The 115,343-nt window shown below is 45.0% G+C and carries 103 protein-coding genes, 2 pseudogenes and 1 riboswitch (2 of these 106 cut by a window edge); of the genes and pseudogenes, 66 read left to right on the plus strand and 39 right to left on the minus strand.

The features are described from left to right. Together HUB64_RS08235 and HUB64_RS08240 are read right to left on the minus strand one after the other, a co-directional pair. Positions 1–711: the start of a S41 family peptidase gene (locus HUB64_RS08235; RefSeq protein ID WP_173496779.1), read on the minus strand. The gene continues 846 nt to the left of window position 1, outside the view; the window shows 711 of its 1,557 coding nt (coding positions 1–711); the start codon lies at positions 709–711; its stop codon lies off the left edge, out of view. A 233-nt stretch (positions 712–944) separates the two neighbouring features. Continuing rightward, positions 945–1,829 (minus strand): phospholipase A, encoded by an 885-nt coding sequence (locus HUB64_RS08240; RefSeq protein ID WP_173496780.1) that lies wholly within the window; start codon positions 1,827–1,829, stop codon positions 945–947. A 442-nt stretch (positions 1,830–2,271) separates the two neighbouring features. Here HUB64_RS08240 and cobA point away from each other — a divergent pair, with 442 nt between their 5' ends. The 5 genes from cobA to cysC all read left to right on the plus strand — a co-directional run bounded on the left by cobA (position 2,272) and on the right by cysC (position 8,049). After that, a complete protein-coding gene (cobA, locus tag HUB64_RS08245) occupies positions 2,272–3,114 on the plus strand; it encodes a uroporphyrinogen-III C-methyltransferase (protein ID WP_173496781.1) in 843 nt (280 codons plus the stop codon). A gap of 91 nt (positions 3,115–3,205) precedes the next feature. Then, on the plus strand, positions 3,206–4,114 hold the full coding sequence (cysD, locus tag HUB64_RS08250; protein WP_105251586.1) for a sulfate adenylyltransferase subunit CysD: 909 nt from the start codon (positions 3,206–3,208) through the stop codon (positions 4,112–4,114). A gap of 82 nt (positions 4,115–4,196) precedes the next feature. Then, a complete protein-coding gene (gene cysN, locus HUB64_RS08255) occupies positions 4,197–5,639 on the plus strand; it encodes a sulfate adenylyltransferase subunit CysN (protein ID WP_173497900.1) in 1,443 nt (480 codons plus the stop codon). 3 nt (positions 5,640–5,642) lie between these two features. Continuing rightward, positions 5,643–7,367, plus strand: coding sequence for an SLC13 family permease (locus HUB64_RS08260; RefSeq protein WP_173242986.1), 1,725 nt, complete (start codon positions 5,643–5,645; stop codon positions 7,365–7,367). A gap of 64 nt (positions 7,368–7,431) precedes the next feature. Beyond that, positions 7,432–8,049 (plus strand): adenylyl-sulfate kinase, encoded by a 618-nt coding sequence (cysC, locus tag HUB64_RS08265; RefSeq protein WP_105251589.1) that lies wholly within the window; start codon positions 7,432–7,434, stop codon positions 8,047–8,049. A gap of 102 nt (positions 8,050–8,151) precedes the next feature. Here cysC and HUB64_RS08270 read toward each other — a convergent pair whose 3' ends face one another. Together HUB64_RS08270 and HUB64_RS08275 are read right to left on the minus strand one after the other, a co-directional pair. Continuing rightward, positions 8,152–8,991: a TIGR03899 family protein gene (locus HUB64_RS08270; protein WP_028761753.1), complete on the minus strand. Its 840-nt coding sequence runs from the start codon at positions 8,989–8,991 to the stop codon at positions 8,152–8,154. A 144-nt stretch (positions 8,992–9,135) separates the two neighbouring features. Beyond that, a complete protein-coding gene (locus tag HUB64_RS08275) occupies positions 9,136–10,344 on the minus strand; it encodes an MFS transporter (protein ID WP_173242993.1) in 1,209 nt (402 codons plus the stop codon). A gap of 476 nt (positions 10,345–10,820) precedes the next feature. Between HUB64_RS08275 and hemG the strand changes: the two genes are divergently transcribed. Together hemG and HUB64_RS08285 are read left to right on the plus strand one after the other, a co-directional pair. Continuing rightward, on the plus strand, positions 10,821–11,342 hold the full coding sequence (gene hemG / locus HUB64_RS08280) for a menaquinone-dependent protoporphyrinogen IX dehydrogenase (RefSeq protein WP_028761755.1): 522 nt from the start codon (positions 10,821–10,823) through the stop codon (positions 11,340–11,342). A gap of 107 nt (positions 11,343–11,449) precedes the next feature. Continuing rightward, positions 11,450–11,977 carry a cytochrome b/b6 domain-containing protein gene (locus HUB64_RS08285; RefSeq protein ID WP_173497901.1) on the plus strand — a complete coding sequence of 176 codons (528 nt, stop codon included), beginning with the start codon at positions 11,450–11,452 and terminating at the stop codon, positions 11,975–11,977. 106 nt (positions 11,978–12,083) lie between these two features. On the opposite strand, the gene HUB64_RS08290 is transcribed toward HUB64_RS08285, so the two are convergent. The 3 genes from HUB64_RS08290 to nfsB form a co-directional block, all read right to left on the minus strand. After that, a complete protein-coding gene (locus HUB64_RS08290; RefSeq protein WP_105251591.1) occupies positions 12,084–12,839 on the minus strand; it encodes a DsbA family protein in 756 nt (251 codons plus the stop codon). 312 nt (positions 12,840–13,151) lie between these two features. Continuing rightward, complete coding sequence (locus HUB64_RS08295; RefSeq protein ID WP_173496782.1) at positions 13,152–13,796, minus strand: DNA-J related domain-containing protein; 645 nt, start codon at positions 13,794–13,796, stop codon at positions 13,152–13,154. Between the two features lie 333 nt (positions 13,797–14,129). Continuing rightward, positions 14,130–14,783: an oxygen-insensitive NAD(P)H nitroreductase gene (nfsB, locus tag HUB64_RS08300; RefSeq protein ID WP_173496783.1), complete on the minus strand. Its 654-nt coding sequence runs from the start codon at positions 14,781–14,783 to the stop codon at positions 14,130–14,132. 162 nt (positions 14,784–14,945) lie between these two features. On the opposite strand from nfsB, the gene HUB64_RS08305 reads away from it, so the two are divergent. The 3 genes from HUB64_RS08305 (at position 14,946) to HUB64_RS08315 (ending at position 16,559) form a co-directional block, all read left to right on the plus strand. Next, on the plus strand, positions 14,946–15,311 hold the full coding sequence (locus HUB64_RS08305; RefSeq protein WP_105251592.1) for a glyoxalase superfamily protein: 366 nt from the start codon (positions 14,946–14,948) through the stop codon (positions 15,309–15,311). A 77-nt stretch (positions 15,312–15,388) separates the two neighbouring features. Beyond that, complete coding sequence (locus HUB64_RS08310; RefSeq protein WP_254306295.1) at positions 15,389–15,745, plus strand: DUF6547 family protein; 357 nt, start codon at positions 15,389–15,391, stop codon at positions 15,743–15,745. A 334-nt stretch (positions 15,746–16,079) separates the two neighbouring features. Then, positions 16,080–16,559, plus strand: a complete 480-nt coding sequence (locus HUB64_RS08315) for a hypothetical protein (protein WP_173496784.1) — start codon at positions 16,080–16,082, stop codon at positions 16,557–16,559. Between the two features lie 563 nt (positions 16,560–17,122). Here the strand turns inward: HUB64_RS08315 and HUB64_RS08320 are convergent. From HUB64_RS08320 to HUB64_RS08330, 3 genes are read right to left on the minus strand one after another with little or no spacing between them, the layout of a single operon-like run. Beyond that, on the minus strand, positions 17,123–17,848 hold the full coding sequence (locus tag HUB64_RS08320) for an amino acid ABC transporter ATP-binding protein (protein ID WP_173496785.1): 726 nt from the start codon (positions 17,846–17,848) through the stop codon (positions 17,123–17,125). Next, the gene (locus tag HUB64_RS08325) at positions 17,841–18,521 is read right to left on the minus strand and encodes an amino acid ABC transporter permease (RefSeq protein ID WP_006085903.1); all 681 of its coding nucleotides are present in this window, start codon (positions 18,519–18,521) and stop codon (positions 17,841–17,843) included. The genes HUB64_RS08320 and HUB64_RS08325 overlap by 8 nt, the downstream gene beginning before the upstream one ends. 7 nt (positions 18,522–18,528) lie before the next feature. Next, complete coding sequence (locus tag HUB64_RS08330) at positions 18,529–19,263, minus strand: basic amino acid ABC transporter substrate-binding protein (protein ID WP_173496786.1); 735 nt, start codon at positions 19,261–19,263, stop codon at positions 18,529–18,531. A 370-nt stretch (positions 19,264–19,633) separates the two neighbouring features. Here HUB64_RS08330 and HUB64_RS08335 point away from each other — a divergent pair, with 370 nt between their 5' ends. After that, on the plus strand, positions 19,634–20,515 hold the full coding sequence (locus HUB64_RS08335) for a hypothetical protein (protein ID WP_173496787.1): 882 nt from the start codon (positions 19,634–19,636) through the stop codon (positions 20,513–20,515). Positions 20,516–20,523: 8 nt separating this feature from the next. Here HUB64_RS08335 and HUB64_RS08340 read toward each other — a convergent pair whose 3' ends face one another. After that, positions 20,524–21,414, minus strand: a complete 891-nt coding sequence (locus HUB64_RS08340; RefSeq protein ID WP_113938996.1) for a LysR family transcriptional regulator — start codon at positions 21,412–21,414, stop codon at positions 20,524–20,526. A gap of 122 nt (positions 21,415–21,536) precedes the next feature. Here HUB64_RS08340 and HUB64_RS08345 point away from each other — a divergent pair, with 122 nt between their 5' ends. The 5 genes from HUB64_RS08345 (at position 21,537) to HUB64_RS08365 (ending at position 25,795) form a co-directional block, all read left to right on the plus strand. Then, on the plus strand, positions 21,537–21,971 hold the full coding sequence (locus HUB64_RS08345; protein ID WP_028761649.1) for a CidA/LrgA family protein: 435 nt from the start codon (positions 21,537–21,539) through the stop codon (positions 21,969–21,971). A 2-nt stretch (positions 21,972–21,973) separates the two neighbouring features. Continuing rightward, on the plus strand, positions 21,974–22,693 hold the full coding sequence (locus HUB64_RS08350; protein ID WP_028761650.1) for an LrgB family protein: 720 nt from the start codon (positions 21,974–21,976) through the stop codon (positions 22,691–22,693). A gap of 174 nt (positions 22,694–22,867) precedes the next feature. Beyond that, positions 22,868–23,359: a GNAT family N-acetyltransferase gene (locus tag HUB64_RS08355; protein ID WP_028761651.1), complete on the plus strand. Its 492-nt coding sequence runs from the start codon at positions 22,868–22,870 to the stop codon at positions 23,357–23,359. 396 nt (positions 23,360–23,755) lie between these two features. Next, complete coding sequence (gene pbpG, locus HUB64_RS08360; protein WP_105251600.1) at positions 23,756–24,724, plus strand: D-alanyl-D-alanine endopeptidase; 969 nt, start codon at positions 23,756–23,758, stop codon at positions 24,722–24,724. Between the two features lie 165 nt (positions 24,725–24,889). After that, on the plus strand, positions 24,890–25,795 hold the full coding sequence (locus HUB64_RS08365; RefSeq protein ID WP_254451404.1) for a hypothetical protein: 906 nt from the start codon (positions 24,890–24,892) through the stop codon (positions 25,793–25,795). Positions 25,796–25,824: 29 nt separating this feature from the next. Here HUB64_RS08365 and HUB64_RS08370 read toward each other — a convergent pair whose 3' ends face one another. The 6 genes from HUB64_RS08370 to HUB64_RS08395 form a co-directional block, all read right to left on the minus strand. Continuing rightward, positions 25,825–26,922 (minus strand): calcium:proton antiporter, encoded by a 1,098-nt coding sequence (locus HUB64_RS08370; RefSeq protein ID WP_025008445.1) that lies wholly within the window; start codon positions 26,920–26,922, stop codon positions 25,825–25,827. Positions 26,923–27,064: 142 nt separating this feature from the next. After that, complete coding sequence (locus HUB64_RS08375; protein WP_173496788.1) at positions 27,065–29,377, minus strand: toxin-antitoxin system YwqK family antitoxin; 2,313 nt, start codon at positions 29,375–29,377, stop codon at positions 27,065–27,067. Between the two features lie 159 nt (positions 29,378–29,536). After that, on the minus strand, positions 29,537–31,267 hold the full coding sequence (locus HUB64_RS08380; protein ID WP_173496789.1) for a toxin-antitoxin system YwqK family antitoxin: 1,731 nt from the start codon (positions 31,265–31,267) through the stop codon (positions 29,537–29,539). Between the two features lie 9 nt (positions 31,268–31,276). Continuing rightward, positions 31,277–33,574, minus strand: coding sequence for a hypothetical protein (locus HUB64_RS08385; protein WP_173496790.1), 2,298 nt, complete (start codon positions 33,572–33,574; stop codon positions 31,277–31,279). Between the two features lie 205 nt (positions 33,575–33,779). Then, positions 33,780–34,988: a NupC/NupG family nucleoside CNT transporter gene (locus HUB64_RS08390; RefSeq protein WP_173496791.1), complete on the minus strand. Its 1,209-nt coding sequence runs from the start codon at positions 34,986–34,988 to the stop codon at positions 33,780–33,782. 280 nt (positions 34,989–35,268) lie between these two features. After that, complete coding sequence (locus tag HUB64_RS08395; RefSeq protein WP_173496792.1) at positions 35,269–36,216, minus strand: LysR family transcriptional regulator; 948 nt, start codon at positions 36,214–36,216, stop codon at positions 35,269–35,271. 225 nt (positions 36,217–36,441) lie between these two features. On the opposite strand from HUB64_RS08395, the gene HUB64_RS08400 reads away from it, so the two are divergent. Then, entirely contained in the window at positions 36,442–37,422 is a 981-nt protein-coding gene (locus HUB64_RS08400) for a dienelactone hydrolase family protein (RefSeq protein WP_173243020.1), read from the plus strand. 175 nt (positions 37,423–37,597) lie between these two features. Here HUB64_RS08400 and HUB64_RS08405 read toward each other — a convergent pair whose 3' ends face one another. The 3 genes from HUB64_RS08405 to HUB64_RS08415 are packed head-to-tail and all read right to left on the minus strand — an operon-like array spanning position 37,598 to position 42,314. Then, entirely contained in the window at positions 37,598–38,887 is a 1,290-nt protein-coding gene (locus HUB64_RS08405) for a cytochrome c (protein ID WP_173496793.1), read from the minus strand. After that, the gene (locus HUB64_RS08410; RefSeq protein ID WP_173496794.1) at positions 38,887–39,420 is read right to left on the minus strand and encodes a (2Fe-2S)-binding protein; all 534 of its coding nucleotides are present in this window, start codon (positions 39,418–39,420) and stop codon (positions 38,887–38,889) included. The genes HUB64_RS08405 and HUB64_RS08410 overlap by 1 nt, the downstream gene beginning before the upstream one ends. After that, on the minus strand, positions 39,417–42,314 hold the full coding sequence (locus tag HUB64_RS08415) for a xanthine dehydrogenase family protein molybdopterin-binding subunit (protein WP_173496795.1): 2,898 nt from the start codon (positions 42,312–42,314) through the stop codon (positions 39,417–39,419). Before HUB64_RS08415 ends, HUB64_RS08410 begins: the two co-directional genes overlap by 4 nt. 1,201 nt (positions 42,315–43,515) lie before the next feature. On the opposite strand from HUB64_RS08415, the gene HUB64_RS08420 reads away from it, so the two are divergent. The 5 genes from HUB64_RS08420 (at position 43,516) to HUB64_RS08440 (ending at position 47,224) form a co-directional block, all read left to right on the plus strand. Continuing rightward, on the plus strand, positions 43,516–44,112 hold the full coding sequence (locus HUB64_RS08420) for a hypothetical protein (RefSeq protein ID WP_173496796.1): 597 nt from the start codon (positions 43,516–43,518) through the stop codon (positions 44,110–44,112). Between the two features lie 139 nt (positions 44,113–44,251). Beyond that, a complete protein-coding gene (locus HUB64_RS08425; protein WP_173496797.1) occupies positions 44,252–45,244 on the plus strand; it encodes a hypothetical protein in 993 nt (330 codons plus the stop codon). Between the two features lie 19 nt (positions 45,245–45,263). After that, positions 45,264–45,842, plus strand: a complete 579-nt coding sequence (locus HUB64_RS08430; protein WP_173496798.1) for a hypothetical protein — start codon at positions 45,264–45,266, stop codon at positions 45,840–45,842. Between the two features lie 473 nt (positions 45,843–46,315). Continuing rightward, positions 46,316–46,747, plus strand: coding sequence for a hypothetical protein (locus HUB64_RS08435; RefSeq protein WP_173496799.1), 432 nt, complete (start codon positions 46,316–46,318; stop codon positions 46,745–46,747). Positions 46,748–46,813: 66 nt separating this feature from the next. After that, the gene (locus HUB64_RS08440) at positions 46,814–47,224 is read left to right on the plus strand and encodes a hypothetical protein (RefSeq protein ID WP_173496800.1); all 411 of its coding nucleotides are present in this window, start codon (positions 46,814–46,816) and stop codon (positions 47,222–47,224) included. 430 nt (positions 47,225–47,654) lie between these two features. Here the strand turns inward: HUB64_RS08440 and metH are convergent, their stop codons facing one another. Next, positions 47,655–51,389 (minus strand): methionine synthase, encoded by a 3,735-nt coding sequence (gene metH / locus HUB64_RS08445; RefSeq protein WP_173496801.1) that lies wholly within the window; start codon positions 51,387–51,389, stop codon positions 47,655–47,657. Positions 51,390–51,658: 269 nt separating this feature from the next. Between metH and HUB64_RS08450 the strand changes: the two genes are divergently transcribed. The 20 genes and pseudogenes from HUB64_RS08450 to HUB64_RS08545 all read left to right on the plus strand — a co-directional run. Next, entirely contained in the window at positions 51,659–52,384 is a 726-nt protein-coding gene (locus tag HUB64_RS08450) for a histidine phosphatase family protein (protein ID WP_173496802.1), read from the plus strand. 221 nt (positions 52,385–52,605) lie between these two features. Then, positions 52,606–52,820: riboswitch (cobalamin riboswitch) on the plus strand. 99 nt (positions 52,821–52,919) lie between these two features. After that, complete coding sequence (locus HUB64_RS08455) at positions 52,920–53,801, plus strand: ABC transporter ATP-binding protein (RefSeq protein WP_173496803.1); 882 nt, start codon at positions 52,920–52,922, stop codon at positions 53,799–53,801. Beyond that, on the plus strand, positions 53,798–54,928 hold the full coding sequence (locus HUB64_RS08460) for an iron ABC transporter permease (protein WP_173496804.1): 1,131 nt from the start codon (positions 53,798–53,800) through the stop codon (positions 54,926–54,928). The genes HUB64_RS08455 and HUB64_RS08460 overlap by 4 nt, the downstream gene beginning before the upstream one ends. 132 nt (positions 54,929–55,060) lie before the next feature. Continuing rightward, on the plus strand, positions 55,061–56,143 hold the full coding sequence (gene cobT, locus HUB64_RS08465) for a nicotinate-nucleotide--dimethylbenzimidazole phosphoribosyltransferase (RefSeq protein WP_173496805.1): 1,083 nt from the start codon (positions 55,061–55,063) through the stop codon (positions 56,141–56,143). Positions 56,144–56,249: 106 nt separating this feature from the next. Beyond that, positions 56,250–57,038, plus strand: a complete 789-nt coding sequence (locus HUB64_RS08470) for an adenosylcobinamide-GDP ribazoletransferase (RefSeq protein ID WP_028759425.1) — start codon at positions 56,250–56,252, stop codon at positions 57,036–57,038. Then, positions 57,035–57,661, plus strand: coding sequence for a bifunctional adenosylcobinamide kinase/adenosylcobinamide-phosphate guanylyltransferase (gene cobU / locus HUB64_RS08475; RefSeq protein ID WP_173496806.1), 627 nt, complete (start codon positions 57,035–57,037; stop codon positions 57,659–57,661). The genes HUB64_RS08470 and cobU overlap by 4 nt, the downstream gene beginning before the upstream one ends. A gap of 105 nt (positions 57,662–57,766) precedes the next feature. Next, a complete protein-coding gene (locus HUB64_RS08480) occupies positions 57,767–59,401 on the plus strand; it encodes a cobyric acid synthase (protein ID WP_173496807.1) in 1,635 nt (544 codons plus the stop codon). A 59-nt stretch (positions 59,402–59,460) separates the two neighbouring features. Next, on the plus strand, positions 59,461–60,084 hold the full coding sequence (gene cobO / locus HUB64_RS08485) for a cob(I)yrinic acid a,c-diamide adenosyltransferase (protein ID WP_028759371.1): 624 nt from the start codon (positions 59,461–59,463) through the stop codon (positions 60,082–60,084). Between the two features lie 283 nt (positions 60,085–60,367). Then, a complete protein-coding gene (locus tag HUB64_RS08490) occupies positions 60,368–60,517 on the plus strand; it encodes a hypothetical protein (RefSeq protein ID WP_158497610.1) in 150 nt (49 codons plus the stop codon). A 94-nt stretch (positions 60,518–60,611) separates the two neighbouring features. Continuing rightward, positions 60,612–60,761: a hypothetical protein gene (locus HUB64_RS08495; RefSeq protein ID WP_173243078.1), complete on the plus strand. Its 150-nt coding sequence runs from the start codon at positions 60,612–60,614 to the stop codon at positions 60,759–60,761. A 533-nt stretch (positions 60,762–61,294) separates the two neighbouring features. Beyond that, on the plus strand, positions 61,295–61,684 hold the full coding sequence (locus HUB64_RS08500; protein WP_173243083.1) for a hypothetical protein: 390 nt from the start codon (positions 61,295–61,297) through the stop codon (positions 61,682–61,684). Between the two features lie 71 nt (positions 61,685–61,755). Next, positions 61,756–61,965, plus strand: coding sequence for a CbrC family protein (locus HUB64_RS23385; protein WP_173496808.1), 210 nt, complete (start codon positions 61,756–61,758; stop codon positions 61,963–61,965). Between the two features lie 72 nt (positions 61,966–62,037). After that, a complete protein-coding gene (locus HUB64_RS08510; RefSeq protein WP_173496809.1) occupies positions 62,038–62,331 on the plus strand; it encodes a hypothetical protein in 294 nt (97 codons plus the stop codon). A 186-nt stretch (positions 62,332–62,517) separates the two neighbouring features. Beyond that, positions 62,518–63,090, plus strand: a complete 573-nt coding sequence (locus HUB64_RS08515; RefSeq protein WP_028760218.1) for a hypothetical protein — start codon at positions 62,518–62,520, stop codon at positions 63,088–63,090. Between the two features lie 52 nt (positions 63,091–63,142). Next, complete coding sequence (locus tag HUB64_RS08520) at positions 63,143–63,454, plus strand: SMI1/KNR4 family protein (RefSeq protein ID WP_231466234.1); 312 nt, start codon at positions 63,143–63,145, stop codon at positions 63,452–63,454. Between the two features lie 107 nt (positions 63,455–63,561). Beyond that, positions 63,562–63,984: a hypothetical protein gene (locus HUB64_RS08525; RefSeq protein WP_173496810.1), complete on the plus strand. Its 423-nt coding sequence runs from the start codon at positions 63,562–63,564 to the stop codon at positions 63,982–63,984. Positions 63,985–64,084: 100 nt separating this feature from the next. Beyond that, positions 64,085–64,525 (plus strand): hypothetical protein, encoded by a 441-nt coding sequence (locus HUB64_RS08530; RefSeq protein ID WP_028760215.1) that lies wholly within the window; start codon positions 64,085–64,087, stop codon positions 64,523–64,525. A 46-nt stretch (positions 64,526–64,571) separates the two neighbouring features. Further along, the gene (locus tag HUB64_RS08535) at positions 64,572–65,084 is read left to right on the plus strand and encodes a hypothetical protein (protein WP_173496811.1); all 513 of its coding nucleotides are present in this window, start codon (positions 64,572–64,574) and stop codon (positions 65,082–65,084) included. A gap of 665 nt (positions 65,085–65,749) precedes the next feature. Further along, entirely contained in the window at positions 65,750–66,538 is a 789-nt protein-coding gene (locus HUB64_RS08540; RefSeq protein ID WP_173496812.1) for a type IV toxin-antitoxin system AbiEi family antitoxin, read from the plus strand. Next, positions 66,531–66,686, plus strand: a pseudogene (locus HUB64_RS08545) (nucleotidyl transferase AbiEii/AbiGii toxin family protein); the annotation flags it as partial. The gene HUB64_RS08540 and the pseudogene HUB64_RS08545, both read left to right, overlap by 8 nt. Before the next feature lie 944 nt (positions 66,687–67,630). Here HUB64_RS08545 and HUB64_RS08550 read toward each other — a convergent pair. The 3 genes from HUB64_RS08550 to HUB64_RS08560 form a co-directional block, all read right to left on the minus strand. After that, the gene (locus HUB64_RS08550; RefSeq protein ID WP_173496813.1) at positions 67,631–68,857 is read right to left on the minus strand and encodes a DUF819 domain-containing protein; all 1,227 of its coding nucleotides are present in this window, start codon (positions 68,855–68,857) and stop codon (positions 67,631–67,633) included. A gap of 38 nt (positions 68,858–68,895) precedes the next feature. Further along, a complete protein-coding gene (locus HUB64_RS08555; protein WP_028759678.1) occupies positions 68,896–69,777 on the minus strand; it encodes a LysR family transcriptional regulator in 882 nt (293 codons plus the stop codon). Positions 69,778–69,900: 123 nt separating this feature from the next. Next, a complete protein-coding gene (locus tag HUB64_RS08560) occupies positions 69,901–70,929 on the minus strand; it encodes a porin (protein ID WP_028759679.1) in 1,029 nt (342 codons plus the stop codon). Positions 70,930–71,155: 226 nt separating this feature from the next. Here HUB64_RS08560 and HUB64_RS08565 point away from each other — a divergent pair, with 226 nt between their 5' ends. Further along, positions 71,156–72,925 carry a flavocytochrome c gene (locus tag HUB64_RS08565; protein ID WP_173496814.1) on the plus strand — a complete coding sequence of 590 codons (1,770 nt, stop codon included), beginning with the start codon at positions 71,156–71,158 and terminating at the stop codon, positions 72,923–72,925. 457 nt (positions 72,926–73,382) lie between these two features. Here the strand turns inward: HUB64_RS08565 and HUB64_RS08570 are convergent. Next, positions 73,383–73,724 (minus strand): annotated as a pseudogene (locus tag HUB64_RS08570) (efflux RND transporter permease subunit); the annotation flags it as partial. A 211-nt stretch (positions 73,725–73,935) separates the two neighbouring features. Here HUB64_RS08570 and HUB64_RS08575 point away from each other — a divergent pair. After that, positions 73,936–74,235: an ATP-binding protein gene (locus tag HUB64_RS08575; RefSeq protein WP_249195629.1), complete on the plus strand. Its 300-nt coding sequence runs from the start codon at positions 73,936–73,938 to the stop codon at positions 74,233–74,235. A gap of 627 nt (positions 74,236–74,862) precedes the next feature. After that, the gene (trmY, locus tag HUB64_RS08580) at positions 74,863–75,459 is read left to right on the plus strand and encodes a tRNA (pseudouridine(54)-N(1))-methyltransferase TrmY (RefSeq protein ID WP_028759682.1); all 597 of its coding nucleotides are present in this window, start codon (positions 74,863–74,865) and stop codon (positions 75,457–75,459) included. An 84-nt stretch (positions 75,460–75,543) separates the two neighbouring features. On the opposite strand, the gene HUB64_RS08585 is transcribed toward trmY, so the two are convergent. Then, a complete protein-coding gene (locus HUB64_RS08585) occupies positions 75,544–76,410 on the minus strand; it encodes a LysR family transcriptional regulator (RefSeq protein ID WP_173496815.1) in 867 nt (288 codons plus the stop codon). Positions 76,411–76,527: 117 nt separating this feature from the next. Between HUB64_RS08585 and HUB64_RS08590 the strand changes: the two genes are divergently transcribed. Next, positions 76,528–77,634, plus strand: coding sequence for an NADH:flavin oxidoreductase/NADH oxidase (locus HUB64_RS08590; protein WP_173244439.1), 1,107 nt, complete (start codon positions 76,528–76,530; stop codon positions 77,632–77,634). Between the two features lie 255 nt (positions 77,635–77,889). Here the strand turns inward: HUB64_RS08590 and HUB64_RS08595 are convergent, their stop codons facing one another. Both HUB64_RS08595 and HUB64_RS08600 read right to left on the minus strand, forming a co-directional pair. Further along, positions 77,890–79,677 carry a DUF3413 domain-containing protein gene (locus HUB64_RS08595; protein ID WP_173244442.1) on the minus strand — a complete coding sequence of 596 codons (1,788 nt, stop codon included), beginning with the start codon at positions 79,675–79,677 and terminating at the stop codon, positions 77,890–77,892. A gap of 66 nt (positions 79,678–79,743) precedes the next feature. Further along, positions 79,744–79,962: a YejL family protein gene (locus tag HUB64_RS08600; RefSeq protein ID WP_011847036.1), complete on the minus strand. Its 219-nt coding sequence runs from the start codon at positions 79,960–79,962 to the stop codon at positions 79,744–79,746. A 77-nt stretch (positions 79,963–80,039) separates the two neighbouring features. On the opposite strand from HUB64_RS08600, the gene yejK reads away from it, so the two are divergent. Further along, positions 80,040–81,068 carry a nucleoid-associated protein YejK gene (gene yejK / locus HUB64_RS08605; RefSeq protein WP_006081997.1) on the plus strand — a complete coding sequence of 343 codons (1,029 nt, stop codon included), beginning with the start codon at positions 80,040–80,042 and terminating at the stop codon, positions 81,066–81,068. Positions 81,069–81,206: 138 nt separating this feature from the next. Here yejK and HUB64_RS08610 read toward each other — a convergent pair whose 3' ends face one another. Further along, positions 81,207–82,205, minus strand: coding sequence for a cytochrome-c peroxidase (locus HUB64_RS08610; protein WP_173244445.1), 999 nt, complete (start codon positions 82,203–82,205; stop codon positions 81,207–81,209). Between the two features lie 469 nt (positions 82,206–82,674). On the opposite strand from HUB64_RS08610, the gene HUB64_RS08615 reads away from it, so the two are divergent. Together HUB64_RS08615 and HUB64_RS08620 are read left to right on the plus strand one after the other, a co-directional pair. Next, on the plus strand, positions 82,675–83,547 hold the full coding sequence (locus HUB64_RS08615) for a 6-carboxytetrahydropterin synthase (RefSeq protein ID WP_173244448.1): 873 nt from the start codon (positions 82,675–82,677) through the stop codon (positions 83,545–83,547). A gap of 379 nt (positions 83,548–83,926) precedes the next feature. Then, entirely contained in the window at positions 83,927–84,784 is an 858-nt protein-coding gene (locus HUB64_RS08620; protein WP_173497902.1) for a M23 family metallopeptidase, read from the plus strand. 154 nt (positions 84,785–84,938) lie between these two features. Here HUB64_RS08620 and HUB64_RS08625 read toward each other — a convergent pair whose 3' ends face one another. From HUB64_RS08625 to HUB64_RS08635, 3 genes are all read right to left on the minus strand, one after another. Next, on the minus strand, positions 84,939–85,199 hold the full coding sequence (locus HUB64_RS08625) for a DUF5062 family protein (RefSeq protein ID WP_006081993.1): 261 nt from the start codon (positions 85,197–85,199) through the stop codon (positions 84,939–84,941). A gap of 291 nt (positions 85,200–85,490) precedes the next feature. Continuing rightward, the gene (locus tag HUB64_RS08630) at positions 85,491–86,174 is read right to left on the minus strand and encodes a VOC family protein (RefSeq protein WP_173496816.1); all 684 of its coding nucleotides are present in this window, start codon (positions 86,172–86,174) and stop codon (positions 85,491–85,493) included. A gap of 174 nt (positions 86,175–86,348) precedes the next feature. Next, a complete protein-coding gene (locus HUB64_RS08635; protein ID WP_028759690.1) occupies positions 86,349–86,861 on the minus strand; it encodes a murein L,D-transpeptidase family protein in 513 nt (170 codons plus the stop codon). A gap of 172 nt (positions 86,862–87,033) precedes the next feature. Between HUB64_RS08635 and HUB64_RS08640 the strand changes: the two genes are divergently transcribed. Together HUB64_RS08640 and HUB64_RS08645 are read left to right on the plus strand one after the other, a co-directional pair. Beyond that, complete coding sequence (locus tag HUB64_RS08640; protein WP_028759691.1) at positions 87,034–87,891, plus strand: ion transporter; 858 nt, start codon at positions 87,034–87,036, stop codon at positions 87,889–87,891. A gap of 45 nt (positions 87,892–87,936) precedes the next feature. Further along, a complete protein-coding gene (locus HUB64_RS08645; protein WP_173496817.1) occupies positions 87,937–89,478 on the plus strand; it encodes an MATE family efflux transporter in 1,542 nt (513 codons plus the stop codon). A 226-nt stretch (positions 89,479–89,704) separates the two neighbouring features. On the opposite strand, the gene HUB64_RS08650 is transcribed toward HUB64_RS08645, so the two are convergent. Continuing rightward, positions 89,705–89,902 (minus strand): DUF2986 domain-containing protein, encoded by a 198-nt coding sequence (locus HUB64_RS08650; RefSeq protein ID WP_028759693.1) that lies wholly within the window; start codon positions 89,900–89,902, stop codon positions 89,705–89,707. 338 nt (positions 89,903–90,240) lie between these two features. Here HUB64_RS08650 and yqfB point away from each other — a divergent pair, with 338 nt between their 5' ends. Then, positions 90,241–90,558: a N(4)-acetylcytidine aminohydrolase gene (yqfB, locus tag HUB64_RS08655; RefSeq protein ID WP_173496818.1), complete on the plus strand. Its 318-nt coding sequence runs from the start codon at positions 90,241–90,243 to the stop codon at positions 90,556–90,558. A 124-nt stretch (positions 90,559–90,682) separates the two neighbouring features. Here the strand turns inward: yqfB and HUB64_RS08660 are convergent, their stop codons facing one another. The 4 genes from HUB64_RS08660 to HUB64_RS08675 all read right to left on the minus strand — a co-directional run bounded on the left by HUB64_RS08660 (position 90,683) and on the right by HUB64_RS08675 (position 99,920). Further along, on the minus strand, positions 90,683–93,730 hold the full coding sequence (locus tag HUB64_RS08660; RefSeq protein WP_173496819.1) for an efflux RND transporter permease subunit: 3,048 nt from the start codon (positions 93,728–93,730) through the stop codon (positions 90,683–90,685). Beyond that, entirely contained in the window at positions 93,727–96,978 is a 3,252-nt protein-coding gene (locus HUB64_RS08665; RefSeq protein WP_173496820.1) for an efflux RND transporter permease subunit, read from the minus strand. Before HUB64_RS08665 ends, HUB64_RS08660 begins: the two co-directional genes overlap by 4 nt. A gap of 12 nt (positions 96,979–96,990) precedes the next feature. Then, positions 96,991–98,055 (minus strand): efflux RND transporter periplasmic adaptor subunit, encoded by a 1,065-nt coding sequence (locus HUB64_RS08670; RefSeq protein WP_105252698.1) that lies wholly within the window; start codon positions 98,053–98,055, stop codon positions 96,991–96,993. A 578-nt stretch (positions 98,056–98,633) separates the two neighbouring features. Further along, positions 98,634–99,920, minus strand: a complete 1,287-nt coding sequence (locus HUB64_RS08675; RefSeq protein WP_105252697.1) for a citrate synthase — start codon at positions 99,918–99,920, stop codon at positions 98,634–98,636. 414 nt (positions 99,921–100,334) lie between these two features. On the opposite strand from HUB64_RS08675, the gene sdhC reads away from it, so the two are divergent. The 10 genes from sdhC (at position 100,335) to HUB64_RS08725 (ending at position 111,370) form a co-directional block, all read left to right on the plus strand. After that, on the plus strand, positions 100,335–100,730 hold the full coding sequence (sdhC, locus tag HUB64_RS08680; protein WP_012089416.1) for a succinate dehydrogenase, cytochrome b556 subunit: 396 nt from the start codon (positions 100,335–100,337) through the stop codon (positions 100,728–100,730). Beyond that, positions 100,724–101,071, plus strand: coding sequence for a succinate dehydrogenase, hydrophobic membrane anchor protein (sdhD, locus tag HUB64_RS08685; protein ID WP_028759700.1), 348 nt, complete (start codon positions 100,724–100,726; stop codon positions 101,069–101,071). Before sdhC ends, sdhD begins: the two co-directional genes overlap by 7 nt. Further along, positions 101,072–102,838 (plus strand): succinate dehydrogenase flavoprotein subunit, encoded by a 1,767-nt coding sequence (sdhA, locus tag HUB64_RS08690; RefSeq protein WP_105252695.1) that lies wholly within the window; start codon positions 101,072–101,074, stop codon positions 102,836–102,838. 11 nt (positions 102,839–102,849) lie between these two features. Beyond that, positions 102,850–103,557: a succinate dehydrogenase iron-sulfur subunit gene (locus HUB64_RS08695; RefSeq protein ID WP_028759701.1), complete on the plus strand. Its 708-nt coding sequence runs from the start codon at positions 102,850–102,852 to the stop codon at positions 103,555–103,557. Positions 103,558–103,771: 214 nt separating this feature from the next. Then, a complete protein-coding gene (sucA, locus tag HUB64_RS08700) occupies positions 103,772–106,603 on the plus strand; it encodes a 2-oxoglutarate dehydrogenase E1 component (RefSeq protein ID WP_028759702.1) in 2,832 nt (943 codons plus the stop codon). 31 nt (positions 106,604–106,634) lie between these two features. Next, positions 106,635–107,825 carry a 2-oxoglutarate dehydrogenase complex dihydrolipoyllysine-residue succinyltransferase gene (gene odhB / locus HUB64_RS08705; RefSeq protein ID WP_006081977.1) on the plus strand — a complete coding sequence of 397 codons (1,191 nt, stop codon included), beginning with the start codon at positions 106,635–106,637 and terminating at the stop codon, positions 107,823–107,825. 105 nt (positions 107,826–107,930) lie between these two features. Next, the gene (sucC, locus tag HUB64_RS08710) at positions 107,931–109,097 is read left to right on the plus strand and encodes an ADP-forming succinate--CoA ligase subunit beta (protein ID WP_006081976.1); all 1,167 of its coding nucleotides are present in this window, start codon (positions 107,931–107,933) and stop codon (positions 109,095–109,097) included. Then, entirely contained in the window at positions 109,097–109,969 is an 873-nt protein-coding gene (gene sucD, locus HUB64_RS08715) for a succinate--CoA ligase subunit alpha (RefSeq protein ID WP_028759703.1), read from the plus strand. Before sucC ends, sucD begins: the two co-directional genes overlap by 1 nt. Before the next feature lie 400 nt (positions 109,970–110,369). Next, complete coding sequence (gene rnk, locus HUB64_RS08720; RefSeq protein WP_028759704.1) at positions 110,370–110,777, plus strand: nucleoside diphosphate kinase regulator; 408 nt, start codon at positions 110,370–110,372, stop codon at positions 110,775–110,777. 95 nt (positions 110,778–110,872) lie between these two features. Then, positions 110,873–111,370 (plus strand): GNAT family N-acetyltransferase, encoded by a 498-nt coding sequence (locus tag HUB64_RS08725; RefSeq protein ID WP_173496821.1) that lies wholly within the window; start codon positions 110,873–110,875, stop codon positions 111,368–111,370. Positions 111,371–111,453: 83 nt separating this feature from the next. Here the strand turns inward: HUB64_RS08725 and fur are convergent, their stop codons facing one another. Next, the gene (gene fur, locus HUB64_RS08730; protein WP_028759706.1) at positions 111,454–111,885 is read right to left on the minus strand and encodes a ferric iron uptake transcriptional regulator; all 432 of its coding nucleotides are present in this window, start codon (positions 111,883–111,885) and stop codon (positions 111,454–111,456) included. Positions 111,886–112,142: 257 nt separating this feature from the next. Between fur and cobB the strand changes: the two genes are divergently transcribed. The 4 genes from cobB (at position 112,143) to corA (ending at position 115,087) form a co-directional block, all read left to right on the plus strand. Then, positions 112,143–112,874, plus strand: a complete 732-nt coding sequence (cobB, locus tag HUB64_RS08735; RefSeq protein WP_173496822.1) for a Sir2 family NAD+-dependent deacetylase — start codon at positions 112,143–112,145, stop codon at positions 112,872–112,874. After that, on the plus strand, positions 112,871–113,320 hold the full coding sequence (locus HUB64_RS08740) for an ATP-binding protein (protein WP_173496823.1): 450 nt from the start codon (positions 112,871–112,873) through the stop codon (positions 113,318–113,320). The genes cobB and HUB64_RS08740 overlap by 4 nt, the downstream gene beginning before the upstream one ends. A gap of 320 nt (positions 113,321–113,640) precedes the next feature. Continuing rightward, positions 113,641–114,012: a hypothetical protein gene (locus tag HUB64_RS08745; protein WP_173496824.1), complete on the plus strand. Its 372-nt coding sequence runs from the start codon at positions 113,641–113,643 to the stop codon at positions 114,010–114,012. Positions 114,013–114,139: 127 nt separating this feature from the next. Further along, positions 114,140–115,087, plus strand: a complete 948-nt coding sequence (corA, locus tag HUB64_RS08750; protein WP_105252689.1) for a magnesium/cobalt transporter CorA — start codon at positions 114,140–114,142, stop codon at positions 115,085–115,087. A 190-nt stretch (positions 115,088–115,277) separates the two neighbouring features. On the opposite strand, the gene HUB64_RS08755 is transcribed toward corA, so the two are convergent. Further along, on the minus strand, positions 115,278–115,343 hold the 3' end of the coding sequence (locus tag HUB64_RS08755) for an HD-GYP domain-containing protein (protein ID WP_028759711.1). Its footprint extends 1,197 nt past the window's final position; the window shows 66 of its 1,263 coding nt (coding positions 1,198–1,263); the start codon falls outside the window, past its right edge — the gene reads right to left on this strand; it ends in the stop codon at positions 115,278–115,280.

Consider the following 115,343-nt stretch of genomic DNA (forward strand, 5'->3'; position numbering starts at 1 on the left):
ATCTTGAGTCTCGTCTTTTTCACTGATAGTTGCTAATTGAACTTGCGGTTTATGGCTTGGCAGGGCGAGAGTCACCTGCTGGCTTTGCAGATCATCATTAATTAGCGTAATGACTACATAGGGCTTTATGCTGAGTCCTAAGTCTTCGCGCAGTAGGTTAAGTTTTTTCAGCCAAGGTAACTGCATTTCTTGGCTCTGTTTTGCCGGCTCAGGTAAGTAGGCTTGGCTGGTCGCTACCCATTTGCTCATAGGTAAACCATCGATATGAGTGATAAAGGGGAAGTCGTTGTTGACTGGATTATTATCGTTATCCAAGGCTAACCATTGGTCGTTGACTGGCCTTAGCGTTAACGGGAGATCGCCGCTTTGATCATCGAAGTTATGCACTTGAGCGCCTGGATCTTTGAGGGTATTGAGTAATTTAGTGACTTCAGCAGCAAAGCGATCATTGGGAGTAATATCTTGATACTGTTCAACAATAAGGCTAGCCATAAATTTAAGCTGTGGGTTGGCTTTGTCGGCCGTTAAGGCATAAAACGCTGAGTGTTGCTCGATTTGATCCAGTAAGGCATAGAGATCTTGGCGTACCTCTTGTGCATTCAGCACTGGTGCAGCACTATCTTTTGGCACAGCGAAAAACGCGAGCTTAAGTAAGCTCGCGAAAATAATGACACTGAGTAGCATGACTATGCTGCGGTAGCTAAAACTCATATTCCTCCATGATGTTAAGGCGCTGCTTCAGGGCACAAAAAGGTGTGCGACTATCGGCTTAAATGCCATTCGGATCAATGTAAATCGTCCCGCTGAGCCATAAACTCAGGTCCATCTGAGCAATTTAGCAGCAGGTTTGGTAGATTAGCAGCAAATTATGGTCGATTTTTGTACTTAGTCACTTTATATACCCAAACAATCTTAAATAGCGGGATCAAGTGGGTATATCTTTCTTAAAGAATATCGTTGAGTGAAATTCCGATACCAATACGTTGATTGTGATAGTTGTAATCGATTAGGCTTTCGCCATAACCATTAAAGTATTGAGTATAAAAGCGTAAGTTGCCGACGATAGGATGACTCCAAGTCAGTTCTGCTGAGCCTCTGTCGATATCTTCTAGATTGGTTTTAACGGTTAAAGTGAATCTATGTTCATCGATACCATAAACGCCAATAAACTCTGCTTTACCTATATAGTCATCAATATTAGGGTTATCGTCGCCGCTGGCTTTATATGGATCTGTCTTTTCATCTTCAGGAATACGCCACCACACTTTGGTGGAGAAGGCGAGTGGGCCTGCATCAAAAATCATAGTGGCATAGAGGCGATTCCAACTGCGGGAAAGTGGCCCTGCTTTACCATTCGATTGATGTACGGCGCCAAATCCCCAAAAGGAATTGGTCACACTGCCAATTTTCCAATCGTTATTAAACAGCATAAAGACTTCAGGCTCGTGATTGGTTTCCCTAAACGGTGATGAAGTGTCTTTGTTATAAACCTGCCAATAGGATTGATTGGTGTAAGCAAAAAATAAATGGCCATTATCACCAAACACATTGTACCAAATAGGAAATTTAAAACTGATTTGAAACTTAGCCTCAAACTCATCTAAAGAATAGGGGTTGAGTATTGCATCTTCGGTGAAAGGTGCCATGTTGGGATCTGGGCTGTAGGTGACTGGTAAAAGGTAATTCACTTTATGTGGCGTAATCACAAAAGGTAGATCCGCCGTGGCAAGTTCATCTTTTACTCTTCCTTTTACTAATGATTCTTCGGCATTTATGTCCATACAGGCTAATAGCACTGCCAATACAATACCTGAGTAAAGTGGTTTCATCTGCCCTCCTTGATGTGTTTATTTATTTGTCAGTCGTACTCAACAAAGATAGTTATTTCCAGCTTAACATTAGAAAGTGAATTTATGGTTATGGAAAAATCCTGTGTCACTTAATGACAAATCTTGTAGTCAGCCATTTTTAGTCCCATAGAGACATGTTTAGGTAGAATTTTTGGCAATAACATAGTGCCAAAATCATGCACTTAGCGGACAGAAATTAATTTGATGCAATTCGCTTAATCTTATTAAGTCATTTTTATTTCAATGGGTTAACCTGGATTTAGGGCATTTTTGATTTTGAAACCCAAGGTTTTCCCCAATTTAAGTGAGTGGTCACTCATTCTTTTATATCTAAATGATATAAAAACTAATAATTATCTATTTATTATGGAATATAAGACGCGCTATATTTCTACAGACTAAAGTGATCTTGGGGATTCTGATGGAAATTTTCTCTTTACCGGGCCAAGCGGCCAAAGGCAAAGTCTGGCTGGTGGGTGCAGGTCCCGGCGACGTTGAGCTATTGACGTTAAAGGCATGGCGCATCCTTAAAACCGCTGATGCAGTGCTATACGACGCTTTAGTCAGCCAAGATATCCTCGATCTTATTCCCAAAGACGCTGAGAAGATTGCCGTAGGTAAACGTGCGGGCAAGCATAGCGCCGCACAGGACGAGATTAATCAGTTACTTGTCACTAAAGCCTACACCCGTAAAAATGTGGTGCGCCTTAAAGGTGGCGATCCTTTTATTTTCGGCCGCGGGGGCGAAGAGTTACAAACCTTAGTCGAAGCTGGGGTTGAGTTTGAAGTCGTTCCCGGCATTACTGCTGCCAGCGGCACGTCAGCCTATGCGGGAATTCCCCTAACCCACAGAGACCATGCCCAAGGCGTCACTTTTATCACTGGTCATTGTCAGTTAGAGAGTCGCCCTATGGATTGGCAAGGTTATGCTAATCCTAACAATACCTTAGTCGTGTATATGGGGATTCTGAACGCAGGCATTATTCGCCAAGGTTTAGTTGATGCGGGCCGAAGCCCTGAAACACCCGTGGCGATAGTGTCAAAGGCAACCACTAAAGAGCAACGTCGTTTTATCGGCCGTTTAGGTGAGCTTGAACAGCTTGCCGCCGATCCAGAATTACAAATGCCAGCTTTGATGATCATAGGTGAAGTCGTCACGCTGAGTGACACCTTGCATTGGTTCAAACCTGAAGCGATTGAATCGACTCAGGTCAGCGATGAACAGACTCAATCGGTTAGAGTCTCGGGCGCGTCGATAAGCTAAGCCGCAAACAGTTAAAGCTATTAAGCAGTTAAACAAATTAAGCTAATCCATGCTGTGGTAACACGGCGAATTTAAGGTAACGGAGAATAGTATGGCCGGGCGTGAATTAAGCCACTTACAACAACTGGAAGCCGAGAGCATTCAGATCATTCGTGAAGTTGCAGCCGAATTCGATAATCCTGTGATGTTGTATTCCATCGGGAAAGATTCTTCCGTTATGTTGCATTTAGCACGTAAAGCCTTTTATCCGGGCAAGATCCCATTCCCGCTACTGCATGTCGATACAGGTTGGAAATTCAAAGAGATGATCGCGTTTCGTGATGCGCAGGCAAAGAAATTTGGCTTCGAGTTACTGACGCACATCAACCCAGAAGGGTTGGCGCAGGGAATTAACCCCTTCGACCATGGTAGTGCGAAACACACTGACATCATGAAAACCCAAGGTTTAAAGCAAGCACTTAACCAATATGGTTTCGATGCGGCTTTCGGTGGGGCTCGCCGCGATGAAGAAAAATCCCGCGCCAAAGAGCGCGTGTATTCCTTCCGCGACCGTCACCACAGATGGGACCCTAAAAATCAACGTCCAGAATTATGGCGCACCTATAACGGCGCAGTGAACAAGGGCGAAAGTATTCGCGTGTTCCCATTATCTAACTGGACTGAGCTGGATATTTGGCAATATATTTATCAAGAAAACATTGAGTTAGTGCCTTTGTATTTTGCTGCTAAACGTAAAGTGGTTGAGCGCGGTGGTCAGTTAATCATGGCCGATGACGAGCGGATGAAGTTAGCCGAGGGCGAGCAGATTAAAGAAGAAGTGGTGCGTTTTAGAACCTTAGGTTGCTACCCACTCACGGCCGCCATGTATTCTGAGGCCGACAGTCTAGAAAAGATTATTGAAGAAATGCTGTTAACCCGTTCGAGCGAACGTCAGGGCCGATTGATCGACTCAGATCAAAGCGCCTCTATGGAGCAGAAGAAGCGTCAAGGCTACTTCTAATCTCTACAGGGTTAACCCTATTTCGCTAAGGTGGCGCTAATCAGCGCGACCTTCAGCCAAGCAGATCAAGAGTGAGAATATGATGGACAAAGCGGTCAATAAAACCAATCTCATGGCGGCAGAAATTACCCTCCATGGTGTGAAAGAATATCTAGCCCTGCAGCAGCACAAAGGCTTACTGCGCTTTTTAACCTGTGGCAGTGTCGACGATGGTAAAAGTACCTTAATCGGCCGTCTGTTACACGACAGCGCGCAGATCTATGAAGATCAATTAGCGAGCCTCAAGAGCGACAGCGCTAAGATGGGCACCACAGGTGAAGCGATTGACTTAGCCTTGCTGGTGGATGGCCTACAAGCTGAGCGCGAGCAGGGCATCACTATCGATGTGGCGTATCGTTATTTTTCAAGTGATAAGCGCAAGTTCATCATTGCCGATACGCCAGGGCATGAGCAGTACACTCGCAACATGGCAACGGGTGCATCAACCTGTGATTTAGCGGTGATTTTAGTCGATGCCCGCTACGGCGTGCAGACTCAGACTAAGCGCCATGCGTTTATCGCGTCATTACTGGGTATTCGTCACTTTGTTGTGGCCGTGAATAAGATGGATTTGCTTGGGTTTGACGAGCAAGTATTTAACCGTATTCGTGCCGATTTTACGGATTTTGTTAAAGACTTCGGTAATCTCGATATCCACTTTGTGCCGTTATCGGCGCTTAATGGTGACAACGTGGTTGAGCGCAGCACCCAAAGCCCATGGTATCAAGGCGGTACACTGCTTGAACTGCTAGAAACCATTGATACTCAACGTGAACTCAGCTCATTGCCAGTGCGTTTTCCGGTACAATATGTGTCGCGCCCTCACTTAGATTTTCGCGGTTTTGCAGGCACTTTAGCCTCTGGCATCATTAATGTTGGCGACGAGTTAGTCGCTTTGCCATCGGGCAAACGCAGCAAGGTTGAACGTATTGTGACCTTCGATGGTGACATACAAGAAGCGGTTGCAGGCCAAGCTGTGACTATCACGCTGGAAGATGAAATTGATATTTCCCGTGGCGATTTATTGGCAAGACCGGATTCTGCGCCAGCCGTCGCTAACGTGATCAGCGCTGATATAGTGTGGATGGATGAAAAGCCATTACAACTCGGTCAGTTATATGACATCAAAGTGGCCGGTAAGAAGACGCAAGCCTCTGTGACTGCTATCGATTATGTGGTTGACGTTAACACCTTAGCGCGCAGTGCTACGGACACGCTTGGGTTAAACGCCATTGCTCGCGTGACCTTAGAGCTGACCGAAGACATAGTGTTCGATGCGTATTCGTTAGTGCGTGATACGGGCGGAATGATTTTAATCGACCGCCTGAGTAATGCGACGGTTGCCGCGGTTATGGTGGTGTCGGGTCAACATGTTAACAAGCAAACAGCGTCACAATTTAGTGCCTTTGAAGTCGAGTTTAATGCCTTAGTGCGTAAACACTTCCCCCATTGGCAAGCGATAGATATCACTAAGCTTGGAGCTTAATTTGTGAGTGACTTGTGGCTATTAGCGATTATTTTGATAGGGCTTGTGGCTGGCTTAATTAGCGGCCGTATCAATCCAGCGGTATTGTTTTTATTTGCATTTTTGCTCTGTTATTTGCTTGGCATGGTTGCGCTCGATACCGCATTAACAAGCTTTACCAATATTGGCTTAGTCACGCTGGTCCTCTTGGTGTTGGCCGCGACAGCGTTAGAAAAAACGTCCCTGCTGGGGAAGTTGAGTCAAGTCATAGGCAATAGTTCTTTGCCTATGACAATGGCAAAGCTCGGATTTTCGACGGCTTTACTGTCGTCATTTACCAATAACACTGCGGTCGTGGCATCACTGATTGGTGTTGTGCGCCGCAATCAAGCACACGCGCCAGCTAAGTTATTATTGCCGTTAAATTATGCGGCAATTTTAGGTGGCACACTGACCCTGATTGGTACCTCTACCAACTTGATTGTGAACTCCTTTGTAGAAAACGCCGGCTTACCCGCCTTAGGCTTCTTCGAGTTTACGCCAGTTGCAGTGGTGATCGTCGTCGCAGGCATCTTGTTACTGACCTTACTGGCGAACATTCTGCCCGACAGACGGGAAGAATCAGGTGAAGAAGCGCTGCCATATTTGCTCGAAGCCCATGTGGCGAAAGGTTCGTCCTTGGTCGGTCGCAGTGTGGTGGATAACAAACTTAGGGCACTAAAAAAGTTATATCTGGTTGAATTAGAACGCAGTGGCATTTGTATTTGCCCTGTGCCGCCCCAGTTAGTGTTGCAAGCGGACGATGTGCTGCGCTTTAGTGGCGCGGTGGAATCGGTTGAGTTATTGCACCAATTCGATGGTTTAGATTGGTTTGGTAAACATCAAGCCAAAGGACAAAATTTAGTTGAAGCTGTACTCGCACCGTCGTCCAGTTTAGTGGGTAGTTCATTGAAAGCATCGCGTTTTCGTGAGCAATTTGATGCGGCTGTGATGGCCATTCGCCGCGGAAATCATCCGCTGAAGGGTGGACTCGGTGACATTATTCTGCAACCCGGTGATGTGTTGTTATTGACGCCAGGTGATGGTTTTAGCAATAGCGCAAAGCTGAGTTCAGAGTTTGCAGCGATCAGTGGCTTAGATTTGAATGTGCGTCTAGACAGTCGTCGTGGTCGTTGGGTATTGCTGGGCTTTGCGGCAACGATCATCCTGAGTGTCACTGGCATATTACCCTTGGCTAAAGGTTTAGTGATATTGCTGCTCAGTTATTTTGCCATAGGCGCAGTCACGCTGGCTGAGCTTAAACGCCGTTTCCCATTGGAATTAGTGGTGATCGTGGGGAGTGCATTAGGGCTTGCCAACTTGATGATGAGTACAGGCCTTGCGAACAGTTTAGCCCAAGGATTACTCTCAGTTATTAACGGTTATGGGGTATTTGGCGCTTTTGTCGGCGTGTATTTAATGACCTTATTGCTGACTGAACTGGTGACCAATAACGCAGCGGCGGCGCTGGCGTTCCCTATCGCTTACGCGATTGCACTTAATTACGGTGTCGATGCAAGGCCCTTTATTATGGCCGTTGTCTTTGGTGCCAGTGCGAGCTTTATTTCACCCTACGGCTATCAGACCAATTTGATGGTATTTAATGCGGGTAATTATCGCTTCAGTGACTTTGTCCGCCTTGGATTGCCGTTATCTGTGCTGTATTCCCTGATAGTGATATTTATGGTGCCGATCATCTTTCCATTTTAGTGATTAGCTTGAGTTTATTGCCCTTATGTTAGCGGTTAGTCAACATGGGGATTGAGGAGTTTTTATGACAAATATCGTGTGGCATCAACATCCTGTAGACCAAGCCGCCAGAGCCGAGCAGAAAGGCCAAAACCCAGTACTACTTTGGTTTACCGGACTTTCTGGCGCGGGCAAGTCAACATTGGCGGGTGCACTAGAGCGGGCGTTATTTGAGGCGGGATTCCACACTTATTTGCTCGATGGCGATAATGTGCGCCATGGCCTGTGTAAAGATTTAGGGTTTACGGTTGAAGACCGTGATGAGAATCTGCGTCGTGTGGGTGAAGTGGCTAAATTGATGGTGGATGCGGGGCTTGTGGTGTTATCGGCCTTTATTTCCCCGACCCGTGAAGAACGTGATGGTATTCGTGCCCGTTTTCCTGCGGGGCAGTTTATTGAAGTGCATGTAGCTACGCCTTTGAGTGTGTGCGAGCAGCGTGACCCTAAGGGGTTATATGTGAAAGCGCGTAGTGGCGAAATTAGCAATTTCACTGGTATTTCATCACCTTATGAAGCACCATTAGCCGCCGAATTAACCATAGATACCAGCAAAGGCGATTTAGTGACTCAAGTGCGTGCATTAATCGATTATTTAACGGCGATCAATGTAATTAATGCCGATAAGGCAAAAGCGCTAGCTTAACATTTAGCCCTTATCTTGCTTAAAAGGAGCCTTTAGGCTCCTTTGTTATTTCTGAGTTTTACTGCTTATCCCATTGATTCATAATTTTTTATGGCGTGATCATTATTCTATTTTAAAGTCTTTAGCAAACAAGAGTTGTAGAGCCTTCAAGTATTCTTGATCTGGCTTAGGCTGTACTAGTTGGGCGAGTTCATCACCAATCGGTGTTAAGCGATAATAACTAAAAAGCAGATTACCGCTCTTGGGCGTAAGCTTCATTTGTATGCCTTGCAGGGCAAATTGAATCGGTGTTTTGTTATTGAGTAGGCCGGTTTCGAACTCACTGCTGTGAAGTATTCCCGCATCGACTAAGGTCAAAATACTGGAATAAGGTAGCCCAAACTGGGATAAGCCTAAATTGACTGAGGTGGTTTTACGGAAATACTGGCCAATCCCACCTGACAAGCGGTAGCCACTGATGAGTTTTAGGCGCTGCTCGTTATTTACCTTCGCCGCCATGCCAAGGGCTTTTTCAAGAATTTGTGCTTCCCTGTGAGTCAGTTGCTTGAGCAGTGCTAGGGTACGTAGACTGAAGTTGCCCGGATTGACTATCTCGCTCGACAATATCCGAGCCCATAAATCTTGCATCTTGCGGTTATGGATTTGTTCCGCCATCAAGAAAAATTGATGGCTCCAATCGGGATCAAGATCGACCCCAGTGACATCTGAGTGGGTATAACTGAGGGCTAAGGCAAAAATGGTTTCCACATTGGCCTGATATTCGCTCGATAACTTGCGTGCTCTATGTTGAGCTCGCTCGGCTATTGAGGCGTTCGCAGGGCGATATTCTTGCTCACTGGCGAGCCCTAATTGGCGACCGAGTAGCAGGGCTTTTTTGCGAGCGGATACCTCGGATGCTGACTCGCCTTCTTCTGCCAACAGTAAAATATCTGAATCCTTCATCGCGTTATTAATCCTTGAGCCTGCACTGTGGTTGAGGTGAGGGTTTAGTGAACTCTTACATTCGGTTGTAGCTTACTTTAGATGATCATCTCTTTAGTTTGAGCATCTCGTTAAGCCAATTCTTTGGTTCGTTATTATGCCGTTTTATTTAACGACTTTAGCGATTGATTTCGCACTTTTAGTTGGCCAAGACCATAAGGTTTCATTACCCGGTTCAGGATGGCGCGGAACATTCAGCGCTAGTATTAACGAACATACGGCAAAGCCCGCCCCTATGTAAAATACAAAGGCGGGATCGGTTAACCATAATAAGCCCAAAAGCACAGGAATAATCACAGCCGCTATGTGGTTTATGGTGAAACTGACTGACATAGTGGCGGCAATATCTTTGCTGTCGGCGATTTTTTGAAAATAGGTTTTCATCGCAATTGCCATCGCAAAAAGTAAATGATCGATAACGTAAAGTGCTGCCGCCATATTGGCTTGTTCGACTAGGGCATAGCTGATAAAGACTAAGATGAGTCCGATATATTCCACAGTAAGCGCATTACGCTCACCAATACGTCCAATCAAACGACCAATAGCAGGCGCAAAAAGTAGATTAACGGCATAGTTGATTAAGAACAGCGCAGTGATTTCACTGACGCTATAACCAAACTTTTCAACCATCATAAAGCCCGCAAATACCATAAAGATTTGCCGCCTTGCACCTGAAAAAAAGGTGAGCAGGTAATAGAGCCAATAGCGTTTACGCAGTATGATTTTTTTGTGTTGTATTTCCGTTGTCTCAAACTTGGGGTAATACCATGTTATGGTTAGCACAATGATGAGACCTAATACGCCTATAATCAAATACATATGCAGGTAGTCTAGCTTCAACCAAGTCATTACTAGCCAAATGCTGGCATAACCGACTAAAGCGGCCGCCGAACGCCACGCCAGTGCTTTACCCATAAAACCCGCCGCGTCTTTTTTATCGACCCATTGCAGCGTTAGCGATTGGTTGATGGTTTCAAAATAGTGAAACCCGACAGACATCAACACAGTCGTAAGATATAGCCCTATGACCTGAGGAAAGAAACCTGTTACCGCTACGCCGATACATAAAATGGCGAGCGAGAGCAGGGCGAAGGCTTGTTCTCGAATGAGCAGCAGCACAAAAATTGCCGTAAAAGCCAAGAAGCCGGGGATTTCGCGCAGGCTTTGTAACATGCCGATTTCAGCACCAGTGAATTGGGCTTTCTCAATCACGAAGTTGTTGAGTAATGCCTGCCAAACGGCAAACACGAGCGACATAACAAAGGTCATCCACAGCAAGAGTGCTTTAGGATCTTTTGCTTGAATAGCTTTCATGGATAAGGGACTCAGGCGATAAGTGTTCAAATGCTAATGCTTTTTTCTTAGGTTGGCTATATAAGGTGTGACTTATCCCTTTCAATTTTGTAACAATGTTTAGGCGAATTAACTCTCTAGGTTACAAAGACGCTAAAGCGAGAATATACCTAAGGCGTTATTTTTGTGAGGCAGTTAAAACTACCGCATATACTTGGGGTGTTTGGCGCTAAGCCCGTGATCTATTTCATGTAAATTGGCGGGTAAATCACCTAGTATGAAATATCATAATTGTCATTTTACTTTTGCATACCAAGTTAAATTCCACTGGAATGCCAATGACTCTGGGTGTCCATTGCTACTTTTAGCGCATTTAGTCTGAGCGTTGTGATGTCATTTGATATGCCAAACGGGCATAGAGAGTCGAAATTAAGTCGCCTATACCGTTTTTTCTAGGCCGCTTATTGTTATTTTGCTTGGGATTAATCGAGGCTAAATTGAAAAGAATTCTTATCATTTACTCTAGTGTTCACGGCCAGACCCAAAAGATTGCTAAAAAGCTCGCACAGCAGTTAATGGCTTTGGGGAATGAAGTGGTTACTGCCGATATCAAGGCCGCTCCAGTGCTCACTGAGTTCGACAAAATCATCATAGGCGCCAGTATTCGCCATGGTAAACATAACCCAAGTTTGTACGAGTTTATTGAAAAGCATCAAGCCGTATTGACGGATAAGGTCAGTGGTTTTTTCTCTGTCAGCTTAGTGGCACGTAAACCCGAGAAAAACACCCCTGAGACCAATCCTTACATGCAGGCATTTTTAAGTAAAACCACTTGGCGGCCACAATTGTTGCGCGTTTTTGGGGGTAACTTGAATTACCAAGGCTATAACGCTTTAGATAGAAATATTATCCGTTTCATCATGTGGTTAACGAAAGGACCTACGGACCCTGTTACTAATGTTGAATACACGGATTGGCAGAAAGTGACTGAGTTTGGTGAGCAGATCCACAGCGCTTAAGCTTGATATCAAATTTCGGTGCTTCATTTAGCCCTATTCTATTCGCGCCCTGAAAGCGGTATGTATGCCTTAGTCACAAGGGCAAAGGAGCATTAAATATGATCAGTATGATGACTAAACTTCGCTCCTTATGCCGAGTCATTATGGCGCAACTGCATGTGTGGATTGTCGTGTCGACTATCTTACTCGTGTGTTCCAGTCCGTGGATTTTTATGGGCCGACGGATACCCGATAACGCCAGTTTTTGGGATTATTTGCATGTATATTTAGGTTTAGCGTGCACTGTGCTTGGGATTCTTTTTTTACTCAGCAATACCTTGCGTGGCAAGTGGCACCAATACTTTGGCTGGTTGGCGGGTGATTGGACACAGTTAAAGCAAGATATTGTTGGACTTGCTAAAGGCAAATTCCCCGTCGCTGGTGGCAAAGGGCTGTTTAGTGCCATAGAAGGTATCGGCATGCTGTTGCTAGTGGCTACAGGGGTTACGGGCCTAGTTTGGTTTATCGTTCAAGGGACGCCAACGGCACTGACATGGCGTGGTTATCATCAAGTCTTTGCGCAGGCTTTTATTGGTTTCTTGGTCCTACATCTCGTCTTGGCTGCGAGCCATATTCTTGATTTTATTCGGCAATAAACTGCAGAACCCATATTGAGCGCTTATATCGATAGCTTGGATTGAACACGCATAAAAATGGCATCCTAATTTGGAGGCCATTTTTTATTTCAACGATTGTTTTAAATTAGCTAAGACGTTGCTGACGGGTCACACCAATTGCGGCGGCGAAGACTAGAAATAACCAGCCTAGACTGCCACCCGATGAGGTTTTAGCGGGGGCGGCATCTTTCTCAACAGCAAGGTAGTTAATTAACCCAATTAACTCATCTAAGGTTTTGATGCTGTTTAAATTTACCGCATATTTATCGTTCACGATAAAGGCGGGTACGCTGTCGATTTTGAATTCATTCTGCTGGGTGCGCCACAGGGAAAGCTTTTCATTAGTGCTTTTGCTATCGGCTAATTCATCGTATTTAGCAGCATCGACACCAAATTGGGCGAAGACTTTTTTGATGTCATCACGGCTGTTAATTTGCGGCTCATGCTGATGGCCAGGTGCACTATGATCGTGGCCGTTTGCGCCCTCTGCGCCTTGGATTGCGGTAAACATGGCATGGGTTAAGGCGTCTTTGTTATCAACGCTTTGGATCACGGCTAATGAACGCATCACTTCGGTGCCAATGTCGCTATTCATAAAGTCGACATGCTTATTGTCGAAACTTATCTGTTTGTTGAGGTTCGCCTTGATATCAGGCAAATAGTTGGTTTCCATATTGAAGCAGTTATGGCAATAAAATGAATAGAATTCAGTGAGTTTTGGTTCGCTACTAGGCGCTTTGGTCGAGATTTGAGTGTAATGTGTGCCTTCAACAAAATTGGCGGCAAAGGTGCTCAATGGTGCAATCGCTAAGGTTACAGCCAAGGCTAATTGTTTAATCATAGTTTCCTCAAATTCGGTGGGATTGAATTCACAATGTCAGTCGTTGTTATCGTTGACATTCAACGGTCAACATTAGAGATAGAGTGAGCTTCAACCTAGGAGTTAAGCTAGCCCAAATGGCAGCGTTGACACATAGGTTCAGGTTAAATGGAAAGGCTTAATTATGACTGAATTGGCATGAAGCTAGTAGGCTAAATCTGTGATCTCAATGGAAGTTTTGCCTTAGATTTGGCAGGACTGTAGACAGGATCGCATCGCTAAGTCGGCGCATGTTGATTAAAGCCCAGTTCTGCATCACCACTGGCTAAATTCTTACGCAATATCCCTAAGCGACTGCCAAGCTTCGCACACCTCGCGAAAACGCGCCGCATCGCCATCGGGCCTGTCTGGGTGCCATTTGAGCGCTAAACGACGCCATTGCTTGCGGATATCACGGGCGGTAGCACTCTCGTCTAATTCGAAAACTCGCAGCGCGTTACCTTTGTTCATCAGATTGATATTTAAGCCAATATAGCTCTTATAATTGCTCCAGAATGCCTCAAGTAATTCTCGTACTACGTTTTCGCTGGTGTCGTAGTTATTCCAATCGAGGTAATACTCACGCAGGGAAGTATCTTGCATTATCAGCAGGTTAACGTTTGATGGTACTAAGCGGAAGATTTGAATTTCCATGGCTTTGACTTGCAGCCATTGCTTGGGCAGTAATATTTCCTGCAGTTCAAACAGGGCGTTCATCAGCAGGAAGTTACGTTTGAATAAATCGTTACCCGGGTTTTCATCAAGTTGGTGGATCAGCCCTTGGGTTTGTAATTCAGTGGCTAAGTGATGGATTTTCCAACTTTGATTTGAAGCTTGTAAAACCGTAAGCAACGGCCAAATCAGTGGGTTATCGCCCTTAGTGTTTGCAACTCGAATCGATTGAGGTTTTTCAGTGAGTGAGGGTTTGGCAAATAACATACTGACTGTCCCATCCTAAATTGTGAGTGTTACCAATGCGCCGATAAAACCGCTGGGCTGCAACAAATATGACTCGAAAGGCGACGATAAATGATCATTCACTAAGTTGAGCCGCAAACTATGCCACAGAGCCAAAGTGTAGGCAAAGATGAATTTTAGAGCAATACCGTGATGGTTTACTCCTACTTTAGATGGTTTCTCGGCGTAAATAAGCCGTTAACAGCAGTTAGCTTTTAGGGGGCGGCAGTTAAGAGAGGGCTCGCTTTAGACATGATGCCCTTGTTTATATCACATAAAATCAAGGGCATGCTTATTTTTACATAGAGTGAAGGACTAGATCTCGGTGAAGATCACTTCTTGATCTAAGCGAGACTTAGGCAATTTAGCGTTGAAATCATTTTCTGAGTGATAACCTAATGCAACAACCACGCAGGCACATAGACCTTGCTCTCTTAAGCCTAGGACTTGATTCATTTTAGAGGCATCAAAACCTTCGATCGGACACGCATCAATATCTAATACACTTGCACCGAGCATTAAAGTGCCAAGCGCTAAGTAGACTTGTTTTTCCATCCAATGCTGGGCATCTTTCAGCTCAAATTTATGCATATTAGCGAAGAAAGAACGGCCATTATGTTGGCCTTGCTTGGCTTCTTCATTAGCAAAGCGGCCATCCTTCGCTTCTTGCTCGAGCACTTGCAGTAAGTGTGCTTCATCTAATTGAGCACGAGCACAGAGTACGAGTACATGGGAAGCATCGAGAATTTTTTGGGTATTAAACGCATAGTTTTCGGTCGCTTGGGCAACTAACGCTTTACCTTCCGCCGTACTCGCTAACACAAAATGCCAAGGCTGTGAGTTAGTCGATGATGGGCTGTACTGCAATAAGGTTTTGATTTCTGCTATTTTATCCGCAGGAATCGTCTTAGTTGGATCAAAGGCCTTAGTGGTGTAGCGCTTTTTGGCGAAGAAACTTAAATCACTCATGTAACGGCTCCAAATCATTAAGGAATACAAATTCAATGGCAGCATTTTAAGCAGGTTTAAGTAAAAAACAATGTGATCAAGGTAGGTATTAGTTTCAAAAAAAATTTGAAACTGGGTGCTTATGCGTACTAGACAAAGCTTATGTGTGATGGAGTAGATGGCATGAAGTTTCAGACAATCCCAATTATGCGGATCTTTGATGAAGATAAAGCCAAAGAGTTTTACCTAGGCTTTCTGGGGATGGAATTAGATTGGGAACATCGCTTTGAGGATGGCTACCCGATTTATATACAAGTTTCACTTGGCAATTTTGTTTTGCACTTGAGCGAACATTCAGGCGACTGTACTCCTGGCTGTAAGGTTTTTGTGAATGTGAGTGAACTTGATCAATTATTTGCTCATGTGACTTCTAAGCCATATAAATACAACAAACCTAGTATTGAAGATGCGCCTTGGGGCGATCGTTGCTTTACTGTAACAGATCCGTTTTCAAACAGGATTTTGTTTAATGAAGCAGCAGACACATAACAGAGTGAGGCATTCGAGGCCTGCGGCATTCACAAGTTTACGCGCATGGGTACTGCGTTATGCTCTCAGGAGAAAAAATGAGTTCAGTTGAATTGTGGAAAAGCTTTGTTGACGAGTTTGCTCAGTTACATGATGGAGTATTTGAAAAATGGGTCTTGCAAGAAGGGAGCTATCCAAACAGGCAGGAAAATTCAGAAATAAATGAGTTCTTAACGTCACTAACTGTCCAGCAAAGAGAGATTCTCGTCAAGATGCTTATTAATGCTAGACGTGGTGGTATTCATGATGCCTTAGTACGACTTAATGACAGAATGGACTGCGAAAATGGTCAGTATTACGAAAACGGCATTGAGATGGAATTTCAGCCCTTTGGTTCCACCCTTTACTATGACTATGTTTGTCGCCGAGAAGGGGATAATTGGGAGCAAGAATAGGTATTATCGGAATATCTTGCTTCCAATGAAAACCCTGCAAAGCTGAATTATTTCAGTTGCTTAACAAAGTCATCGTTGGTTGAAGGCAAACCAAAAGTGCATTATGTTGTTGATCTAAAATGGATGGCTTGATTTATTGTTAGCTCTTCAACTTTTGATGACTCTCATTTAAGCAATTTTAGCTAGTACAAGTTGTAGACAAACAGAAAGTGCATTATGTTGCTGATCTAAAATGGATGGCCAGATTTTTAGCCCTCTAACAAGCGCGTCAATTAGGACGCACGCAAGCTCGCGCCAATTGTGCGAGCGTTAGCTTATTTCAGGGTCGTCAAGAATGTATAAATTTTATATATCTTTATTGTTTACATTTTATTCTCAACTTGTATTTTCCGAGGCAAACTCATGGAGTGTAGAGAAGCTATTGTTCGATCCTGGCGAAGAACTTATTCCTAGTGTGGTCAGTGACTCAAAATTATCAGTGGCATATTTAATGCGGCACCCAATAAAAAGAGATACAAAATTATATTTTATGTTAACCGATGCTGGCTGTAAAAAAGGCTTATCTATGGAAGCTATGCATTTCGTTTATATAAACAATGAAAAGGACTTATTCATGAGCTCTTGTTGGGATGCCTCGCACCGAAGATTCTATTCTCTTTCTGGTGGTTATCTTTTAATGGAAGAATTTTTAAAAAAAGAAGTGGTATCCATAAGAGAAATTGAACTTACGAATGGTTTTTCTCCTATAAATGAAAAATATAGTGCAATAAATTTTGAAAAGAATTTTCATGTGTATAATAAAAAAAACTATTAATTAAACTTGTAAAGCTAACAAATCGCTCAAGCATTGCCACTTCGTGGCTGGACAGTTTTTAAGTCGCAGTTTTGTGGTTTTGCTGCGAAAAACTACAACTTAAAACTGCCACTTAGCTCGGCGTTAGCCCATAGAATTTTTTGAAATTCACCAGTTATAGTTGATGAGCTAACATGCATTTGTCCCAAAGTATGTTGCGTATGTCCGGTGTCTTTTAAATCTACAGGTTATGCTAAAGCCAAAACGGTGAGCTAGGGTGATTTGCGAGACGACCGTCCGCTCCATGGACGGGGCGGTCGAGCATCCACGGATGGACTGGCTGCGAGTCGATGAGCGAATGCCATGGCTCACCCATCCGTAGGAGCCAGCATTTAAGTTACCAAGTAACAAATCATTTAGTCGTACTAACCCTCTATTTTTTTAAGCGCTTCTGTCCAAAATTGCGTTACGTATCTCTTTTAAATCTACAGGTAACGCTAGTGCTAAAAAGGCAAGCCAGAGAGTTATGCAAGATGACAATCCGCCCCTGCCTCCAATAATGAATTTAACTTAAGCCGCTTAAGCTAGCGTAATACTTTGCTTAAAAACGCTTGGGTACGGGCTTCTTTCGGGTGGCTAAATAGCTCATCTGGCGGACTAGATTCGACTACATAACCGCCGTCCATAAAGATCACTCGATCGGATACATCGCGCGCAAAGCCCATTTCGTGGGTGACAATGACCATGGTCATGCCCTTTAGCGCTAAATCTTTCATCACGTCTAATACATCCCCGACCATTTCGGGATCGAGTGCCGATGTTGGCTCATCGAACAGCATCAAGTCTGGTTCCATGGCCAATGCGCGGGCAATGGCAACCCTTTGCTTTTGGCCGCCCGATAAACTGGCGGGATAGGCATTGGCTTTGTCACTTAAACCAACCTGTGCCAGTAGGTCGAGGGCTTTGGTCTCGGCTTGATTTGGCGTCATTAGTTTTAGACTAATGGGCGCTAAGGTGATGTTTTGGATGACGGTTTTATGGGGGAACAGGTTAAAGTTTTGAAACACCATGCCCACTTTTTGCCGCAGTTTATCTACGCAGGCGTTTGGCGCTGTGATCAATTGACCTTCAATCTCGATATCGCCTTGGCTTGGCTGCTCTAACAGATTAATACAACGCAAAAAGGTACTCTTGCCACTGCCACTTGGGCCGATCACACTCACCACTTCGCCCTGACGAATATGCTCGCTAATGCCCTTGAGCACTTGGTTATCGCCGAAGTTTTTATGCAGGTTGGTTATTTTAATCACTTTGTTTCAACCTCTTTTCAAATTTCGACAGCACAAATGTGAAGCTGTAGGTCAGGAATAGGTAAATAAGGGCGCAGGTAAATAACGGCACACTGTCCTCGAAGGTACGGCTACGGATGATTTCACCGGCGCGCATAAGGTCAACACCACCGATAAAGCCAATGACGGCGGTTTCCTTGAGGAGCACGATAAATTCATTACCAAGTGCGGGCAGAATATTCTTAATCGCTTGGGGCAGAATAATCGACTTCATGGTCATTGCTTGGGACAAGCCAAGTGAACGGGCCGCTTCGGTTTGACCTTTATCAACGGCTTGAATCCCTGCGCGGATTATCTCAGAAATATACGCGCCGCTATTGAGACCAAAAGCGATAATGGCTGCAGTGATCTTATCGACATCTAAGGCAGAAAGCACGATGAAGTAAAGGATCACTAATTGCACAACTACTGGGGTGCCACGGATCACGCCGACATAAAGATTGGCGGGGAAGCGGATATACCACTTAGACGACATCTTCATAAAGGTGGTGCCAATGCCTAACACTGCGCCTAATAACATGGCGAAGAAAGTGACGATTAACGTCACTTTCAAACCATTTAATATCAGCAGTATGCCTATCATGCCATCTTCGCCAATCGGGCTAAACAGCGAGGTATTAATTGCGTCTATCATGCTGATATCACTTTATATGGGCAGAAACGAGCGTCTGATATTGGCCGTCAGCTTTCATGTTAGCCAGTGTTTTATTGATGCTCGCCAACAGTTCAGGCTGCTCTTTCGACACGGCGAAACCATAAAACTCAGCAGGAAAATCCAGTTTAATCATCTTTAATTCAGGATTTTTAGCCAGATAGTTAGCGGCAGGTTCGCTGTCGAATAACACTAAATCTACCTTTGAATTTTTAAGCTCCATAATGGCTTCGAAACCCGTATTAAAGGCGGTGATATTTTGGGTGTATTTTTTCGACATAATGTCAGCGGTTGTGCCTAACTGCACCGCAAAGTGTTTGCCTTTAATATCTTCAAGCGTATGAATACTATCGTTATCTTTGTTGACTAGTACGACTTGAGTCGCTTCGTAGTAAGGCTCAGAGAAGTTTACGTTGGCCTGACGTTCAGCGGTTATCGTCATACCTGAGGCGATAAAATCAATCTTGCCTGAGTTGAGTGCGACGATCAGTGAATCGAATTTCATGTTTTCGACTTTCAGTTTCTTGCCCGCATCTTTAGCGATTTGCTTGGCAAGATCGATATCAAAGCCTTTGATTTCATCGCCACTTTGGCCGCCAACATATTCAAAAGGAGGGAAGGCGGCATTGGTGCCAACGACTAACACGTCATCGCTTTTTCCGCATCCAGCTAACAACAAGGTGGCAGTTAAGGTCAGGCCGCCTAATAACATGGACTTTTTCATTTAAGACTCTCTTGTTCGATTTCACTATCAGTGTGGCGACTATAGGCAGATGAGCATTAAGTGTCAATAATTATGCTGTTAATTTGATTAAAAATTCATTTCTATTTTGCGGTTTTCAGTCGCAAGATTGAAGGGCGCTGCTTTCCTGTACAAATTTGTGTGTAAGTTGTTTTTTCTGGGTTGAATTATTGTGCTTTGGTCTATAACTATTGTTACTGTTAGGTTTTTGGCTATCTATACTTCTGTGGTGTTTATTAGCGGCTTCTCAATGAGAGTGTCATAATTTGAACTATCGCCTATTATTCTTTGATTAAATTGGCTAGTTTAGCCGCTCTTTAACGGCAACCTTAGTTGGTGTTATTCCTATTTTATGCAGTTTAATCCTCTGGCTGATTTGATTATCAAGCTAGAAACGATGTTTCAGGAGTCAAAAGTGAACTATCTCAACTCAGCATTAGTGTGCTTAGCCCTGTGCTTATCGAGTGCACTGCAGGCCGAAGAGCAAACTCAGTGGCATTACAGCTTAGGCAGCCATGATTTTGTGGTCGAGGATTCTCACACCTTAGGGGTGAATGCGAGTCTATTGTTAGAACATAAAACCCAAAGCGATATTTTGCTGACGGCGGCGCTGGATGCCTATTTAGACGTAGATGTCGATAAACTCGATCCTGACCACATCCCTGTGTGGTTTAAGTCTGCCTATGCCGCGAGCGGTGAACTTTATCGTGTTAATCCCGCGTTTTCATTCGGTTGGCAGTTCGATTTACAGGGAAAGCGTAATACCGTTAGCTCGGTTGAGAAACAAGCGAAGGTATTTCCTGGGCTGACAGCTAACTTTGATGGGCAAGCATTACAGGCTCAGTTCAATGCGGGTGCGGGTTATTACTATCTCGAAATCGATGACGATGTGCCTAGAACTCGAGGTTACGATCGTGGCGATTTTGGCAATGGTACGTTTGCTTATACCTTTATGGGAAGTGTAGGGGCTAATGTGACGCCTAAGCTACATATGCAAGTGGCCGCACAAACCTGGCAAGACGAGGATAAATGGTTAGAGAATCAATATCGCTTTGAGCTGAGTTACCAAACCGATTTTTGGCGGACTAATAGCGTGTTAATGCTGAGTGCTGAGCACACGCAATACAATTTAGACCACTATGCCAAAGTCGATGTTAACTCGGCTGAGTATTTGCCTATTCTGCCATGGGATAGCGATACGCTAGTGCGTTTAAGCTTAGTGGTTCCTTGGTAAGAATAGGGTTATTTATGGGTTAAGTGCTTCTCGACTAAGGCGATCATGGCTTGAGCCGCGAAGGATAAAACTTGGTCTTTGCGCCAAAAGAGGGATAACTCCCAGCGCAGCTCGTCACTCGCCAGCGGGATATTTACGACGCCTGACACGCTGTAGCGCCGCGCGATGGAGCGCGGTAATACCATAACCCCTGTGCCCGCGGCGACTAAGGCAATACCGAAATCGGCTTGGCTAACGCGGGTGATGTTTTTAGGGACAAATCCGGCGTGTCGGCAGGCATTGAGCACTAATTGGTAGAGAGTGTATTCGGTTTCGAACATCACCTGAGGGTCGGCACTAAGATCGCTAAATGACAATATCTGTCGGGTGGATAACGGATTTTCCTTAGGCAGCACTACTACCATAGGATCGTTAAACACGCGTATGCCGTCATAACCCTCATCAAAATCAATAATCCCAGTGGCCAGTTCAATTTCGCCCTTTTGGATTGCCGCGGTTTGCTCTACACCGCCACGGACGAGTAAGTGCATCTCTATCTGCGGATATTGCTGGCGATATTTGGCAATAATCGGGGCAAAAATTTCGGCACTACCTAGAGGAGCCAATCCGAGATTGAGTTCGCCCGCGGTTAAGCTGCGTTGGGCCGTGAGTTCAGCGAGCATGCGTTGTCGGCCAGCGAGTAACTCTTTGCCATGTCGATAAACAACTTCGCCCGCGGGCGTGAGTTTGACTTGGGTGCCGCGTTTACCGCGTTCGAGTAAGATGAGGTCTAGCTCCTCTTCCAATTGGCGTACGGCCTTTGATAGTGCAGGTTGGGTGAGATGGACTTTTTCGCTGGCTTTACCGAAGCCTCCAGCATCGACGATTTCGATAAAATAGCGGATAACTTTGAGGTCCATTAAGGTTCACCTTTAAATGTATTCTTAAAATTCATGCATTACATTCTTAATATTCATTTTTTTTATCAAATAGGCAAGCCTAGAATAGCCCTATAGAAAACTTTGTTCTAACCGAGAAAATCATGTCATTCCCACAAGCCGCAATACGTCAGTGTCGACATTGGGCTTTGTTATTAAGCCAAATCGGCCTCTTCTGTTTACTGTCCTTCGCATGTCACTGGTTCGCCACTTGGGCACATTCTCCTATTCCAGGGAGTGTGATTGGCTTAGGCATACTCTTATTTTTATTAGGTTTTAAACTCATTCCTGAAAATGCCGTACAACTGGGCGCCGCTTGGTTGATTGGTGAGTTATTGCTGTTTTTCATCCCGCCAGTGATATCCGTTATTAAGTACGAAGGTTTGTTTGAGCAATACGGCACCAATATATTGTTCACTTTAGTGATGGGCAGTGTGTGTGTGATGTTTGGTACAGGCTTTGTGGTCGATAGAGTGTTTCGTTTTGAGCGCCAACTGAACATCAAAAAGCAAGCCCGTCGCCACGCTAAGGCGGCTTAATGATGACAGACTCAAAAGTGGTGGATTTTGTGTTGTCGCAGACCGGATTAGCCTTATTCAGCTTATTGCTGACCATATTCTGTTACTTCGGCGCCAAGCGTCTCTATAAGTACCATAGAGTCTGGTGGTTAGCGCCCATAGTGTTAGCGCCCATAGTGATTACCTTATTGGTGTTTAATCTTAAGATCCCGCTGCCAACCTATTTTGAATACACCCATTGGTTGATGGCTATGTTAGCGCCAGCGACTATCGCCTTTGCTTTGCCGATTTATCGTGAGCGTAACTTGATCCGCCAGTATCCGCTGACGATAGGGTTAGGTGTAACGGCCGGATTGTTTCTGGGGATGATGTCTTCTTGGCTGCTGGTGAAGTTTGTGCCTCTGCCGGTGGAGTTGTCTAAGAGTTTGCTGGTACGTTCGGTGTCGACTCCCTTTGCGATGGAGGCGACTAGTGCCTTTGGCGGCGTGCCTGAGTTGACGGCCATGATGGTGTTAATTACAGGCGTCATTGGCATCTTGGTGTGCGATCCCTTATTTAAATTTATGCGTATTCGTACTTCGTTAGGTAAAGGTGTTGCTCTAGGGGCATCTGCCCATGGTGCTGGCGCCGCAAAAGCCAATGAAATCGGCAAGCAAGAGGGCGTTATCGCCAGTTTGACTATGATTTTTATTGGTATCGCTATGGTATTAGGCGCACCCGTTTTTGCATTGATTTTTATCTAGGCTTTGAATGCTATCGTGTGAGTTTTATGGCTTGAATTTACACAACTCAATTTCGGCAAATTTGCCTCTTCGAGCGCTAACTCCTTCTCGGTTATGCGCTTTTTTTTGAGCTTACCTTCATAAAATGTGACATGCTGTACCAAGTTGAAATACATAGTATTAATGGTGATACCTATGTCTAGTAAGTCAGACAAACAACCAAACACGCAATACAGTGTGAGTTTACGCCCGATTATTGAAAGTGATCTTGAAGCTATTTTTGTGCATCAAAGCGATCCCATTGCTAACCAGCTTGCTCAATTTCCTCCTCGGGATCGAGAAGCGTTTTTTAAACATTGGCATCAAAATATTCTCGGACAAGTGAATGTATTACCAAGGGCGATAGTGGTCGATGGCAAGTTTGTGGGCAATATTGGGCATTGGCAAAGTGATGGACAAGCGCTGATAGGGTATTGGATTGACCGTGAATATTGGGGCAAAGGTATCGCGACACAGACCTTAGCGCAATTTTTGCCTTTAGTCAGTTTAAGACCCCTCTTTGCCCATGTGGCTAAACATAATTTAGCTTCACAGCGAGTGCTGCTCAGACACGGTTTTGTGCTGACAGACCAACTGATACAAGAGAGCGAAGATACTGAAGCCTTACTCGAATTTGTCTTACGCTAGCGGATAAGATGCTATAACGCGACATTTTAGGGCGTATGTTAACGCTTTCATTCGCCTAAAATGACGTATTTAGATGCTTGAAATCACTGTTGTACAGGGACTTTTGTTAAAAGTGCAAAAAGTCGCCCATTATTTTCATTTCAAATTATTCTACTGAAAAAAATCTCTTTCTAAGATTTTGTCTCTACTACAATTGAAAGGTCTAGAGCTAGATGCTTTATTGCTCTGGATTGGTGACAGGTTAAGCTGGTTTTACATAAAAAAATTGAGAAGAAAGTGCTGATCTTACTGATAAAAGTCTAATTGCATTCTATTTCTTTCACTGTAGAACTCCTATACTTAGCCAAAACCTGTGCCATAGCACAATCGATCCCTTATCTATTCAGTGAAATCTATATGAAGATCCGTTTTCTGCTCAGTAGTTTTATTCTTGCGTGCAGCAGTCTCACCGTTGCCACGACAGCGCATTCAGCCGATTCGGCCTCTGTCGCATATAAAAGCACCAAAACTCAATCGACAGCAAAAACGAAGCAAGCACCATTAAAGCAAGAAATTGCAGGACGTAGTGCGATAGTCGTGGACTTAAAAACCAATGAAGTGCTTTATTCCAATAATCCTAATGCAGTAATGTCAATTGCATCTGTCACTAAGTTGATGACAGCTATGGTGGTGCTGGATGCAAAGTTACCTATGGAGCAAAAGCTTGCGGTAAACATCCGTGATACCAAAGAAATGAAAGGTGTTTATTCTCGAGTTCGTATCGGCAGTGAAATCAGCCGTAAAGAAATGTTATTGCTGACCTTAATGTCATCAGAAAACCGTGCAGCTGCTAGTCTTGCACATCATTATCCCGGTGGTCATAAAGCTTTTATTAAGGCGATGAATGCCAAAGCAAAAGCGCTGGGAATGAAAAATACCCGCTATGTTGAACCTACAGGTTTATCCTATAAAAACGTTTCGAGTGCCAGTGATCTGATTGTATTACTCAAGGCCAGTGAAAAGTACCCTATGCTAGGCCAGCTGAGTTCGACCGAGAAGAAGACGGTTACCTTTGCCAACCCAAGATACAGTTTAGATTTTCGTAATACCAATCGTTTGGTTTATAAAGATAACTGGGATATTCATCTAACCAAAACAGGCTTTACGAATGCAGCAGGGCACTGCCTTGTGATGCGTACTGAAATGGCAAAACGCCAAGTGGCATTTGTCGTGCTCGATGCTTACGGCAAATATACTCATATTGCGGATGCTAACCGTTTACGTAACTGGCTAGAGACTGGCAAAGTCACTCCTATTCCTGCTGAAGCTAAGCAATACAAGAAACAACGTAGCCAGCAGCAATTAGCTAAGTTGAGTGAGACCTAGTTTCTCGGTTGCAGCTTTATAAAAGTACAAATTTAACAGGCCAGATGAGCAATCAATCTGGCCTTTATGTTTTAACGCTTTGAGTTGCTACTCAATTTTGGTAAATTTATGATGGATTTGAGCGTACCATAGTCGTTATTTTATGTTCTCAAGGATGACATTCGTGTGGATGTATTTTTAAAAAAAATTCAACTTATCTATTTTCCCTTCTTATTTCTCAGCCTGTTATTTGTTTCTGGTTACAGTTTTGTCCATTGGCTGTTGTTGGTTAACCTTGAGTTTTTTAGCCTAGATGAAGATATCGTTAATTTGTGGCTGCCGCAGATACTGTCTTGGCTATTGTCGATCATTTATATCCGACCTAGGCTAAAACGACTCAAGTTTGTTAAAGATAATTCGCGCTTTTTCTATTTATTGATCGCGGTGCAATTAATGGCTGTTCCTTGCATCGTTGCGCAGGAATATCTCAAGACTGCCACGGGGAGGTTAACGCAATTAGCATCGATACAAGAATTGTATCTCCATAAAAATACTCAGTATTATCAGTTGCAGCAATCTTATATTGATAAGACGCAAATTGGTTTGCAGCGAAGCCTAGAGGTTACAGGTAAACATAGTAGTCACTTAAATATGGTGCTGTATATCGCTATGCCGATTTTTGCAGAGCGTGCAGACAGTTGGCATGCTAAGGCCCTCGCTTGGTATGGTAAAGTTTATCAGCAGGAGATCAGTAATCGACTTGAACCCGATGAGAAAGAAGCGCAATTCAAAGCGTTTTTGGCTAAATCCCTAAATGAGTTCAATGAGTTGGACCCCCAGAGTTTTGTTTACCTTGAACGATTAGCTCCATCCTCACTTCGTTCAGAGTTGCTCAGCGCCGCACAAAAAAGTCCGCTTTATCAAGCTGAACATCAAACGATTTTTATGCCCAAATTTGAACCATTTGAGGCTCGTAATGGCCATAAGTTAGTGTGGATTTTTATCTGGTTTGTTGTTGGCGCTTTAGTCTGGTTTGTACTCTTACTGCGGGTCAATCTGGATGAGAAAAGCGTAAAGCCGAGACGCAAATAAATCACGCTCGGCCTTGGATTTAATAAAGTTTAGGCATGTTCAAACATTAAGAACAAGTAAACGATAAACAAGACTATATGAGTCGCGCCGTGCAATGCATTGGTGCGACCGCTGCTAAAGCTTACCTTACAGACCATTAAACTGGTGATTAACAGCACCATGTCGGCGGGTGACAGGCCTAAATGGACTTCTTGATCTATCACGCTGCCAATAATTAATACCGCGGGGACTGTGAGTGCAATCGTCGCGAGCACTGAGCCAAAATACAGATTCATCGCCCGCTGTAATTGATTGTTTAACGCGGCCTTAAAGCCTCCCACAGCTTCGGGGGATAAAATCAAGCAGGCCACAATAAAACCGCCTAATGCCTGTGGAGCGCCTAGGGTTGCTACGCTGTAATTGATGGGCATAGCTAAGGTTTTTGCCAGCAAAATGACCACAAGTAAGTAGCCAATTAATAGAATCGTATGGTAAGCATTACTGCGCAGTATGCCGTGGTGTTCCTCATGGTCTTCATGATCGGCATCGACAAAGAAATGGCTGTGGCTCTTCGTCTGTACCACTAAAAAGACGCCATAGAGCAGTATCGAAATAATGATCAGCATCCAAGACATGGCTTTAGACATGCCGCCAATAGTGCCACCTTCGGTAAAATTGGGCAGTACTAAACAGAGTAGGGCGAGGGGAATAATCGCCACGAGATAGGATTTTACGCCATCTAAATTGAAATGCTGGGTATGGTAACGCCAGCCGCCAAGTAATAATGTAAAGCCCACTAAGCCATTGATGATCAACATGACTACGGCGAACATAGTGTCGCGCGCCATGACAGGGTTAGGTTCTCCGGTCAGCATCACGGAGGAGATCATCACCACTTCGAGTGAAATGACCGATAAAGTTAAGATTAAGGTGCCATAGGGATCGCCAAGCTTAATCGCTAGTGCATCTGAGTGGCGTACCACAGAGAAAATAGCCCAAGTCACTACACCCAATAGGGCGAGTGAAACGGGAATATAGGTCGAGAGGGCGGTGCCATCGGCGAGTAAGCTATCGCCACCGGTTTTAAAGAATACTAAGGTCAGTATTCCCAGTAGCAGGGCTAACTCGTCTTTCATAAATGTCTTCATAGGCAATTTGTCCTAAACGAAAAAAAGGCCGTTAGTATAGACACTGGTTATGGCACACTTTGCATGAAACTTCCTTTAGATTTGGAGTTAAGGATAAATGTTTGAACTAGATCGCTTTTTAATCTAAAACCCCATTTTTAAGCTAGCCATGGTGTTCTGTTTTAATCAGCTTACCGAGTTGATCATAATGATTCCAATCCCCTGATTCTCGATCGCTGAGATAACTGCCTTCAGTGCGTTTTTCACCATTAGGCCAAAAACTTTGCCATAGACCTTCCTTGCGATCCCTAAGATAAGTGCCTTGTTCGGCTAACTTGCCATTGTTGTGGTAATAGCTGGCATCGCCTTCTTTTTGGCCTTTCACCCAGGTTTCAACGAGTTCTGGCTTACCGTTCTGGTGATATTGCTTAACTTGACCATCAAGCGACCCTTTAGCATAAATTGCCTCTAATTTGAGTTGGCCGTTGCTGTAGTATTCTTTCGTTTTCCCATGGTTTTGACCGTCTAAAAACTCAGTACTGGCCGCTTGCATTCCATCCTCAAACCAGCTTTCCCACAGTCCAGTTTGATTACCTTTATCCATAGCCCCGCTGAGTTTTAGCTGGCCATTGTTGGGATAGTACTCGGCATACGGGCCTGTTTTGTCATTTTTATCATAGGTTTCTGAGCGGTAAACCACTTGCTTAAAGCTGTAAAACTCTCGAATTCCATGGCGCTTGTTTTCCTGCCAATGGCTTTTTTGCTGGATATTCCCTTCGGGAATTGTGCCATAGGTAGGGTCTTTCTCTTCGTAGCGATAATCCGTCCACAGACCGGTTTTTTGGTCGTCCAGATACTCCCCTGTCACACGGCGGCGTCCGTGGTAATACTCTGCATAGTTACCATTAAGTTTGCCATTGGCGAAGGTTTGCTCCCGTTGTTTCAGGCCTTCGCTGTACTGTATCCATAGGCCTTCTTTATTGCCGTTTTGATATGTGCCTTCTTCATTGGGATCACCATTGGCATACCAGCGGGCGAAATGGCCATCAAGAGGGTAACGACTGGCATTGTCTTTTTTATCCCGTGCGTAGTGAGATACTTCCCGAGGTTTACCATTATCGTAAAATGACTCATATTTTCCGACCCATTGGCCATCGATACGTTCGCCGCGCTCACTCACTGTGCCGTCGTCAAAATAGGTTTCTGATTTCCCTGTTGGTTTACCTTCAACGTATTGATCTAGCGTCCGCAGCTTGCCATTGTTGTGGTAACGGCGTGATTCACCGTGATGCTGCCCTTGTCGCCATTGCTCGGAGGATTGCAGCTTGCCAGCGTGATAGCGCTCAAATTGGCCATCCTTAATTCCCATGTCGTAGTGGCTTTTTTCGAGCAGATGACCTTCGGCATCATAACGCTCCGATGGTCCATGAAGCGGGTATTGGCCATTGTCAGCCTGCTTTGAGTCTTGGTAGTTACGTAATTCTTTAAGTTGGCCGTTGTTGTGGAAATACTTTTGCGTACCGGCGAGTTGATCCTGTTTATAGTTGAGAGCACTGGTGAGCATGCCCTCGGCATTAAAATATTGCTGTGGCCCGTCTAATGCACCATTAACATACTGTTCTTCAACTTGTAATTTACCTGCATCATTAAATTGCTGGCATTTCCCTTGGCGTTGCCCAGCGCTATATTGGCAGCTGCTGGCGAGTTCACCATTGGGGTAAAATGTCCGTTCTTCACCCTCGAGCAGATTGAGATTAAACTGGCTGCTGCTCGATTTAGTCCCGTCATCGAAAAAGGTTTCCCATGTTCCTTGGCGACGGCCTTCGGCATCGAAGCGGCCCGTCACTGTGGCTTGTCCATTGGGATTTTGTTCTAAATAAGAACCTGAGAGTTGGTTGTTCGCATAGCTCTGGCTTTGGGACAAGGTACCGTTTTCATAGAAACTTTCCCATTTCCCGTGGCGCAGGTTATCGAGGTAACTTTCTTGGGCTTGCAGTTTGCCACTGGCAAAGAAACGTTTTACTTGCTCCTTTTTACCGTCTTGATAGCGAGTCGTTTGGCTGAGATGGCCGCTGCTGTTGTATTCCTTCCATTCGCCCGTGGGCACGCCTTTGGCAAATTGCTGTTCCTCAGTAACAGCGCCGCTCAAATCGAACATATGCCAAGTGCCATCTTGATAACCCTGCTGATAGTTTCCTTCGACTAGCTTGCTGTTATTGGTATGAAATACTTGCCATTTACCATTAGGGATCCCCTCGGAAAACTGCCCTAAGGTATAGCCTTGGTTATCGCGCACTATGGCGATATCGCCATTTAAGGGCATGCCAGTGGCGAGATTGTAATAGCTGGGAATTCCGTCCTGTTGGCGGATTTCGACCATCATGGAGGAGAGATTTTGCGCTGCTTGTACATGGACACTGGTTAAGCTGGCTCCCGCAATCGCGAGGCTGATAAAGCGAAATGGCGTATTGAACATGCTGATTCCTTGCTCTGTTCTGGGTCTTAAGGCCGCGCGGTTTGCAGCCTATACAAGAATCCTAATTTTTTGCTGTTGAGTTTATTTATCGGGCTGTGCACTTATATACAGTGCACAGCGCCAAGGGTTAAGTTAATCGATTAAGCGAATATGCTTAGGCTAAAAAATAGGGAAAACATGGTCCGAGGTAATCACCGGCGGCGGTATTTCCCGATTTAAAAACTCGCCATGATGGAAGTTATTGATCACTTCTATCCAGCCATTATCCCTAAATTCGTATTGTTTACCATGAAGCCTGCCCTGCTCGTCATAATTCGCTATTTCAAGCACATAGTCTTCGGTATTACGCAGTTCCCAGTGGCCGACTTGTTTACCTTGGTCGAAGCGTCCGTACCAATAGTGTCTCTCAGGATTTGGCATTGGGTTGAAACCGAACTCACCATGGGTGTACACCCAGTCGCCATCCTGTTGCCCATTGCGGTATTCGCCCTTTTCATACAATTGGCCGTCAGTGGCGTAGCGTTGTACTAATCCTTCGGGTTTGCCATGGTTAAAGTTGATTAATTCAAGCAATTGCCCAGAACTTGTCTCATTACGGAACTCACCATCGAGCTCGCCTTGGGCATCATAGCTAAAGGTGAGGGTGGCATCTTCTTGTTGTTTCTTCCAAGCGCCAACGGGCTTGTCATTGGCATATTGGCCGCGCTCGGCCACCCACTGCTCCCCTGTCTCATGGTTAATTTTCAGCATTTCGTAGGGGCCTTCGCGCTTGCCCTCTTTAAAATATTCCCGGGTAATCACTTTTACAGTTTGACTTCGGTTTAGGGTTTGCAGATATAAACCTGTCAATTGGTTATCGATATGCTCGCTGCGGCTGATTAACTCACCTTGCTCAAATGTTTCGTTGAGGACCCATTTTTTAAGTTTGTCCTCCTCCGTGTTAGAGGTAAGTTGACCTTCACTAAAGCGTTGATGCTTACGGTAAACCCAGTTGTTGTCTTGGTGTTTTTCTTCGGTTGAACTGAGCATTTCGCCCTTTTCATTGTATTTAACCGATAAGGTCACATTCCATGGCGCCTCTATGATTTCCTTTTGGGCTATCTGGCCATTTTCATAGTAATCTAGCTGTTCACCGACTTTATAGTCATTGTGATAGCGGTAGTGGCGCTTAATCTTGCCATCGTCGAAATATTCGAAGTAATCCCCGTGTTTCTTACCTTTGACATAAGCTTGGGTCGAAATGATTTTACCAAAGCCCCAATTGGTCTCGTTGCCATGTGTAAGCCCATCCACCATAGGGATTTCGACGTGTAAGTTGCCATTGTCATAGTACTGGGTAACACAAGTACCACTATTACAGACCTTGCCCCTAAGCTTGCCCTCGCTATCAAAAAGCTCGCTTATACCGACCTCTTTGCCATCTTTATAGGTTGTTTTGTACCGGATCTTCCCACCTTCCCAGTAACCCGTTTCAAGGCCTTGTTTAACGCCATTTTCATAGTGCGATTCAACATACAATTGACCCGTGGCGATATATTTTTTGAGCAGGCCATGAAGTTGACCTTGCTCGTTGCGAAAGCCTTGTTCGTAGGGCTTGCCATCCTCAAAGTAGCATTGATAAGCACCGCGAAATTGTTCGCTCGCGAGTGTTTTACCGATATTGTTATCGGCGAGGGCACTGGCGCAGAAAAGCATATCTTTGTCTTTGTAATAAATCTCAGCTTTATAATGTCCGTCAATCACTTCAGTCGATTGCTTTAAATAGTAACGAGCCAGTTTTTTATCTTTGACGACATTCCAATGTTCATCGAGTAGCACACTGTCTGCACTGGCATTAGCACTGATAAGTACGAATGCTCCAAGGAGCAGTTTTAATATAAATAGACGCATAACTGCTCCTTATGGCAAAGGCTTAAAGGTGAATTCATAGGGGATGTCTACGGGGTTTTGAGAGAGAGTCATATAACTCACCTTCGCTGCAGGGCCCTCCACACTCAAATAGCGGCCATCGACCAGCGCCTCTTTAATCCGCAGTTCGGTGGTTTCGGGCAGTCGAATCGTTAGGGATTTGCCTTGGGCATCCTCGACTTTAAAGTAGTTCTTAAGATCTTTACTCGGCTCATTGCCATAACCGGTTTTTGTTAGCCAAGCTTGTAAATCGATTAACCAAGGACGTGGGTTAGCTGCCTGCTCTAAGGGTTGCCAACTGATATCACCTTGGCAATGGATTTTTCCTTGGATGTGTTTATCGTAGAAAAACTGCCGCTCGCGGTCGGGTGTCATCAGGGTATAGGCTGGTCCGTTTGGGGCATTGTGCTCAAACAGCCAAGTGACTTCGTGTTTTCCCTCTTTAAAACCTTGTTCTATTTCAGGTTTACAGGCACTCGCTAATGCGGCTGACATAGGAATATACAGATTATGGCCATTTTCAGTCTCAGGTTTTATCCCTTGGATCGCACTGATTTCGGCGTTTGATGGCTCAAGATCTTGATAGAGGAAGTTATTGAGGCTCGAATCGCCAAACTCGCTTAGGGGATTGGCCAGATTTTGGTTGTAGTCGGTAAAGGTCACAAAGCGGATGTTCTTGGTTTGGCTTAACTCCGGCTGTGGCTGGCTCTCCAGTATTACAACGGTTTTAGGGATTTCATCTAGCTTAAGTAGCAGGGCGCGGGTGCTAAGGTGATGAGGATCATCGACACCGATTAATTCCCCCAGCAGTTCTTTATCCGTCACCGTTAACCATTTGGGATAATCACCATCGCGACGGGCTTCGGCCATCTTTCCTTTAAATTGCTGAAAAGGAAGGTTAATGTTTTTAGTCTTACTCTGCTTTGTCACGACTTTAAATAGCTTTGCCTCGGCGTCGAGCACCTGAATCGTGAGGCTCGCATCGCCAAAGGTATAGGGAGTGGTGACCAGTTCATCCCACGATTTTTCGACTATCTTATTGCTTTCGGGGATAAGGGTCAGCTTGGCGCTGATATGGTCTATCTGTTTGAGTTTATTGGCGGTGTTGTCCCAGCCTGTGGCGATAAGATCCACCGAAGACTCAATCGAGCGGTTGAAATTCATCGCCACACCTTTGCTGTGCTGCCAGAAGTGAATATCTATCGGATTTCCGCTGGCATCAAAGGCGGCTAAGTCTTCATAATTCACATTAGCAACCACATATCGCGGGCTCATATTATGCACAAAGCGCAATTGCAGCACTTCTGGCGTGTCAGCGCCCCATGGGCCAATATTATCAAGAATACCTTGCTGATCAGCTAATAAGGATTTTATAAAGTCCTTATCATGGGCTTTATATTCCCGCGGAACATCGCTAATCGGGTAGAGCTCTTTTTGCAGATCATCTATATCACGCTCCGCATCGTAGCGAGCGTCGGCATGCCAAAGCATGCTCATAATATAAGGGCTATCCTTGGGCGCCATGGCGATGCGGCGGGTGAGAGTACTGCCTTGCTGCACTTCCTGTTGAAAAAACGCCATGCTCTCTAACCAACCGGTTTTGCGGTTAAGCTCGAACTTGCCATAGGCCTTAAAGTTGTCTTTCTCACCTTGTACTACCGCAAATAACTTATCTTCGGTCACTCCCTCAACCGTCCAAGTTAGGCGTGCGTCCATGGGGGCGCTAATGCTATAACCCACGCGAGGCTCTAGCGCCACGGGCAAGGTTGGAGCCTGTTCAAACAGTGATTTAAGATTAGTCCAGTGCTCAAATAGCTCGATAACCTCTTTTTGATCCGCCTTCGCGATGGGCGTCAGTTGACGGACTTCACCCTTGCTGAACTCGACATTAAAGCCGTCTTTAACCAATTGGACGATTTCATTGGACTTGCTTTTAGGGTCGATATTACTCACCGGAATAGGCAAGCCATAGTCGCTTATTTGCAATAGGTTAGGTTGGAGAAAAAAGCGGGCGCTATGGGTTAACGGCGTCGTTAAGCTGGTCGCCTTACCCTCTGCATTCTGTAATTGGTAATCCAGCAGCAGTCGTGCTTGCAGCACTTTGCGGGTTTCAAAGCCATCATTGAGGTTTATGGTGGAGATAATCTGATATTCACGCTCTGTGGGTATGTTGGTATTAACTGAATTGGAGGGTGACGTTGAGTTATCGCAGGCGGCGAGCACTAAGGCTATGCCTAGTGCTGTTATACCGATTGCGGCGTTAACTGCCTTGTATTTCACTATGGCCATTCGTACTCCTTTGGCTACGCATGTTATTGAAATGTAAACTCATTAATCTTTTTCTGGCGACATTATACACAAAAAATATCTGAGGCATAAAAGAAAACCCAAACCAAGCTTGCTTGATTTGGGTTTGTGTTGATCGCGGTTTTGCTGCGCGAGAGTGGCTAACTCAATGGTGAGATGAGTGCCTAAAAAAGCCCAAGCTGATGGATTACAGCGAGAGGATCACGCTGGCAATTGCCGCACTCATGAGGTTAGCGAATACGCCAGCGGCAATGGCGCGAAAACCATTACGGGCGATAAATTCGCGGCGCTCTGGCACCATGCTACCCAGTCCACCGATCAAAATTGCCATGGTTGAAATGTTCGCAAAACCACACAGGGCGAAAGTCACAACGGCCTGAGAATGGGCGCTCAGTTGGTCTTCGACTTTCATTAACTGAATAAAGGCCACAAATTCATTCACCACGATTTTTTGGCCAATGAGTGAGCCTGCAGTAATGGCCTCATGCCAAGGAATACCCAGCAGCCACGCCATAGGGGCGAACAGATAACCGAGTAAAAATTCGAAGCTTAACTGGTAACCGAACCATTCCCCCACAGCGCCTAACATGCCATTCAGTAGGGCGATAACACTGACAAAGGCCAGTAGAGTGGCGCCAATCCCGACAGAAATCCGCATGCCAGACATAGCACCATCGGCTAAGGCTTCAACCACATTGGTGGCGCGTGGCAATTCGACAGAGGTGATTTCATCGGCACTATTTTTGTCATTGTCGCTAGGCGGCATGAGGATTTTAGCCATCAACAGACCCGCAGGTGCCGACATAAAGGCGGCGGCAATCAGATAGTTAAGATCGACACCTAAAGCGGCATATCCCACTAAGGTACCGCCCGCGACTGAGGCTAAACCACAGCTCATGACCGCGAAGAATTGCGAATCGCTCATGTGCTTTAAATAAGGTTTGATCACCAGCGGCGCTTCAATCATGCCGACGAAGATATTCGCCGTAGCAGATAAAGACTCGGCGCGGCCCGTGCCCAATAAACGCTGCAGACCACCACCAATAATGTTGATCACCTTAGGCATGAACCCAATATGGTACAGGGCTGAAATCAGCGCCGAGAAGAAGATGATGATACCTAACACATTGATCGCAAATACGAAGCCGACTTTACCCGTGGCGAGATCGCCAAACAGGAAACCAATCCCTTCGTTGCCGTAGGCTATCACGCTCGACACGCCCGCCGTAACAGACTGCAATACGGCCTTACCCGCAGGGACGTAGAGCACTAACAGGGCAAATATAATTTGTAGGCCTAGGGCTAAAATCACAGTGCGGTAGGGAATGTTCTTGCGGTTCACTGACAGTAACCAAGCAAAAAACAAGATGCTAATCATGCCTAATATCGCGGTCATAATGGGTTTATTCTTTTGAGTGATAGAAGAAGTCGCGCATTGTAGGCCGAGTCAGCGTAAGGGCAAGTCGAGGGCGTTACTGGGCTGTTACGATAAAAGTGTCGAAAATAGCAACTATTTAAGTTGCTGTTTATGCTGGATAATAAAAACGATTTTGGCTACTGTTGCCCAGAGGAAATAATATTTGTGTCTGCGGCAATAATAGAAATCACGCCACAGACGACTTTAGGCTGGTGCAGTAGCCAGTGCTGGTTTGAAATGCAGCTTAAGTGACTGCAGTTTAAGTGACAGTCTTACCTAACCAAGGTTTGAGCTTTTTATCCCAGTAGGGCGGGTGGCCGATATGGGACTTTAAACATTCGATAATCACTTTGTACTTAGTCGGTAAATGGCGCCGCCTTGGGTAAACCACATAGACGGGCATCTGTTGCAGTGGTTTCCAATCGGGTAAGAGCTGGATCAGTTTTCCGCTTTGAAACTCATCACTGAGTAAATACGTGGCCACATAGCCTATGCCGCGCCCGGCAATCACCGCATTGCGCACGGCTTCGGCTAAATCGACACGGTAATTCCCCGCCACATGCACGGTTTGTTCTAGGTCATCCTTAGCAAAACTCCAGCGATCATAATTACGGCTCTTGCTTTGATAGATAACGCAATTATGTTGCGCTAACGCCTGTGGATGGTGTGGCACGCCATGCTTGAGTAAATAATCGGGAGAGGCGACCACCACAAAGTTAGTCTCGGCAAGGTGCTGGGCGATATAACCTTCGTTCAGCTGTTCATGGTTAGTGATCCACAGATCCAGGCCTTCTTCTAGCATGTCGGCTTTATGGTCGAACAGGCTTAGCTCAAATCGCAATTCGGGGTATTTTTGCTGCAACACTTCCAGTGCGGGGATGATGTGTAAGGTGCCGAAGGACTGGGAGGAACCGAGGCGAATCGTGCCGCTAATGTCGTCGCGGGCATCCAGCATCATGGCATCGGCATTTTGCGTTGCTTCAAACACTTGCTCACAGTAATGGGCAAACTGTTGGCCAGCGTCAGTTAACACTAAGGTGCGCGTGGTGCGCTGCACTAACAGTAAGTTCAGCTCAGCTTCCAACGCGCCAAGCTGCTTGCTGACATAGGAAGTCGAGGTTTTTAACTTGGCCGCCGCTTGGGTAAAACTACCACTGGTCACCAGAGTGTGGAATATCACCATCTGGCTAGCTCTATGTTGTATCACGCTAGGCCCTCTAGAATCTAAATCGCTATTTTAAGCTAGCCTTGCCCTAACCGACAGCCGTTTGTGCCGATCGTGTGCTATTTCAAAACAAACTTACCAAACGGCACACGTTAAAGTCAGTTGCCCTAAGTGCGAGTCTTCCTTTACTCTTGAGTTAAATCTTAACACCCACAAGCTAGGGAAGACGTGTTACCTGTGGTTAGCTTGTTCAATGGAGGAATAACGATGACACAACAAGACAAGCAAGCCTTAGCAGAAACAAGTCAGATACATGCCCAGAAAGTACAACCGATACCGCAGGAAGCCTTTGACTGGTATGACGAATATGCCCATGGCATTATCGATCGCCGTGAGTTTATGGGGCGGCTCGCAGGACTGGTGGCGCTTGGTTTCACCATGACGATGCTCACGGGCGCACTCTTGCCGAACTATGCCCTCGCCGAGCAAGTCTCCTTTAACGATCCCAGTATTCAAGCTAGTTATGTTAAGTTTCCCTCGCCAAATGGTTACGGTGAAGGGCGCGGCTACTTAGTCATGCCCGATGAGTTATTGCTCGCGGGCAGTGCCGCAGGTGAGCCGAAAACCTTAGATCTCAGTAAAAAAGCCGCTGTGGTATTAGTGGTGCACGAAAATCGTGGCCTTAATCCCTATATCGAAGATGTGGCTCGCCGATTAGCGGCGCAGGGTTATATCGCCTTCGCCCCCGATGCACTTTATTCCCTAGGTGGTTATCCGGGTAATGATGATGCGGGCCGCGCCATGCAAAGCAGTTTAGACAGAGCCAAAATCGAGCAAGACTTTATTGCCGCCGCGCAGTTTTTAAAATCTCATCCCCAGAGCAATGGCAAACTCGGTGCCGTAGGTTTTTGTTTTGGCGGCTATATAGTCAATATGCTGGCCGCGACGATTCCCGATGAGCTTAATGCTGGTGTACCTTTCTATGGCACGCCAGCCGCTGCGGAACTGCGTAGCCGAGTAAAGGGACCGCTAATGTTGCAGTTTGCTGGGCTCGATCAGCGGGTAAACGACACTTGGGCCGAGTATGAAACCCAGCTAAAAGCCAACAAAGCCGATTATGTCGCTTATCTTTACCCGAATGTGAATCACGGTTTCCATAACGACTCCACTGGCCGATACGATAAAGCCACCGCCGAACTCGCTTGGGCGCGCAGCTTAGCCTTCTTTGATACTCGACTGCGTGGCTAAGTGAGAGTGAAGCTCCGCTTACTCTAATTCCGCTTATTTTGATTAAGTCGATGAGTGACCGATTCTCGCGCTCTATATCATTCAAGCAAAAGCCGACGCTAGAGTCGGCTTTTATCTTAAATCTCTCACATAACTATGCGGTTTTTATCTTAAATCTCCCACATATCTATGTGGGTTAGTCGTGCTCGAGGATCACTTCTTTTAAGCTTTGGATGGTCTTCACATCGAGATTACCAGCTTGTGTGCTCCAGGTGAGTCTTAGATAATTGGCTAAGTCTTTAATCTGCTCGTCGCTTAACTCATCAGCATATCCCGGCATAGCGTAAAAGCTGGTGGTGGCGTTGTAATGCTGGCTCTGAATACCTTTTAGTATCACGGCGACGATATTGTGTGGACTCGCTTTATCTAAGGTGGCGTTTCCTGCCATCGCAGGGGCGACATTAGGACGACCTTCACCATTTTGACCATGACAACCGGCGCAGTAACCTTTGTAGAGCGTATAACCTGGCAGTTCTGGTTTATGGCCGTTAAAGGTGAGCGAATCCGGTTTAAGATCATCGTCGGTATCGAGCAGATAACTGCTAACCGCGCGCATATCATCATCGGTTAAGTGGCTAAAGCTGTGATACACCACGGGATACATGCCGCCAAAGACAGTGCCTTTACGGGAGTAGCCTTCGGTAAATAGCGACTTAAGATCCTCATGGGTCCAGTTTTGCCTGTTAAGCTCGGCGGGGCGAATGTCCGATGCCTCTAGCCCTTCGATAATCGCGCCCTCAAAGTGCTTGTCCTGCTCCATGGCAAACAGCGTGTCTCTTGGGGTGTGGCATTCACCGCAGTGCCCTAGGGCATTAACTAAGTAATTGCCGCGGTTCCAATGTTCGCTTTTTTCCTTGCTAGGGGTAAATTCCTTAGCATCGTGGGCGACTAAGTTCCAAGCTTTTAGGCCAAAACGCAGGTTAAACGGAAAGTAAACATCATTGTCGCGATTAGCTTGCTTGATAGGTTTAGTACTCATCAGATAGGCATAAATCGCCTGAGTGTCTGCGTCCGTGAGCAAACTGTAGGAAGTGTAAGGCATAGCAGGATAGAGGTTGCCGTTGACGCCAACACCGTGGTGCATGGCATCAAAAAACTCTTCGTAACTGTATTTGCCAATACCGGTTTCTTTATCTGAGGTGATATTGGTTGAGTACACAGCGCCAAAGGGCGTTTCGAACGGCAAACCGCCCGCGAGTTCGCGACCGCCGACTGCAGTATGGCAGGCCACACAGTCGCCTATCTTCATCAGATACGCGCCGCGTGCGATGTCGTTATTCGTATTGCCGCCTTCATCGGCAACGCTGCTGGAACAGGCGAGTAAACCTAGCCCTAAACTCAGGAGTAGATTGTGGCTCAACAGATTTTTTATCCTACTAATGTGCGGGAAATAGCGCGAGAAATAGCGCAGATTGGCTGATGTCATCACAGGGTTAGCCCCTTAGTTTTGAGGATCAGATCTTTGACCGCCGCATAGTATTTTACGTAGCCAGTACAGCGGCATACGTGTTCACTCAAGGCATCTTCAACGACTTTTTCAACTTGATCTTTAGCGATAGGTTGTCGCTCTAATCGCTCAAGCAGCGCGGTCGATTCGTTGACAAAGCCCGAGGTACACCAGCCACATTGAAACGAGAAGTGCTTTAAAAAAGCTTCTTGCACTGGGCTTAGGGCGGTGATTTCGCCAAGGGAGTTTTGTCTAGCATGACCTTCGACAGTGCGGACGCGTTTACCATTAAAACGCTCTACACCATTGATGCAGGTACGCACCACTTCGCTCATGCCTTGCTCGTCGTCGACGATCACTGTACAGGCGTGGCATACGCCTGCGCCGCAACCAAACTTAGTGCCTGTGAGGTTCAAGTACTCATGTAGAAACTCAATCATCATCACACCATCGGCGACTTCAATCGGGCCTACGGCTTGGTTATTAATGGTCAGTTTAATAGACTGGCTCATGCCATGGCCTCCTTAATTTTTTTCGCTGTCATAGGTAAATCGTAAAAGCGGACATGGGTTGCTTGATACACGGCTTCAATCAGCGCCGCGACCACAGGTATCATCACCACTTCGGCGATACCACGGCTGGGATCGTTATCAGATAACTGCGGCAATATGGTATGACGTTGATCCCACACGCCCACATGCCGCGCTAACGGCACCTGATAGCGATTGAGGTTCCACGTACCATTGCCAGCGCCGGCTTCAAATGGCGGTAAGCCTTCATGCAGTGCATGGCCAATTCCCATCGCAAGGCCACCTTGAATTTGCCCTTCGACTAATTCTTTAACAATCACTTTGCCCGCTTCTAACCAAGTGTGAGAACTCAGCAGCGTGACTTCGCCATTGCCCTCGTTTACGGCCACTTCAACCAAAGTGGCGCAGGGGGCGTAGTAAGTCACCATGGCATTGTTCAGTTCGGCTCTGGGATAACTCATGGCTTGACGATCGATCAAGTGATAGCCATTAGACTTCATGCTGGCTTGACGCGCTTTGATACTCTTAGTCGTGTCGGAGGTGGCCGCAAATGTCGCGTTGCCTTCGCCGTATTGCAGCGCCAGCGCATCGAGTGCTAAACGCTCTTTAGTGCCAAGAATGTCGAAATCGGCTTCAGCCCAAGCCCAGCGATTAAAGGCATGGCCCATCACGCCGACCACTAAGCCCATGTCGTGGGCGCGTTTAGCGAGAATATCCAGCGACAATGGCGGAAAGCCCAAGGCGGTTAACTTGCCATCGACCCAGCGACCATCCCGTGAGTTATGCAAATTAGTTGAGCCCATTGGGGTGTTAAAATACAACTCGTTCCAAATTGATACCGCCGCAGGCCACAGACCGTGGCGATAGATAATATCGGCTGCGATGCGGCTGACATGGCTTTGGTAATAGGCCGACATAGACGCCGACGATGCCATGGCTTTAACGGGCGTCCAGCGTGGATTGGCCGCCATTTCATCTTGGCGTTGCTGCGAAATAATATAAGGATTATCGGTTTGCACTAATTGCATCGCATCCCAAATATCCACTTCGGCGAGTTTTACCTCATCGGCAAAGTTGCCAAGGGCATCGCTGACCACAACGGCTTGGGAGGTTTGCGTGCCTGTGCCCATTTCGATAAAGCCGATTTCTAGGGTGATTTTGCCGTCTTTCGCTAGGCGAACCGCCGCACTTGGCGCGGCGGCGCCCGTACCATAATCTTTAGTGGCGATACCAAAACCTACGCCGTAACGCATCCCCGGATGTTTGGCCTCATAGTCCTTTTTATTCACCGCGCGGTTTTGCCACACGGGAGCTTGCTCGGCCATGTCGAGCATTTCGCGGTAACGTAAAGTGCCGTTAGGAATCGCACCTTGAGTATTACGCTGGCCAGACTCCATCACGTTGGCGGCGCGCAGTTTAAAGGGATCAACCTTTAGCTCATCGGCGATCTCGTGGATCATGCATTCCATCGCCGTCATCGATTGCAGCGTGCCATAACCGCGCATCGACCCCGCATCTGGGTTACGCGACGCATAGGCGGTGGCGATAATATCGTTGCGCGGCGTGTAATAAATGCTTTGCATCGCTGTCGCACCAACCGAGGTCACAGACGGAGTAAAGTTGACTCGTCCGCCGCCATCGACTGTCATCTGCGAAGTTAAGGCTTGGATTTTTAAGGTCGATTTATCCACCGCTAAGCGGCTTTTCATGATGAACGGATGACGCTTAAGGCCAGACTGGAATTGTTCGAATCTGTCATTGGCGAGTCGGATTGGTCCCTTGGCATAAACGGCCGCGATCACGCCGTAATAAGGAAATATCGAATGGTCTTTCGCGCCAAATCCACCGCCGATATAAGGCGAGTGCACCACCAGATGTTTTACCTTGCCTGCCAGTGGGCTAGATAACAGCATGTGCACTGCCATCTCTTGAAAGTCCTGCGGCGACTGCGAGGTAATCACAGTATGAAAGGTTTGGCTAGTTGCATCATACCAGCCGTTAAAGGCTTCGGGTTCCATCATCATAGGATCGATAATCTGGGTGCGATATTCCCGCTCTAACACTTGCCATTGTTGATTGGCTTGGGCGCTAGCAATCTGCTTATCTATCTCGCCCGCATAATAAAGCCCGCGCTCAGACACTGTCCCTTTGGCATTCGGATTACCTAACCATTCTGGCTTGCGATCTTTTACGCTAGGGAAAAATAGCCCATCGTGGAGCGGGCTATATAAATCTTCCCGTGCGCCATTTTCACCTTCAACTCGAATAAGGCGCCAGCTGGCGTAAGGGTCTTTCGAGTCCGACACAAACGGCGTTTGCTCACCAAAGCGCAGTAAGGTCTGGTCAAATTGCAACAAGGACTTCGCTTGCTTAAAGGCGGGGAAACTGTCGAACAACAATATCGCCACCGCATGACCTAAGTAGTCAGCGGTTTGCCCCTCGGCCAGTAACATATTGTCACCGTAAAAATCGGGCAGCTTGATTTTATCACGGGCCAGATCGGCCGCAGTGATCACTTTATAGGGCTTAGCCGACGCTGGCAGGTGGTCGAGGGAAAAGCCTTGATAAACATGGGAGGCATCGGCAGCGCGTAGAATAAAAGCGTAACCTTGCTGCTTGGGCCAGCCCTCCATGTCCATAGCGCGGTAATCACGGCCATAGACCTTTTGGCCTGTGACTTTCGCTATGCCGTCGTTACGAAACTTAGGTTTGGATTGACCATTAACCTGAGTTTGCCATCGGGCTGCCAGTTCAGGTGAGACAATCGCCGCATTCGCGCGACTCATTTCCCACAACAAAGGGGCCGAATATACGGCAACCCCGCCAATCACACATTGCTTGATAAAGGTCCGGCGTGACGTATTAGATGGTTCCATATCTCAACCTCAGTTGTGCTTCCGTGTAATATCAGCCGCGCTGCATGGTATCGCCCGATATAAGCTTGTTGTCGATCGACTTTTTATTGATTGTTGCGACATAGCTTTGATAAACACTGAATGTAAATTTACATTAGCCACGTTAGCATGTAGGGCCGAAAATGCAAATTTAGGCGGTTAATCGTTGCAGTTTTGACCAAGCTAAATCAGAGTGTAAAACCCGTGTTATCAGGCTTCTACAGTGATGTTCGCACTGTGATTCAACTCAGTTACGTTATGGCTGAATTTTGCTCAGAGCCCTTTGTTCAGTGCTCTTTAGCCAATGTGTTCACTGAACCCATTTTCCCATGTCAAAATTGTCTCGTTTGCCAAAATAAGACCGCCTGACACGGCTAGACTTCATGCCACTGCAAGATAAATAGATAGTGCTATTTGATGGCGAAAGGTTTAGTCACATGTATTCATATCGACATTGTTAAATCAGCGCTTGCTTAATTACTTGATTTGTAATGCTAAAGTTATAGACAAGTGTACGCTATGTCGCTATCTTAGGTTTTTAACAAGGATGAGCTTTAATCGCGTACCCGCGATTCGAGTCACTTGCATCAGGACGATGTGTCTTTTCTCTTTCTTAGATACCCAACTCCTCCTGCAAATTGGTGAATATGCTTTGGCACTTATGCTTGTTGCCACAGTGCTTATTGGCATTTTGCTCAATGTTCAGCAGTGGACGTTTTGAGTTGGTGCAACCTTGTTTTGATTAATGGCTTGGCTGGCAGGTGTTGGCGAAGTGCGGTAGCAATGGGGAAGCTTTGTCGGTTCACAAATTAGTTAACTATTAATTTTGCGGCCTAGCGGCCGAGGAGAATCAAGGTCGTGGGTCTTCAACCCACACCCGACCAAGGAGGACTGCTCGTCCTATCCTCCTTGGATTCTCCAAGACGCCCCTAACGAAGTTACATGCATTAGTTACTGGCCTAGCGCTTATTCGAAAATCACTAACGCTTCCGATGGTACATCCTGTACCCCGAAAGCTAGCTCGGCATCCATGCCTCGCTCACGTGATTTTCTTCAACGCCCGTCGGCAACTTCGCAGGGTATTGGTGAATTCTTTGCATTTGAGTCGCAGATTGTTTGATATGAAATATGCATGTTCGGTAGATAAACAGTTTTTTCACTTAATTATTATCAAGGAAATGATATGGCTGAGCTAGGAGTTGCAGAGTTTTCAATGATCGCCGTAACAACGGGGAATCCTAAAAAAACCAAAATTCGTAAGGTTGTTAATCGTGAACCTTATGCTTTTTATAAGGATTATTATCTAAACCTACGAACAGCAATTAAGTCTCTTTTTACTCAAAAGAGGCATATTTCATATTTATATGATGTTTCAAGAAAACAATCAAATCCAACAAAAAAAGCAAAGTTTGAGCGGATTTCTAGTGTTTTTAAAGATTGGCAGTCAGGAAAAAATATTACAGCAGATACTCCAATTAAAGCATCGTACTCTTACTCTAACACGGAGATTACTTGTAACCCTGAGCTTAATGTTGTTTTAAATGGGCAGCCGCGACTTGTTAAATTACATTTCAACGAAGCTGAAAAAATGACTCGAGAAAGGGCAAATATAATTTGTGTTCTTATGCAGGAAGCAATTAATGACCCCAACTACCAGTATAGCGTTCTTGATTTAACAACTGGGAACGAGTTTATGTTTGATGGGAATTACGATAAGACTATTTCTTTTATATATAATGAAATAGCTTCTCTTGAGGTTGAGTGGGCAGGTTTTGTTTGATTTTTTCTGTAACTAAGTTATCTGTATTATTTTTATTGAAAGATGGGAGTGGAAGTTAGATATCCTGTTAATGAGAACAACTTTTTAGATACAGAAATTTTATTTTTTAGTTTTCCTGTTTTATTTGAAGTGAGTTTTTATGTCGAATAGTAGAAGTGGATTTGAGCGAGTTGTATGGTTTCATAGTATGTCATTAAAAAGTGTCGCAAGAACTCAAGGGAGTTCTGATACTATTTTACCTACAAAAAAATTAAGTGATTTAGAAGGTTATATAATTAATAGTAAGGGTTTTGAGCACTCTTATACAATCAATAAGCATAAAGCGATTTTAAATCTTCAAGACGTATCTATTTCATCATGTGGTAATTATATTATCCTTATGATTAACTTATCTGATACGGCAGGTTCAACTAAAGTTATTAGAGATAATAAAAGCAAGGCAAGAAGAGAGTTTTCTTTAGAAAAAGATCAAGATCAAGGTTTTGAATATTCATCCCATATATTGATATCTCGGAAGCATAATAGTGACTTTAGATATACGGTTTTAGTGGAAAAATCCCCGCTACTGTCAAGTTATTATATAGAGCTATTTATAAATAAAATTATATTTAATGTGGCTAAAAATAATGAAGGGTTATTTACTGTTCAGCATGAATTTGGTTTGATTGATTCTGAAACTGAGAATATAAAAGAAATTAGATATAAGCCTGTGATTAATTTGGAAAGTATGCCAGATGAAAATTTAATGGTAGCAATTAAAACCGGAAAATTTTCTTCGATAACATTGATAAGCAGGGAGGAGAAAGTTTTTTGTGGAGTTGATTCTAATGTTGAAATTATTGAGACTCAAAGAGAAGTTAAACTTAGTACAGCATTTACGTCTACAACTGGAAGTTTTTTTAAAGGAGTTAAAGAACATTATAGGAATGATTTCGATACCGTTAAAGTGTCTTTTAAGTCAGATGGTATAAATGCTTCTGCGGCGTTTAATATATCAGATATATCTACAAATGGATTAGAAAGTGTTGTCACCAAAAAAGTACTGATTGATGGTTTTGTCGATACTTTGAAAGATGCGTATGAAACAATTTCTAGTGATATAATAACGAAAATGCTTAAATTGGCTCCATAATCGCGGTAAGGGTTACTCAATGCTGATTTCACAAATATTAAGTCCTATCAATTATTTAAGGGTGAAGGGGCTAAAGTCGAAAGCACTTTTCGATTGGTTTTTCCCTCTCATTCTTACTGGGTTGAGCTGTGCATACTTGTATTTTTTTGCTGATTGGAATTTAGCCTTTGTGATTGGGGATTCTGGTTTTATTAATAAATTGTTGTCATTTACAGCGTTACTTCCGGGGTTCTTTATTGCAGCATTAGCTGCAATTGCAACTTTTCCTCGTAAAGAAATTGACCTTCCATTAGATAACCCAAAAGTTGAACCAACGATAAAGGTTAATTATGTAGATAGTAATGGTGTTTACCATAATAAACAGATTCAAATATCAAGGCGTGTTTTTCTTTGTACTCTATTTTCTTTTGTGACTTTTGAATCAGTGATTTTACTTTTAATTAATTTATTTTCTTCAGTTACAAGTGTTTCTGTTGAGTATTATTTTATTCTTGCTTCTTCGTATATTACTTTTGTGCTTTTTTTGTTTTGGCAAATGATGACGGCTGCATTTTTGGGGTTATATTATCTTAGTTTTAGAATTCATTTTCTCAGATAAAAAGAGATAGGACAGACAAAGCCCTTGAATGCGAAAAGTTAACTCTAATCTTACAGAAGTTCACCGATCCCCTGCGAAGTTGCTGAAGGGCGTTGAAGAAAATAGCGTGACGCAGACAGGACGTCTGCGTAGCTTTCGGAGAAGGGGCGAATGAAAATCGATGATTTTCGTGCTTATGAGCGAGAGGCAGGGATTGCAGAACAGGAGGGCTTTACAGGGATGTAAAGCGGAACCATCGGAAGCGTTAGCTATTTTCGAATAAGCACGAAGCCAGTCACTAATGCATGTAACTTCGCTAGGGGCGTCTTGGCTGCTGGTGAAAACAATAGCAAGGAGGATAGGACGAGCAGTCCTCCTTGGTCGACTCTTGATAAAAAAATCAGGGGGTGAAGCCCCACGACCTTGATGTAGATTTTTAATTTGAAATTGAGGCCAGTGTAACTCTGAATAGAGTGCATTCCATTGGAGGTAAATTGAAGTTTTTAGTGATTATCTTCGGCATAGCTGTGTCGATATATATGCATGGAAGTTGGTTGTCTGTCGATAACAAATGGTGGTGGGATTTACTGTTATCTTTCAATGTAAAAGCGTTAAGTGAAAACTTGGGGATGGTTGTATTTTGCTTTTGGATACATCTTCCACTGATGATCATATTTTCTTTAGCATGTGCTTTGATTATTAATCGAGTTGGGTATCCAAGGTATTTTATTTACTCTGTGTTAGGTACTTCATTTTTTACATTTGTTGTGCTGCCATCACTGCCTGTTTTCGATGTGTTATTAGCTGGCGGGATGAGTCCATTACGTTTTATCGATATCTTTGTAAAAACACTCATGTTTCTGACCTTGTTTTTTGTTTTTAATATACTTGTGAAAAAGTGTAATAGGTTGAATTTATTGGGTTAATTTTATTTTCGAGATGTTTTGCTGACTGTGTTTATTGATTTATTTTAGGGATGATTTAAGAGTTTTATGAAAAAAATTAGTTTTTTGGGTATGAGCATAGTGCTTGCTTTGACAGTAGTTATCGGTCTTGCAGTTGATTTTATGGTTGAATTTAAGTCTGAATCGATTTTTATGCAGATGAATATTTTTAGCTTTAAATTATTGTTTTCTTTACTTAGCATGCTCTGTGTGCAGATTGCTATTGCAGTCACTTTTAATTTGAAACTGTTACCTATGCTTATAGGTAAAGATTATCCGTCAAATTACTTTAAATGGTCTAAATTTCGACTTATAGAAGTTTTATTTTTATTTAACTTATGGGCTATGGGTCATCTTCAATATTTCACCGTCGTAATAGTTAATTTCGCTTTGGTTGAGTTGATACACTTATATTTAGTTTATAAAAGTATCAATAATAAGCTCGAGTCTACTATATAAATTAGTAAGTTGAGGACAATAAGGCGTGTGGAGTTGGCATAACTCTTTCAATGCGAAAAGTTAACTCTAATCTTACAGAAGTTCACCGATCCCCTGCGAAGTTGTCGAAATACGCAGATAAAAATGCCGTGGCGACATCATGGATGATGGCGCAGGCTCGGGGGCACATGGATGTGCCATCTGAGCCGTTAGGCGATTTTTATTGGAGTATGAGACAGGTAACTAATGCATGTAACTTCGCTAGGGGCGTCTTGGAGAATCCAAGGAGGATAGGACGAGCAGTCCTCCTTGGTCGGGTGTGGGGTGAAGCCCCACGACCTTGATTTTAACTTTCTAAAGTAAAAAATTAGGGGCGATAACTCGCCCCTTAACTTTGCCCATTTATAAAGTTGCTTAAATTCAGTTCGGGCAACTTACTGAGTAAACATGATTACTCGGGATCATAATCCAACACTGGCGCCAGCCACTTCTCAGTCTCTGCGATAGTCATCCCTTTACGCTTCGCATAATCTTCCACTTGATCGCGGCCTATGTTACTCACGCCAAAGTAGCGGGATTTCGGGTGGGCGAAATACCAGCCCGATACTGCCGCTGTGGGGAACATGGCGTAGCTTTCGGTGATGTTCAAGTTGATGGTTTCATCGGGCTTGAGCAAGTCCCATAACAAGCCTTTTTCTGTGTGGTCTGGGCAAGCTGGGTAACCCGGTGCGGGGCGTATGCCTTTGTATTTCTCGCGGATTAAGGCTTCGTTACTTAACTGCTCGTCGGCCGCATAACCCCAAAACTCTTTACGTACCCGTTCGTGCATCCGCTCGGCAAAGGCTTCGGCTAAACGGTCGGCTAAGCATTTGAGCATGATGGCGTTGTAGTCGTCGTGGTTGGCTTCAAAACGTGCCACATGTTCGTCTATGCCATGGCCAGTGGTCACCGCAAAGCCGCCCATGTAATCGGCGACGCCAGAGTCTTTTGGCGCAACAAAGTCGGATAGGCAGAAGTTGTCGTTACCGACACGTTCAAGCTGCATCCGCAGGTGATGTGTGGTCATTTCGACTGTGGTGCGCGACTCATCGGTATAGAGCTCGATATCGTCGTAATTCACGGTATTGGCTGGGAATAAGCCGATAACCGCTTTCGCCGTGAGCCACTTTTCTTCGATGATTTGTTTGAGCATGGCCTGACCATCGGCGAACAGCTTTTGCGCCTCGACGCCGACGACTTTATCTGTGAGGATTTCAGGGTAATGGCCGTGCAATTCCCACGAGCGGAAAAACGGTGTCCAGTCGATACGCTCGACTAAATCTTCTAACGGATAATTATCAAACACTTGGCGACCGAGCACGTTTGGCGTGAACGGGGTGTAGTTGGCCCAATCGTGTTGGCAGCGGTTTTCACGGGCCGCTTCGAGTGACACTATCTCTTTGCGCTTGGCTTGGGATAGACGCTTAGTGCGCATGTCGTCGTATTCAGCATAGGTTTCGTCTATGGTCGCTTGGCGTGTTTCGTTGTTGATGAGCTTACTCACCATAGGCACGGCGCGGGAGGCATCGGCGATATAAATGGCGCCATGGGGATAATGGGGCGCAATTTTTACCGCTGTGTGGATTTTCGAGCAAGTCGCGCCGCCGATAATCGCCGGAATGGTTAAGCCTTCACGATGGAAGGTTTTCACGTTATGCACCATTTCGTCCAGACTCGGAGTGATGAGGCCTGACATGCCGATGATATCGATATTGTGTTCTTTCACTGCGTCGAGAATTCGCTCCACCGACACCATCACACCTAAATCGAATACCTCAAAACCGTTACAGGCAAGCACCACGCCGACGATATTCTTGCCAATATCGTGCACGTCGCCTTTTACCGTCACCATCAAGATCTTGCCGTTAGATTGGCCTTCGACCTTTTCTAGCTCGATATAAGGGTTTAAGTAGGCCACGGCTTTTTTCATCACCCGCGCCGATTTCACCACCTGCGGCAGGAACATCTTGCCCGAGCCGAACAAGTCGCCGACCACGTTCATGCCGTCCATCAAGGCGCCTTCAATCACATCCAGCGGACGTTTCGCTTCTTGGCGAGCGGCTTCGGTATCTTCATCGATAAATTCGGTAATGCCTTTCACTAGCGCATGAGATAAGCGTTGGCTCACCGGCCAGCTGCGCCATTCTAAATCTTCTTTCTTGCCCACCTGCGCGCCATCACCGCGGAATTTCTCTGCGATTTCAAGTAACTGCTCGGTATTACTTGAGCCTTCAACTGGGCAGGGCAAGTTAAGCACCACGTTTTCGACCCGCACTTTAAGCTCAGGATCGATATCGTCGTAAATGGCTAACTGACCCGCGTTGACAATGCCCATGTCCATGCCGACTTTGATGGCGTGGTAGAGGAATACGGCGTGGATCGCCTCGCGCACTGGGTTGTTACCGCGGAACGAGAACGACACGTTCGACACGCCGCCCGAAATCATTGCATGGGGCAGGGTCGCTTTAATCGCTTTTATGGCATCAATAAAATCGACGGCATAGTTGTCGTGTTCATCAATACCCGTGGCGATGGCGAAGATATTTGGGTCGAAGATGATGTCTTCGGGCGGAAAGCCGACCTTATCGACCAGTACGCGATAGGCGCGGGTACAAATTTCGATTTTACGCGCCTTAGTGTCGGCCTGACCTTGCTCGTCGAATGCCATGATAATGGCCGCCGCGCCGTAGCGTTTCACTAAGGTGGCTTGCTCAATAAACTTGGCTTCGCCTTCTTTGAGGGAAATAGAGTTAACTATGCCCTTGCCTTGAATACATTTGAGGCCAGCTTCGATCACTTCCCACTTAGAGGAGTCGATCATAATAGGTACGCGGCTGATGTCGGGCTCAGAGGCAATCAAGTTCAAAAACTTGTGCATGATCTCGGCGCCATCGAGCATGCCTTCGTCCATGTTGATGTCGATGATTTGCGCGCCGCTTTCGACCTGCTCGCGGGCGACATCGAGCGCTTGCTCAAACTTGCCTTCTTTGATCAACTTTAAAAACTTAGCCGAGCCTGTGACGTTGGTGCGCTCACCCACGTTAACGAACAGGGATTGGGCGTCGATAGTCAGTGGTTCCAAACCTGCCAAGCGGCAAGCGACTGGAATGTCCGGCAAAATACGCGGGTCATGACGGCTCACCGCTTCGCGGATCACGCGGATATGTTCAGGCGTACTACCACAACAACCGCCGATAATATTGAGCATGCCTTCGCGCGCCCAATCTTCGATCACATTCGCCATGTCTTCTGGGGTTTCATCGTAACCGCCAAACTCGTTCGGCAGGCCTGCATTCGGATGCGCCGACACATAACACTCACTGATGCGGGATAATTCTTCCACATAGGGGCGTAATTCTTTTGGCCCAAGTGCACAGTTAAGACCGATAGATAAGGGCTTGATATGGCGAAGGGAATTGTAAAAGGCTTCGGTCGTTTGGCCTGTCAGTGTGCGGCCAGAGGCATCGGTAATGGTGCCCGAAATCATGATCGGCAATCTGTCTTTAGAATGCTGACCAAATAAGTCATCAAATACCGATTCAATCGCAAACAGCGCGGCTTTGGCGTTTAAGGTATCGAATATGGTCTCGACCATAATGATATCCGCGCCGCCCTCAATCAGTGCCTTAGTGGATTCTTTGTAAGCAGTCACTAACTCATCGAAGCTGACGTTGCGATAGCCTGGGTCGTTCACATCAGGGCTAATCGAACACGTACGGTTAGTGGGGCCTAACACACCGGCGACGTAGCGTGGAATGCCTGTGGCAGCAAAGGCTTCATCACAGGCTTCACGGGCGAGTCGCGCGCCGACTAAGTTAATTTCGGCGGACAGCGACTGCATGTCGTAGTCGGCCATGGCGATAGTGGTGGCGTTAAAGGTGTTGGTTTCAATGATGTCTGCACCGGCATTTAAGTAGTCGGTGTGAATTTGTTTGATGATGTGAGGCTGTGACAAGACCAAGAGGTCGTTGTTACCTTTGACGTCAGTGTGCCAATCTTTAAAGCGTTCGCCGCGATAGTCCTCTTCTTCCAGCTTGTAGCCTTGGATCATAGTGCCCATGGCACCGTCTAAGATCAGAATGCGCTCTGCAAGCTGTTTGCGAATGTCTGCTAATATTTGGCTGGCTTTGGTTGAGGGTATCGTCATAAATAATTACCTTAAATACAGCTAAGTTAAGTCCAAAAATCGGCCATTGTTATGCTAAGTGCATTTTATTGTCGTCTGCCGACATTTTTTGAATACTTGTTCTTAAAAATTTGTTTTGGACATTTAAACGTATAGACGTCCATAATACGCGACTTATGATTGTCAGGGCAAGATGAAAGTCAAAGGCATTAGGAGCGAGAATCGAGAATCTAGAATTTAGGCCCTCGGCTTGAGTTCCTAGCATCTAGTCCCTAACTAAAAAGGCATATATGAAACAAGTTCGATTGTTATTGTTACGCCACGGTGAGTGTGAAGGCGGCGCTATCTTGCGGGGTCGTGTGGATGTGCCTTTAAGCAAAAAGGGTTGGCAACAAATGTCGGCTGCAGTTGAGTCACAGGCCAGCGTGTGTAGCGCGATTTATAGCTCGACTTCACGCCGCTGCGCCGATTTTGCCCACGCTTTTGCCGCCGAGCTGCATTCGACGGCGGCACAGATATCTGAGTCAAGGCCATTGCAGGCGCAGTGTTTGTCGGGTTTACAGGAAATTGATTTTGGTGATTGGGACGGTTGTCGGCTCGATGAACTGTATCAACAAGAGGGCGAACGCTTAGCGGCGTATTGGCAAGACCCTTGGCAAACTCCGCCGCCTAATGGTGAAACTATGGCAAGTTTTGAGTCGCGGGTGAATGGGACGATTGACCAGATACTCGCCGCCGAGTTTGAACGATTGACCCTTGACTCACATAAAATGGGTAATGAAAACAGTGCCATTAATGAAACCGCTGATAATATGCCTGCCACTCAAGTGTGGGTCGTGACCCACGGCGGGGTGATCCGTCACTTAATGGCGCGTGCCTTAGGGGTTGAACGGGCGGTGGGGTTTTATAGTCAACTCGATTTACCCGTGGCGGCCGTGGTGAGCATTAATGTGCTGCAAGATGAACAGGGTGCCTGCTATTGGCGTTTAGATTGGCCGAGTGGGCGCAGGTGTTGAGGCCTTATTTCACGACCTAGGAGTTATGGTTTAGGCGTGATCGTTTGGCGAGAATAAGCTGACATGAAAATATTCTGATTTAAACAGCATTGCCTAATGGGATAGATGTAGGATAATGCTTTTCCCTGACGTTTGAACGAGATAGCGTATTACATGCGCAATGAGTGATAACGTCGCAGAAATAGGTGTTGGGAATAGACTCTCTTTGTTCGAATCGCTCCGCTGTTTTAATTAATAGTGGCGTTGTTAACAAAGAGCATATCAACCCAAACATAATAGGGAATCGGGGAGCTGCTCGTCAGTCAGCCCGAACTGTGCCCGCAACTGTGAGTAGTTTAAAGAAGCACCTAGATTCTAGATTCTAGATTCTAGATTCTAGAGCCTAGCTCCTTCTTTTCTACAAGTCAGGAGACCTGCCTATTTCTGTTATCGCTGCGTGCAGCCTTAGTTCTCGAGCGGGTGACTCGAGGGAGCAGATGACAATGTGTACAACCTTTTTTTATACAGGTTTGGACTCGATAGGAGCGCCGCTTAGGTGAAACTTTCTGCAATCCAAACTAACAGCCCCGTGAATGACAGTGACACTAACCCGTCATTGAGCCCATCAGTCGCACTTAATGTGAGCCAGTTGAGCTGGTGTATCGATGGCAAAACCATACTTTCCAATATTAACTTTACGCTGCCAACGGGGCAGATGCTGGGGCTGATTGGCCCTAACGGTGCGGGCAAGTCTAGCTTGCTGCGCTGTTTGTATCGGTTTGTTCGCCCGACTCAGGGCAAAATTACCCTTTTTGATCAAGATATTGAGCGCTTGTCGCCCAAGGCGTTTGCCTGTCGCGTCGCCGTAGTACAGCAGGATACACCGCACTATTTTGACCTCACCACAGAGCAATTGGTCAGCATGGGCTTAACGCCCCACAAGGGTATGTTCGATACCAATTCGAGCTGTGATACTGAGCGTATTGCTAAGGCTTTAGAGAAAGTCGGCTTGAGCCATAAGATGCACCAACAATATGAACACTTATCCGGCGGTGAAAAGCAACGCGCCTTAATTGCCCGCGCCATAGTGCAGCAGCCGCAGCTTTTAATCCTCGATGAGCCAACGAACCACCTCGATGTGCGCTATCAAATTCAAATCCTCGAATTGGTGCGTAGTCTTGGCATCAGCGTGATTGCCTCTATTCATGATCTTAATTTAGCCAGTGCCCTGTGCGACAGTTTGTTGTTGATCCATAACGGGGAAGTCAGCGCTATGGGGACGCCAATCGAAGTATTAACCGAGGCGCGAATTGGCGATGTGTTTGGCGTGTGTGCTCAGGTATCGCCCCATCCACAACATAAAAAGCCCTTAATCAGCTATTTTTATGGTTACCACCATGTAGATCATGGCCTGAACGAGCGAGGCGAGGGTGGATGACTCAGGGGAGTAAAAAATATTTCATCTCATATTTGGGGCGTATCGTGACACCGTTGACGAGACAACAACTGATGCTGCTCGTATTAGGTATCATCACTTTGATAACACCTATTGCCGCGACGAGTTTTGGTGCGGCGAACATCAGTTTTACGGATGTTATTCAAGTGTTTATCAATAAGGCGACGAACCTCACCCAAGCCAATGGCATGACTGAGCGCATTGTGATGGAGCTCAGGTTGCCGCGCATTTTACTGGCTTTTGTGGCGGGTGCGGGTTTGTCACTGGCGGGCAGTGTGTTGCAAACCGTGACTCGCAATCCGCTCGCCGATCCCTATTTGTTTGGCATTAGCTCAGGCGCGTCCTTTGGCGCTGTGGTGATGTTGACCTTATTCACTGGCTCTGGATTTTTTGATAATGCGGGCATGGCGGCATATTCTGGGCTTTTTAGCGGTTCGGGTGCCTTGTCTGGATTACTTTGGTTTAGCTTACCCTTGGGCGCTTTTATTGGCGCGAGTTTATCGGTGTTGATAGTGCTTGCCTTGTCTGGGCTCGGGCTTAATAGTCAAGTGGAGCGCATGTTGCTCTCTGGTGTGGCGACCTCCTTTATGTTCGGCGCATTAACGAGTCTGCTGCTGTATTTCGCCAGTCCGCAGGCGACAGCCTCTGTGCTGTTTTGGAGTTTAGGCAGTTTTGCAAAGGCCAGTTGGTCCTTGTTAGTACTGCCGACACTGGTGATTGGTGCGAGTTTATTCATTATTTTAGGCATGAAACGGCAGATCATGGCGTTGCAGGCGGGGGATGAAACGGCGCATACCTTAGGGGTGAATGTGCCTAAGCTGCGGCTCAATATGTTGCTGCTCTGCTCCTTGATTACCGCTATTTTGGTGGCTACTTGCGGCGGTATCGGTTTTGTCGGGTTAATGATCCCCCATACAGTACGCATGCTGTTTCCCGGTCGTCAGCCGATTTTATTAACGGCGCTGGTGGGCGGATTATTTATGGTGTGGATTGATGTATTAGCGCGCTGTTTATTGGGGAATCAAGAGTTGCCCGTGGGCATTATCACGGCCGCCATAGGTAGCATGTTCTTTTTGCTGATTTTGCGTAAGCGTAGAGTCATGTCGTAAGTGCAGACTGACGGGATAATCAGTATTTCTGTTGATATCCCACCCGCGATTGGAAATGCACAATTGGACATGTTCGTCATAGACGCGGGATGCGTTGTGGTTATTTAATGTAGATTACAAAGTGGAGTGTGGATGTCTCAGTCAGCCGTGTCTTTTCAAATAAGCCCTGTGAGTAAAGCGCAGGATCTGGTGATTCTGCAGAAAATTGATCTTAAGACTAAGCCGCCCGGTGCCTTAGGTCAGCTCGAATCCTTAGCCTTGCAGATTGCCCGCGTGCAAGCGACTGATTTACAACAAACGGAGCAGCCACAAACGGATGTGCTCAAAATAGTCCATCCAACCATGTTAGTGTTTGCGGGGGATCATGGCATTGCCGCAGAAGGCGTGTCGATTGCCCCTAGCGAAGTGACTCACCAAATGGTGCAAAACTTTGCCCATGGCGGCGCGGCGATTAACGTTTTTTGTCGGCAGGTGGGCTTTAAGCTCGAAGTGATCGATTGCGGTATTTTAACGCCAGTTGAAGGGGGTGAAGGCATTATTGATCAACGTCTTGGTGCTGGAACGGGTGCAATCCATTTAGAGCCCGCGATGGCGCTTGAAACCGTCGATAAAGGCTTTGCTATGGCGCGCGATTTGATTGAACGTCACCATCAAGCGGGTTGTAACTTAGTCGCCTTTGGCGAAATGGGCATAGGCAATACCTCCTCTGCTGCGGCCATTATGGCGGCGATCATGCAGCTGGATGTGATTGATTGTGTCGGCCGTGGTACTGGCATTAATAGTGAAACCTTAGAACGTAAATTGATGCTGATTGAGCTTGCGTTATTGCTGCATCAAAGCGCCTTAACTGGGCCTAAGTCAGTGTTAGCTTGCCTAGGAGGTTTTGAAATTGTGCAGATGACGGGAGCTATGTTAGCTGCCGCTGAACGTAAAATGCTGGTGGTCGTGGACGGTTTTATCGCGACAGCGGCAGCATTAGTCGCGGTGCAAATCGCCCCTAATGTGCGTGATTATTTGATTTTTGCCCATCAATCCGATGAGCAAGGTCATCTGCGAATGTTAGAATTTTTGCAGGCTAAACCTTTATTATCCCTAGGGCTGAGATTAGGCGAAGGTACGGGGGCTGCGTTGGCATTACCGCTTATTCAAGCCTCAGTAAATTTTTACAATCAAATGGCGAGTTTTAGTGATGCGGGGATTGAGGCTGTTGTATGATGTGCTCTGCTAAGTCGCTTATTTTACTTATTTAAAATAATAGCTTTTTAGCCAACCGTTTTAATTTTAAACCTTGCAGCAAGTGTGAATTCACTAAGGATGCTTTATGTCAGAACGCGAAAGCTGGCACAAAGAGATAGATTTATTTTTAGTTGCCATGGGCTATTTTACCCGCATTCCTATGCCTAAGTGGGTCGAAGTCGATAGCGATAAGTTGAATAAGGCCAGCCGTTATTTCGGTCTCGTCGGTCTTCTGGTCGGTTTGTTAAGCGCCATAGTGTTTTGGCTGACGCAGAACTGGCTCCCCGCTGGCGTTTCTGTTCTTTTAGCTATGTTGGTTGGCGTCTTGCTCACGGGCGGATTCCACGAGGATGGCCTAGCCGATACCTTCGACGGTTTTGGCGGGGGTTGGACGGCTGAAGACAAGCTGCGGATCATGAAAGACTCGCGCCTTGGCAGTTATGGCGCACTGGCACTGATGTTGGCCCTGCTGCTGAAATGGCAGTTGTTAGTCGAGTTGGCCCTGTACGATCCTGTCGTGGCGGGTTCAGCACTTATCGTCGCGCACACTGTGAGCCGTGTGGTATCAGCCAGTATCATTTTTAGCGAAAAGTATGTCCGCGATGACGAGACCAGTAAGTCTAAGCCGCTATCGCAACATCAAGGCATTAATGAGCTGCTTATCCTGATCGCCAGCGGCGTATTAGTGCTGCTATTCCTCAAGGGGTTAGCGGCATTATCATTGCTATTGGTGATGATAGGACTGCGCCGTTTGATCATAGTGATCTTTAGACGCCAGATTGGCGGTTACACGGGTGATACCTTAGGCGCGGCGCAGCAAATATCTGAAATCGTGTGTTATTTTGTATTGCTCGTTGTGGGTAACATTCTGTGATCCACCTCGTCCTAGGCGGCGCCCGTAGCGGTAAGAGTCGCTACGGCGAAGCCTTAGTGCGTCAGTACACTGCGCTCGGCTTCGATGCATGCTATGTGGCGACGGCGCAGGCGCTAGATGATGAAATGGCGACACGTATCGCCAAGCATCAAGCGGGACGATCGGACGATGGTATCGAATGGCAATTGTTTGAAGAGTCGCTCGCCCTCACTGCACTGCTAAAACGGTTAGCAAAACCTGGGCGAGTGATTTTAGTAGACTGTTTAACCCTTTGGCTAACGAATCAATTACTTGCATCGAACGTTAACATCGATGATGAACCCGCGCCGACTGAGTGGAATGCGACTGACTTTGCCGTTTCCACCTTTGGCAATTCAACCTCTGACGATAAAGCTTATGCGAGTTGGCAGGCCGAGAAAACCGCTTTTGTGGATTCCCTTGTCGAGCTTGAGGGAGTGGTGATTTTGATCAGTAACGAAGTCGGTTCTGGCATAGTGCCCTTAGGTGAGTTGAGCCGACAATTTGTCGATGAAGCAGGCTGGTTAAATCAAGCCGTGGCGACCTTAGCGGACAATGTCACCTTAGTGGTCGCCGGTTTACCCTTAGCATTGAAACCACTTTAGACTTTGGGCTCAGTCCACGTTTTAAGCTTAAGTTGCATACTTAAGTGATTTTTAGACTGAGCTGTTATGTTAATGACTGCAAACTAGAATAAGCCTTTTAAACCTATGTCCTCTCCAAACACAGACAACACAGCCTGTGCTAATGCACTCGATACCGCTGACACACCTGTAGTTAATACGCTTGCGGTTAATTCACCTCGGCGCGCGGCAGTCTTGATGGTGCAGGGCACTACATCGGATGCGGGCAAGAGCACCTTAGTCGCAGGCATTTGTCGTTTGCTCGCTCGTCAGGGGATTAAGGTTGCGCCCTTTAAGCCGCAAAATATGGCGCTCAATAGCGCTGTCACTATTGATGGCGGCGAGATTGGCCGCGCACAGGCCTTGCAAGCCGTGGCCTGTTATCTTGAGCCCCATACCGATTTTAATCCCATACTGCTTAAACCAAGCTCGGACACGGGCGCGCAAATTATCGTTCATGGCAAAGCCCTGACAACACTCGAAGCCTCGGCCTTTTTTGGGCCTAAATCTAAGGATTATAAGGCAATGGCGCTTGGCGCTGTGCTGGAATCCTTCGAGCGATTGACGGCCCAGTATCAAACCATAGTGGTTGAAGGCGCGGGCAGTCCGGCGGAGATCAATCTGCGCGAGGGCGATATTGCCAACATGGGATTTGCCGAAGCCGTAGATTGTCCTGTGATTATCATTGCCGATATCGATAAAGGTGGCGTATTTGCCCATTTGGTCGGGACCTTGGCCTTGTTATCAGAATCCGAACAGGCGCGGGTAAAGGGCTTTGTGATCAACCGTTTCCGTGGCGATATTAGCCTGCTGCAATCAGGGCTCGATTGGCTGGAAGCTTATACTCAAAAACCTGTTTTAGGCGTGTTGCCTTATCTGCATGATTTACATCTCGATGCCGAAGATGCGCTGATAAGCTCGCCGACTAAAGGCGCTAACAGCCGCTTAAAAGTGCGGGTATTAGTGTACCCAAGGATCAGTAATCACACGGATTTTGATCCGCTGCGGCTGCATCCCGATATTGATTTTGATTATGTGTCGTTGCAAACCCAAGCCGCGAGTCACGCCACTCATTTGCCCGCCGCCGATGTATTGATCTTACCCGGCAGTAAGAATGTGCGCGCCGATTTGGCCTTTTTACGCCAGCAAGGTTGGGATAAGGATATTGCCACTCACCTGCGTTACGGCGGCAAAGTGCTTGGTATTTGCGGCGGTTACCAAATGTTAGGCCAAAGCATTGCCGATCCCTTAGGCATTGAAGACAATGCGGGTGATACCGCAGGACTTGGCTACCTGCCGCTGAGCACAGAACTCAAAGCCGAAAAACAGTTACGACGAGTGAGCGGTGAGCTAACGTTACTTGGGGAAAAGGTTGCTGTGCAGGGCTATGAAATCCACTGCGGTGAATCAAGCTATCTTATCCCTAAGCTTGAACAAACGAATGCGCCCTTGCAGTTAATCCCAGAATCGACAAGCTTAGCTGCGCCAGCGATGAGTTTTGCCGATGGCCTGCAAAGCGATGACGGGCAAATCTTAGGTACTTATTTACATGGGCTATTTGATAGCCCAGATGCCTGTCAGCTGATTTTGCGCTGGGCGGGATTAAACGATGCTAAGGCGATAGATATCAATCAAATACGTGAGCAGCAACTCGATCGTTTAGCCGATGTGTTAGCTGAGCATTTAGACATGCAAAAATTACAGCCAATTTTAGAAGCATAAGTTTTAGAAACATAAGTTTTAAAAGCAGACATTTTTAGCAGCAGAGTGAAGAGAAGACCATGACAGCACAAAACGACAATGAACAAGCGCAAATCAAGGCCGAACGCCACAAGGCTCGCCAACAGAAAGTGAAAGCAGGTGTGGATGCTAAAATTGCAGCCGCCCAAGAGGAGAAGGGGATTCTGCTGGTGTTAACCGGTAACGGTAAAGGCAAATCGACCTCAGGTTTTGGCACTGTTGCCCGCGCCGTCGGTCACGGTAAAAAAGCCGCGGTAGTGCAATTTATCAAAGGCACTTGGGAGTGCGGTGAGCGCAATTTACTCGAAGGTGCAGGGGTTGAGTTTCATGTAATGGGCACAGGTTTTACCTGGGAAACCCAAGATAAAGAAAAAGATACCGCCGCCGCTGTACTCGCTTGGGAAGCCGCCGAAAAGCTGCTGCAAGATGAGTCGATTGACTGCGTGATGCTCGATGAGCTGACCTACATGGTGAGCTATCACTATCTGGATGTGGAACGTGTGCTTAGCGCACTTAAAAATCGTCCACCCATGCAGCATGTGATTATTACGGGCCGCGCTTGTCATCGCTCGATTATCGAGCTTGCAGATACTGTCAGCGAAGTGCAACCGTTGAAACACGCATTCGAAGCGGGTATCAAGGCACAGCAAGGTTTTGATTATTAAACTGAGCGTGTTGTTATCATCATAAAGCGATATTTTTTATATCCATATTGGGCTGATAGTAAATGGCGGCCATACCGCCAACGATCACTGTTGCAACAATGGCAATCTTAACGACCATTGAGCTGTTTATCTGGTGAAAAGTTTTTGTCTCAAAGCAAGATAACTTTGTCGTCAGGTGGTTGGATGAATTGTCATTGCTTCCCCAGTGACTCGCCGTCTATTTCTTTCAAAATAAGCATCCATGAGGGCTCGACGGCGGCATCTGCTGCATATGGAAGTGCGAATGCCGCGATCACATGGATGTGAAATAGCGGCCATGTCGCCAACGGTCACAGGTACACCAATGCCAATCTTAGCGATTATTGAACTGTTCATTTGCCTAAAAGCTTTTGCCCCAAAGCAAGATAACTTTGTCGTCAGGTGGTTGGATTAATTGTCATTGCTTCCCCAGTGACTCGCCGTCTATTTCTTTCAAAATAAGCCTCCCTGAGGCTCGGCGGCGGCATCTGCTGCATATGGAAGTGCGAATGCCGCGATCACATGGATGTGAAAGAACGGCCATGCCGCCAACGGTCACTGTTGCAATAGTGACAATCTTAGCGATTATTGAACTGTTCATTTGCCTAAAAGCTTTTGCCCCAAAGCAAGATAACTTTGTCGTCAGTTGTGCTGCGTGAATTGGCATTGTTTCCCCAGTGACTCGCCGTAAATATATCCCTATAGGCTCGACGGCGACATCCATGTCGCCAACGGTCACTGTTGCAACAATGCCAATCTCAACTAACACTTCTGCTGTTCGTTTAGCTAAAAGCTATTGCCCCAAAGCTTGCTAGCATTCATTTAGTGAGTCGAAAACGGACGAATAAATTGCCCTACAAAATCTCATCTATTTAACGAATGTTTGGCCCTACCGTAAAGCGACTAACAATGTATGGGTACAGTCGTATTTAAATTTAGATGCTTTTGAGTGTTTTTAAGCTCATTTTTTTACGCGTTTATCCAGCATGAAATTAACAAAACCCTTTAAAATCATTTGTATATATTTTTCCAAAATTAGTTAATAGGTTTGGAAAACGCGCATGCGCGTTTTTCCGGATGGTGTATTTGATAAAAAACTGATAAGTTCTTTGCATACAGGTAGTTAACTGTGCGCATTTTCACTGGTCTAATGAGGTAAACGCGCATGCGCACTAATAAAATGTTATGAGCTATGACCACTGATAGAGAAAGTGCTGAATACTGGTACGGTGAGTTAATCGAAGGGCTTCGCCTGATATCTAGCGAATTTGAGGTTCAAGAAAGACGTTTGCCTGAATTTGTGCACCTTCCTGATGAAGTTCTTAATGCAGTATCGTTGGATACTTTAGGGTTGGTTGTTAGTGCTGGTTTATTGTCGAAAGAACAATATTCTAAAGTACAAGTTCTAGACGAGGCATTAGAGAACATTGAATTGCCATCGGATTACGAAGAAATGATTGAGCAAATGAAATCCGGCGATGATTTTAAGGCACTAAGGTTGCATGCTCGAGATTTACTAACCTGTCTAAATCAACCATACATGGAGCCTAATATAAGTGCTATTTACGTTAAAGGCTCATAACAAGGTGCTCAAGAGCCGACGCGCGAAAAGCGCGCGCGTCTTAGCACGGCGTTATATTTCTAAGGTAAGTTATGATCTTTCCCAAGTTTAAATACCATCCCGATCCGATAAAAACTGGGAGTATAGTAGAGAGTAAAAACTCATGTGATTGCTGCAAGCATCAGCAGGGGTACGTTTACTCAGGTTCTATTTATAGTAAAAATAGGCCAGACTCAATCTGTCCTTGGTGCATTGCCGATGGTGGTGCAGCTAAAATGTTCNAGCGAAAGTGCTTTCGATGAATTGCTTCACCGAACTCCTGGGTTTTCAAGTTATCAAGAAATTGAAGGACGCCGCTACGTTAGGCATACAAAATGAGCCGTAGATACCTTAATCTTCAAGAAGCTGAGTCGGCGCTTAAGCGAGGAAAAGCAGTTGAGTGCTTTCTTGGTGGCTGTGAACGGGATGGCCGTGCTGGTATTCAGTGGCTAAGCGTTCGAGTTTCCAAATCCGAAATAGATGTTTCAGTTTACGAAACTGCTGATTTGGGTGATGAATCATTCCTTGATATTTATGAGTTTGGTCCACTAGATCCAGATCTAGAGGATGCGAATGAGGTCAAATCATTCACTTCATTTGGCCAAGCGATAGAGTTTATTGAGCAATGATTCGCAGGATCATCTGAAAGGTTATTGAACGAGTTTATGATTCAAGCTGAATATGCCGACTATATTTCGAGGGGCCGGAAGTAGAAATGCCTAACAATCGCAGGCATAGCGACGGCCTTTTCGTTGCGGCTCCGCCTTCACTACAAAGCCGCGCGTGCTGCGGACATTAGCTTTATGGATAAATCGATGCTTTTAGAAAAATTGCAGAATTCGTTAAGAGATGCATTTCAAGAATGTATAAGTTCAAATTATTCTAAGCCTAGATTATTTCATGCAGCTAGAAGTAAAGCTTGGGTGAAAAACATCGCAGCATCATTTAGAGAAGAATATGTTCAAACTGAATACAGAGTTTTTTCAGCAGATTATTCTAATAATAGAAGCGAATTTAAATTAAATGAATTGCTTTTTGATATTAGTGTTGTGAATGTTAAATCTATACCTTCTGCGTCAAACAAGAAGCAGCTAATCTATGTGAATAAAATGGAATGGGCTATTGAAAGTGAATTTCAAAGAAGCGATAGTCGCGCTTCTATAATCGATTTTAGTAAATTGGCCATGGCTCGATCAGAAAATAAGCTATTGATACTCTCTCAAAGTAAAAGTATAAAAAATTGGGCGTTATCAATACTGAGTGGTGCTGTACCGGAAGATGGTGATAATTACTTCTTAGCATTTGTACCTCATCCTGAAAGTTGGGATGAAGACATGAAAGTGGAACTATATTCTCATGGTAAAGATGGCTGGGAAGCAAGAAGCTAACAAGGCAAGGCACAAAACCTCCAGCGTGTGCTCGCGGCGTTAAATGGACAGCATGAACATCGAAGCCCTTAAGCAAATTTTGCAGTCATGGATCGCTGAAGGTTACGCCGAAGGTGAATTGTCGGTGGAGCCCGAATGGTATGTTCTGTGGCATCCCGAAGAAATAGAAGAATTTAACCGTGATTACCAGCTACCCGAGTACGCGCCGGGGTTCGTAACATTCGGTGGTAATGGTGGTGGAGAGCTTCTGGTAGTAAACGATGAGGGTGAGGTGTTTTATTTGCCCGCAATAGGGATGGCACCTGATACGGCAATAAAAGTTGCAAGTAGCCTGCAAGATTTCAAAGGCTACATGCAAAAATGAGCAAGCCATTTAATAAACTGCTGTTGTCGCCCCGTCGGGGCTGGGACGGCCTTTCCGCCGCTGCGCGGCTACAAGTCCGCCCCAAAGCCGGGCGTTAGGTGCCTCCCTTGAAGTTTAAACCACCACACTATGAGTTTGTTCTCGATATAGCTTTAGAAATGACCAATACAGATAATAATCAGTCATATTGGGCTTCTTACAATCAACTCAGAGATGTGTGTGAAAAACATGAAGGTACTATTTTAGATCATGCTTTTCAGTGGGAAACACTGGCAGATTTTACTTCGGACAAATCTGAAGCGATTAATCTCTATTTAAAAGCATTGGCTTTAGCAAAAAATAGCGAAGAACAAGACTATATTGCTTCTATATCGTTTGGGCTTGCTGAGTTGTATTTAGATTTAGGTCAAAATGAAAAAGTTAGAATTTATATTGATACTGCCAACGATGCATCTGAACAAACTTCGGATTTATCCTTGAGGACTGAAATTGTTGATTTTTTACTCAGTTTTAATCAAAATGCCACCTAACAAGCCAATGTTGCTGGGACTTTTACTCGCTGGTGCTTCGTACCAAAACACTCACAAACGCCGCAAATTGGGGCGTTAGCAGCCTAAAAGGATTTGAGCTTTGAATCAGATTGGAAAAAAACTCTGGAATTTAGGGGCCGCAATATTTTGGGGTGGGGTTGTAATTACAACAATTCTATATTCCTTCATGTACTTGATGAGTACAGCATGTTCTACAGATGAATACGAAGAACTTTATTCTCCTAATGGGGAGTTGCGAGCGGTAGTTATAATGACTGGCTGTGGTGGTTTTTCTAGTCCCCAAACTCAGATATATGTAGAACGAATAAAAAATAAATCTTTATCTCCATTCTCGTTAAAAAAAACTGATGCTTTGATTCGCTTAGATGGAAAACCTGACGATGTAAGTTATCAAATTGAATGGGAAACTAATGAAAAATTTGTTATTTCAAATTTTGATTTCTCCAAGATGATGGCATTTAAAAATCAATCTTGGGGTACTGAATTACCAAGAATTTATTTTGCAGTAAACGGCAGCTAACAAGCTGTTAAACAAGAATAAAATACAGTTGTCTTTTGGGAGTTTTATGCTTAGACGGATTATTTATATATCAATAATACTCGCGATAGGTGTCCTCATAGGCTGGTTAGCGAATACTTATGTTAATGGCGCGGATATTAGAAAAGCATATACATCAAGCACAATCTCAGGAATAGTGAATGACTTCGAAATTATTGGTTCGCTTGATGAGCAAGGCTTGTTCACTGATAAGATAAAAGAGCAATACAATAAAAAGTTTAATTCGACTGTATTCTATCTTATGTTTCTTAAACCCAATTACACGGAACTTACGGCGAACCCAACTCAAACACTGTGCAGATTAGTAGAATATCAATCAAAATACGGAATTGAGCTTAATTCCGAAACGGATAAAGTAGTAAGTGACTATTTAATTCAAATTGAACCAGTAATCCGTAAAGAAATGGCTAGTATTCAAAGTTTTGCAGGTGGCAGTGGTTGTAATATCGGTGGAACACCTGCTACAAGTAAAGTCTGTCGTTATGACGACCCCGCTCGCTGTAGAAAAAATGAGACATAACAAGTTTATTAAGTTCGCCTAACGAGTTGGGTTGGGACGAGTATACAGCACGCGCCCCTTACAAAAGCGTTAATCATAGATTTTTTATCCGAAACTGACGAGTTAGAGTTAAGGCTTTAACTCGGAAATGTCAAAAAATGAGCTAGTAAATCACTCTGCACCAGCCTGATTCACGCGAGTCCCTAAAACCCGCCCTAGAGCCCAGTTTGCGGCTATTCTGTGGCGTTTTTGCTATAGAATTAATCAAACTCAAGAGAACTGATTAAGACCCAAATATGGGCCTGTTATTCCCATTCCGACTAGTTATATCGAGCGTTGATTAGTTTGTAGATAAAAGAGGTTGTAATAATAGAATAGCTAATTCGAATTTTACTAAACAGATTATTCATGTCCTCCGTTAAAACCTGCCACTAGTTCCCTGTATTGAGTTGTTAAATCTCTAGAGAACTGATCTAATCTCATGCAAATAAACAATATTGTATTTGTTTATGCTCGATGGTGACTGATTGTATTTAACCGCGGAACAACGGCGGCGCCCCCTCTCATTCAGTGAGTTTATAATTCACGGTAAAAGTGCACTTTAGGTGCGAATATGTTGCAATTTATAAACTCTGCTTCTATATCTGGTTTAATTTACTCTATATTTTGGTACTTATGGTGCAACTATGTCATCAAAAATAAACTGGCTTATTAATCATACGAGTCCTGGTGCGGTAGTGCTTCAGTCGTGGTTAACACAAAATGAGATCAACTCATCTTTGGTGAGAAAATATGTGCAGAGTGGTTGGTTGTACAAGATAAGTGCGGGGGTTTACGTTCGTCCTGAGCCAACACGCAAGTTACAGCCTCATTGGGTTGAAGCGCTCAAGGCTGTGAATGAGCAGCTAAAGCTTTCTGTTCACCTTGCGGGAGTCAGTAGTCTAACGCATCAAGGGCTTAGTCATTATCTTCAACTAAGCAGCGAGCAAGTTTGGGTTGGCTGTCAAAGTAAGCAGGCGTTGCCAAAGTGGTTCCGTGAATTGGAGGAGCAAAACTGGCTTTTTTATTCCAGTAGCAAGCTGACCCAAACGTTGGAAAAAGACTTTATTACTATAGGGGTGAACAATAGGGAGGTTAAGGCAAGTTGTGCGGAGCTTGCCGCCTATGAGGTCGTCAATGCCATTGGCAAACATATCAGTTTTGAGCATGCCGCGGAGCTGTTTCAAGGGTTAGTGAATCTCAGCCCACGTAAAATTCAGTCAATACTGAATCGAAGTGAAGCCGTACAAGCTAATCGCGTATTTCTCTTTTTAGGCCACTACTATCAACACCAGTGGAGCAAAAGGCTAGATGAGCAGCAAATCACGCTCGGTGCGGGAAAGCGTCAGGTGGTGGCTCATGGCCGTTACGATGGACGGTATCAAATAACAGTGCCAGTATCGTTTATTAAGACAGAAGAAAATCGATATGAATAAGTCATCGATATACTACCAGCAAGTGACGTTGCTTATTCGGATGCTGCCGCTCGTCGCCCAAGAGAAGGTATTTGCTCTAAAGGGCGGTACGGCTATCAACCTATTTGTACGCAACTTCCCACGCTTATCGGTCGATATCGATTTGGCTTAAATCCATTACAGTGATCCGCGCAATCGCGTAACTCAACTAATCGCCAGCAAGGCACCATGCTTAAATAACTGCAAACAGCGTTAGTATTGCCACCACGGATGATCATGACTGTGGATGCCGTAACTGCCTAAGGTAATGTCACCGCCAGCAGTGCCAGCGGTCACACTATCCGCACCATTGGCTCAGGAACGGTTGGCGATCACATCTACGTATAAGACGGCAGGATCCTAAACCGCACCCGACTTGCCATTTGTGGTGATTGAGGTTTACCTGCATACCAAATTTGTGCCCTTTCCTGCAACCTTAACCCAAGATATTGAAGGGTTTGTATTGGCCAAACTCTACGTTTGAATAGTAATACATTAGAATTACTAGGAAGATATTTACTCTATAAATAGGGGACTAACTCCGTGTAAGTCTATGAAAACAAAGAGTGCAGAAAACGCAAACTAGGTTAAAATTAGGTAATTTTCTAGGTTGATTTTTGCAAGATATTTTGATTTAAATACTTTAGTATCAAAGGTGTAGGCGGTTTTTAAAATCAATCATGGGGTGTCAGGGGGCGGAGGTTCGAATCCTCTCATACCGACCAAATTCCTCTTTTTATAAGAGTTAAAAAGCCTGCAAACTTAATCGTTTGCAGGCTTTTTTATTTTAGTGCGATTTTTAAATTCATTTTAGTCATACCAAAAGACTGAGGTATATGTATGGTAAAGTGTCTCCAGTTTGAATCATGAAAAAACATAACAAATATGGGCAGGCTGCGCGTAGCTGCGACTTTATCACAGTGTTGAATCACCCCGAGGTTTGATTGATAGGGGGGATGTATAAGTTGTATTGTTAAATAGAAATTTTCTGAAAGCTTTGGGTAATGCTTTGAAGATTCAGAAGTGGCATTTATTGGGAGCAAAAAATTAGTTGGACACACTTTTGTTCCCATCTTATGGTTGAATAAACTGCATTAAAAAACCCAAATACCACGCCAACAAAGACGCCCAAGTATAACCCCAAACTGCCATCAATAAAGCAGCGGAAGCCAGCCTTGGGTGAAAAGCGCTGGCGATAACTGGTGCAGAAGCCGCACCACCAATATTACACTGACTCGCGATCGCGAAGTACATGATAGGTAATCGAAAACATACAGTAAAAATAAATAAGATAATAATGTGTATAGAGAACCAAATAAGAGCGATACAAACGTAATAGGGCGCGGCGCTCAATGCGCTAATATCAAAGTTCAACCCCATCAACATTATCATGATATAGATAAAAAAAAGAGCTGCCTGCTGAGTTTCCTTGACTAACACATGTCTTGCATTTGTTAATGAAAATAATAATCCTAAAAAAGTTGCAATTAATACTGACCAAAAAAATTCAGAAGTAAGATTGTATTTAAATAAGTGTGGGAAACTATTAGCGATTCTTGTTGCAAGGAAGGATGATAATTTTTCACTGAAGAAAATTACAATGAAAAAAGTCAAGCTCAATATCAGAATCCAATAATAGCTTGTTTGTTTTCCTATCACTTTACGTTTGATGTCAGTGCAAAATATCGGTCTATAGCTTTTATCAGCTTTCAAGAAATCATCGATTTTATCTTGGCGTTCTGCAATGAAAAGTAATATAACCATCCATATACCGGAAAAAAGAATATTAATAGCCATCATTACCGCAAATACGGCATCACCGACACTGTGGATTTCTTTTACAGCCAATTGATTGGCGGTTCCGCCAAGCCAGTTTGCCATCAGTGTTGACATGCCTTTCCAGGCAGCATTATCTCCCTGCCAGATGAGTTCGTTCGGAAAAAATATAGAGCCTAACCATAGGCTTAATGGACCGCCAATACAGATGCTCACAGCACCTAGCACGTACATACCGAGAAGTTTTTTTCCCACTAAACTGAGAGCAAAGAAATCGGTACCTAAAATCAGCAAAAATAAACAACCGGGCATTAAGTGTGTTTTTGCCATTTCGCTAAGTTGACTATGACTTGCATCAATAATATTTAGCGAGCTAAAGATGGCAGGTAAGGTGTAGCACATTAGCATCAGTGGAAAAATACGATAAAATTGCTTAAAAAGTGTAATAGAGGATGTGTGTGTATAAAATAAACCACATAGTAAAAAGACTAAAAAAAATCCTATTCCAAGATCTGATGATATCAATTAAATTCACCTAGTAAGAATAGCGGGTATACATTATTTTACAGTAGCTTACTAAAGGCTAGGAAACTCATGCTTAATGCAGATAATTCTTCTCCTTCACGCTGAATTGACCAATAAGTTCGTTTATAATCCCATCCATCCACAGGTAATAAAATAAGGTCTTTTCTTGCTAATTCAGCGTCAATCGCTAATAGGGGTAATACACTCAAACCTATACCTGTTCCAATTGCCCTTTTAATAGAGCCAATGGTTGACATACAGATTTCATCACGAACGTGGATATTTAAGCTTTTTAATAACTGAATTGCACGAATTCGAGAGAACGATGATTCATGGTCGAATATCCACAATTGTTCACTAAGCCAAGATTTTGTATTTAAACCATTTGCAGCAGGATGAGTTACGCCACTCACAATGCAAAGATTATCTTGTAACCAATGCTCACAAATGAGATTTTTACTCGCGGGTTTAGCATCAATAAAGCCTAAGTCTAGTTCTTTTTCTGAAACCATTTTTTCAATAACTAAACTATTATCAATGACTAGTTTTATTTTTACATCGGGATATTGGTTCTTAAATAATGGAATTTTTTTAGATAATACATAGTTGCCAGCAGTCTTACTGCTCCCAATGGTTAACGTCCCCTTAATGCCATGTTCAGGGAATGAAAATATATTTTCTAACTCTTTTCCCTTGGACAGCATTTCATTAGCATAAGGTAATATTATTTCTCCATGCGCATTTACAACCAAACCTCCCGCCACTCGCTCAAATAATCTGCAGCCTAAAGAACTTTCTAATTCTTTAAGTGCCATACTTACAGCAGGCGTTGACATATGAAGTACTTTTGCCGCTTTTGAGATCTGCCTCTCAGAATGTATGGCTTTAAAGATCATCAATTGTCTTAATGTTATCCGCATCAAATGCTCCGCGAGGGGGAAATCAGTTATACTAGCAGTATAATAGTTTAAAACGATAAATAATTAACATGATAAATATCTGATTTTTATAAAGCGGCTATTTAGCCGCTTTATCCATAGAGGTTAAAATAGATATCTTGTAGATACAAAAATGAGAGTGTCATCAAACTCAGTATGTCCTTTGACGTCAGTATAGTCACCATCAAAATAGGAAATACCTACCCCAAAAGTCAAATCCTTTTGAGCCTTAAAATCAACGCCTACTGAATATTGACTTGCATCACTCTCTCTTAGTGTTTTTAGATCTGCTCCGGCATTTTTTGTCACTTTACCCAGCCCAGCATCATCTTTTAAATATTGAAATTTTATATCATATTTATTAATAGGAACAACCATACTTAACAGGTAGGAGTTACCTTTAATATTATCATAAATACTTGACTCAGAGCGCTGGTACATAGCCCCCAATTTTACGGATGAAATAGCAACACCACCCACCAGTCTTGTTGCCTCTAACTGGTTCAATCCATCAGCATAGGCTATTGAAATATAGTGACTATTCTTTTTAAATGCAGCATCGCCTAGGGAAAAACTAATTGCATAATTGTTTTGTTTATCAGAAAGTTCTGGATTTTTTTGATTAAAATCCTTTTCAAAAACATAACTAATACCCATAGTAACACCTGCGACCTTAGCGCTATTTAATGTTACCGAATCGCCTAATCTATCGTTACCTGCAATGATCATATTCATATCGCTTGAGGTAATATTAAATAAATCCACTTTACCTTCAGCACTTTTAAAAACGGTATCATTTCTTCCGAAAACAGCTGAACCATAGTTAGTTTTAAAACCTAAGTATGAGTTTCTCGGTTTGAAAATATTAGAATCATCGTTATCAAAGCTTTCTATCCCTGCTTCAAATTTATATAACAAGCTAAAATTATCATATACACTATACTCACCTTTAACGCCTAAATATGATGCATAATTTTCAAGGGAAAATCCATCAACTTTTTCGTTACCAGAAAGACCATTACTTGAGTTGGCCACACCAAGCCACAGTCTTCCATAAAAATCTAGTGGCTCAGATAAAGCTGGAGTTGAACAAATTAAAATTAAACTAAAACCAATATATTTAGTGTTTTTCATCGACATCACCTTTTTAGAATGTAAAAGCAATGCCATATTAGAGATTTAAGCAAACACATCTCCGCTTTAGATCACATCTAATCAACAAAAATATCGAGTTAAGCATAACTTAAAGTGTGTTAAGTTATATTTAACAATTTCAATTTATTGCTCAATGTCACTATTTAAAAAAATTAAGAAACTATCATCACGCCAAATCTTACCAAAATAAAAACTGGAGAATTGCATGAAGATAAAATACTTGAGTATTATTGTCTGTTCGATTTTAACTGCGTCATCATGGGCTGCTGATAATAAAAATGATTTAGCATCATTCCATAAAGATGTTAATGGTTGTAAAACCTGCCATACAGCACCTAATAAAGTGAGCGATAGCGAGACATTTGAAAATAAGCAATGTAAATCCTGCCATGGTGATTATGGGAAACTAGCAAATCCTAAACTAGAAATTGACCCACATTCTTCACATTTAGGTGATATTAATTGTACGTCTTGTCATAAAGGACATGAACAACCAAAGTTATATTGTAATGAATGCCATTCATTTAAAGGGCTTGACATGCCTTTTAATAAAGCAAAATCTAAAGAACCGTGGGACAAAGGTTGGGATAATGAAGCAATAAATAAAGCGATAGCTGCAGGTCCTAAAGAAACAACGGATGTGATTGTTGTTGGAGCCGGTAGTGCTGGGTTTAATGCTGCGATTGCAGCTAAAAAGGCGGGGGCTAACGTTATATTGCTTGATAAAGCACCATTTAGTGGTGGTAACTCTATGCTCGCCGCAGGCGGGTATAATGCTGTGGGTACAGTTCAGCAAAAAGATCATAAAGTCGATGATAAAATCGAATGGTATGTCGAAGATACAATGAAAGGCGGTCGATATGCTAACGACCCTAAATTGGTACAAATATTAGCGGAGCAATCGGCTGATGGCATTAAATGGTTAGAATCTTTAGGCGCCAATATGGATGATTTAAAACGCTCTGGCGGCGCTAGAGTCGATAGAACACATCGTCCATCTGGTGGTTTAAGTGTTGGTCCACATATTATTGATGTACTAAGAAAAGCATCGGATAAAGAAGGGGTTGATACAAGACTCAACTCCAAAGTTGTTAAACTGGTTGTTGATGATGAACAAAAAATTGTGGGTGTTGTCATCCACGGTAAGCACTCTGGTCACTATATGGTTGCAGCTAAGTCGGTTGTTTTAGCCACAGGTGGTTATGGGTTTAACAAAGAAATGATTGCTTTTTATCGCCCTACATTTAAAGGCATGACAAGTTCAAATAATATCACTTCAACTGGGGATGGTATTGAACTTGCTAAAGCAGTCGGTGCAAGTATGACTGATATTGATTGGATCCAGACGCATCCAACAGTAGGAAAAGATAGCCGTATATTAATTTCAGAAACGGTTCGAGGTGTCGGGGCCATAATGGTTAATAAAGAAGGCAATCGCTTTATCAATGAATTAACGACTCGAGATAAAGCCTCCGATGCCATTCTAAAACAGCCTGAACAATATGCTTGGCTAGTATTTGATAATGAATTATATAAAAAAGCTAAAATGGTTCAGGGGTATGACCATTTAGAAATGCTTGAAAAGGCCAATACTGTTGCAGAGCTTGCAAAAATAACAGGAATGACTCCAAGTGTTTTAGACAAAACTATCACAAACTACAACCATTATTTCAAACAGGGTAAAGATGAGGCATTTAACCGTGAGCAGATGCCACTATCAATAGAAAAATCTCCTTATTATGCCGTAAAAGTTGCTCCTGGCATCCATCATACTATGGGGGGAGTTGCCATTGACACTAAAGCTGAAGTACTCGATATACAAAGCCAACCGCTCAAAGGTTTATTTGCGGCGGGAGAGGTGACTGGTGGTGTTCATGGGTATAATCGACTGGGTGGTAACGCTGTCGCTGATACTGTGATTTTCGGTAAAATCGCAGGGACAAATGCTGCCAAACATGCTCTAAATACAAAGTAACGCTAAATCAGTGAGAGACTCGTTATTGTCTCTCACAACATCTCAAGTTTTATTCATCGTAAATATTAGCAATAAAATTATTGCTTGAGTTAAAGTACTCCCCTGCTATTTTTTGAGAGGCTAATGTAGCCTCTCTTTTTTATTTGTCGGCAGCATTAGATATCAGGGATTTTGCTCACTTTTCGATGGCTTCATCTTTTTAAATAGCGCGGGAATATTGGCGAAATGTACTTACTTTTCCATAAAGCTAATCGTTCCCTGTGGGCGAGTTCGGCATTACATTACTATTTGATTGGAGTGTTCACAGACTTGATTAAGTGCCTCATAAGCTGAAACTATTGTGATTACTGAACCTATATTTCCAGCTTTTTAAATGATGACAGATATATTGACTAGCGCTAGCGCTAGTGCTCTGTTGGCTCGTGTCACGAAACTCCTACAGAGCATTAGCGAGGCGTCAGCTCATTTCCTGAGGCTGTTTGGCTGTATTATGCCGCGCAAGCCAGGCACTCAAGCGCTCTTGTGTGCCGATGACAAAGACAAAAAACGCCGGTACGAAGAATATTGCCAGCAAGGTACCACTGAGCATGCCACCGAATACGCCAGTACCGATTGCATGCTGAGTTTCGGCGCTGGCGCCGCTCGCAAGCATTAAGGGTACCACTCCGAGAGTAAATGCCAGTGACGTCATCAGAATTGGCCGTAGACGCAGGCGTGCTGCGGTCACTGCAGCATCTATCAGCGTATGGCCCTCGGCGTGCAGTTGGCGGGCGAACTCGACGATGAGGATAGCGTTTTTGCCGATAGGCCGAGGTGGTGGCTAGGGTGCAGGCGGTATTGCGACGCGATCGCACTAACACGCCTATAAATACCCAAATGTTGCGCGTCGGCCCGTTCCAAATCGACTTAGACAGTCACGAGGCTAGCGTAATCTGTAACGGTCAGCAGCAGGCACTGGATCTGACTTTGACCGAGTTCAAAATGCGCGCCAGCATGCAGAACCTGGCACTTTGACTGTACGATTTTACCGCTCGGGGGCAAGCTATTATCTTTGCGTCGAAGATGAAGGCCCTGGTATCCCTGATGAGGCAGCAAGCTACGTATTCGAAGCATTTCGCCGAGTTGATCCGTCTCGCTCTCGAAAAAGTGGTGGCAGTGGACTCGGTCTCGCAGTGGTTAAGACAATTGCTGAAGCTCACGGCGGCCACGTGGTTTGCCAGCCATCGGGTCGTGGAGGAACAATATTCGTTCTTTCTTGGCCTGTTAAGGCTCCCCTTAACTACATCCTGATACTGGAATTATCTATATGAACGGTGATGTGCTTAGTGATTCCTGCACGTATGGTCACCACGCCAGAGCACATTGCTGAATCGGGAAAATGCAGGGATTGTAGATATTCTCTAGATCCCATTGGTTGTTATTCGATATTGATTACAACTAATGGGATGTTATTTTGTTTGAATACGCTCAATTTGTTGTACTTGTAGCCTTGATATCGCATTTGCGTGTAACTGTACATAAATTTTCGAGGTAATTAAAACGTGCAAAATCACATAATTTATGTTTAAATTTAGCAGGTTATGATTAAGCGGTTCACTGTTATAGAGTGTCAGGGGTCTGAGGTTCGAATCCTCTCAGACCGATCAAATTAGATGCTTTTTGTTAGTTTGTTTTAATCATTAAAATAACCAGCAGTTAAGTAAAACAAAACCCAGTGTTAGCATTGCTATACGGGTTTTGTTTTTTATACCTTTTCGCTGCCGATATGACTAACGCTGCTTGCGACTAAGGTTCAAGTTCGAGTGATTAGGCTGGCTTTGGCACAGCAAAAGGCAAAAGGCAAAAGGCAAAAATTTTCAAGGCGAAATCGTCAATTTCACAAATTATATGCATCCGCCATTTAGCATTTAAGACATTATTGAGTAGGACATTTACCTATGCGCGCGTTTGTTTTACGAGCAAGATCAGCACCTACTGACAGTCAGTTGTTTTTGGCTTCTGTCGGCCAAGAGGCGCATACCGAGATTTTAGCTCATACCCTGATGAACACTATCTTTGTGGCTCAGTCCCATCGAAACGATGTTGTCGTTTATTTGGTGCTAGAAAGTACCCATGATTTTTCCCGCACTATTTGCTTCGATACTCGAAATATTTGCCATATTGGTGGTTTTCACGAGCAAGCTTTGCTCACTAAAATTGCCAAAGCCTTAGATATTTCTCGGGGCATGACCAAGGAGCAAACCCGTGTTGTTGACGAGGGCATCAGTGTTAGCACTATCAGTTTTGAAAAGCTGGTACAGGACCTCGCGGTGGATTATCAATTGTTTATGATGGATAAGAAGGGCACTTCAATCCGTGAGCAAGAATTTGTGGGGAATCCGTGCTTTTTGCTGACCGATCATATTCCTATGCCGAAGAAAAGTTTTAATACCTTGAAACGACTCGGCGCGCAAAAGATTAGCCTAGGGCCTAAGATGTTGTTTGCTTCTCAGTGCGTGGTATTGATCCATAATGAATTGGATATTAATCAATAGCCTCTGAGTCTTATGTATCCGTTGCTAACGCTGACTATCCTTGTGTCGCAACTTGTGTGTCGAACCCCATTTTTTAATGGGGTTTTATATTTTCCCCTTTAAAAATGTGATCGCTTTTTGGGCTCTGCGTGACAAGGGCCATTCCGCGCGGTGGATAAGCCAAATGGTGTCTACAACTTGGCTGCCACATTCCACAACATAGATATCTTCTTGTCGTTCAAAGGCTTTGCGGGCGTATTGCGGTATAACCGTAAATCCTAGCCCTTTTGCGACGGGCTCGAGAATGAGGCTGATTTGGTTGGTAAATCCTTTGCAGGGGATCTCTTGAATGCCGGGGTGAGTTGGATATTTACGGCTAAGCAGCCGAGTTGCCATAGCCTCACCATCGGGATGGGAGATAAACCCTAGCCGTTGTAAATCAGCCCATTCATGTTGTTTATGGCTTGCAGGTACCACAAGTTCAAGCGGCTCTTCGGTAAAATGTGTGCTGTGAATACGAGGATCGGAAGGTTTTAAGGTGACCATGCCGATTTCATGTTCATTGGCCAACACTGAGGCCACTATCTCACTGTCAGGTGCAAAACGGTGGCGAATGCTTAACGCCGGAAAGGCTTGTTGTAATTCGATTAATAATGGAAAAAGCGTTAAACCAATGCTACCTGGAGTGATAAGGCTAATATCACCGGCATTGGCGTCATCATGGATAAGTTTCTGTTGTAGGCGTTTCTGCGCGCATTCAACTTCTTTAACGTAGGTCAGCAGGTTTTCCCCTATGGGAGTGATTTCAAGCTGGCGGGTGCGGCGTAAAAACAGTGTGCCGTAGGTTTCTTCTAAGCGACTGATATGCTGGCTCACAGCCGCTTGGGTGATACCTATAGCTTCGGCGGTGCGGGTGAAATTGCCTTTCTCGACTAGAACGCTAAAGGTGTGTAACCACTGTGGATTTATCATAAGTAAAATTTATCAAATATATAATCTGTATGTGCTTTTAATTATGGCACGATAAGGCTAGTCTGTCGTCATTCAGTATTCAAATACCTTTTGATCTTAATAGACACAGGAAACACCATGGCCGATCTATTTTCATCCTTCAAACTTAAAGACATCACCCTCAAAAACCGTATTGCCGTTGCACCCATGTGCCAATACCAAGCCACAGATGGACTGATCAACGACTGGCATCAGGTGCATTATACTAGCCTTGCCCGTGGCGGAGCCGGTCTTGTTGTGATTGAAGCCACAGCGGTTTCTCCTGAAGGACGTATTACCCCCAAATGCCTTGGGTTATGGAATGACGAACAAGCACAAGGTTTAGCAAAAGTGGCTAGTGCGATTAAAAATGCGGGTGCTGTTGCAGGCATTCAGATTGGTCATGCAGGCCGTAAAGCGAGTGCCAATATCCCGTGGGAAGGGGATGACCATATTGCCGATGATGACGCGCGAGGTTGGCAACCGATTGCACCATCAGCCGTCGCATTTGGCGCAAACTTACCTAAAGTGCCTACCGCTATGACGATTGAGGACATTGAGCGGGTTAAAGCCGACTTTGTGGCGGCGGCAAAGCGTGCTTTAGCGGCAGGATTTGAATGGTTAGAACTGCATTTCGCCCACGGTTATTTAGCCCAAAGCTTCTTTTCAACCTATGCCAATCAACGCACCGACCAATATGGTGGCAGTGCCGAAGGGCGGGGGCGCTTTTTGTTAGAAACCATTGCCGCGGTAAGAGACGTTTGGCCATCGCATTTACCCTTAACGGCGCGATTTGGCGTGATTGAATTCGACCATAAAGATGAAGAAACACTGACGGAATCGATAACCTTGGTGAAGCAATTTAAGCAAGCGGGGCTCGATATGTTAAACGTCAGCATTTGCTTCTCGACCCCAACGGCAAATATTCCATGGAGTCCTGCATTTTTGGCGCCTATTGCCGAGCGGGTTCGTCAAGAAGTGGGGTTCCCCGTTGCGACTTCTTGGGGTATGGATGATCCACATCATGCCAATGCGGCCATTGAAGATGAGCAAATGGATTTAGTGATGATAGGTAAAGCGTTTTTAGCGAATCCACATTGGCCATATCAAGCGGCGCAAACCTTGAAAATTGCGCGCCCATCTTGGGTATTACCCGCTTCCTACGCCCATTGGTTAGCACGCTACTCTACGGTTAAAGCCGATTGATTGTAGAGTGATTTGATTTAAGCCTAAGCCTTAAAAAGCCGTTATCTAAAGATAGCGGCTTTTGGCTTTAGTGGCAGGTAAGGTCCATCATAAGAGACTAGCTACAAGAGACTAGATTCAAGATACTGGCCACGCAGCCTTCAACCCACGCAGTTAAATCGAAGCTTCGTGCATTTCGTATTCATCCAGTCACTAGGGAATAAAAAAAGCCCCAATCCTTTAGGAATAGGGCTGCTTTAACTAAGATGATGAAGCTCAGTGGTTATAGAAACGTCGACCTTCACGCATCACTTCAATCAATTCAGGCGCGCTCATTTTTTTATTGAGTCTATGCTCATAGTTTTCATCGTAAATACGATATTTACCGTGGCGGTCAATCACTGTCACTTCTGCTTCTTGATAGATAGCAAAAATACGGCTATCACCTATATAGATCCACGTTTCTTTGTCAGGTTGTAATAGGCTGCGGCCAGCGCTGTAATCTGTCGTGTTATTGGTGCAACCTAGCACGTGGGTCATTAAAGTCGGCGCAATGCCGTAATGGCTGGTGCGGTATTTGACCTTAGAAGCACCCGTATTCGGCCAGTGGATCACTAATGGCACTTTGACACTCTGTGGTGACAGGTTTCGATTAGCTTCATCACTATTGCTGGTGAACATTTTGCCATTGACCCCAGTGATAATCACTAAGGTGTCGTTGGACACATTGGCCAGCATTGCCTTGAGTTGTTGATCGACAAAATACAGAGATTGGCGATATTGATTAAACAGTACTTTTTGCGCTGGCATCAGGTCGGTATTGGCTTTCACTGTTTCGATACCCAGAAAACCCACGGGAGTATCAAAATTTTCTGGCGCTTTTAAGTTAACGAGCGCAAACCAAGGTTTATTTTGGATGCTGTGCCACTCGTTAAAACTGGCCACTGTGTGCAAATCGGCATCGGCGCTGCCATTGGTTTCTTTGGCTATGACAGGATTAAAGTCATTAAACATCGCTTGTGATGAACGCAAATTGAGATTGGTTTCAGGGAGGAAAAGCCCCAATTCATAGCCTGCTTGTTGAAAACTTCTGGTCAGTAAAGGACTGGTGCTATTAAAAATTCGCGCATCGCCATAACTGCCTTGCAGGCCATAGAGTAGCGAAAACATGCCCGTTCTAAATTGGTTGCCGCCGCTGAAATGCTGGGTAAAAGATTGATTATTTTCAGTGTATTGGTGTAGGAACGGCATGCTTTTACCATCGACCATATCCGCCCGCAAACTGTCGATGGTAATCATCAACACGTTGATGTTCGTGTCGGCTTGGCAGGTGAGTGGCTGCTCTGGATAACTGAGTACACTGGTGTTGTGATTGACGTCATCGCCTTGGTATGAACCATCGATACCGTGACTTTCCATAAAGGAGCGAGCAGTCGCGGGATAAGATAAAGGATAAGTATCGTCGAAACGGGTAATTTCGGTGATATCTGCGGCATCGGCCCAAATGTGGATCAAGTGGCTGCTGATAAAACAGATACACACTAAGGTGATAACTTTATTGCCTAAATTGAGTTTTTGGATTTTCTCTATGCGTTTCCACAAAAAGTTCGCCATGGTCAGTTCAATGGCGATGATGGCCAACGGGGTGACGATATAAGAAGTACCACGGAGCAGGGCATTGAGATCCGCCCAAGCTAAATCGAAGGCGAAGGGGCTCAAGTGCATGCCGTAATCGGCGTAAACAATGGTATCGTACAATAAGATACAAAGACTTAAGGTCGCGATCACCGCCGCGACACCTCTTAATATCTTTGAATAGGGCAATATCAAGGTTAGTGGAAATAGGCAGATCAAATAGGCGATAAAGGCGAGAAAGCTAAACTGACCAATAGTGCTGACGCTCAGATAAAACCAGCCATACCAAGTTTCTGGATAACCCACGCTGCCAAGGTATCGGCTTCCGACTATCATGGCTAATAAGCCATTGAAGAAGGCGAACCAATGCCCCCAGTTGATGAGCCGGGAAACCCGATCGCGGCTCATTTGCTTTTTTCGCTCGACCATAGTGATCCGCTTATTCCTAAAAGGCCTTGTATCTTATATTCTTTTGATGATTATTACCCAGTTAACTTACTGGGATTTAACCGATTGTGCGAGTGCTTTTGCAAATTGTTCGGCCACGGCTTGGCGCGATTCGCTGGGCACTTTACGTTCTAGCAGGTTAGTCACACAGTTACCCAATGCCATCAGGCTCAGGTCAGTCGGTGCTTTATGCTTTTCTAACACAGCCAATATTTCGGCGATTAATGATTCAACTTGGGTGTTTGAGTATTTCGATTGGATTGCCATAATCAAAAAATGTTTCACTTTGGAATGGATTAGCGGCATATAATAGCGGATTTATCCCAGTATCACTATCAGGGCTTATGAGTATTAACATCGAACACGCAATTATTCACGAGATTTCTCAGGACAGTCAGGGGCAATTACGCTGCCGTTTACGTCCTCAACCTCTGCTGAACGGTCAGGCGGTCGAGGTGATGCTCGACGAGTTGCATCAGACATATACGGGAAAGGCCGGTAAAGGTTTTGGCTATTTTGGTATCCATGGTGACGACGGTGAGGCCAATCCCGCCTTTGCCAATGCGCTAACTCAATACCGTGGCGGCGATTTAGGGTTTGTGGAGTTTTCCGGTCAAGCCAGTAAATTACTGCAAGAAGAATTGTCAAAGTACGACTTCAGTCAAGGCGGTTTCCTGTTGATGTCTTGCTATACCAGCATCACCAGCGATTATTTGTTTGTGGCTTTATTAAGTGCTAAGTCGTCAATGACAGTATTAGACGATATGGAACTGTCGCAAAATAACCATTTGGATTTAAATAACATCCAACTCGCGGCGCGTATCGATTTAACTGAGTGGCAAGCCGATAAGGATTCTCGCAAGTATATCTCCTTTATCCGTGGCCGTGCGGGACGTAAAGTCGCCGACTTTTTCCTCGACTTTATGGGCTGCGTAGAAGGCGTCAACACTAAGGCGCAAAACAAAACCTTAATGAATGCGGTTGAAGATTTTGTTGCCAGCAGTGAGTTGACGAAAGACGAGCGTCAGCAGTGCCGCAATAAAGTGTTTGAATACTGTAGTGAGCGTTTCGATGAAGGCGCTGACATTGAGATCAAAGACTTGGCCGATGAGTTAGCCGATCAAGGTATGGACTCCTTCTATGATTTTGCCCGTGGCGGCAGTTATGATCTTGATGAAGAGTTTCCGGCCGACAAATCAACCCTGCGCCAATTGAAGAAGTTTTCTGGTACGGGTGGCGGCGTAACGTTAAGTTTTGATGGCGGCCACTTAGGTCAACGGGTGATTTACGATCCCATCTCGGACACGATTTTAATCAAAGGTGTGCCAGCAAACTTAAAAGATCAGCTTGATCGTCGCCTTAAAGGCGAATAGTACTTAATTCATCCATCGTTTTTTAAGCGAACGAATAACTAAAGGCCGAAAGTTTTTACTCTCGGCCTTTTTGCTAACTAAGTCGCGCTGACTCAGCTTCTAAGTGAGTACTTCTTAGTCAGTGACTCGTCGCCTATGTTAATTATTGGAGCTAAATGGCACTGGACGTGGCGTATCTTTATTCGATGGTGGCAAAATAGGTAGCGTGATTTGCGGCTGATCGCCCGTTAAGGACTCAAGGAAGGCGACCATTTCTTTCACTTCTTGGTCAGAGAGTTTTTGCCCTAATTGAATGTCTGCCATGGTATTCACCGCTTCTTCCAAGGTCCAGACGCTGCCATCATGGAAGTAGGGATAGGTGAGTTCAATATTGCGTAGTGTCGGCACTTTAAACACATATTTATCAGCTTCTTTACCAGTGACGCCCTTACGACCTTCTGCTGGGTTATTGGTGTGGAACGGTTTGATGAGTCCCATTTTCATATACATAGTTCCACCGACAGCGGGGCCGTTATGGCAACTCACGCAACCTTTATCCTTGAAGAGTTGGTAACCCGCTTTGGCATTCGCGCTTATGGCCTCTTGCTTGCCCAGAAGAAATTGATCGAAGGGGCTATTAGGGGTAACTAAGGTTTTTTCAAAGGTGGCAATCGCATCGGTTAAACGGTCAATTGTGACTTTTTCATCGCCATAGACCTTGGCGAAGTGCGCTCGGTAGGCAGGCATAGAGGCGATAGTTTCAGTTGCGAGTTCATGGGTAAAGCCCATCTCTTTCGGGTTGGCGATAGGGCCCGCGGCTTGTTCTTTCAAATCACTGGCGCGACCATCCCAAAATTGAGCCAGCATAAAGTCGGCATTAAGCACTGTGGGTGAGTTAATTGGGCCTTCCTGCCAATGATGACCAATGGACGTTGGCAGAGCATCGACACCACCAGTGGATAAATTATGGCAAGAGTTACAAGAGATAAAGCCAGATTTAGACAGTCTGGGTTCGAAGAACAGCATTTTACCTAATTCAACTTTTTCAGGCTCAGTGATCTTGGCTGCTGTAATGACTTCGATGGGTTCTGCACTGATAGCATGGGTACTGGCTAATATACCTGCGATGAAAATGGCGATAGATGTAAGTTTGGTCATCTTATTTCTCCCTGTATAACCTTGGTTTTTGTATGGTTTAACAGGGATGCTAGCGGTTAATGATGCTGAGTGATAATGCTTTGTTTCGATTGGGTCTATCGCTGTTGCGGATTAAGCTTTTGCGATCTAATTCGCTGTTTTTACGTTGTTATTTTGCTAGGTTGAGTGGTATTTCTGTTAAGGCTTTATCTGTTAATCGACAAGGTCGATGCATTGTTGCTTTCTGCCTATCGGTACCTGATGGTTGCAATGAGTTGCATTGCTGGATTTTAGAAAACCTGATACAAACATGTGATACAAAATATTGGGCCGAGTGGATTCATTTGTCGCGACAACAGACGGAATTGATTAGAATCTCCATTCATGTTGAGTTAACTCGTGTTGAGTGCCTCAAGTTAGCATGCTCGGCCATCGCCAAGCGGTGCTATAAAATTATATAGGTGGACTGTTTTTCTGCCGAGGAGCGTTAATGCAATTGTTTGTCAAAGATTTAACTGTGATCGATTTTTCCTATTTGTGCCCAAAGCGCGGCATGGTGGGGGAGAGTTGGATTGTTGATGTTCTGCTAGAGGGCGGATTAGACGAGCAAAACATGGTACTCGATTTTGCTAAAGTCAAACGCACGATCAAGCAAACCATAGATGCGGTGGCCGATCATCGTTTATTAGTGCCTACGGCCTGCAGTAGTGTGCGATGGCAACAGCAGGGCGATAGAGTATGGATGGATTTTGATAGTCAGTTAGGTGAAATTCATTTGGCCTGTCCTTCACAAGCCTTTGCCTTAGTGCCGACCGAAGAGATTGATATTCCCAGCGTGAATGTCTTTTTACAGAAAGCATTGCGCGAAGCTTTACCTAAGAATGTCGAAGGGATCACGCTCACCTTGAGACACGAAATCCTCGATACGCCTTATTACCATTACAGCCATGGTTTACGTAAACACGATGGTAATTGTCAGCGTATCGCCCATGGACATCGTAGCCCTATTCACGTTTATGAAAATGGCAGTCCAGCAGCTAAGTGGGATGAGTATTGGGCCAAACGTTGGCACGATATTTATTTAGGCAGTGAAGAGGACTTGGTTTCAGTTAAGACCCTTAATCTTTCGCCGCAAACGCGGATAACCGATGACAGCCACTATGGCTTTCATTACCAAGCCCCCCAAGGGGATTTCCAATTGGCAATGCCAAAGGAATGCTGTGATTTAATTCCCCACGACACGACGGTTGAGTTGTTAGCCGATTATATTGCCACGACATTGGTCGCTAAAGTGCCAGGAAGTCAGTTTAAAGTGGTGGCGTTTGAAGGTGTTGGCAAGGGCGCGATCGTCGTTAAGGGATAGGCACTACGAGCTGATATAAGTGAATGGACTTAAACTATTCACCTTTTAATCACGGATTTAATAGGCCTCGGTAGATTATCGGGGCTTTTTTGTTTGTTTTGAGGATAGGCTGAACTGAGATTACGACAGGGATGTGGGTTTGCAGAATCGATTTTTATGGTGCGTTAGGTTAACGTGGCATTGATTGAATTCGGCTGCGTTTTGTGTCGCGATGAATGTATTTAGTGGGTCTTGATCCCTATTGCCCCTCGATAAGGATTTTTTGAAGATGTTGGAAACTAGGATATTGGAAACTAAGATGCTGGAAAATAATAAGATGTTGAGAAATAAAGTATCGCAATTTTTATCTCACGGTGGAGCCCCCCTAAGTTCAAATCCAATGCGCTGCTTATCGGCATTATTCACTTTGGGCCTAGTGCTCATTGCGCCTCAGGTACAAGCTGAGGTGAGTTTACAGGGTAAGTTAGAGCAAGGCGCATTAATGCGGGGTCAAGCGCCAGCGGGCACTCAGATTAGCTTAAATGGTGAAGCCATCAAGGTCACGCCTGACGGTCATTTTGCCTTTGGTTTTGATCGCGACGGTGAATTGAGCCAGCAGCTAACCTTGGTTTATCCCGATGGTTTGACTGAGGTTAAGCCTTTAACCTTAACCAAGCGAGAGTACGATATTCAAAGTGTAAAGGGCATTAGCTCGAAGATTATGAAGCCCGATCCTGTCGCGCAGGAAAGAGCGGCGAAAGACACGGCGCAGGTCAAAGCGGCACGGGCAACATTTAGTGAGCAAACTGCATTTTTACAGGCGTTTATTTGGCCTTTGACGGGGCGTATTTCAGGTGTTTACGGTAGCCAGCGTATCTATAACGATGTACCCGGTAATCCACACTTTGGGGTGGATGTGGCGGCGAAAACCGGCACTATAGTGGTCGCCCCCGCCGATGGTGTTATTAGTCTTTCTGTGCCTGACATGTTTTATTCGGGCGGGACTATGGTGATCGACCATGGTTATGGCGTGAGTTCGAGTTTTTTGCACTTGAGTAAGCTGTACGTCAACGCGGGTGAAGCGGTTAAGCAAGGCCAAGCTGTTGCAGAGGTGGGCGCAACAGGCCGTGCAAATGGTCCACACTTAGATTGGCGAGTGAACTGGTATCAAATGCGCCTCGACCCTACGACCATAGTGCCGCCAATGGCAACAGTGCTGGCGAATGAGAAGGCCAATAAAGCGGCCAAAAAGGGCTAGGTTCGATATCCAGTTTAGGCTCACTTAAATGGCGCAATGATGCGCCATTTAATGGTGATCTATATCGGGAACACTTAGCGAGTTGGCTTCTTTCTAGGCTAGCTTCAAATGTCTGCTTGCCAATAATCATTTTTAACCGAGTCGTCTAAAAAGATTACTTTAACAGTGGATGATCAGCAGGCAGTTGGCGGGTGATCCATAAAATCAGTTTATGTTTCATGTTTGGCCCATCTTCTTTATCTTTGGCCAGTGGCTGGATTAAGTTGTCGGTGACCAATAAACGATAAATGCATTCCACTTTGTCTTTGGGTGAGATGCCTTTGTCGAAGTCTGCATATCCGCGTTTTTTGGCATAGCCCACGCCGATTTCCATGGCGAACTTCAATATTTGTGCTTCGTTCTTGTGTGGCTTCATTGGCGATCCTCTGTTTGCACATAGCATCCATCTACTGGACACGATAATTTGTGCCTGATGGCATCTGCGAGTTATACGTCCTAAGTTACGCTAAATATGCTGTTTTTTAGATTTAATTTTGGCGATTTTTGATAAAACCACCAAAAAATGACCTAAAAATAACGAGAATATTGAATCTGATTAAATTGTCATCAACTCAGATGTTAACTCAGTTACTGTCGTAGGTTTTAGCTAAGGTAAGTGCCGATGAAAATCTAAGCTCAGTTTTATCTGCCTGAGTTTAAGCCTGACTTAACATTCAGATACTTGTTCGCTCGCGATGACCGCTTTTATGCCATGGGGATGCACTTTAATGCACACATTGCCGCGTTTAAAGGCGATAGTTGGATTGGCTAAACGTTCTTTATCGCCTTTGGGCGAGCTCATCTTGACCTTAATCTCAGCAAGGGATGGCAAGTCTGGTAATCTTGACTGCTCTGATTCAGCTGTCTGCTCAGATTGCGGCAATGGACTCAGTCCTTGGTTGAGTAAAGGGCGGAGTGTTGGACATAAGACCAGTAAATCTTGGCTCAAGGTATCGCAATCTTTGGCTTTAGAATCAATAACTAATTCTATGTGCTCCCAGCCTTCCTGTGGATAAACTTTATCACTAGGATAGGGAAGCTCGACGCAGGCAATGCTAAATTGACCGAGTGTGAGTGGCGTGTCTAGCTCGATGATCAGAATCGTACGGCCATTGATGATGTTGTCTGAAATGATTTTTCCTATGCCGCTAAAGGCGTCGCGCAGGGCATCGGCACTGGCGATGGAATTGACGCGCAGCGCGACATGGTCGCAAACCAGTGCTTTATCTGCTAAGTCTAAGGTTTCAAGCAAGGCTAAAATCTGTGCTTCGAAGGCGGGCCAGCCTTGGATTAATTGCTCATAGCTGAGGTTTGCACTGTGCGGCGCAACAGGCTCGTTGAATTTAGGCATAAATACTCCAAGGCATTTCTATCGGCGTTAGTTTTATCCCTTAAGTAAATGATCGAGACTATTACAACTAACATCATGCTTTAAAAGGTTAAATAAAAACGCCCATTAAGCTGGGCGTGTTTGATATCGTTCAATGATCTATTTGGCATTTTGCCATCTGGATATTGGCTAAGGTTACGGCCAAATCTCAATTGGTGTTCCTTCATCGACCACTTTCCACACTTCATCCATTTCGGCGTTGGTAATCGCGATACAGCCGTCAGTCCAGTTGTATTGCTGAGCTTGTTCTGGCGGCAGTGAAGACTTAGGGTTTTGGCCGTGGATCATGATCATGCCACCGGGTCTAATGCCTAAGGCTTTGGCTCTGAGTTTATCCTCTTCATTAGGATAGGAAATATGGATCGATTTATAATAAGCACTATCTGGCTTTTTATAATCTAGGGTATAACGCCCCTGTGGTGTGCGTTGATCGCCTTCCTTTAATTTGTGTCCAGCGGGTAGGTCACCCATGGCGATACGATATTGTTTGAGCACTTTGCCATCGCGCAATAAAGCCATACTGGATTCGGATTTAGTGATCACCACCAGATCCACTTTACCCATGCCAGAGGCATGTAATTCGGGTGAAACGAGAGCCGCGATAGTCACAGTGAGAGATGTCAATGTGGAAAGTAGGGTGGCGCGCATGAAGTCCTCGAAAATAAACACAGGTTGTTGGCTTTTTTCGGCATCATACCGCAATTTTATCCTACTGTGAGTAGATAATTTTGAGCTAGGTGCAATTGCATGGCAGACTCGTGGCATATTTATGCTGTAATCCCTGTGTTAGTCAGTTTGTTGCAAGGAAGTAAAAGTTTGTATGTCTGAGAATATCGAATCCGAAAGTCCGTTAAAACGTCAATTACGTACCATTATTTTTGGCACTGATACTCCCGCTGGCCGCTATTTTGATATCGCCCTCATGGTGTGTATTGTGTTGAGTGTCGGCTTAGTGTTCCTCGACACAGTAGAGATATTCCATCGTGAATACGGCCAGCTTATTTCTGTGTTGGAATGGGTATTCACCATTATTTTTACGATTGAATATGGCCTACGTTTGTACTGCGCGACTCATCCTGTGTTATATGCTCGCAGCTTTTATGGTTTAGTGGATTTGTTATCGGTATTGCCAAGTTATCTGGCGTTGCTGATCCCTGGTGCTAACTTTACCTTAGTCATCCGGATACTTAGGCTGTTTAGGATTTTCCGCGTACTCAAATTACTGCGTTATTTGAGTGAAGGAAATGTGCTGCTTAGGGCGATGATGCAGTCGAGTCGTAAGGTTTTTTTGTTTTTCTTCTCGGTTAGTTTGATCGTTATGGTACTGAGTTCAGTAATGTATGTGGTTGAAGGGCCTGATAATGGTTTTAGTTCAATCCCTAAATCTGTGTACTGGACAATTGTGACTATTACTACAGTCGGTTACGGCGACATTACCCCGAAAACCGGATTAGGTCAGGCGATTGCGGCTTTTACTATGCTAATTGGTTACTCGATTATCGCAATCCCAACGGGGATTTTAACCGCCGAGATATCCCAAGAAGTAGGGCGTCATCGAGATTTACGCTCGTGTAATCAATGCCATAAGACAGGTCATGATATTGATGCCATGTATTGTAGTCGTTGTGGATGTGAGTTAGATAGCCTAGATGTGCCCGTTGATAAAGGCGTTTCATGATGATTTCGGCGAACACTTTTTATTTTTTGTAGGTAAAAGACACGTATGACGCAAGCCAAGTTTGTTGAAGGCCCCATATTACGCCATATCTTAGTGATGAGTTCGACCGCCGCGGTAGGGATTTCTGCCTTATTTGTCGTGGATTTACTGGATATCTTTTTCCTGAGCCTATTGGGAGAGCATGAACTCGCGGCGGCTGTGGGCTATGCGGGGAGTATTTCGTTTTTTACCACATCGATTGGAATTGGTTTATCGATTGCATTAGGGGCTTTAGTGTCTCGCTCGATTGGCGCAAAAGAGGTGGTGTTGGCAAAGCGCTTATTACTCAATAGCGCGGTTGTGACGACACTGATCAGTGTGCTGGTGGCGGCAGTGGTCACCACCTTCATTCCTGAGCTAGTTGCCTTAGTAGGCGCGAGTGGTCATACGGCAGAACTTGCTGCGAGCTATTTGTATATTCTCGTGCCTTCCTTGCCTTTTATCTGTCTTGCAATGGCGCTCGGCGGAGCTTTGCGCGCTGTGGGTGATGCAAAGTTATCTATGATGTCGACCTTAGCGGGGGGCGGCGTTAATGCGGTACTCGATCCGATTTTTATCTTCATGTTCGCCATGGGGATTGAAGGCGCTGCATTGGCATCCGTTTTAGCGCGGGTGGCGGTATTTGTGATTGCAGCTCGCGGTGTGGTGGTTAAGCATAAATTGTTAGGCCATTTCGATAAGGCACATTTTATCGCCGATCTTAAGCCCATCTTTGCCATTGCAGGCCCTGCGATGTTAACCAATGTGGCAACTCCCATCGGAAATGCCTTTGTGACCCGAGCGATCGCCGATTTCGGTGATGCTTATGTGGCAGGCTGGGCAGTATTGGGGCGTTTAATCCCTGTGGCTTTTGGGATGATCTTTGCACTCTCTGGCGCGATTGGACCTATTGTTGGGCAAAACTTTGGCGCAGGTCAGTTTGACCGAGTACGTGAGAGTTTAACGCGAGCGATTCAGTTTTGTACTGTGTATGTGCTGGTAATGTCTTTGCTGCTGTTTATGCTTAAGTCACATTTGGTCAGTGTGTTTGATATGAAGGGCGATAGTGCTGATCTTATTCACTTTTTCTGCAGTTATATCGCGGTATTCTTTATCTTTTCGGGGATTTTATTCGTGGCGAATGCGTCCTTTAATAACCTTGGCAAGGCCAAATATTCCACGCTATTTAACGTAGGTAAAGCCACTTTAGGCACAGTGCCCTTTGTGTATTTTGGTGCACTTTGGGGCGGGGTTTACGGTGTATTGATTGGGCAAATTTTAGGGTCTATTTTGTTTGGCACATTAGGTGTATGGGTTGCCTATCGTTTAGTGGATAAAGTGGCGGCGCAGGCACAGTTTTCAGCTGCGCCTAATCTTGATGCTGCGAATGCTATCCCCCGCAATGTCGTACTGAGTGAGGAAGAGGAAATCGCTAATTGTGTTGCACAGAACTTACCTAGTGCGACCAATCCGCTTTCATCCTCTTGCGTGCAGATGGCGCAATTAACGGAGGAGCAAGAGAATGAGCCCGTATTACCCTATTTAGACGAGGGGAAAAAGCCTAATTGACGTTATGTGGCTTAGCTGTGCCGTGTAGAAGCAGTGGGCAAGAACGCAGATAAAAATGAGCTCTTAATAATGAGGAGCAGTCAGAAAGCTGCTAATGATAGGAATGCTGAAAAACAAAATGCCACAAGATTGCTTGTGGCATTTTGTTTGAAACGGCGTTTGCACTTCATTTAGTTAAGTTAACAATGCCAAAATACGCCGCTAAAAGACTATTCTGCTGAGCTTCTTATTCTTCAATACTTGGCGTGTCTTGTTGGCCTTCGACTTGTTCAGTCGCAGCTTCTGATGCCGCCATTTTTGCGCGATCAGCCTTAGAGATGTAACCTGATTTTGCAGGTGAGCCGATAGTCACTGGGTCGACTTTATTCAGTCTGGCCTTAGCGCGTTTAGCTATTTTCTTGATGATCTTTTGTTTCTTGTTCATGACGTCTCTAATTTCGTTTCGCACCCGCTACGCGCAGGAATATGAGGCCAAGGGCTCAATTGAGGCGGGATTCTAACTCAATCTGAGCGAACTGACCATGTTTTGCTGAATTTTGTCGAAAACAACGGCTACTCTTTGAGAACTAGTTTTGCTAAATGGCGTTAGCATAACAATTTGACTTAAACGGCGCTGTTAGTATTTCACACGACAAATGCTGCAAATTCTGCGGTGTAGACTGTCAGTGTGGATCAAAAGCCATTATATTGCCTAGCATTATGAGTTTGAATAATTGACTCTACTGTTATTTTATTGCTCATATCCTGAGTTGAGGAAGATGTGTGTTATTAACTAAAATCACTTTTTTTGAGCGCTTTGAGCACGATATATTAAGTGGCACTAAAACCATTACATTGCGTGATGAAACGGAATCCCATGTGATTGCAGGTCAAACACTTCCCGTTTCAACCTTCGAAACCGACCGCTGGTTTTGTGATATCTATATTATTGATGTCGTGCCAGTGACCTTAACTGAGCTCTCAGACATTCATGCTAAGCAAGAGAATATGACGTTGCCGCAGCTACGTGATGTGATTGCAGAAATTTATCCCGGTCTTGAGCAATTGTTTATGATCCAGTTTAGGGTTTTACCGCAGTAAAAGTATAGAGCGTAATTCGTAAAAGAAAAAAGGCCGCACAGCAGCCTTTTTATTACAAATTCAATGGCATATTAAGTTGTCGAAGATTGCTGAACTGTTCAAGAACATCAGCTATCCAAGACAACTAAACCGTCCAAGGTAACAGTTTTTTGGCAAAGTGATCGGCTTGGCCTAAGCGAATCGCTGCGCGGTGACGCATCCGATAAAATGCTTGATAGCACAGGGGGACTAAGTACAAACTAGTCACTGTCGAGAACGATAAGCCACCGATAATGGCGATTGCCATGGGGTAATATGGCGGGCCGCCGCCACCGATTTGGGTATCACCCATTGCCAGTGGGACTAATCCCAGTACTGTTGTACCTACTGTCATTAACACTGGCCGCAAACGGGTGATACACACCTCCCGAATGGTGTCAGACAATTTGTCGAGTTCCGGTGTCATCTGATTGATTTGATCCACCAGAACGATACCGTTGTTCACCACTATCCCCATTAAAATCAAGATACCTATCATTGCCATCACAGAAATAGGGGTGCCTGTGATAAACAGCGCCCAGAATACACCTGTGATGGAAAATAGGATCGAGGTAATAATCGCCGTTGGTAATAGTAGAGATTCAAACAACGCCGCCATCACAATATAAATCATCGCGACAGCCAAGAGCATATTAGTCACCATCACGTTCTGATCTTCATCTTGGCGCTCGAAGCCACCACGGAGTGAATAGTCGTAACCATCGGGGAAACGGATATTTTCCATCACTTGCTTGATCTTAGTTTGCGCCTCTTCTGTGGTGAGGTTTTCTAAGTTAGCCCCAATCGACAGCGAGGTTTGGCGATTGAAGTGTTTGATAGTATCGAAGCGGGGTTGGATCTCAATCTTCGCCAGATTATCTAAGGTGTACACTCTTTGGTCGAGGCGTACTATGGGTAACTGCTTGAGTTTCTCAAGTGACTTTTGCCACTCTTTCTCGTAGGCCATTTCGATGCGTAGCTCGCCATTAGGATCGTGGCGGAAGGATCGCAGCGGTGAACCGCGCAGTGCCATGGAGATACTTGAGGCAATTTCATTGAGTTTTAAATCTAACCGCGCCGCCATTTGTCTATCAATGCGGATAATCACTTCTTGCTGAGCGCCATTAAGCTCGGAGCGAACATCTTGCAATCCTTTGATGTTTTGCAACAAAGGAATAACTTGCTCGCTCAAATTAATCAGCTCAGAGGTTGAGCGCCCTGTCAGTGTGACTCGCACGCCAGAGTTGTCATTGCCCCAGCCAAATTGCGGTTTGGCGATGGAATACTTAGGGAAGCCACTGCGGATTTTCTTTTTTAACTCATCCACTGACATAGGTAAGTCTTTCTTCAGCAATATCACCGATGAGCCATCGTCAGAGGCATAATAGCTGTAGACAGAATCAATATGGAATTCCTCTTTATTGTTATAAAGATACTCTTCCATTTGGTTGACCATTGCCTCAGTGACATTGAGATTATGTCGACCTTCTACTTGGTAGTTAATGTAGATTCGTTCATTGCTCTCGCTGTCTTCTTGATCCTGTTTAACCATAGATAGCGGCAGGGCGGTGGATGCGAGTATCGCTACAGCAATCACGCCTGAACGCCAAGGTCTGAGCAATACCCAATCTAGGGTATTATTGTAAAAACGTTGTAATTTACCCGCATCCTTTTCGGGGGCGATGTTGAAGTGAAACTTAGTCAACATCAAAGGGATTAAGGTTTTTGCGACCAATAGCGACGCGGCGAGTGAAATACAAATCGCAATAGCAACATGCTCTAGAAAAATAGTGATCTCGACTTTTACGCCAAAAATATTAGGTAAAAATACAATGGCGGTTGTCATTGTGCCTGCCAATACCGCCAGAGACACTTTATCGACCCCCGTCATGACTGACTCTTCATTGTCTTTAGGGTGTTTACCTTGTTTTTCCTGCAGTACGCTCTCAGTGACGACCACAGCGTTATCAATCAGCATACCGACGGCGAGCAGGAGTCCCATCATAGACAGAATATTCAAGCTGTAACCGAGTAGATACATAGCGGCGAGCGTCATACCGATTGAAATAGGCACGGATGACACAACCACTAAAGTCATTTTCAAATTACGCAGGAATAAGTACAGCACTACAAAGGACAGCAGTGCACCGATTAACCCTGAAAGCAGCAAATCCATTAGTGAAGATTTTACTCCAGAGGCTTGATCCTCCATGATAAATAGGCGAATACCTTGGAACTGTTGGTCTTGCTTAGCAAGTTCAATCACCTTCATGACACGGTCTGACACTTCGACTAAGTTAGCGCCAGATTCCTTAAACACATCCAAACCCACGGCATAGTGCTTATCTAAATGTCGACCTTCGATACGTTCAGGTAGGGCAAATTGCACATCGGCGATATCGCCTAAGGTCAATCCGGGGATCAGTACTAGTGCTTTGATATCTTCAAGGTTTCTAAACTCACCCTTAGGTGAAACTTGATAAACGATATTACTGGCCCTGAGTGTACCTGCGCTCAGCACAAAGTTCTCTCTGCCGAGACGTTGTTGCAAATCCGTGGCTGAAAATCCACTGGCGGCAAGGCGATCGGCATTGATGCGTACCTCAATTTGCTTTTGCTCAACGCCGTACAGGCTGACCTTAGAGACACCTTCAACACGTTCAAGCGGACGCTTGAGCTGTTTATCGAGTAGATCGAATGCACCTGAAAGCTCACGATCACTTGAGATGCGTATGGTGAGCACAGGCATGTCGGCGGTGGAGAATTGTCGGATAAAGACCCGCTCCACATCCTTGGGCAGTAAATGCCGCACAGCATCGATTTTTTCCCGCGCTTCTAAGCTCTTAGTGGCAACGTTTTCCCCCCACTTCATGTTGATTTCGATTTCGGCGCCTTCTTGGGAGGATTCTGATTCAAGCTCATCAATCCCCCCCATAGTCGCGAGGGATTCCTCCAGCACTTTGGTAATATCGCGCTCCACTTCAGCAGGGGTCGAGCCTTTGTAAGGCACTTCCACCACTATCTGTGGGATATCAATACCAGGGAACATTTCCAGCGGTAATAGGCGACTCGAGGCGAGACCAAACAGCAAGATAGCAAAGAAGAACATGCTGGTGGTTACGGGGCGCTTAATGGCTAAACGGGTGAGGTTCATGGGCGAGCCTCCTCTACGTTTATATGTGAGCCAGTTACTGCGTATTCTTTACGGTCGAACAGGGCATAGAGCACTGGGAGCACTATTAAGGTCAGTAATGTTGACAAACTCAGACCAAAGATCACCGTAATCGCCATCGGTGCGCGTACCTCTGAGCCATCACCTAGACCTAGCGCCATCGGCAATAAGCCTAAGGTCGTGGTGAGGGTTGTCATCATAATCGGGCGTAGGCGCGATTTAGCTGCATCGCGAATGGCATCAAGTTTTTGAGCACCTTCGCTACGCAGTTGATTGATCCGATCCACAAGCACAATCGCGTTGTTCACGACGATCCCCGCCAACATGATAAGGCCAATAAATACCACCACACTCAAGTTAGTTTGGGTGATATAAAGCCCAAGTACACTGCCACCTAATGCCATAGGTACGGCAAAGAGGATAAGCAAGGGGTGCAGTAGTGATTCAAACTGACTCGCCATGACTAAATACACTAAGAAAATCGCTAAGATAAGGGCAATTTTGAGTGATTGGAACGAGTGCTCCATTTCCTCATTTTGACCACCAAAACGGGCCTGGACCGATGCGGGTAACACTTGTTGCGATAGTATCTGCTGCGCCTGTGCAACCGCATCGCTTAAATCACCATAGGCGAGGTTAGCTGATACGAGAGCTACACGTTGTTGGCTGATGCGGTTAATCGCCGATGGGCCTAATTGTAATGAAACTTCTGCAACTGCGCTTAATGCAATAGGCTGACTGCTATTCGGATTGATGATTAAGGCATCGATATCGCTGATTTGATCCCGCTCTGCGAGTTCACTGCGCACCAGAATATCAATCTTACGGTCACGCACTGTGTATTGACTGGCAACAGTACCACCAACACGTTGGGCAATACGGTTCGCAACCGTTGGCGCATCCATTCCTAGAGCCGCTAACCTTGCATGATCGAAACGGATACTTAGCTCAGGTTGACCATCACGTAGACTGGTGTTCACGTCGGCAAAACGCTCCGATGCGGATAATGCTTTGACGAGACTATCTGCGCTGCGTTTGAGCAAGTTTAAATCGTAACCTGTGAGCTCAATTTCCAGTGGCGTTTTAAAGCTGAATAACTCAGGTTGCTCAATTTTCGCTTCAAGTTCAGGAATACGGCGCGCAGTATCACGTAATACTTGAGTGACTGCGTTATAGGCACTGTGGTCGTTAAGCACCACTTGCAAGCGGCCCCAGTTTTCACCCCCGCGGGCAGTATCCGAAGTCATCAAACCGCCGCTACCTGCTTGGCTATAAGCATGTTTAACTTCAGCTCTGTCTTTAATGGACAGTGCAAGTTGCTGTAATATCTTGTCGGTTTCGCTCACTGCCGTACCCGGCGGCAGTAAGATCTCCACGTAAAACTCACCCTGATTCATTGGCGGAATAAGCTCCATACCAAGTCGTGGTAACAAGCTAATACAAGCGCCTGTTATTGCAATCGTGAGTAACAGCGTTGCTTTTTGTTGGCGCAGCGCCGAGGCCAGAAGCTTGTAATAAACCTTCTCAATACTGTGGTAGACAAAGTTAAATACTGAGCTTAACGGGCGCATCACTAGACCAATAAGCCATGAGAAGAAGCGGCCTAAAATCAACACTAAGGTCAGTAGTGCACTAGGTAAGTAACTAACAATTAATAGAATAGGAAAGGAAAACACAGTCGCGCTATAGTGTTTAAGCTTACCCATTTTAGTGGTGGGTTTATCCTTAGGTGTCGTTTTTATCAGCGCGGGTAAGGTTTTAAAGCCTTCACGTGATGCCAGCATTGGAATGGATGTTAACGCGACTAATAGCGATGCTAACAGCGCAAAAGTGACCGTTAGCGCTTGGTCTGAGAAGAGGGCGCCGGCAATCCCATCCACAAATACTAGCGGCACAAACACCGCAAGAGTGGTGAGTGTTGAGGCAAAAATTGCGCCTGCCACTTCTTTAGTCCCCGTCACTGCAGCTTCTAATTTACTCATGCCTTCGCTACGGCAGCGGTCTATGTTCTCTAATACCACAATGGCGTTATCGACCAAGAGACCGATGGCAAGGGCAATACCACCTAATGACATGATGTTTAAGCTGATATCGGCAAAATACATCATGTTAAAGGTGGCGATGACTGAGAAGGGAATCGAGATAGAAATAATCAGTGTCGGGATGATATTACGCAAGAACAGGTAAATCACTAGCATAGATAACAAGCTGCCCATCAGCGCAGAAGAGGTGACTTCGCTGACCGCACTTTCGATAAACTCAGACTGATCGTAAATCACTTCGAGCTTATTTTGCTTAGGGTCTTGATTGATTTTGACGAGTTCATCGCGCAGTTTTTTGGCGACAGCGACAGTATTTGCATCACCTTCTTTATAAATGGCCAGTTCAATCGATTCTTGACTGCCGATGCGGGTGATGTCACTACGCTCCTTGTAGGCATCTGTGATGGTAGCAACTTCGAATAAACGGACTAAAGCTTGCTCATCGCGATAGACGATCACTTGGCCGAGTTCATCTAATGAGTTGAATTGGTTTAGCGTTCGTACTAAGTATTCGCGATCACCTTGGATCACTTTACCCGCAGAGAGGTTGATGTTTTCCTCATTAATACGACGTTTAATATCATCGGCATTGAGATTGAGCTGCGACAGTTTTTCTTGATTGAGCTGAATATGCACTTCTTGCTCTAGGCCGCCAGATAAACGCACTGCGGCGACCCCAGATAGCGCCTCTAAACGACGCTTAAGCTCTTCCTCTGCATAGGTGCGCATTTGTTTGAGATCGGCTTCTGAGGCATTGGGCACAGACAGCGCAAGACGCATAATGGGGTCGAGATTGGGGTTAAAACGCAGTAATAAGGGCTTTTTAACATCAAGTGGCAGAGCGATAGTGTCGAGCTTTTCACGTACATCTAAACTCGCCATATCCATTGTTGTGCCCCATTCAAACTCAAGCACCACATCTGACATGCCTGAGCGCGAAATAGAACTGATTTTACGTAAGCCTTTGACCACGCCAACGGCTTCTTCAATTGGTTTAGAGACGAGCTGTTCAACTTCTACTGGCGCCGCGCCGTCATACATAGTGCGAATGGTTAATGTGGGATAGCTTAAGTCTGGCAGTAACTTCACCGCTAGGCGGGAAAATCCCACCATACCGAATAAAATCACTGCCAGCATGAACATCCATACCGTGACTGGCCGTTTAACCGAAGTGCTGATAATTGACATGAAAGGCTCCTATCAGTTCTTAGCGGAAGCAAGATCGAGTGGGGTGATCACTTCGACTAAGGATTGGTCTTTCAAGTTTTGCTGGCCACGTGTAACGACTTGTTCACCGGGATTAATACCTGTAATCACTTCTACCGAATCACCTTCACGGTAGCCAATTTCGACTTCACGACGGTTCGCATTGGTACCATCAATAACATAAAGCGCTTGCTTGTTGTCTTGGTTAATCAAGGCGCTGTAGGGAACGGTAATCACGTTCTCGTGGGTGTCGTATTTGAGCTCAACTCGGGTAAACATGCCAGCTTTAAGGCGTGCCTCTTGATTCGGCACTGCAAGTGTCACCTTAAAGGTGCCACTTTGTGGGTCCACAATCGGGCTTATGCGCAACACTTTGGCGTGGATAGCATTCTTGCTATGTTGATTACTAAACACTTGTGCTTCTTGGCCGAGTTTTAAGCTCGCAAGCTGTTGCTCTGGGAGATGAACAATACCGTGGAGTTCATCTTGGTTGACTATATAAAACAAATCGCCAAATTCCTTCGCCATGTTGCCTGCTTTCACATAACGTTTAGCAACTACGCCGCTAATAGGGGACAGTACGCGGCTTTCTTTTACTTGCAGTTCGGCGAGATCTTTTTTAGCGATAGCGGCTTGCAAGTTATATTCAAGTTTGGCCATTGAATCCGCGCTGATAAATTCTCTGTTGCTCATTTTCTTCAGACGATTTAATTCTTGCTCGATGATTTTGACTTCGGCTTCTGAGCGGTCTAAATCATATTGCTGCCTCTTGGCATCAATAACAGCCAGCACTTGTCCCTTTTGAACGCGGTCACCTTCTTCAACAGCGAGAGATTCAATGAGCCCTGATATACGACTCACTACATTGGCTTCCTGTGGCGCTTCTAAGGTGGCAGTTGTACTGTAAAAAGAAGAAACGTTTCCTTGCATCACTGTAGTGGTTTCGACGGGAATGGCATATTTTTCTTCTTTTTTGACCACTTCTTCCTCACCACAGGCTGCTAGCATCGAAATCATTAGCAGTGGGAGGGTGAATTGAGCAATTTTTGACTTTTCCATAAGAATGTTACCTGTTGTCTTTATTGTGATGTCAGTTGTTAGCAGAAACCATGCCAATGTTTAAATTTGTTTAATTTCAGTCTATTAGCTGTATTTTTGGCTAAGTGTGATTTGTGATTCTTACTAAATGTAGCTAAAAGGTTTAAAAAGTGATGAGAATAACTAAACGCGGTTAATTAAGATTACACAAGTGCGCAATTGCAACAATGTATTTTGTCAGGAGAGGTAATACCAATCGTATTAAATATCTGTTCATTCAGCGGGAGTTCAACGCGCTTTAGACAAGGCGAAGGCTTGAAGGCATAGTGGTGCTCTGTCGAAAGCCTTGAACGCAGTATAAAGCGCGTTGCCATGTAGTGAACATCAGCCGCCCTTCGGGAGCCTCACAGACATCCCACTCCGGTGTTGCATTGACTCAAAAGGGAATAACCATTTCTGCGTCAATGCGCCTTGGATTGAAATGCCTGTGAGGCTCTGAACTGATTAGATATTTAATGTGATTGGTATAAGTTTAAAAGAGGATTATTTGAAATGAAAAAAGCGCCCTTAGGCGCTTTTTAATGCGTAAGTCGTGGGACTTAGCGTTTGTCTTGTGCGACGAAATCACGCGCAGTTTCACCAGTATATAACTGACGTGGACGGCTGATTTTGTGGCCTGGTTGATCTAACATTTCTTTCCAGTGAGCAATCCAGCCTACAGTACGTGCCAGTGCGAAAAGCACAGTGAACATACTGGTTGGAATACCAATGGCTTTCATAATGATGCCAGAGTAGAAGTCGACGTTTGGATACAGCTTTTTAGAAATGAAGTATTCGTCTTCAAGTGCAATGCGCTCAAGCTCCATTGCCACATCCAAGAGTGGATCTTGTACTTTCAGTTCTTTCAGCACTTCATGACAGGTTTCACGCATCACTTTGGCTCGTGGGTCAAAGTTTTTGTAAACACGGTGTCCAAAGCCCATCAGACGGAAAGGATCATTTTTATCTTTAGCGCGTTCAATGAATTCAGGAATACGGTCTACTGAACCGATTTCTTCTAACATTTGCAAACAGGCTTCGTTAGCGCCGCCGTGTGCAGGGCCCCAAAGAGATGCGATACCCGCTGCGATACACGCAAATGGGTTTGCACCTGAAGAACCGGCTAAACGTACTGTTGAAGTCGATGCGTTTTGTTCATGATCTGCATGTAAAATGAAGATCCTGTCCATTGCACGTTCAACAATAGGGTTCACGACGTATTCTTCGCACGGTACAGCAAACATCATGCTTAAGAAGTTGCCCGCATAGCTTAAGTCATTACGTGGGTACACGAATGGCTGGCCTGAAGAATACTTGTAGCACATGGCTGCTATCGTAGGCATTTTTGAGACTAAGCGATAAGCGGCGATTTCGCGGTGACGTGGATCGTTAACATCCAGAGAGTCTTGGTAAAATGCAGATAATGCACCCGTCACACCACATAACATGGCCATAGGATGCGCATCACGACGGAAACCTCTAAAGAAGAAGGCTAGCTGCTCGTGAACCATAGTGTGGGTTTTAACTGTATGTACAAACTCAGTATATTGCGCCTTGGTCGGCAGTTCACCGTAAAGCAGCAAATAACACAGGTCTAGGTAATCGGAGTCAACGGCAAGTTGATCGATTGGATAGCCACGGTGTAACAATATACCTAGATCACCATCAATATAGGTAATTGCAGATTCACAGGAGGCAGTCGCAAGAAAACCTGGATCAAAAGTAAAGTAACCTTTGCTGCCAAGTTTACTGATATCGATTACGTCAAAACCAGCGGTTCCCTGCTTTACTGGCAATTCTATCGAGTCGTTCCCTGGTAATTCTAATTTGGCTTTTAAATCAGCCATACCCCGTTCTCCTTACTTAGTTCTTATCTGTGAGTGCGGCATGTCAAACCGCCATTACTTTACAGCCATTCTAGATCACATTTCAATTTAAATAAGCGTTTAAATTTGTTAGACCATGGTATAAAAGCCTTTACTTTTCTATTTGTAACTGGCACTTACAGTAAAAAATAGTCAAAAAAACATAATTTGCATTCTGTGATGTTTGTATTTGACATTTGCCGCGAGTATACTTGCCTCGCCCAATAAGGGCCGCAAACAACGATTATAAAGCACCCTTTGTTTACATGTTAAATGAGTGCGTGCTCAGATAGTTAACTGTTTGTTTAAACTTTGCTTTTGTGTTTACTTTTGCAGTGATCAACCTCCTGTTTAAAGTTTGTACAAAAGCGGTTCACATAACAAAAAAAATGCTCAATGGAGCTGAGTGAGCAGAACGTGAAAAAGCAAAGACCTGTCCATTTAGATCTGCAGACCATTCGCTTTCCTGCAACAGCGATTGTGTCAATTCTTCACCGTGTTTCCGGTGTCATCATGCTGTTCGCAGTTGGCATTCTCATTTGGTTGCTAAATTCATCTTTAGCATCAGCTGAAAGTTTCGCTGGCGTACAGTCTCTATTCGATAACTTCGTGATGAAGTTTATCCTGTGGGGCATTATGACTGCACTGGCGTATCACTTGTTTGGTGGCCTGCGCCACTTAGTAATGGATACCGGTCGTTGGGAAGAATTGTCATCGGGTGCCGCATCAGCGAAAGCTGTATTTGCCTTAACGGTAGCCTTTTCAATCATAGCGGGGATCTGGGTATGGTAACCAATGCAGCAAGTTTTGGACGCAGTGGTGTTCATGACTATATTCTACTACGCGCTAGTGCAGTGATCCTCGCCTGTTACACCATTTTCTTGGTTGGCTTTATTGCATGTAGTTCCCCTCTCACCTACGACGTCTGGCATGGCCTATTTAGTGCTCTGCCAATGAAAGTGTTTACACTTCTGACGCTGGTAGCCTTATTAGTACATGCTTGGATTGGTGTATGGCAAGTGCTGACAGATTACGTTAAGTGCACGTCGTTACGTGGTGTTTTACAGTTCACCTTTGTCGTTACCGTATTTTGTTATTTAGCGGCCGGCATTGTTATTGTGTGGGGTGTCTAAGTGAGTATTCCAGTACGCGAATTTGATGCTGTAGTGATCGGTGCCGGTGGCGCTGGTATGCGTGCAGCGCTGCAGATTTCCAAAGAAGGTAAAAGCTGTGCGCTTTTATCAAAAGTATTCCCAACCCGTTCTCATACCGTATCTGCGCAGGGTGGTATCACTGTTGCGTTAGGTAATGCCCATGAAGATCATTGGGAACAACACATGTACGATACCGTGAAAGGTTCCGATTTTATCGGTGACCAAGAAGCGATCGAGTTCATGTGTAAAACCGGTCCTGAAGCCGTGATTGAACTTGAGCAAATGGGTTTGCCTTTCTCTCGTTTCGAAAATGGTACGATTTACCAACGTCCATTTGGTGGTCAATCTAAGAACTTTGGTGGCGAGCAGGCTGCGCGTACTGCGGCAGCTGCCGACCGTACTGGTCATGCTTTGCTTCACTGTTTATACCAACAAAACGTTAAGCATAAGACGCAAGTCTTCTCAGAATGGTATGCATTAGATCTCGTTAAAAACGATGATGGCGCCGTTGTGGGTTGTACTGCGATTGAAATTGAAACGGGCGATATCGTTTATTTCAAAGCTAAAGCAACGATTCTTGCGACCGGTGGTGCAGGGCGTATTTACGCTTCGACGACTAACGCGCATATCAACACCGGTGACGGCGTTGGTATGGCAATGCGTGCTGGCGTGCAAATGCAAGACATGGAAATGTGGCAATTCCACCCAACCGGCATCGCCGGCGCGGGTGTACTTGTGACTGAAGGTTGTCGTGGTGAAGGCGGTTATCTGCTGAACAAAGACGGCGAGCGTTTCATGGAGCGTTATGCCCCTAACGCGAAAGATTTGGCATCACGTGACGTGGTAGCACGTTCAATGATGACTGAAATCCGCGAAGGTCGTGGTTTAGACGGTCCATTAGGCCCACACTGTTTACTGAAGCTTGATCACTTAGGTAAAGAAACATTAGAAGCACGTTTACCAGGCGTGTGTGAATTGTCTCGTACTTTTGCCCATATCGATCCAGCCGATGGTCCAATTCCAGTACTACCAACGTGTCATTATATGATGGGCGGTCTACCAACTAAGGTCAGTGGTCAAGTTATTCGTAAGAATGAAGACGGCACTGAACAAGATGTTATTGGTCTGTTCGCTGTGGGTGAGATTGCCTGTGTATCTGTACATGGTGCAAACCGTTTAGGTGGTAACTCACTGCTTGATTTAGTGGTCTTTGGCCGCGCAGCGGGTCAGCATTTAGGTAAAGCTTTGGATGAGACTGACGATCCAAAAGACGCAAGTGATGCGGATATTGCTGCCTCTCTTGCGCGTCTGAATCGTTGGGAAAGCAACAAAGATGGCGAAGATCCAGCGCAAATCCGTAAGGATCTGCAACTGTGTATGCAATTAAACTTCTCTGTATTCCGTCGTGGCGATGCTATGGCTGAAGGGTTAGAGCAGTTGAAAGTGATTCGTGAACGTCTTGCAAATGCTAAATTGTCTGATAACTCTCGTGAATTCAATACTCAACGTATTGAATGTTTAGAGTTAGATAACTTGATGGCAACGGCAATCGCCACGGCTTATGCGGCTAACTTCCGTACCGAAAGTCGCGGTGCTCACTCACGTGAAGATTATTTAGAGCGTGATGATGAGAACTGGTTATGCCACAGCTTATTTGACCCAATCACTGAAACGATGGATCGTCGTGCAGTGAACATGGCACCTAAGTTACGTGAAGCATTCCCGCCGAAGAAACGTACCTACTAGGAGTTGCAAAGATGAAATTGACATTTGCAGTTTATCGCTACAATCCTGACGTAGATACTAAACCGTATATGCAGGATTACAGCTTAGAAGTGGCTGAAGGCTCTGACATGATGGTGCTCGATGCACTGATCAAGTTGAAAGAGCAAGATCCGACTTTGTCATTCCGTCGCTCATGCCGTGAAGGCGTGTGTGGTTCAGACGGCGTGAACATGAATGGTAAGAATGGTCTGGCGTGTATTACCCCAATTTCAACCTTTAAAGGTAAGAAATTAGAAATACGTCCATTACCAGGTATGCCAGTTGTTCGTGACTTAGTTGTTGATTTAACTCAGTTCTATAAGCAGTATGAGAAGATCAAGCCTTACCTCATCAATGATGAGAAACAACCTGCTCGTGAACACTTACAATCCCCTGAAGAGCGTGCTCATTTAGATGGTTTGTACGAATGTATCATGTGTGCCTGTTGTTCTACGGCTTGCCCATCATTCTGGTGGAATCCTGATAAGTTTATCGGTCCAAGCGGTCTGCTTCACGCATATCGTTTCTTGATCGACAGTCGCGATACAGCTACAGAAGAACGTTTATCTGAGCTGGACGACGCCTATAGCGTGTTCCGTTGCCATGGCATCATGAACTGCGTTGACGTTTGTCCAAAAGGTCTTAATCCGACTAAAGCAATTGGTCATATTAAGTCCATGCTGTTGAAGCGAGCAGTGTAATGCGAGAACCCGAGCTGAAACCAATAATAATATAGCTCTTGAAGAGTCACTTTCTGGTAGCAGAAGGTGACTCTTTTGCGTATGTAATGGAAGACAACGCGCCGTATATCTGGACATCTAGGGGCGGCAGAAATTATGCGTCGAAGGTAATCTCTACAGACTGCATATTTAATACTATGGCTAAGCACGTGTATAAAGTTTGAAAGGAATAGAAATGCACCAAGGCATCATGAAAGCCTGGCTCGAATCATCTCACTTAAGTGGTGCAAATTCGACCTACGTAGAAGAGATGTATGAAGCCTATCAAGAAGACCCACAGTCAGTCGCTGATGATTGGCGTGCGGTATTTGATAATCTCCCTCCTGTGAACGGTGCCTCTGTTGATGCGCCTGAAGCTGCTCACTCAAAAGTACGTGATTATTTTCGCAGTTTAGCGTTAGAAGGACGCCATAAGAGCTCAGCTCGTGTGACGGATCCTGAAATGGATGCTAAACAAGTTAAAGTCCTGCAATTAATTAACGCCCATCGTTTCCGTGGTCACCAAGGTGCTAATCTTGATCCCCTCGAATTGTGGAAACGTGAACCCGTAGCTGATTTAGATCCTGCCTTCCACGGCTTGACTAAAGAAGACATGGAACGTGAGTTTAATACAGGTTCTTTTGCTCATGGTGGCGAAACCATGAAGCTCGCGGATTTGGTAAAAGCGCTGAAAGCCACCTACTGTGGTTCTATCGGTGCTGAATATATGCACATTACCGATACCGATGAGAAACGCTGGATCCAACAACGTCTCGAACCTTCCTTAGGTAAAGCTAACTACGATAAAAGTGTTAAGACACGCATTCTTGAAGGCCTTAACGCCGCAGAAGGTATTGAAAAATACTTAGGTGCTAAATTCCCTGGTGCGAAACGTTTCTCGTTAGAAGGCGGTGATGCGTTAGTGCCTATGATGCGCGAAATTATTTATCGTGCAGGTGAAGCCGGTACGAAAGAAATCGTTGTCGGTATGGCTCACCGTGGTCGTCTGAACGTGTTAGTGAACGTATTAGGTAAGCGTCCAGCTGAACTGTTTGACGAGTTCGCGGGTAAGCATGCTGATACCCACGGTTCTGGTGACGTTAAGTACCATCAAGGTTTTTCCTCTGATTTTGAAACGCCGGGCGGCAATGTGCACTTAGCACTGGCCTTCAACCCATCGCACCTTGAAATCGTTAACCCTGTGGTCATTGGCTCTGTACGTGCCCGTCAAGATCGTCGCGGTTGTAAGGATGGCTTACAAGTCATGCCTATTACTATCCACGGTGACTCTGCAATTGCGGGTCAAGGGATAGTACAAGAGACATTCAACATGTCTCAAACCCGTGGCTTTAAAGTCGGCGGCAGTATTCGTATCGTAGTGAACAACCAAGTGGGTTTCACGACGTCTAACCATGCGGATACTCGTTCGACTGAATACTGTACTGACATCGCTAAGATGGTTCAGGCACCGATTTTCCACGTTAACTCTGATGATCCTGAAGCCGTTGCTTTTGTGTCGCAGTTAGCCGTTGATTATCGTAACGAGTTCAAACGTGATGTGGTGGTTGAATTGGTGTGTTATCGCCGTCATGGCCATAACGAAGCCGATGAGCCAAGTGCAACTCAGCCGCTGATGTATGCCAAGATCAAGAAACACCCAACGCCACGTAAGATTTATGCAGACAAGCTAATCGCTGAAAACGTGATGGCTGCTGATGATGTGACTGGTCTTATCAATAATTACCGTGATGCATTAGATCAAGGTGATTGTGTAGTTAAAGAATGGCGCCCAATGACGCTGCATTCTGTTGATTGGACACCGTATATTGGTCGTGAGTGGGACGAAGCGTATCAAGCCTCTATGTCGGCTGAGCGTTTACAAAGTCTGGCTGACAAACTGAGCTATGTACCTGAAAGTCATCCATTGCAATCACGGGTTGCTAAGATTTATAGCGACCGTTTAGCGATGGCAAAAGGCGAGAAGCCACTCGATTGGGGTTTTGCAGAAACGCTGGCTTATGCCTCAATTCTGGAAGACAACAAGCGTGTACGTATTACAGGTCAGGATTCTGGCCGCGGTACTTTCTTCCATCGTCATGCTGTATTGCACAATCAAAACGATGGCACGACTTACATGCCACTGCGCAATATTGCTGATGAACAAGGCCCAATTGATATTACTGACTCAGTATTATCTGAAGCCTCAGTACTGGCGTTTGAGTATGGTTATGCCACAGCAGAACCCGGTGGATTGACTATTTGGGAAGCGCAGTTTGGTGACTTTGCTAACTGTGCCCAAGTGGTAATCGATCAGTTCTTGTCATCGGGTGAGCAGAAGTGGGGCCGTTTATGTGGTCTGACTATGTTGTTACCCCATGGCTATGAAGGTCAAGGCCCTGAGCATTCAAGCGCCCGTTTAGAGCGTTTCTTGCAGATGTGTGCTAACCACAATATGCAAGTGTGTGTGCCTTCAACACCTGCACAGGTCTACCATATGTTGCGCCGCCAAGTGGTGCGTCCTATGCGTCGACCACTTATCGTCATGTCGCCTAAGTCATTACTACGTCATCCATTAGCAGTTTCAAGCTTGGAAGAATTAGCCAATGGCAGTTTCCAAAATGTGATCGGTGAAATCGATACGTTGGAAGCAAGCAAGGTTGACCGAGTTGTCTTCTGCAGTGGTAAGGTTTACTTCGAGCTGCTGGAAAAACGTCGTAAAGAAAATATCACTAACGTAGCGTTAATCCGTGTCGAACAGTTATATCCGTTCCCACATGATGAAATGATCGTTGCTTTGGCTGATTACCAACATGTGAAAGATTTTGTTTGGTGTCAGGAAGAGCCACAGAACCAAGGTGCTTGGTACTCTAGTCAACACCATTTCTGGGCCGCGGTTCCTGCAGGTGCACAGTTAACTTATGCTGGTCGTGAAGCGTCAGCTGCACCAGCGTGTGGTTACCCTGAGTTGCACACACATCAGCAAGAATCTTTAGTGAACAGTGCCCTGAAACTTACAATCACACTGTAGTAATAGACATTTTATAAAAGGATAGTTTTTCATGAGTATCGAAATCAAGGTACCCGTACTACCAGAATCTGTTGCCGATGCCACGATTGCCACTTGGCATGTGAAAGTGGGCGAGCAAGTTTCTCGTGATCAAAACCTGGTTGATATTGAAACCGATAAAGTGGTTCTTGAAGTGGTTGCGCCAGAAGATGGCCACATTGGCGAGTTTTTATTTGAAGAAGGCGCCACTGTTCTGGGTGAACAAGTGATCGCTAAATTTATCGCCGGTGCTGTATCGGGCAAAGAAGTCACTAAAGCGCAAGCTGAAGCGGCAACGCCTGCAGCTGAAACCAGCGATGAAAGCAGTGATGCGCTAAGCCCATCTGTTCGCCGTTTACTGGCAGAGCACAATGTTGATGCCAGCAAAGTAAAAGGCACTGGTGTGGGTGGTCGTATTACGAAAGAAGACGTAGAAGCCTTTGTTAAGTCTGCGCCTAAAGCAGCGGCGCCAGCAGCACCTGCTGTAGCTCCGTTAGCGGCTGGCCGTAGCGAGAAGCGCGTGCCAATGACACGTCTGCGTAAGACAATCGCAAACCGCTTGTTAGAAGCGAAAAACTCTACCGCTATGCTCACGACGTTTAACGAAGTGAACATGAAGCCAATCATGGATATCCGTAAGCAATACCAAGATATCTTTGAAAAGCGCCACGGTATCCGTTTAGGCTTTATGTCTTTCTACATCAAAGCCGTGACTGAAGCGCTGAAACGTTTCCCAGAAGTCAACGCGTCTATTGATGGCGATGATATCGTTTATCACAACTACTTCGACATCAGCATCGCAGTATCAACACCACGTGGTCTGGTAACACCAGTGTTACGTGACACTGATACTATGAACTTAGCTGAAATCGAAAAAGCCGTTCGTGACTTAGCTCTTAAAGGCCGTGACGGTAAGCTGACTGTGGCTGACATGACTGGCGGTAACTTCACTGTGACTAACGGTGGTGTTTTCGGTTCACTGATGTCTACACCGATCCTTAACCTGCCACAAAGTGCGATTTTAGGCATGCATGCCATTAAAGATCGCCCAATGGCAGTCAATGGTCAGGTTGAAATCCTGCCCATGATGTACCTAGCACTCTCATATGACCATCGTATTGTTGATGGCCGTGAGTCTGTTGGTTTCTTGGTTGCGATTAAAGACTTCCTAGAAGACCCAACTCGTCTGCTGCTTGATCTGTAACACAACTCGATAAGAGATTGCGCTTAAAGAAATAGCCAGACATACCCTCGTGACTGGCCCAAACGGGCCAGTTGGATTTGATTAGAAGTATACGGATAGATCATCATGAATTTGCATGAGTATCAGGCAAAATCTTTATTTGCCGAATATGGTTTACCAGTGTCAGAAGGTTTTGCATGTGATACAGCCCAAGAAGCTGTAGAAGCGGCAGGCCATATTGGCGGAAATTTATGGGTTGTTAAGTGTCAAGTACACGCAGGCGGCCGCGGTAAAGCAGGTGGCGTTAAAGTCACTGGCGATAAAGAAGAAATCAGAGCCTTTGCCGAACACTGGTTAGGCAAAAATCTGGTGACTTATCAAACTGATGAGAAAGGCCAGCCGGTTGCTAAAATTTTAGTAGAAAGCTGTACCGACATCGCTAACGAACTGTACTTAGGTGCCGTTGTTGACCGCGCGACTCGTCGTGTTGTGTTCATGGCGTCGACTGAAGGTGGTGTTGAAATTGAGAAAGTGGCAGAAGAAACGCCAGAACTCATCCACACTGCAATCATAGATCCTTTGACTGGCCCACAAGGTTATCAAGCACGTGATCTTGGCTTCAAGTTAGGTTTAAACCCAACTCAAATGAAGCAGTTCACTAAGATTTTCATGGGTCTGGCGACTATGTTCGTTGATCATGATTTCGCATTGCTTGAAATCAACCCACTGGTTATTACCACTGAAGGCAACCTACACTGTCTAGACGGTAAAATCGGTATCGACGGTAACGCACTTTACCGTCAACCAAAAATCAAAGGCATGCACGATCCATCACAGGATGATGCCCGCGAAGCTCACGCTGCTAAGTTCGAGCTGAACTACGTTGCATTAGACGGTAACGTTGGCTGTATGGTGAACGGTGCAGGTCTGGCGATGGGCACTATGGATATCGTTAACTTGCACGGTGGCAAGCCAGCGAACTTCTTAGACGTAGGCGGCGGCGCGACGAAAGAACGTGTAGCTGAAGCATTCAAAATCATTCTGTCTGACAGCAATGTGAAAGCGGTTCTGGTTAACATTTTCGGCGGTATCGTACGTTGTGACATGATCGCAGAAGGTATTATCGGCGCTGTTAAAGAAGTGGGCGTTAAAGTACCTGTTGTGGTTCGTTTAGAAGGTACTAACGCTGAACTTGGCCGTGAAGTATTAGCTAAATCAGGTCTAGATATCATTGCAGCTACCAGTCTAACTGACGCGGCTGAGCAAGTAGTTAAAGCTGCGGAGGGCAAATAATGTCTGTCTTAATCAATAAAGATACCAAGGTAATTTGCCAAGGTTTCACTGGCGGTCAAGGTACATTCCACTCACAACAAGCTATCGATTACGGTACGCAAATGGTGGGCGGTGTGTCTCCTGGTAAAGGTGGTCAAACTCACTTAGGTCTGCCAGTGTTCAACACTGTGAAAGACGCTGTGGCTGCGACTGGTGCGACTGCTTCTGTGATCTATGTTCCGGCTCCATTCTGTAAGGATGCCATTCTTGAAGCTATCGACGGTGGCATCGAGCTTATCGTTTGTATCACTGAAGGCATTCCTACACTGGACATGCTGCAAGTTAAAGTGAAGCTTGAAGAAACTGGCGTTCGCATGATCGGCCCTAACTGCCCAGGTGTTATCACCCCAGGTGAATGTAAGATCGGCATTATGCCAGGTCACATCCACTTAAAAGGCAAAGTAGGTATCGTTTCTCGTTCAGGTACTCTGACTTATGAAGCGGTTAAGCAAACAACGGATGAAGGTTTTGGCCAATCTACTTGCGTAGGTATTGGTGGTGACCCAATTCCAGGTACTAGCTTCATTGATGTACTGGAAATGTTCCAAAACGATCCACAGACTGAAGCGATCGTTATGATCGGTGAAATCGGTGGTAACGCTGAGGAAGATGCGGCGGCTTTCATTAAAGCACACGTGACTAAACCTGTTGTGTCTTATATTGCGGGTGTCACTGCACCTGCTGGTAAGCGTATGGGCCATGCTGGCGCGATTATCGCTGGCGGTAAAGGTACTGCAGAAGACAAATTTGCTGCATTAGAAGCCGCGGGCGTAACAACTGTCCGCTCGCTTGCTGATATCGGCAAAGCGCTGCGTATTCGTACAGGTTGGTAAGCTAACCTTTCGAATATAAAAGGCGCCTAAGGCGCCTTTTTTATTGGCTGTAATTTCGGCAGCGAATCGCTGTAAATGACAGGAATGGGATTGAGCTAACACCATGAAGACTAGATATTTTTTCTTCTACGGGTTAGATTGATGCTTCTCTACTACGCGCTCGTCTGTGTCATTGGCGAGGATAATGTGAGTAGAGCCATTAACCATGAGCTAAGTGCTTATGGCTTCAGTGCTGTTCTGCAAAAAATCTTGAACTCAAATTTATTTAACACGGTTGCAGTCTATCGTTGCGAGCGTATTTGTTTTATGGGGCTTATCGCATTGGGGGAGGGTAAGCAACAGAGTCGATGTTAGCCACAGTAACGGCTTAAACATCACATTTTTTTACGAGGGAAAAACTGTGAAAACACCTAAAATCATTATTTCGGAAATTGACTTAGAAAGACTAGAGCGATTATTGGAGTCACTGCCGGCAAATGCGTTTCCGGGCAAAGCGGCATTGGAGGCTGAATTAGACAGAGCCGATATTGTGCCTGCATCACAGGTGCCCGCGAATGTGGTGACCATGAATTCAGAAGTGAAGTTTAGCGTTTCATCCAGTAATGAGACTTTCTGTTTACGTTTAGTGTATCCAAAAGACGTGAACGGCGCGGGCACGATTTCTATTTTGGCGCCGGTGGGCAGCGCATTATTAGGGCTCTCTCAAGGTGATGAAATTGAATGGCCAGGTCCGGGTGGTTCTATGGTAAAAGTGCGTATTGAGGAAATCCTGTATCAACCTGAACGCAGTGGTGATTTCCACCGTTAAGCTTGAGGTATTGGCGTAGTGTCGTTGACGTTACGCCAGTGCACTTTAAGCGAACCATTGGTTGATTTTTAAGTGCCATTTTTGAAGGAGCAAAGATGATAACCCAAACTGAACGGTTAATTATTCGACCATTTACTGAGCAAGATTGTGAAGCGCTTTATTTGATGAACAGTAATGCTGCGATGCTGAAATACATTCCCACCGCGGCATTTACAGCTCGCGAGCAGGCGGTTGAGTTGTTTCACAAGGTGATCCAAGTCGATTATCAGCAACATGGTTTTGGTCGTTGGGCGGTAGAGCATAAAGCCGATAAGCGGGTGATTGGTTTTTGTGGTCCGAAATTTATTCCAGAATTCAGCGAAGTCGAACTGGGTTATCGTTATTTCCCTGAGTATTGGGAAACAGGAATTGGTACTGAGGCCGCATTTGCTGCATTAGCCGAATTTAAACGTTTTGGTATTGATCAGACGATTGCACTTATCTTAGCAGGGAATCTCGGTTCTGAAGGCGTGGCTAAGCGTGTGGGCATGCATTGGCGTGAGCAAAATGAGTTTATGGGCCATAAAGTGAATATCTACGCCAAGGTGTTATAGCGGTTTGCCCGTAAACATCATCCAATAAAAAACCAGCCTTAGGCTGGTTTTTTGCTTAATTCTTTATAAACACAATGGCCGACTTAGGCGTCGTTATGCTCACAGGTATCGTTGGTGCAAGTGCCGTACAAATATAAGCTGTGATTAGTCAGCTTAATATTGTGTTTCATGGCAATTTCATCTTGACGACGTTCGATGACTTCATCTGAAAACTCAATCACTTTGCCACACGAGAGGCAAACTAAGTGATCATGATGATGCTGAGTCGATAGTTCGAAAACGGCTTTACCGCTCTCAAAATGATGGCGACTGACAATACCTGCATCATCAAATTGGTTTAACACACGGTAGACGGTGGCTAGACCAATTTCTTCACCGATATCGAGCAGCTTCTTGTACAAATCTTCTGCACTGATATGTTGGTTTTCAGGTCCTTGCATCAGTTCTAGGATCTTGACTCGTGGCAGGGTAATTTTCAAACCCGCTTTTTTTAGCGCTTGATTTCCATCTGTCATTGCTAATCTCTTGATTGCAGAACCAATAGGTTCATCCGTGGATAGTGTTTGCCATTATAGGTGCTCAGGTTGAAAACTTAAACCTTTGTTCTGGCTTTCTAGGGCGATATGCAGATAAATTGTGTCAATAGGCGTTAAATCACAATATTTTGCGGCAATTCAAGCATAGTTTTTGTATGGTTATACCAAGGAATAATATTCACGGCTGCCAAAGTCAGTGAGAATAATTCAAATAAATAAAATAATAAGGAATCGGCATGTACCAGCAAATTGTGGTGTTAACCGGCGCAGGGATCTCTGCTGAGTCGGGTTTACGCACCTTTCGCGATCAAGATGGTCTATGGGAAGAACATCATATTGAAGACGTTGCTACACCAGAAGGGTATGAACGTGATGCTGAATTGGTAGAGCGATTCTACAATAGTCGTTGGTTGCAACTGCACAGTGGCACGGTTGAGCCCAATGCAGCGCATGTGGCCTTGGCAAAGTTGGAAGCGGAGTTTAAAGGTCAATTACTTATCATCACACAAAATATTGATGACCTGCATGAGCGTGCGGGTTCGCGCCGTCTATTGCATATGCACGGTGAATTATCCAAAGGCCGTTGTCCGCGCTCACGTCAGACCTTTATTTTACGTGACCCCTTTGGTGCCGATAATTGCTGTACTTGCTGTATTCCGGCTCAGCGATTACGCCCCCATGTGGTGTGGTTTGGTGAAATGCCCTTAGGGATGGATCGAATTCACGATGCGCTGGATAACTGCGACTTGTTTATTGCCATTGGCACCTCTGGCACTGTGTATCCTGCCGCGGGCTTTGTGGATACAGCTAACCATCATGGGGCTCAAACAGTCGAAGTGAATATGATGGCACCCGATAGACACAGTCAGTTTCAATATCACCTCACAGGAAAAGCGGGGGAGTTAGTGCCTCAGTTGGTTGATACCATTTTAGCGGGTCGAGTGATTGGCAGTGAGTCGAACACATGAGCGAAAAAGTTGCGATTATAATGCGTGGCTTACCGGGCAGTGGTAAGTCACACTGGGTTGAAACTTACATTCTTTCCCTTCCTTTAGAAAAAGCCATTGGCGTGCGGCAACGTGGCGTATTTTCGACCGATAGTTTTTTCTACCATGAAGATGAATACCGTTTCGATGCCAAGAAATTACCTGAGTTTCATCAATGTAATTTGACGGGGTTTATTCAGGCACTTTCTTCAAGCGAGCCTGTGGTGATTTGTGATAATACCAATCTGTGCCACTGGGAATACATGGCCTATGAAGCGGCGGCAAAAGCCTTAGGTTATCAAGTTAGAATTGTGCTTGTGGGTGAACCAAGCAGTCTGGCTCATCAGCAGGAATGCGCGAAACGTAATCGCCATGGCGTTCCTTTGGCACAAATTCAGCGGATGGCGAAGGGATTTGAAGATTTTTAATGTCAGGTACTTACTTAATTGTTGAGTATTGTGATCTGTAGCAATCAATTTTAAGCATGGGTCCCGCAGTGTTTTCGCCCTGTCATAAGTCTGTTGTACTCTGTTTCAACGTTCTGCTTTGTCTATGTGCATGTGTGTGGCTCATACATTCGCCTTATCTATTTGACTGTGCACTTTAAGCTTGATCCCAAAGACAGTTTATCCATATAAGTCTGCGTATAATGCGCTAACTTGTGTGGCATTGAAGGGCCAATGCAAGATTGCTGCTGGCTTGATCGAGACCATTGAGCACAAGCGGACGTTTATCAGAGGAAAGAGCCATGCTCATTAAAATTTTACTAACAGTCTTAGTCATTGCTGGCGCTTGGTTTTTACTGGTGAAACGCAAGCGTCAGATTGAACCTCTGGCAGTTAATCTCAGTTCAAAGCGTTTTAGTGAACCGCTGTGGCGCCGATACCTGTTGACGGGTGTGTTTGTGGTGATTGGATTTAGCCTACTGAGTTACAGTGTTTGGTATTGGCGCGATCAGCATAGAATTGTCACTGTGAGAATTGTGTCACCGAATGCCGACAATAACGGCGAGTATCGTGTGCGAAAAGGGGATATCTCAGACTCGAAAATGGTCACTCTCGATGGCATCCATATTCGCTTTTCGACCCAAGAACGGTTGGCTATTATCGAAACCGATTAAGGCATATTTATTTTACTAAATTACCTTGCACGCCTTTTCATTGCCAACTTATGCGGTAAACTAGCGACAATTTTTTAGCCTGCACTTAAGTGGAATCGTTAACTTAAGTTTTTTTTCAGGAGGACAAATGATTACTGCTTATGTCTATGATAATCGTCACCTTACTGTGACAGAGCTCGGCATACTGGACAGTATTCCCGCATCAACCATTTGGTTAGATCTGTATAAACCCGATGATGAGGAGCGAGAGTGGTTAAGTCATTTTTCTGTTGAAGAAGTGCCTGACGAAGAAGATATCAATGAAATTGAGGCCTCAGCACGTTTTTATCAAAACAGTGACGGCTTGCATATTAATTCGTTATTCCCACAGCGTGTCGGCCAAGATGTGCGCGGCGTTAACGTTTCCTTCAACCTTCGTAGCAATTTTTTACTGACAATTCGTGAAGAAGACGTAGGTCTTATCCGTTTGCTGCGTAACTATTTGCGTTTAGGGCGGTTAGAAGTATCGACACCGCAGGAATTGTTTCTCGAGTTATTTAATCTGAAAGTGGATTATCTATCTGACTTAATTGAAGACGTTTACACTGTACTTGAAAATGTCGGTGAGCAAGTATTTGATAACGACGAACTTGACGATGTATTTAAACTCATCACTCTGCAAGAAGACTCTAATGGTAAAATCCGATTAAGCTTGCTCGATACTCAGCGCTCACTGCGTTATATGCAGCGTTATTATCGTGGCCAGTTATCCGATGAACATTTAAAGGACTTGCGGGAAATGTTGTCGGATATCGAGTCGCTGATGCCCCACAGTCAGTTTATTTTCGATAAGTTAAACTTTCTGCTCGATGCGGCCATGGGTTTCAGTGGTCTGCAGCAGAACAAAATCATCAAAATCTTCTCGGTTGCCGCTGTGGTGTTTCTACCACCGACCTTGATTGCCAGTAGTTATGGGATGAACTTTGCCAGCATGCCTGAGCTTGAGTGGCAATACGGTTACCCTATGGCGATTGTGATGATGTTAGCCAGTGCCGCAGGTACTTACTTCTTCTTTAAACGTAAGCATTGGTTATAAGTCTGGCGCTAGCTGTGTTGGTTTTCTCGAATTTAAAATAAGGGTCGAATGCAATATTCGACCCTTATTTTTATCACTGCCATTTAACTACGTTCATTCAATGACTTTTATTCAATGAGTGAGACTCGATGACTTTGCTTAAATGAGTGAAGCTCGTTAGACATAATCGTTAAGCCAGTTTCTTAATCAACTACTTACGACTATCGCCGCCAAAGTAGTAACTCACTCGCTCGCGCGGATTCAAATATTCGTGGAC

Source organism: Shewanella sp. ISTPL2, from assembly GCF_013283205.1.
Taxonomy (GTDB): Bacteria; Pseudomonadota; Gammaproteobacteria; order Enterobacterales; family Shewanellaceae; genus Shewanella; species Shewanella oncorhynchi.

What these genes read in the sequence shown, in the direction of transcription:
- HUB64_RS08595 (WP_173244442.1), bottom strand. Translation starts at nt 79,677, where the DNA reads ATGGTCGAGCGAAAAAAGCAAATGAGCCGCGATCGGGTTTCCCGGCTC.
- HUB64_RS08380 (WP_173496789.1), bottom strand. Translation starts at nt 31,267, where the DNA reads ATGCGTCTATTTATATTAAAACTGCTCCTTGGAGCATTCGTACTTATC.
- HUB64_RS08290 (WP_105251591.1), bottom strand. Translation starts at nt 12,839, where the DNA reads ATGATTAAACAATTAGCCTTGGCTGTAACCTTAGCGATTGCACCATTG.
- trmY (WP_028759682.1), top strand. Translation starts at nt 74,863, where the DNA reads ATGCGCGCGTTTGTTTTACGAGCAAGATCAGCACCTACTGACAGTCAG.
- HUB64_RS08240 (WP_173496780.1), bottom strand. Translation starts at nt 1,829, where the DNA reads ATGAAACCACTTTACTCAGGTATTGTATTGGCAGTGCTATTAGCCTGT.
- HUB64_RS08500 (WP_173243083.1), top strand. Translation starts at nt 61,295, where the DNA reads ATGACCACTGATAGAGAAAGTGCTGAATACTGGTACGGTGAGTTAATC.
- HUB64_RS08350 (WP_028761650.1), top strand. Translation starts at nt 21,974, where the DNA reads ATGACAGACTCAAAAGTGGTGGATTTTGTGTTGTCGCAGACCGGATTA.
- HUB64_RS08375 (WP_173496788.1), bottom strand. Translation starts at nt 29,377, where the DNA reads ATGTTCAATACGCCATTTCGCTTTATCAGCCTCGCGATTGCGGGAGCC.
- cobA (WP_173496781.1), top strand. Translation starts at nt 2,272, where the DNA reads ATGGAAATTTTCTCTTTACCGGGCCAAGCGGCCAAAGGCAAAGTCTGG.
- nfsB (WP_173496783.1), bottom strand. Translation starts at nt 14,783, where the DNA reads ATGAGTGATTTAAGTTTCTTCGCCAAAAAGCGCTACACCACTAAGGCC.
- HUB64_RS08310 (WP_254306295.1), top strand. Translation starts at nt 15,389, where the DNA reads ATGAGTTCAGTTGAATTGTGGAAAAGCTTTGTTGACGAGTTTGCTCAG.
- HUB64_RS08660 (WP_173496819.1), bottom strand. Translation starts at nt 93,730, where the DNA reads ATGAACCTCACCCGTTTAGCCATTAAGCGCCCCGTAACCACCAGCATG.
- HUB64_RS08325 (WP_006085903.1), bottom strand. Translation starts at nt 18,521, where the DNA reads ATGATAGACGCAATTAATACCTCGCTGTTTAGCCCGATTGGCGAAGAT.
- fur (WP_028759706.1), bottom strand. Translation starts at nt 111,885, where the DNA reads ATGACAGATGGAAATCAAGCGCTAAAAAAAGCGGGTTTGAAAATTACC.
- HUB64_RS08495 (WP_173243078.1), top strand. Translation starts at nt 60,612, where the DNA reads ATGCCGCGATCACATGGATGTGAAAGAACGGCCATGCCGCCAACGGTC.
- HUB64_RS08460 (WP_173496804.1), top strand. Translation starts at nt 53,798, where the DNA reads ATGACTCAGGGGAGTAAAAAATATTTCATCTCATATTTGGGGCGTATC.
- sucC (WP_006081976.1), top strand. Translation starts at nt 107,931, where the DNA reads ATGAATTTGCATGAGTATCAGGCAAAATCTTTATTTGCCGAATATGGT.
- HUB64_RS08410 (WP_173496794.1), bottom strand. Translation starts at nt 39,420, where the DNA reads ATGAGCCAGTCTATTAAACTGACCATTAATAACCAAGCCGTAGGCCCG.
- sdhC (WP_012089416.1), top strand. Translation starts at nt 100,335, where the DNA reads ATGGAGCTGAGTGAGCAGAACGTGAAAAAGCAAAGACCTGTCCATTTA.
- HUB64_RS08600 (WP_011847036.1), bottom strand. Translation starts at nt 79,962, where the DNA reads ATGGCAATCCAATCGAAATACTCAAACACCCAAGTTGAATCATTAATC.
- HUB64_RS08510 (WP_173496809.1), top strand. Translation starts at nt 62,038, where the DNA reads ATGAGCCGTAGATACCTTAATCTTCAAGAAGCTGAGTCGGCGCTTAAG.
- HUB64_RS08645 (WP_173496817.1), top strand. Translation starts at nt 87,937, where the DNA reads ATGACGCAAGCCAAGTTTGTTGAAGGCCCCATATTACGCCATATCTTA.
- HUB64_RS08650 (WP_028759693.1), bottom strand. Translation starts at nt 89,902, where the DNA reads ATGAACAAGAAACAAAAGATCATCAAGAAAATAGCTAAACGCGCTAAG.
- HUB64_RS08370 (WP_025008445.1), bottom strand. Translation starts at nt 26,922, where the DNA reads ATGAAGACATTTATGAAAGACGAGTTAGCCCTGCTACTGGGAATACTG.
- cobB (WP_173496822.1), top strand. Translation starts at nt 112,143, where the DNA reads ATGTACCAGCAAATTGTGGTGTTAACCGGCGCAGGGATCTCTGCTGAG.
- HUB64_RS08305 (WP_105251592.1), top strand. Translation starts at nt 14,946, where the DNA reads ATGAAGTTTCAGACAATCCCAATTATGCGGATCTTTGATGAAGATAAA.
- cysN (WP_173497900.1), top strand. Translation starts at nt 4,197, where the DNA reads ATGGACAAAGCGGTCAATAAAACCAATCTCATGGCGGCAGAAATTACC.
- HUB64_RS08480 (WP_173496807.1), top strand. Translation starts at nt 57,767, where the DNA reads ATGTCCTCTCCAAACACAGACAACACAGCCTGTGCTAATGCACTCGAT.
- HUB64_RS08640 (WP_028759691.1), top strand. Translation starts at nt 87,034, where the DNA reads ATGTCTGAGAATATCGAATCCGAAAGTCCGTTAAAACGTCAATTACGT.
- HUB64_RS08285 (WP_173497901.1), top strand. Translation starts at nt 11,450, where the DNA reads ATGATGACTAAACTTCGCTCCTTATGCCGAGTCATTATGGCGCAACTG.
- HUB64_RS08450 (WP_173496802.1), top strand. Translation starts at nt 51,659, where the DNA reads ATGAAACAAGTTCGATTGTTATTGTTACGCCACGGTGAGTGTGAAGGC.
- HUB64_RS08740 (WP_173496823.1), top strand. Translation starts at nt 112,871, where the DNA reads ATGAGCGAAAAAGTTGCGATTATAATGCGTGGCTTACCGGGCAGTGGT.
- HUB64_RS08415 (WP_173496795.1), bottom strand. Translation starts at nt 42,314, where the DNA reads ATGGAACCATCTAATACGTCACGCCGGACCTTTATCAAGCAATGTGTG.
- HUB64_RS08560 (WP_028759679.1), bottom strand. Translation starts at nt 70,929, where the DNA reads ATGAAAAACACTAAATATATTGGTTTTAGTTTAATTTTAATTTGTTCA.
- corA (WP_105252689.1), top strand. Translation starts at nt 114,140, where the DNA reads ATGATTACTGCTTATGTCTATGATAATCGTCACCTTACTGTGACAGAG.
- HUB64_RS08665 (WP_173496820.1), bottom strand. Translation starts at nt 96,978, where the DNA reads ATGTCAATTATCAGCACTTCGGTTAAACGGCCAGTCACGGTATGGATG.
- HUB64_RS08275 (WP_173242993.1), bottom strand. Translation starts at nt 10,344, where the DNA reads ATGAAAGCTATTCAAGCAAAAGATCCTAAAGCACTCTTGCTGTGGATG.
- HUB64_RS08635 (WP_028759690.1), bottom strand. Translation starts at nt 86,861, where the DNA reads ATGCGCGCCACCCTACTTTCCACATTGACATCTCTCACTGTGACTATC.
- cysD (WP_105251586.1), top strand. Translation starts at nt 3,206, where the DNA reads ATGGCCGGGCGTGAATTAAGCCACTTACAACAACTGGAAGCCGAGAGC.
- sucD (WP_028759703.1), top strand. Translation starts at nt 109,097, where the DNA reads ATGTCTGTCTTAATCAATAAAGATACCAAGGTAATTTGCCAAGGTTTC.
- pbpG (WP_105251600.1), top strand. Translation starts at nt 23,756, where the DNA reads ATGAAGATCCGTTTTCTGCTCAGTAGTTTTATTCTTGCGTGCAGCAGT.
- HUB64_RS08340 (WP_113938996.1), bottom strand. Translation starts at nt 21,414, where the DNA reads ATGGACCTCAAAGTTATCCGCTATTTTATCGAAATCGTCGATGCTGGA.
- sucA (WP_028759702.1), top strand. Translation starts at nt 103,772, where the DNA reads ATGCACCAAGGCATCATGAAAGCCTGGCTCGAATCATCTCACTTAAGT.
- HUB64_RS08405 (WP_173496793.1), bottom strand. Translation starts at nt 38,887, where the DNA reads ATGACATCAGCCAATCTGCGCTATTTCTCGCGCTATTTCCCGCACATT.
- HUB64_RS08610 (WP_173244445.1), bottom strand. Translation starts at nt 82,205, where the DNA reads ATGACCAAACTTACATCTATCGCCATTTTCATCGCAGGTATATTAGCC.
- HUB64_RS08470 (WP_028759425.1), top strand. Translation starts at nt 56,250, where the DNA reads ATGTCAGAACGCGAAAGCTGGCACAAAGAGATAGATTTATTTTTAGTT.
- cobT (WP_173496805.1), top strand. Translation starts at nt 55,061, where the DNA reads ATGTCTCAGTCAGCCGTGTCTTTTCAAATAAGCCCTGTGAGTAAAGCG.
- HUB64_RS08355 (WP_028761651.1), top strand. Translation starts at nt 22,868, where the DNA reads ATGTCTAGTAAGTCAGACAAACAACCAAACACGCAATACAGTGTGAGT.
- yejK (WP_006081997.1), top strand. Translation starts at nt 80,040, where the DNA reads ATGAGTATTAACATCGAACACGCAATTATTCACGAGATTTCTCAGGAC.
- odhB (WP_006081977.1), top strand. Translation starts at nt 106,635, where the DNA reads ATGAGTATCGAAATCAAGGTACCCGTACTACCAGAATCTGTTGCCGAT.
- HUB64_RS08490 (WP_158497610.1), top strand. Translation starts at nt 60,368, where the DNA reads ATGCCGCGATCACATGGATGTGAAATAGCGGCCATGTCGCCAACGGTC.
- HUB64_RS08590 (WP_173244439.1), top strand. Translation starts at nt 76,528, where the DNA reads ATGGCCGATCTATTTTCATCCTTCAAACTTAAAGACATCACCCTCAAA.
- HUB64_RS08270 (WP_028761753.1), bottom strand. Translation starts at nt 8,991, where the DNA reads ATGAAGGATTCAGATATTTTACTGTTGGCAGAAGAAGGCGAGTCAGCA.
- cysC (WP_105251589.1), top strand. Translation starts at nt 7,432, where the DNA reads ATGACAAATATCGTGTGGCATCAACATCCTGTAGACCAAGCCGCCAGA.
- HUB64_RS08400 (WP_173243020.1), top strand. Translation starts at nt 36,442, where the DNA reads ATGACACAACAAGACAAGCAAGCCTTAGCAGAAACAAGTCAGATACAT.
- HUB64_RS08695 (WP_028759701.1), top strand. Translation starts at nt 102,850, where the DNA reads ATGAAATTGACATTTGCAGTTTATCGCTACAATCCTGACGTAGATACT.
- HUB64_RS08440 (WP_173496800.1), top strand. Translation starts at nt 46,814, where the DNA reads ATGAAAAAAATTAGTTTTTTGGGTATGAGCATAGTGCTTGCTTTGACA.
- metH (WP_173496801.1), bottom strand. Translation starts at nt 51,389, where the DNA reads ATGACGATACCCTCAACCAAAGCCAGCCAAATATTAGCAGACATTCGC.
- HUB64_RS08555 (WP_028759678.1), bottom strand. Translation starts at nt 69,777, where the DNA reads ATGCGGATAACATTAAGACAATTGATGATCTTTAAAGCCATACATTCT.
- HUB64_RS08295 (WP_173496782.1), bottom strand. Translation starts at nt 13,796, where the DNA reads ATGTTATTTGCCAAACCCTCACTCACTGAAAAACCTCAATCGATTCGA.
- HUB64_RS08315 (WP_173496784.1), top strand. Translation starts at nt 16,080, where the DNA reads ATGTATAAATTTTATATATCTTTATTGTTTACATTTTATTCTCAACTT.
- HUB64_RS08335 (WP_173496787.1), top strand. Translation starts at nt 19,634, where the DNA reads ATGCAGTTTAATCCTCTGGCTGATTTGATTATCAAGCTAGAAACGATG.
- HUB64_RS08330 (WP_173496786.1), bottom strand. Translation starts at nt 19,263, where the DNA reads ATGAAAAAGTCCATGTTATTAGGCGGCCTGACCTTAACTGCCACCTTG.
- HUB64_RS08515 (WP_028760218.1), top strand. Translation starts at nt 62,518, where the DNA reads ATGCTTTTAGAAAAATTGCAGAATTCGTTAAGAGATGCATTTCAAGAA.
- HUB64_RS08540 (WP_173496812.1), top strand. Translation starts at nt 65,750, where the DNA reads ATGTCATCAAAAATAAACTGGCTTATTAATCATACGAGTCCTGGTGCG.
- HUB64_RS08390 (WP_173496791.1), bottom strand. Translation starts at nt 34,988, where the DNA reads ATGACCGCGATATTAGGCATGATTAGCATCTTGTTTTTTGCTTGGTTA.
- HUB64_RS08615 (WP_173244448.1), top strand. Translation starts at nt 82,675, where the DNA reads ATGCAATTGTTTGTCAAAGATTTAACTGTGATCGATTTTTCCTATTTG.
- HUB64_RS08585 (WP_173496815.1), bottom strand. Translation starts at nt 76,410, where the DNA reads ATGATAAATCCACAGTGGTTACACACCTTTAGCGTTCTAGTCGAGAAA.
- HUB64_RS08625 (WP_006081993.1), bottom strand. Translation starts at nt 85,199, where the DNA reads ATGAAGCCACACAAGAACGAAGCACAAATATTGAAGTTCGCCATGGAA.
- HUB64_RS08425 (WP_173496797.1), top strand. Translation starts at nt 44,252, where the DNA reads ATGTCGAATAGTAGAAGTGGATTTGAGCGAGTTGTATGGTTTCATAGT.
- HUB64_RS08670 (WP_105252698.1), bottom strand. Translation starts at nt 98,055, where the DNA reads ATGGAAAAGTCAAAAATTGCTCAATTCACCCTCCCACTGCTAATGATT.
- HUB64_RS08430 (WP_173496798.1), top strand. Translation starts at nt 45,264, where the DNA reads ATGCTGATTTCACAAATATTAAGTCCTATCAATTATTTAAGGGTGAAG.
- HUB64_RS08620 (WP_173497902.1), top strand. Translation starts at nt 83,927, where the DNA reads ATGCGCTGCTTATCGGCATTATTCACTTTGGGCCTAGTGCTCATTGCG.
- HUB64_RS08535 (WP_173496811.1), top strand. Translation starts at nt 64,572, where the DNA reads ATGCTTAGACGGATTATTTATATATCAATAATACTCGCGATAGGTGTC.
- HUB64_RS08420 (WP_173496796.1), top strand. Translation starts at nt 43,516, where the DNA reads ATGGCTGAGCTAGGAGTTGCAGAGTTTTCAATGATCGCCGTAACAACG.
- HUB64_RS08630 (WP_173496816.1), bottom strand. Translation starts at nt 86,174, where the DNA reads ATGCCTAAATTCAACGAGCCTGTTGCGCCGCACAGTGCAAACCTCAGC.
- HUB64_RS08345 (WP_028761649.1), top strand. Translation starts at nt 21,537, where the DNA reads ATGTCATTCCCACAAGCCGCAATACGTCAGTGTCGACATTGGGCTTTG.
- cobO (WP_028759371.1), top strand. Translation starts at nt 59,461, where the DNA reads ATGACAGCACAAAACGACAATGAACAAGCGCAAATCAAGGCCGAACGC.
- HUB64_RS08725 (WP_173496821.1), top strand. Translation starts at nt 110,873, where the DNA reads ATGATAACCCAAACTGAACGGTTAATTATTCGACCATTTACTGAGCAA.
- HUB64_RS08675 (WP_105252697.1), bottom strand. Translation starts at nt 99,920, where the DNA reads ATGGCTGATTTAAAAGCCAAATTAGAATTACCAGGGAACGACTCGATA.
- sdhD (WP_028759700.1), top strand. Translation starts at nt 100,724, where the DNA reads ATGGTAACCAATGCAGCAAGTTTTGGACGCAGTGGTGTTCATGACTAT.
- HUB64_RS08565 (WP_173496814.1), top strand. Translation starts at nt 71,156, where the DNA reads ATGAAGATAAAATACTTGAGTATTATTGTCTGTTCGATTTTAACTGCG.
- HUB64_RS08520 (WP_231466234.1), top strand. Translation starts at nt 63,143, where the DNA reads ATGAACATCGAAGCCCTTAAGCAAATTTTGCAGTCATGGATCGCTGAA.
- HUB64_RS08385 (WP_173496790.1), bottom strand. Translation starts at nt 33,574, where the DNA reads ATGGCCATAGTGAAATACAAGGCAGTTAACGCCGCAATCGGTATAACA.
- HUB64_RS08745 (WP_173496824.1), top strand. Translation starts at nt 113,641, where the DNA reads ATGCTCATTAAAATTTTACTAACAGTCTTAGTCATTGCTGGCGCTTGG.